Here is a 114234-nt window from a genome sequence, read left to right as displayed (position 1 = left end):
CCTTGGTCTCGACGACGTGCGGCGCCCGGCCGACACGCTGGGTGCGGGGTGGGTCGAAAACGCGCAGCCTGTCCTGTCCGAGGAGGAAACGGCGATCCGGCAGGTCGAGCGGCTCGGCTACGCCGCGGGCGACGTCCGGCACATCGTCCTGACGCACCTGGATGTGGACCACTGCGGCGGCCTGCCGGACTTCCCGGACGCACAAGTGCACGTGCTGGCGGCAGAACTCGAGGCGGCTGTCGCCGAGGCGCCCAGCTACCGGTACCGCCCCGCGCACTGGGAGCACGGGCCGAAGTGGGTCACGTACACGCCGGACGTCAACGCGGACTGGTTCGGCTTCACGGCCGTCCCGCTCGACGGGCTGCCGGCCGATATCCGGCTCGTCCCGCTCGGCGGGCACACCGCGGGCCACGCCGGCGTGGCCGTGCGCGACGGTTCGCGATGGCTCCTGCACTGCGGCGACGCGTACTACTACCACCGCGAACTCGACACGGATCACCATCCGCACCCGTTGCTGGACCTCGTCCAGACCGGCTCGGAGATCCACCACGACCTCCGGCTCGGCACCCAGGCGCGGCTGCGGGAACTGGTGCGCGAACACGGGGACGAGGTGGTCCTGGTGAGTGCGCACGACCCGTGGGAATTGGAGCGGTACCGGTGAGCGCGGCCGGTTAATTGGTGGCCGCCGGATTCCGGCGCCGGTTCGATCGGGGCGTGATCACTCCAGCCCAGGCCGAGGCGCGCCGGTCACTTGGCGCGGGCTGGACTCGTCCGCGTTGCGGGAACTGGCTGGTCACCCGCGCGACGATCCTGGAGTGCAGCACCCTGGCACGCGCTGGAGGCGTTGGTGCGGTTGACCGAGCACTCGAAAATCGGTCGCGGGCCTACCGCGGCGAGCCCGGCTAGGCGTACATCGCCAACCAGATCGCCACGTAGTGGGAGATCGCGGCCAGCACGGTGCAGGCGTGGAAGAACTCGTGGTACCCGAAGGTTTCCGGCCAGTGGTTGGGCCAGCGGGTGCCGTAGAAGACGGCGCCGGCGGTGTAGAAGAGCCCGCCGACGAGGAGCAGCACGAGCGCGGTCACGCCGGCGTGCCGCGCCAGCTCCGGCAGCACAAAGATGGCCACCCAGCCGAGTGCGACGTAGATCGGCACGCCGAGCCAGCGCGGCGCCTTCGGCCACAGCATCTTCAGCGCCACGCCCAGCACCGCGCCGCCCCAGACGATGCCCAGGATGACGTAGCCGGTGGGCTTCGACATCGACAGCAGCGTGAACGGCGTGTACGTGCCGGCGATGAACAGGAAGATCATCGAGTGGTCCGCGCGCTTCATCCACTGGTAGGCGCGCGGGCCCCACAGCCTCCGGTGGTACAGGGCGCTCACGCCGAAAACGCCCATCACGGTCACGCCGTAGATGGCGGTGGCGAGCGCGGCCTGGCCGGACACCGTCGTGGCGGCCATCGTGACAAGCGTCGCGGCGCAGACCAGCGCACCGAAGAACGACCAGAAATGGATATGACCGCGAAGACGGGGACGGGTGTCGACCACGGGGGTCTCGCTCGCAAGGGTCACGCTTTTCAGGTTACGGGCCCGTAGGTTTTACGCCAGTCCCCGTGGCCGGAACCACCATCACACAGCGGTATGCGTACGCTTGGCCGACGTGAGTCTTCGCTCTATCGGTTCACGGATCGCCTACACCGTCTACGGTCGCCGGCTCATCCAGCAAGCAGCCGGACGTCATCCCCGGCACGTCGCGATCATGCTGGACGGCAACCGCCGCTGGGCGCGGGAAGCGGGCTTCACCGACGTGGCCGACGGGCATCGCGCCGGGGCGAAGAAGATCGCGGACTTCCTGCTGTGGTGCCGCGAGGCCGACGTCGAGGTCGTGACGTTGTGGCTGCTGTCCACGGACAACCTCGGCCGCGCGCACGACGAGATCGAGGCGTTGCTGAAGATCATCGTGGACGTGGTCGACGAACTGGCCGCGCCGGAGACCCCGTGGCGGCTGCGGATGGTGGGGGCGCTGGAGCTGCTGCCCGCCGAAATGGCGCGCAGCCTCAAGGCCGCCGCGGCGCGGACCGAGAACCGCGACGGCATGGAGGTCAACATCGCGGTCGGCTACGGCGGCCGCCAGGAGATCGCCGACGCCGTCAAGAAGCTGCTGTTGCAGCACGCCGACGAAGGCACCTCGATCCGCGAGCTGGCCAAGATCCTCGACGTGGACCACATCTCCGAGCATCTCTACACCTCGGGCCAGCCCGACCCCGATCTCATCATCCGGACCTCGGGTGAACAACGGCTTTCCGGGTTCCTGCTCTGGCAGTCCGCTCATTCGGAGTTCTGGTTCACCGAGGCGTACTGGCCCGCCTTCCGCAGGGTCGATTTCCTCCGTGCGCTGCGGGATTACGCCTGGCGGCACCGCCGATTCGGTAATTGACATCACTCTCGGTGCACGGTCGAGTGCGATGGTTCTACCGACGGTGAGATGACATCTTTGCGAATCACCTGCCTGGCTGCCTGCAAGATCGGCGATTCGAAGGTAACTTCCGAAGTGATGGACCGTGACCTTGCGGCTCATCGCGGGAGGCCCTGGACGTGGCGGTAGTTGAGGGAACGACGGCGGCGGTAGCCGTGGCGTCGTTCGCGAAACGCACGAGGGGGCCGGCACCCGGCCCTCTTGGCCGCGCTGCCTGACGCAACCGGCGTCAGCGGCTACGGACAAGCCAGGGCGGTGCCCGGCCCAGCGAGTGCGGGCGTGGTGCCACGCCCACTGAGGGAGATGCCGTCGTGACTGCGCAGCGTTCGCCCCGGAAGGCCTCGACCAGCGCGGAGGGCGCTGGAGAATCAGCGGCTGGTCCGCTACCCACCGAATCCCAGCGGCACACATATGTGCTCGACACCTCGGTCCTGCTGTCCGACCCGTGGGCGGTCACCAGATTCGCCGAGCACGCCGTGGTCCTGCCGTTGGTCGTGATCAGCGAACTGGAGGCGAAACGGCACCACCCCGAGCTGGGCTGGTTCGCGCGGGAATCCTTGCGGATGCTGGATGACCTGCGGCGGACCTACGGCAGGCTGGACGCGCCGATCCCGATCGGTGAGGACGGCGGCACCCTGCACGTCGAGCTCAACCACTCGGACCCGACAGTGTTGCCGCCCGGATTCCGGACGGACTCGAACGACCACCGGATCCTGGCCTGTGCGCTGAACCTCGCCGTGGAACGCAAGACCGTGACTTTGGTCACAAAAGACATTCCGTTGCGGGTCAAGGCCGGTGCCGTCGGGCTCGACGCCGATGAGTACCGGGCACAGGACGTGACGCCCTCGGGCTGGACCGGGATGGCCGACGTCGACGTGCCGACCGAGGCCATCGACGCACTGTTCGCCAACGGGTCGGTGGACCTCGCCGACTTCGGCCAGCCGGATCTCGGCGAATCGCCGTGCCACACCGGTGTCCGGCTGCTGTCCGGCAGTTCCAGCGCACTGGGCCGGGTCACGCCCGACAAGAAGGTGCGGCTGGTGCGTGGCGACCGCGAGGCCTTCGGGCTGCACGGCCGTTCCGCGGAACAGCGGATCGCGCTGGATCTGTTGCTGGACCCCGAGGTCGGCATCGTCTCGCTCGGCGGGCGGGCCGGCACCGGCAAGTCGGCGCTGGCGCTGTGCGCCGGCCTGGAGTCGGTGATGGAAAAGCGTGAACACCGCAAGGTCGTGGTGTTCCGCCCGGTGTACGCCGTCGGTGGGCAGGATCTCGGTTACCTGCCCGGCAACGAGAGCGAAAAGATGCAGCCCTGGGCGCAGGCGGTGTTCGACACCCTCGGCGCGCTGGTCAGCCAGGACGTACTCGACGAGGTCTTCGACCGCGGGATGCTGGAAGTCCTGCCGTTGACGCATATCCGCGGCCGTTCGCTGCATGACGCGTTCGTGATCGTGGACGAGGCGCAGTCGTTGGAGCGGAACGTGTTGCTGACTGTGCTGTCCCGGCTGGGCACGGCGTCACGGGTGGTGCTCACCCACGACGTTGCACAGCGGGACAACCTGCGGGTCGGCCGGCATGACGGCGTCTCGGCGGTGATCGAGAAGCTCAAGGGGCACCCGTTGTTCGCCCACGTCACGCTCACCCGCTCGGAGCGCTCGCCGATCGCCGCGCTGGTGACCGAAATGCTGGAGGATCACGGATAGGCCGAAGGTGTTCCCGCCCTGGGTTTCCGGGGCGGGAACACCCCGTCTCAGTCGATGGCGCGGCGCAGGAAGCCTTTGATGCCGATGCCGGCGAACACGCCGAACGCCACGACGATCACCGGCAGGTCGATCCACAGCGGAATGGACTGCACCTCGCCCACGAGCAGCAGCGAGCGCATGCCCTCGCTGACGTAGGTCAGCGGGTTGAGCGCGCAGATCACCTGGAACCAGCGCAGGTGCGTGAGCCCGTGCCAGGGGAACTGCGTGGAACCGGTGAACATCAACGGCATCAGCACCACGGCGAACATGATCTGGATCCGCCGCGGGTTGACCAGTGTGCCGATCGTCATGCCGATCGCCGCGCCCGCGAGCGAGCCCAGCACGATCAGGCCGAGCACGCCGGGCCACGCCGACGCCGGCCAGTTGATCCCGGTCAGGATCAGGAAGCCGATCGGGATGATCAGCAGCGCGGCGACAATCCCGCGCAGCGCCCCGAAGACCATTTTCTCCAGCGCCACCAAGGGAATCGGCATCGGCGCCAGTAGCCTGTCCTCGATCTCCCTCGTCCACGAGAAGTCCAGGATCAGCGGCATGGTGGTGTTCTGCAGCGCGGTGAGGAAGCCGGTGAGCGCGACCATGCCCGGCAGCAGGATCTGGGCGAAATTCCCCTGCACGTAACCGATCCCGGTGAGCACCTTGCCGAAGATGAACAGCATGAAGAACGGTTGGATCACCACCTGCGCCAGGAACGGCAGCAGCTCGCGCCCGGTTACGAAGACATCCCGCCAGAGCACGGCGAGGAACGTTCTGGCGGCGGTGCCGGGGCCGGCGCCGGGGAGTTCGACGGCGGCGGTCATCGCAGTTCCCGTCCGGTGAGGTGGATGAACACGTCCTCCAGGCTGGGGGTGCCGATCGCCAGGTCGCTGACGTCGCAACCCAGTGCGGTCAGCGTTTTCAGCACCGACGGGAGTGCGACCGCGGGCTCGTGCCCGGTGTATAGCCGGAACTGCTCGATGTCCGCCGGGCCGGCGTGCGCCTTCGTGATCCGCTCGACCCGCTCGACTCCATCCACTGTGGACAGTGCTTCGGTGATTCGCTCCGGTGTGTGGCCCCCGGTCTGCACCGTGATACTCAGCGTGGTGCTGCCCGGCAGTGAACGGGTGAGCGCGGCCGGCGTGTCCAGCGCCAGCAGCTTCCCATGATCGACGATGCCGACCCGGTCGCACAGTTTCGCGGCTTCGTCCATGTCATGTGTGGTCAGGACGACCGTGACCCCGTCGTCCTTCAGCTCCGCGACTCGCTCGTGCACGAACAGCCGCGCCTGCGGGTCCAGCCCGGTGGACGGTTCGTCGAGAAAGAGCACCTTGGGCCGGTGCATCAACGCGCGCGCGATCATCACGCGCTGGGACTGGCCGCCGGAAACGAAATCCAACCTCGCTTTTGCCTGATCGGCGAGGCCCATCCGGTGGAGAATCTCGTCGGCCCGGCGATTCCGTTCGGCCCGGCCGACACCGTGGTAAATCGCGTGGAAGATCAAATTACCGCGGATGTCGAGTGAGCGATCCAGATTGTTCCGTTGCGGCACCACGGCCAGCAGTTGCCTTGCCTGACTCGGCGAGCGGCGGACGTCCACGCCGTAGACCAGCGCCTGCCCGGAAGTGGCGAGCACGCGCGTCGTCAGCACGCCGACCGTGGTCGTTTTGCCTGCTCCGTTGGGTCCGAGCAGGCCGAATACCTCGCCCGGTGGCACCGCGAAACTCAGTCCGTCCACCGCGGGCGGGGCATTTTTCCGATAGCGTTTGACCAGTTCGGTCACCACGACTGCGTCGGTCACCCTGTTCAGGGTAGGCGCGTTTTCCTTCCGCTTGTTTTCGCGGAAAGAGGAAACCGGCAAAAGGTACTTACCAGCCCGCGGGGAGTGGGCGTCCCTCCGCGAATCCGGCGGCGGACTGAATGCCCAGCACGGCCCGTTCGGAGAATTCCTCGATACCGCGCGCGCCCGCGTAGGTGAACGAGGAACGCACGCCCGAGCAGATCGAGTCCAGCAGGTCCTCCACGCCCGGCCGAGTCGGGTCGAGCAGCATCCGCGAGGACGAGATGCCCTCCTCGAACAGTGCCTTCCTTGCGCGCTCGAAGACGTTGTCGGTGCGGGTCCGGCCTGCCACCGCACGCTTCGACGCCATGCCGAAGGATTCCTTGTACGGGCGGCCGTTCTCGTCGTAGCGGAGGTCGCCGGGCGACTCGTGCGTGCCGGCGAACCACGAGCCCACCATCGCTGCGGACGCACCGGCGGCCAGCGCCAGCGCCACGTCCCGCGGGTGCCGGATCCCGCCGTCGGCCCACACGTGCTTGCCCAGCTCCCGTGCGGCGGCCGCGCATTCGGCGACCGCGGAGAACTGCGGGCGGCCGACCCCGGTCATCATCCGGGTGGTGCACATCGCCCCTGGGCCGACGCCGACCTTGACCACGTCGGCACCGGCCGCGATGAGATCCCTGGTGCCTTCCGCCGTCACCACGTTGCCCGCGACCACCGGCACCTGCGGCGAAACCGAGCGGACCGCCTTCAGTGCGGCGATCATCTTCTCCTGGTGGCCGTGCGCGGTGTCCACCACGAGCACGTCGACGCCCGCGGCCAAGACGGCCTCGGCCTTCTTCGCGACGTCGCCGTTCACGCCGATGGCAGCGGCGACGCGCAGCTTGCCCTTGTCGTCCACCGCCGGGCGGTAGATGTCGGCGCGCAGCGCCGCGGTGGGGGTGAGCACGCCGGCCAGCCTGCCTTCGGCGTCGACGCCCAGCGCGAGCCGTGAACCGGCGGCGTGCAGGCGCTCGAAGACCTCGCGAGCGGGGGTGTCCAGCGGCGCGGTGACCCCGGGCGGCGACGCGACCTCGGACAGTCGTGCGAACCTGTCGACCGCCGCGCAATCGTTTTCGTCCACCACCCCGGTGGGCCGGCCTTCCCCGTCGACCACCACGACGGCGCCGTGCGCCCGCTTGCCGACCAGGTTCAGCGCGTCGGCCACCGCGTCGTTGCCCGTCAGCACCAGTGGCGTGTCCCAGACCGTGTGCCGCTGCTTGACCCACGCCACGATCTCGGCGACCGCCGCCGGGTCCACGTCCTGCGGCAGCACCACGAGCCCGCCGCGCCGGGCCACCGTCTCGGCCATCCGGCGGCCGGCGACCGCGGTCATGTTGGCCACCACGATGGGAATCGTCGCGCCCGTTCCATCCACTGTGGACAGATCGACGTCGAACCTGGACTCCACGTCCGAACGGTTCGGCACGAGGAACACGTCGTCGTAGGTGAGGTCGTTGGCTGGCCGGTGGCCATCGAGGAAGCGCACGAGAACCCAGGATACGTCATGATGGACATATGGCCGAGCGGGATCGAGACGTCGAGGGGCGCGCTCGCAACGCCCGTCCGAGAGATGGGCTCGGCAGGCCGTTGCCCTACGGCGAGCAGGGGGTGCCGCGCCAGCCGGAGGGCGTCGTGCGCACGCCGGAGGAGACGCTGACGGAGGCGCAGCGCCTGCTCGACGAGGGGAAGCCGTTCCACGCGCACGAGGTTTTCGAGGACGCCTGGAAGTCTTCCGACGGGGCCGAGCGAGGCCTGTGGAAGGGGCTGGCCCAGCTGGCCGTCGGGTTGACGCACGCGGCGCGCGGGAACGGTAAGGGCGCGGTGGCGTTGCTCACTCGCGGAGCCGACGCGATCGAGCCGTACGCCGCGTCGGCGCCGCACGGCATCGACGTCGCAGGGCTCGTGCGCTGGGTCCGTGCCGGCGCCGAAGGCGAGTGCCCGCGGCTCAGCCGGTGACGTTCGCCTTCTCGGCCGCGAGTGTGGTGGACTCGCCGTGGCCGGTGTTCACCCTGGTCGACTCGGGCAGCGCGAACAGCTTTTCCCGGATGGAGCGCACGATCGTCGGATAGTCCGAATAGGACCTTCCGGTGGCGCCGGGACCGCCGTGGAACAGCGTGTCCCCGGTGAACACCACGCCGAGTTCCTTGGCGTACAAGCACACCGCGCCCGGCGCGTGGCCCGGCGTGTGCAGCACGGACAGTTCGGTGCCCGCGATGGTGAGCACCTGGCCGTCGGCGAGCGCGCCATCCGGGGCGCGGTCCGGGTGCGTCATGTCCCACAGCACGCGGTCGTCCGGGTGTAGCAGGATCGGCGCGCCGGTGCGGTCGGCCAGCGCGGGAGCGGCGTTGACGTGGTCGTTGTGCGCGTGGGTACAGATGATCGCGCGCAGCGTGCGTTCGCCGACCACATCGGCGATGCGGTCCGCGTCGTGCGCGGCATCGATGACGAAAACCTCTTTGTCGTCACCGACGATCCACACGTTGTTGTCCACGTCCCAGCTGCCACCGTCCAGTTCGAAAACCCCGGAAGTGACCACGTTCTGTACCGTTGCCGTCATAGCAAGCAACCCTAGACAACCTGTTTTACGGTGGCTTGCGTGGCGGTGCAAGAGTGGGAGCCCGCCAGATGGCCGGCGAGGTTGTTGGGCGTACGAGGGAACACCTGGCCGCGGCCGCCGCGGGCAGGCGCGCGAAGACAGACCCGGTGCGGCGGCGGTCTAGTCCTGCCGCGCGGTGGGGGTGGCGCCGAGCGCGGTCGCTAGCTCCACGGTCCGGTTCACCACGGACGGCGCGGAGCCGGCCATCTTCAGCGCGATGATCGGCGCGGTCTCAGCAACGGCCCGCTGCCGGCTGACGTCCTTGAAGCCGTGCAACGCCTTCTTGCCAGATCGTCGGTGAACGACCAGTCAGCAGGCCGAGTGCGACCCTCCGGCGTTTCTATTTCCTGCGAACGAGTAACCAGAGGAGGTAGGGCTCGCCGAGCACCGCGGTCACCAGTCCGACCGGGATCTCCCAGCTGAACACGTTGCGGCCCAACAGGTCTGCGGCCTGCACGAGTAGTGCGGAGGCGAACAGCGGCGGCCGGGAACCGCCGGTGAGCCGGACCACGGCCTGCGCGGTGTTGTTGATGCTCGCGACGGCCAGCAGCCAGGACGTGATGGCGGTCAGCACCGCGGCCGCGCCGACGCCGATGAGGATCAGCCGGTGGCCGTCCACGCCCGATTGCGGGTGTGTCCCTTGCGTCAGTGCCCCGGCGGCGCCCAGCGCGACGCCGACGAGGATGCCGAGCTGCGTGCGCGGAACCCGGACCTGGCGCACGATCGTCGCGGCTTCGCTGCCGTCGTCGTGCAGCAGCACCGCGCCGAGATGATCAAAGCGACCGCGAGGAGCAGCAGAAACAGCGGTCGACGGGTGTGCGTCGTCCATTACTTAGGTTAGGTATACCTAATTCAAAAGGAGCTGTGATTCAGCCCGACGACACCGGCCGGACGGCTGATCGGCCCGGCGGCTTCACCGGTTTCTGCAAGCGTGCGGGCATGTGCTTGAACTGTGGGGCCGGTGTGTCACGGCGTAATTTCCTGACTGCGGCCGGTGTCGGTACCGCCGCCGCGCTTGCGCCCGTGGCATTCGCCGAAGCGGCCGAGGGTCAGACCGAGACCAAGGTGATCACCGGGCATTTCGATCCTGGCGTGGCGGACTTCGTGTACCTGCCGGTGCAGGTGCCGGCCGGGGTCAACCAGATCTCCGCGGTGTACAGCTACGACGAGCCCGCCGTGCCGTCCGGTACGCCCGGAAACTCCTGTGACATCGGGGTTTTCGACGCGCGCGGCACGAAGCTGGGCGGCGCCGGATTCCGCGGCTGGTCCGGCGGGTTCCGGGACCGGTTCTCGATCAGCCGCAGCGAAGCGACCCCGGGCTACCTGCCCGGCGACGTCATGCCGGGTACGTGGAACATCGTGCTCGGGCCGTACCAGGTGGCGCCGCAGGGGATGGACTACCGGGTCGAGGTGACGCTCACCCACGGCGCGCCGGGCGCGGCGTACCAGCCGAACTACCCGCCGCTGAAGGCGAGCGGCCGAGGCCGCGCGTGGTATCGCGGCGACTGCCACCTGCACACCGTGTACTCGGACGGAAAGCGGCTGCCCACCGAGGTCGCCGCCGGTGCGCGCGCGGCGAAGCTGGACTTCATCACCTCGACCGACCACAACACTTCGTCCTCGCACGGGGTGTGGGGCGAGTTCGCCGGGCCGGATCTGCTGATCATCCTCGGCGAGGAGGTCACCACGCGGAACGGGCACTGGCTCGCGCTCGGCCTGAAACCGGGGCAGTTCGTCGACTGGCGCTACCGCTCCCGCGACCACGTTTTGCCCGACTACGCGCGCGAAGTGCACGACTCCGGCGGGCTGTGCGTGGCCGCGCATCCGTATTGTCCTTGGGTGGCCTGCAATTTCAAGTTCGGCTACGCCGACTTCGACGCGGTCGAGGTGTGGAACGGTCCGTGGACCTGGGATGACGACGCCACGGTGTCCACTTGGGACAACAAACTCGTGGAGTACGTGCGTGGTGGCGGAGGGCAGTGGCTGCCCGCGATGGGCAACAGCGACGCGCACAACCCGGGCAATGTGATCGGCCTGCCGCAGAACGTGGTGCTCGCCGACAACCTTTCCCGCGACGCGATTCTCGCCGGGATCAAGGCCGGGCGGAACTGGCTCGCCGAATCCGCCGCCGTCGACCTCACCTTGACCGCGACCGGCCCGCGCGGACAGTCCGCGGGCATCGGCGAGCGGCTCGACGTGGGCAGTGCGGACAAGGTTTCGGTGCGGCTGGACATCAAGGGCGTGCCGAACGGCACCGTCCGGCTGATCACCGACGAGGGGCAGATCCTGCAGCAGAGCCTGGACACGTCCGGCGCCGGTTCGGTGACCTGGCTGACCACGCCCGCCGTCTCGGCTTACGTGCGCGCCGAAGTGCGGCACCCGCTGACCGACGGCACAGCCGGTGCACCGGCGCTTTCACCCGCGCTCAACTTCGGTGCGATGGCGGCCATGACGAACCCGATCTTCCTTGGCCGCTCTTGACCACGGCTCAGCCCTTCAACGTCGCGCGGACAGCGTCGATCGTGTCCGCCTCGGCGGCCTCCTTGTCCGGGCGGTAACGCACCACGCGCGCGAACCGCAGCGCCAGCCCGCCCGGGTACCGCGTGCTGACCTGAGCCCCGTCCAGCTCGATCTCCACCACCAGCTCCGGCCGGAGGTACACCGTCCAGTCGTCGCGGCGGGTTTCCAGCTCCGGGAACGTTTTCGTCTGCCACGCCAGCAACTCGTCGGTCAGGCCCTTGAACGTCTTGCCCACCATGATCGGCGGCCCACCGTCCGGATCGCGGGCCCCGAGGTGCAGGTTCGACAGATACCCGGTGCGCCTGCCGTGCCCCCATTCCGCGGCCAGCACCACCAGATCGAGGGTGTGCACCGGCTTCACCTTCAGCCAGGCCCGGCCACGCCGCCCCGCCGCGTACACCGAGTCGAGCGATTTCACCATCACTCCCTCGTGCCCGGCCGTGAGCGCAGCGCTGAGGATCGCCGCGGCATCCGTCGGCTCGGACTCGCCGGGGATGAGGTGCTCGCCCGCCACCGCGCGCAGCGCCGCATTGCGTTCCCGCAGCGGAGCATCCAGCAGATCGACGCCGTCGAGGTGCAGGCAGTCGAAGAAATACGGCCGCAGCAACAACTCCCGCACCTGCTCCTCGCGGGTGCTACCGAACCGGCTCATCGTTTCCTGGAAGGGCCGCGGCCTTCCGTCGTCCGTGAGCGCGAGTGTTTCCCCGTCCAGCACAACGGATTCACACGGCAGCCCGCGCACCAGCTCGACCAGCTCGGCGACATGCCCAGTGATCTCGCGCAGTGTGCGCGTGTACACGTGCACTTCTTCACCGTCGCGATGCACCTGGATGCGCGCACCGTCCATTTTGTACTCGACGATCGCGGACACGTGCTCCGCCATCGCCTCGTCCAGTGATTCGGCGGGCGAAGCCAGCATCGGGCGCACCGGCCTGCCCAGCGTGAGCCGGAACTCGCCGAGCGCTGGGGCACCGCCCGCGACGGCGGCGAGTGCCGTGACGGGCAGCTGCCCGGACAGCATGAACGCGCGCCGCACGGCCTCGACGGGAACCCCGGCCGCGGCCGCGATGGCGTCGACCATCACGCCTTCCAGAGCGCCCTGCCGCAGCTCGCCGGTGAGCAGCCGGAACAGGAACCGCTGCTCCGCCTCCGTCGCCGCGGCGAACAGCGCGTGCAGGGTTTCCGCCCGGCGTTTCGCGGACCCGCTGCCGGACGTGCCCGCGACCTCGCCGAGCGCCGCGTCCACCTCGGCGACGGTGAGCGCGGGCTCGCTCGCCGGAGCCGCGCCCAGCTCCGCCAGCGTGCGCCATCCGGTGCCGATCCGGCCCTGCGTCGGCTGCCCGGTGAGGAAGGCGACGACCGCGGGCAGCTCGGCGGAACCGGCACGGTTGATCAGCTCGGCCAACGTCGCGATCTTCGCCTTGCGCGAGCGCGTGGCCGCTAGCGCCGCGGAGGCGGAGACGATGTCGGCGAGGAACATGAGGTCATTTTGCCCCGAGGCACCGACAATTTCCGGGGGAGCAGCACGAGCGCGACCGAGCCGAAGCAGATCACCAGGCCGAGCAGGCCGGTCGACGTCAGCCGCTGGCCGAACATCACCCAGGCGGCGAGCATCGTGACCGGCGGGGTCAGATACAGCAGGCTCGATGTGGTCGTCACCGACGTGCGCCTCAGCAACAGCCAGTAGCAGCCGTATCCACCGAACGTGGACAGCACGACCACCCACAGCACGGCGAACCAGAACGAGCCGGTCATCGGCGGCGCGAGCTGCCCGGTCAGGGCGGCCAGCACGGTGAACCCAAGTGCGCTGGTCACGCACTGCACGACGAGCGAATCGGCGAGCGGGACTTCCGTTCGCGCCTTGCGCTCCAGGAGCGTGGCGCTGACCAGCGCGAGCATCGCCCCGAGCGGCAAGGCGTAGGCCCAGGCCGGGGTGCCGGAGTGGCCGGCGAAGTCGCCGCCGACCACGAGCGCCACGCCCGCCAGTCCGCCGAGTAGCCCGATCCACTGCCTCGCATCGGCGCGTTCACCCAGTACGACCTGCCCCAGCACGGCCGCCGCGATCGGCTGCAGCGCGGCGATCAGCGCCGACGTACCCGCGGCGACACCCAGGTCCGCCGCTTCGTACACGCCGTAGAGGTAACAGCCCTGGGACAGCAGTCCGATTCCGGCCTGCGCCGCGATCTGCTTCGGGCGCAACGAAATTCGCCGCCGCCACCCGAGTAGCAGCACCGCCGCAAGCAGGAAACGCCAGGCCAGCAAGGTGATCGCGGTTCCGACGGAGGCGCCCAGCGTGGCGCCGACGAAGCCGGACGACCACAGCAGCACGAACCCGGCGCCGAGTACGAATGTCCACATCGGACCTCCAGGTATACAGATCGGTATAGTCGGTAGCGTAGCTATACCGATCGGTATATTGTCAAGGGATGAGCGAGACCCGGACCTTGACCCCGGCGGCGGAGCGGGTGCTCGAAGTCGCCGGGAAACTGTTCTATGCCAACGGGATTCACGCGGTAGGTGTGGATTCGATCGCCGCCGCGGCGGGAGTGACGAAGAAGACCCTCTACGATCGGTTCGGCGCCAAGGAGACGCTGGTCGCCGAGTACCTGCGCCGCCGTGACGAACGCTGGCGGGCGCACGTCCTCGCGGTGGTGGCGCACGGCGCGCGCACCGCCCCGGTCAGGCGGCCGTTGCTGGTGTTCGATGCGCTCGAGCAGTGGATGGCCACGGAGAATTCCCGCGGCTGCGGCTTCGTCAACGCGCATGCCGAGCTGCCCGACGGGGAGCATCCCGGCCGCGAGGCGATCAAGGCCCAGAAGGAATGGATGCTCGGCTACCTGCGTGAACTGGCCGAAGCGGCCGGGCTGCGCAGCGCCGGGAAGCTCGCGGAATCGCTGTTCATCCTGCTCGAAGGCGCCACGGTGGCCGCGTCACTGAACGTGGTGCCCTGGGCTGTCGCCAGCGCCAAGCGGATCGCGAAGCAGCTGCTGGAGTCGGCCACCTAATGGTACCGGACGGCGCTGCCCATACGTGGCTGGCAGACTGCCGTTCGCGCGGCAACCGCGACCTTGTGAGTGGGGATCGGAGCAGGATGAAGGCGGTTCGATTCAGCCGGTTCGGTGGGCCGGAGGTCCTTGAGGTCGTGGACCTGCCCGATCCGCATCCGGGGCCCGGTGAAGTCCGGATCGCGGTGCGCGCGGCCGGCATCAACCCGAGCGACTGGAAGAAGCGCCGGGGTCTGATGGACGAAGAGCTCCCGCAGACCATGGGCCACGAAGCGGCGGGCGTCGTCGACGAGCTCGGCGCGGGTGTTTCGGACGTAGCCGCCGGCGATCGCGTGTTCGGCTTCTCCGCCGAGGAAGCGGCGCAGGCCGAGCTGGTGGTCTTGTCGCACTACGCGCCGATTCCGCCGTCGCTTGATTTCCCGGCCGCTGCCGCGCTCCCGGCCGCCATCGAGACGGCCACCCGCGCGCTCGACCAGCTCGGCGTTGGGAGCGACAGCACGCTGCTGGTCAACGGCGCCTCCGGAAGCGTTGGCAGCGCGGCGGTTCAGCTCGCTGTGGCGCGCGGCGCGCGCGTGATCGGCACGGCGAGCCCGGCCAACCACGACTACCTTCGCTCGCTGGGGGCCGAGCCCGTCGCGTACGGCGATGGCCTCGTCGAGCGGGTTCGCGCGCTCGCGCCCGACGGTGTCGATGTCGCGCTCGACGTGGCCGGTAGCGGCGTCCTGCCGGAGTTGATCGAGCTTGCGGGCGGGACGGAACACGTCGTGACCATCGCCGATTTCGCCGGCGCGCAAAAGCACGGGGTGTTGTTCAGTCGGGGGGACGCCGGCCGCGCGCTCCACGCGCTCGCCGGGATCGGTGAGCTGATCGAGTCCGGGCGTTTCGCGCTGCCGGTGGCGCAGACCTTCCCGCTCGCCGAGATCGCGCAGGCGCACCGCGTCAGCGAGGAAGGCCACGTGCGCGGGAAGCTCGTGCTGGTGATCGGGTAAGGCCTCAGCCGTTGGAGACGCGGCTTTCGCCGGCGCGCATCGCGGAGGTCAGTTCCTCCCGGGCCCGGAATACCCGCGACCGGATGGTGCCCACAGCGCAGTCGCAGACCTCGGCGGCGTCGGCGTAGGACAGCCCGACCACCTGGGTCAGCACGAACGCTTCCCGCCGTTCCGGATCCAGCTCCTTGATCAGCCGTCGAAGCACCACGACCCGGCCGTGGTCGGGACTGTGCGCCCCGTTCAGCTCGGCGGTCGCGATCCAGTCCTCGGTGTTGCTCGTCAGCGGGCGCCGCCGGTTCGCGCGCAGATGGTCGGCCGCCACCCGCTTCGCTATCGCCAGCAGCCACATCCGCGCCGGTGAGCGCCCCTCGTACGCGGGCAGCGAGGCGAACGCGCGCAGGTAGGTCTCCTGCATCAGGTCCTCGGCCACGGCCGGGCTGGACAGGTAGGTCAGCAGCCGGTGCAGCTGACGCTGGGTCGCCGCGACGAAGCGCTCGGCGGACACCTCGTCGCCCCGGGCGGCGCGGAAGGCGTTCCGCGTGATCTCGTCGTCATCCACTGCTGCGTCCTCTCCACGGACTCGTGCCGAGGACTTTATGGTGCCGGGGAAACCCCGGATCAAGGGGATGTGTCCGATCTGTGAAATCGGAGCCGGGTTTTTTGCCACGTCCGGTGAAGGAACTATTCGCCCGAGACGAACGACAATAGGGATATGGATTGCACGACCGCACGCGAGGCGATCTCGGCCACGCTCGACGGCGAGGACCCCGGCGTCGAGCCGGCCGCGCTGGAGGCGCACCTGAGCCGCTGCCCGGCGTGCGTGTGGTGGGGGGACGAGGCGGCGGCGGTGTCCAGGCTGGTCCGCATCGAGCAGGCGACGGACACGCCCGACGTGACCGAGGAAGTGCTCGCCGGGTTCGCCCCGCCCCGGCGGTCCGGTCCGATCGACTGGCCGCGCTGGGCGCTGGTGTTCACGGCGATCTCGCAGTTCTCGATCGTGGTTTCGCAGCTGTTCCTGCCACAGCCGATGGGCAGCGACGGATTGGTCGACCCGGGTTCGCATATGGAGCACGAGGCCGTCGCGTTCAACTTCGCTGTCGGGGTCGTGCTGCTCTGGGTCGCCGCGCGGCCGGGGCGGGCGCGCAGCCAGCTGCCGGTGTTGTGCAGTTTCGCGGGCGTGCTGGTGGTGTTGTCGCTGTTCGACATCGTGCAGGGGACGGTCGGCTGGTACCGGCTGGTCGGTCACGTGCCGCTCCTGCTCGGCGTGGTGTGTACGGCGCTGCTCGGCGGCCGCGGGCTGCGCAGGCCGAGGCCGGGCAGGTATGGCGCGGGCGAACCGGCCGGGGACGTCAGTCCCGGACCTGCCGGACGTCCGGCGCCGCCGCGGCGGAACGTGGCGTGACCGTCGCTACTTGCCGCCGCGCGCCATGCGGAGCACGTTCAGTGCCTCGTCCAGTTGCGCCTCGGTCAGCTTGCCCTGCTTGATGTAGCCCCGCTCCAGCACGACATCGCGGATCGTCTTGAGCTCCTTCAACGCCTGCTTCGCGACGGCCGCCGCCTCTTCGTAACCGATGTACTTGTTCAGCGGCGTCACGATCGATGGCGAACCTTCGGCGTATGCCTTCGTGCGGTCCTCGTTCACGGTCAGGCCCGCGAACACCTTGTCCGCCAGCAGCCGCGAAACGGCGGCGAGCAGCCGTGCCGATTCGAGCACGTTGCGGGCGATCACCGGCAGGTTCACGTTCAGCTGGAAGTTGCCCTGCGAACCGGCGAACGCGACGGCCGCGTCGTTGCCGATCACCTGAGCGACCACCTGCAGGGTCGCCTCCGGGATCACCGGGTTCACCTTGCCCGGCATGATCGACGAGCCCGGCTGCAGATCCGGCAGGGCCAGTTCCGCGAGCCCGGTGCGCGGCCCCGAACCCAGCCAGCGCAGGTCGTTCGCGATCTTGTTCAGCGAGACCGCGACCGTGCGCAGATTCGCCGAAGTCTCCACCACACTGTCCTGGCTCGCCTGCGCCTCGAAGTGGTTGCGCGCCTCGGTCAGCGGCAGGCCGGTGACCCGCGCCAGCTCGTCCGCGACGGACGCTCCGAAGCCATCAGGGGCGTTCAGCCCGGAGCCCACCGCGGTGCCGCCGATCGGCAGTTCGCCGAGGCGCTCCAGCCCGGACTGCAGCCGCTCGATGCCGTAACGCACCTGCGCGGCCCAAGCGCCTGCCTCCTGGCCCAGCGTGATCGGCACGGCGTCCATCAGGTGGGTGCGGCCGGACTTCACGATGTCCTGCCACTCCCCGGCGCGCTGCTCGATCGTCGCGGCGAGGTGACCGAGCGCGGGAATGACGTCGGTCAGCACGGCTTCGGTCGCGGCGACGTGGATGGTCGTCGGGAAGGTGTCGTTCGACGACTGCGACGCGTTGACGTGGTCGTTCGGGTGCACGTCGGTGCCGAGCTTGCGGCTCGCCAGTGTCGCGATCACCTCGTTGGCGTTCATGTTCGAGGAGGTGCCGGAACCGGTCTGGAACACGTCGATCGGGAAATGCTCGTCGTACTTGCCCTCGGCGACCTCGTCCGCGGCTTCCGCGATGGCCTCGGCGACCTCGGGTTTGAGCACCCCGAGCCGGGCGTTCACGCGCGCGGCAGCCGCCTTGAGCAGGCCGAGTGCGCGGATCTGGGCACGCTCGAGCCCGCGGCCGGAGATCGGGAAGTTCTCCACGGCACGCTGGGTCTGGGCCCGGTACAGCGCGTCGACGGGCACCTTCACTTCGCCCATCGTGTCGTGTTCGATCCGGTATTCCTGTTCAGCCATAACGCCAGTCTCGCGCAGCCCGACCGCGCCCGCTTCGTGTGCTTGCGCACGTGAAGTAGCTAGGATCGCAATGCCAGAGATCACTGCGGAAGGGCGGTACGCCGTGGGCGCGCCTCAGGAGCTGTCGGTCGATTTGCTGATCGTGGGGGCGGGACCCACGGGATTGTTCGCCGCGTACTACGCGGGATTCCGCGGTCTTTCGACAGCCGTGGTGGATTCGCTGCCGGAGGCGGGCGGCCAGGTCACGGCCATGTACCCGGAGAAAATGATCTACGACGTCGGCGGGTTCCCGGCGATCCGCGGCCGGGATCTGATCAAGGGCCTCGTCGAGCAGGCCGCGCCGTGGAACCCGCGATATCTGTTGGGACGTAAGGCCGAAGGCCTGCGACAGGCCGAGCCGGGGCTGGAGGTCCTGCTCGACGGCGGCGACGTCATCCGTGCGGGCGCCGTGCTGATCACCGCCGGGATCGGCGAGTTCACGCCGCGGCCGCTGCCCGCCGGTGACGGCTGGCTCGGCCGGGGCATGGTGCATTTCGTGCCCGCGCTGGACGCGCACGCCGGGCACGATGTCGTGGTCGTCGGCGGCGGTGACTCGGCGTTCGACTGGGTGCTGGCGCTGCATCCCGTTGCGGCGAGCGTGACGCTCGTGCATCGTCGCAGCAGGTTCCGCGCCGCCGATTCGATCGTGCGAGAAGCGCAGCGGCTCGGCGTCCGGCTGGTGACCGACGCCGAGGTGACCGAGATGCGGGCGGACAGCGCGGGCCAGCTGTGTGAAATCACCGTGCAGCCCAAGGGAGCCGAGCCGTTGGTACTGCCCGCGCAAACCGTGGTGGCGGCGCTCGGGTTCACCGCCGACCTCGGCCCGATCGAGGACTGGGGGCTGAAGATCGACCACCGCGCGATCGCCGTCGACTCAACGATGGCGACCGCCCGGGACCGCGTCTACGCGGCCGGCGACGTGGCCAGTTATCCGGGCAAGGTCAAACTGATCGCCACCGGATTCGGCGAAGCGGCCACCGCGGTCAACAACATCGCTGTCGCGCTCGACCCGGAAGCACACCTGTTCCCCGGGCACTCCAGCAACGTCGAATGACCAGGTGTAGCGGGCCAGAACGTTCGTGACGGCCGCCGGTTTGTCTACATCGGACAGTCGGTCGGCTTCCGGTGGCCAGTGCAGTTCGGCGGGTACAGGTCTGGCATCTGGCGCAACACACCGCCCCCGAGGTCCTCAAGGCGACTGAGCACACCGAACTCGGAGTCGGACAGTCCGGTCGCGGCGGCGATCTCGGATCGAGGGCGGCAGCCTGGACGTGCTGGTCAACAACGCCGGCGTGAACACCATGACCTTCGCAGCTCCAAGACCGCGCTGAACGCCGTCACCGGAGCCGTGGCCACCGACTTCGACAACTTCCGCGGCACCCGCAGCCCCGACGCGCGCCTCGCATGGTGACCCGAGGCCATCGCTACGTGGCAGGACGCGAAGACCATCCAACTAGGCCGGCGGCGGTGTCGGGGTTGTGCTCGGTGGCGGCGCGAGCTGCTCGTTGATCCAGCTCGTGTACGCGACCGCCGAGGTATAGATCGAGGGCGCCGTCGCACAGGTCGAGGAGTTGTTGCCGGGACGGCTCGTCACGCCCAGCAGCAGCCAGCGGCTGTCCACCTGCGCGATTTCCGGGCCACCGGAGTCGCCGTAGCACGCGCCCGAGTTCCCGTTGGGATTGTCGGTGCACAGCTCGGTCTTCGCGTCGATCGCGGCGGTGCACTTCGCCGGGTCGAGCAGCTGGGTCGCCAGCTGCTGCAACACGTTCGGCGCCTGCCCGCAGTTCGGGTCCGGGCAGGTCTGGCCCCAGCCGAGCAGCCGGACCTTGGTGCCCGGCGCCGTGTCCGTACCGATCGCGACCGAAGCGGCCTGGACCGGAGCGGTCAGGTGCACCAGCGCGATGTCCCCGCCGGCGCCCGAAGGGTTGTAATCCGGGCTCACCACGACCTTGTCCGGCTTGGCTACCTCGCCGCCCTGTGTGCGGTCGTTGCTGCCGACCCGTGCGGTGAACGCGTCCGGCCGGCGGCCTTCGACGCAGTGCGCCGCCGTGACCACCCAGGAGGGGTCGATCAGCGAGCCACCGCAGAAGAACTCGCCCGAAGCGCTCTGCAACGCCGCGGCGAACGGGTACGGCTGATCGGCCTGGACACCGCCGACCAGCGCAGGCTGGACCGCCGACGCGGGTGATACACAAAAGATCACCGTGAGCAGGCAGCCCGCGGTGATCGCCAGCGCGCGCCTCACGGGATCGGGGGCATCAGATCGGCGTCGTCACCCGGGGCGCCGTCGAAGTCGATCGCCGAGTACTCGCGCAGCTTCGTCAGCCGGTGATAACCGTCGATCAGGCGCACCGTGCCCGACTTCGAGCGCATCACGATCGACTGCGTGGTGGCACCACCCGCGCGGTAGTGCACGCCGCGCAGCAGGTCACCGTCGGTCACGCCGGTGGCGCAGAAGAACACGTTGTCGCCGTGGACCAGGTCGTTGGTGGTCAGTACGCGGTCGAGGTCGTGCCCAGCGGCGAGCGCCTTCTCCCGCTCCGCGTCGTCCTTCGGCCACAACCGTCCCTGCAGTTCGCCGCCGAGACACTTCAGCGCGCAGGCCGCGATGATGCCCTCCGGCGTGCCGCCGATCCCGACCAACAGGTCCACACCCGTCGTCGGTCTGGCCGCCGCGATCGCGCCGGCCACGTCACCGTCGGAGATGAACCGGATCCGCGCACCGGCGTCGCGGACCTCCTTGATGATCTGCTCGTGCCGCGGCCGGTCCAGGATGCAGACCGTCACGTCGGAAACGCCGCTGTGCTTCGCCTTCGCCACCCGGCGGATGTTCTCCGCGATCGGCGCGGACAGATCGATCGCGCCGGCGGCTTCGGGGCCGACGGCCAGCTTCTCCATGTAGAACACCGCGGACGGGTCGAACATCGCACCGCGCTCGGCGACCGCCAGCACGGCCAGCGCGTTGGGCATGCCCTTGGCCATCAGCGTGGTGCCGTCGATCGGGTCGACCGCCACGTCGCAGGCCGGGCCGTCGCCGTTGCCGACCTCCTCGCCGTTGTAGAGCATCGGCGCTTCGTCTTTTTCGCCCTCGCCGATGACCACTACGCCACGCATCGAAACCGTGGAGATGAGCTGGCGCATCGCGTCCACCGCGGCGCCGTCACCACCGTTCTTGTCGCCCTTGCCGACCCAGCGGCCTGCCGCCATCGCAGCCGCCTCCGTGACGCGCACCAGCTCCATCGCGAGGTTGCGATCGGGCGCTTCCTTGCGTCGCTCAGTGCTGGGGGACGGGGTGCCGCTCGACATTGATGCCTCCAGGGTCGGTGCTGGCCGGAGGTCGATTCTCTCAGACGCCGCCGACAACTCAGGCCGCCATCCGCATGGCAAAGCTCACTGTCCGTCTCCGGCAGCGGGCTCCTCGTCGTCCTCGACCGATTTCAGCGCGGTTTCGATGCGTTCGCGGGCGCCTTCGAGATGCCGTTCGCAGACCTTCGCGAGGTGCTCGCCCTTTTCCCACAGCGACAGCGACTGCTCCAGCGACAGGCCGCCGGCCTCCAGCTCCCGCACCACCTCGACGAGCTGGTCGCGGGCCTGTTCATAGCCGAGCTCGGTGTTTTCCTGGGCGTCGCTCATCAGCGCACACTAGCGCGCTCGCCATGGCGTGGTCGTACCCCATGAAGGCCTGGGCGAACTCCTGGCCGTCACTCTCAGTGATCGCATCCTCGACGTAACCCTGTGCGTGCGCGACCCGCCGCCGGTACTCCGCGCCCTCGCCGAACCACCACTTCGTGCCCACCTGCCTGGCGGTCACCTCGGCCAGTCGTCGAAGGTGGGTGTCCAGGCCCCAGCGGTTCACGGCCGCGCAGCCGGCGAGCAGCGACGCCCAGCAGGCGTTGGCGGCTTCGTCGGTTTCGGCGGCTTCGCGCAGCACAGCCCTGGCTCCCGCGCGCGCGGCGACGTCCGCGGTGAGCGGGAGGAACGTGGGGGCTCGCACTTCCTACTCTCCTGGTTCCGTCGAGGTGACCGTCGCGTGGACCGCCCCGTCGACGACCCGCACGCGCAGCGGGGTTCCCTCCGCTACTTCAGAGATGGATCGGAGTACCTGGAGGTTGCCTGCCTCGTCGGGATATTGCACGACGGTGTAGCCGCGCGACATCGTCGCGGCCGGGCCGAGCGCGGTCAGCCGCGCCCGCGCGGAGGCGATCGCGGCCTGCTCGTGGGACAACGTGTTCAGCATCGCGCGGCGGCCGCGTTCGCGGTGCAGCTCGACGTCCTCCCGGCGCCGCTCGACCGGCGCGAAGGGATCGGCGAGCACGGGGCGGCTGCGAAGCTGGTCGAGGAGGCGGCACTGGGTGTCGACCCAGCCGTGCAGGGCGCGCCGGGCGCGGTCGCGCATCTGGTGCACGCGGGCGGTTTCCTCCTTGACGTCGGGCACGATCCGTTTGCCCGCGTCCGTCGGGGTCGAGCAGCGCAGGTCCGCGACGTGGTCGAGCAGCGGGGTGTCGGGTTCGTGCCCGATCGCGCTGACCACAGGCGTGCGCGCGGCGGCGACCGCCCGGCAGAGCGCTTCGTCGGAGAAGGGGAGCAGGTCCTCGACGCTGCCCCCGCCTCGTGCGATGACGATGACGTCGACGTTCGGGTCAGCGTCCAGAATGGACAGTGCCTTGCGGATCTGCGGGACGGCGGTCGGGCCCTGCACGGCGGTGTTGATCACCTGGATCGGCGCGGCGGGCCAGCGGGCGTGCGCGTTGGCGAGTACGTCGTGCTCGGCAGCGGACGCGCGGCCGGTGATGAGGCCGATTCCCTTGGGCAAGAAGGGAAGCCGGCGTTTGTGTTCCCTGGCGAACAGGCCCTCGGCCTCCAGCAGACGGCGCAGCCGTTCGATCCGGGCGAGCAGCTCGCCGATGCCCACCGCGCGGATTTCGCTGGCACGCAAGCTGATCGTGCCGCGGCCGAGGAAGAACGTGGGTTTGGCGTAGACCACCACGCTGGCGCCCTCCCGCAGCGGCGGCTCGACCCCGCGCAGCAGGCGCATCGGGCACGTGACCGTCATGGAGACGTCGGCGCTCGGGTCGCGCAGGGTGAGGAAGGCGGTCGACGTGCCGGGGCGCGCGGAGATCTGGGTGAGCTGGCCCTCGACCCAGACCGCGCCGAGCCGGTGCACCCAGTCGGCGATCTTGCGTGCGACGGTGCGGACCGGCCAGGGGTTTTCGGCGCTGGTCTGTTCCTTGGCCGCGGTCGTTTCGCTGGTCACCGGCTGTTTTCCTGACCTCGGTTGTGGTTGGCTGGTCGCCGGCTGTTCCCGTTGTGAGGCGGGGGCCGCCGGTGACATTCGGTTTTCGGCGGCGCGACGGTGCTGGTGCGCGACGCTCAGCGGCGACTCAAAGCTCGCTGGTCTCCGGCCCGTCACTGTCCGCAAGCCGCTGCACGTTGCCGATCCGGCGCGTGAGCATCCCGACGAACGACGGCCGGTTGCCGTGCTCGCGCTCGTAGGCCAGTAGTTCCCCGAGCTGACCGAGGGACAGACGGCGCAGCCGGGCGCGCAGTTGCGGCAGCGTCAGTTCGTCGTAGTTCGTCAGCCCGATCGGCCCGGACCCGGCACCCGTGCTGCCGCTCACCCCAGCGCCCTGGCCGGCGTCGCTATTGCCGCTTGCGCGGCCGGCTTCGCTCGCCGCGCTGATGCTCGCGGTGTCGGTGTGCAGGCTCGTGTCGGTGCCCAGGCTCGTGTCGCTGCTGCCGTCGAATTCGCCGGCATTCCCGAGCGCGCGGTCGCCGACACTCCCGTTGGCGCTGTCGAACTCGCCGTCGGCGTGGTCCTCGGCGAGCGCCTCCTCCTCCTGCTCCCACGGGTCGCGGGGGCTCACTTCGGGAGCGCTGTCGCTCACGTCCCTGAGCACCGTGACCGGCCGATGGCCGTTGTTGCCGTTGCCGAAACGGGGTTCCTCGGCCGGCGGGAGGTCTTCGTCGAACGTGGCCCAGCTCGGCGCCTCCTCGACCGGGCGCAGGGAGGAGAGCACCTCGTCGCCCTTGATCGCCAGCTCGGTGACGTGCTGCTGCAGGCGCATCGAGAACTGGAGGACCTGGGAGAACACCGTGACCGGCAGTCCGGCGACCTGTTTGGGCAGTTCACGGGCGTGTTCGGCAGCCGTCACGGCCAGGCCCGCGGCGACACGGAGGGGGAGCGGGAGCGGCTTCATGCGTACAGCGTGCCGCAAGTAGGCCATCCTGCCCAACCGATCAAGACCAACGGCCCACCCGACGTGACGGGCCGCACAATGTCGGCCCGCCGGCAGTACGCCACCCCGGCGCATAAACGCCGCCGCGGCAGCGGGCGGTCCTGGGTTAGAGAGCCTCGAACCGGGTGCGGCCGGAGGGTCGGCTCGGCACCTGGGGCTCACTCGGGCGGCGCGGCGCGGCAGCGCGTGTTGTGGCGTGGCGTGGCTGGTGCAGGGGTGCGCCCAAGCGGGTGGCATCCCAAGCTGGTGGCATCAGGTGCGTCGCGGTCCGGATTTCCGGTGGTAGTGGCGTGTGACCGGGGCGGAAGCGGCCGTTCCGCGAGCACCCGGCCGTGGGCCGTACCCTGGGGGATATGAGTGCAGGGACACCTTCCCCCGAGTCCGCCAAGCGAGTGCTGCTGGCCAAACCGCGCGGTTACTGCGCCGGTGTGGATCGCGCCGTGATCGCGGTCGAGAAGGCCTTGGAGCTCTACGGGCCGCCGGTGTACGTCCGTAAGGAGATCGTGCACAACCGGCATGTCGTCGACACGCTGCGCGAGCGCGGCGTGATCTTCGTCGACGAGACATCCGAGGTGCCCGAGGGCGAGCTGGTGGTGTTCTCCGCGCACGGCGTTTCCCCGGCGGTGCACGCCGAAGCGCAGGAACGGAACCTGCGCACCATCGACGCCACCTGCCCGCTGGTCACCAAGGTGCACAAGGAAGTCAACCGGTTCGCCAAGGACGACTACGACATCCTGCTGATCGGCCACGAGGGCCATGAGGAGGTCGAGGGCACCTCCGGGGAGGCGCCGGACCATGTGCAGCTCGTCGACACCGCGGCCGACGTCGCCAAGGCCGAGATCCGCGATCCGTCCAAAGTGGTCTGGCTCTCTCAGACCACGCTCAGCGTGGACGAGACCATGGAGCGCGTAGACCAGTTGCGGGAGCGGTTCCCGGACCTGGCGGACCCGCCCAGCGACGATATTTGTTACGCCACCTCGAACCGTCAGGTCGCGGTGAAGGCCATGGCCGGCGAATGCGACCTGGTGCTCGTGGTCGGTTCGCGCAACTCCTCCAACTCCAAGCGGCTCGTCGAAGTCGCGCTGCAGGCGGGCGCGAAGGACGCGCACCTGATCGACTTCGCGCGCGAGGTCGACGAGTCCTGGCTCGACGGTGTCGGCACTGTCGGCGTGACGAGCGGTGCCTCGGTGCCGGACGTGCTCGTCATGGACCTGCTCGCCTGGCTCGCCGAGCGTGGCTGGGGCGAGGTCGAGGAAGTCACCACCGCGAACGAGAAGATCGCCTTCGCGCTACCACGCGAGCTGCGCAGCAAAGTCGGCAAGTAGTCCCGCCGCTGACGGCTCGGCCAATCGGCGCTCGGGCATGGTCCAGACCTCATGTCTGCCCACGCGCGAGCGTCATGTGCTGTTTGTCCGACGGACAAATTCCTATACAGGGCAACAAGGAACGAACGGCTTGACCGGAGCTTCGTAGCTCCCAGTCACTCTTCGCCGTCCCACGGCCGCCGCCCGCGCTGCGGCGGATTCCCCCGCCGCCCGGGAAAACGCCGCGGATCGCCCTGACCGCCTCGCGGGTCACCGTCACCTCGCGGCGGCATCCGCCGCGGCCGATCGTCCGCACTACCGCGGTCCTCACCGCCGCGCCGACGCTCGCCCTCGGGCGGACGCGGCCGCCGCGTACCCGGTGGCGGTGGCTTCCGCTCACGGGCACCGGGCTCCCCGCCGCGCTCCCCGCGCCGGGGCGGGTCCTCCGGCCGCGGACGTCGTGGCGTCAGCGGCAGTGACGGGTGCTGATCCGCGGCAGGCTTGCGCGGCGGCTGAGGACGCCCTTCCGCAGGCCGACGTCCGCGCGCCGCGCCCTCACGCTTCGCTGCGGCCTCATCCCGCCTGGGGGCACCCTCGCGGGCCGCAGCGGCGGCCTCACGGTCACGACGCCCACCTTCACGGCCGGGCGCACCGTCTCGTGCCGGCCGCCCAGGGCGGGACGCACCGTCACGACCCGGGCCCTTGGCCGGCGGGCGCTTCTTGGCCGCGGCGGCGGCATCCGCCTTCGAACCCTTCACCGGAGCCTTCGGGTCCCGCTCGCGGTAGATCCGGAAAATCCCGATCGCCAGCGTGAATCCGGTCGTGATCGCCATCGTCGGGAAGGCGTTGATCAGCGGCGTACCGACCGCCAGCGCCTTCGCCAAGGTGTCACTGCTGGCCGGGAGTCCCGAAACCAGAAGCACCACGCCCGGCACGGTGACCGCCAGGATCAGCGGCGGTTGCACCATTGGTCCGAACAAGCTGCGCCGCTGAACCGCGCAGATCGCGGCGAGCGAGCCGATCACGTAACAGGTGTAGAACAACCAGCCGAGCGAGCCGCCGATTTGCACGTCGACGATCGCACCGACGATGGCCAGGCCGAACGCCAGCAGCACTGCTCCCCACCAGGGGAGCCCGCGCCGGTCACCGACGACGGGACGCTCGTCCCAAGGAACGGCTACCTCGTCGGCGTCAGGGGCGCTCTGCCGATCGCGAATGGCGGTCACAGCGCAACACCGTAACTCGTGGAAGACGCCAAGCGCTTCCCGCTCCGTGTGGTTGCCCTGGCCGGGCCTCGCTTGTGGCCTGCCTGCATCGCGCTGACCAGCGTGTTTACCGGATGTCAGGTGTGTTGGCAATCAGTCTTTTACGTAGAGGCCCGTGACGGCCGGCGCCGAGATCTCGCGTTGGGATGCCTCGCGCAGCGGGATGGACACGGTGCGTGCTCCCCGGGGAACCGTCGTCCTGTGGTCCCCGGCCGCGGCTCCGGTACCGAGTGATCGAGCCGCGAATCGGGTGGCCAAGGCAGGAACGGGGCATTTCGCCGGTCCGCCACGGACTCCTACGTGTCAGCTTGCGGCTAGCTCGTCCCCCTTCCGGATCGCGGGTACTTCGGAGGGGCTCGCGGCGGCTTCGGTCAACGGCGACACTGCGGTCCGGAAGCTCTCCAACGCGTCCAGTTCGCGCCTTCGTGCGGACAGGAACCGCTGCAGATGTGTACTGGACAGGTTGACCGCTTCGGCGGCGTTGGTTGCCGCCCGGTGCGCGGCCGCGGCCCCGCCCCGGACGCGTTCGATGTCCTCGACGACCGCCCGGTCGCTCGCCGCGAACAACGCCGCTGAAGCCACTACCGCGAACCCCGTGGGTCCGCACAGGAAGACACGACGGTCGAGCATCCACCGCAGCAGTTCGGGGTCGGTGTCGAGCGCGGCCACCACCGCCGCGTCGGACGGGACGAACATCACCGTGCCGTAGATGCCGTCCGCCCAGCGCTGGTAGCCCTTCCCCGCCAGTTCCGCCGCCCGCGAGCGCAGATTGCGGACATGCACCCGCAACGCGTCCAGCCGTTCGTCGGCGTCGTTCGTCTCGACCGCCTCCGCCCAGCAGGCCATGCTCGCCTTGGCGTCGACCGGAACGGTGCGATCGCCACCCACCCGCAGCACCAGATCCGGTTTCGCCGCGCCGCCGCCCGCGAGGTCGGTCTGCAGGGTGAAGTGCAGCCCTTCCCGCAGCCCGAGCGCCCGCGCGGTTTCCACCAGAACCTGTTCACCCAACTCGCCCCGGCCGCTGATCGAGGCGAACGCGACCTCGTACCGGCGCAGGGCGGCTTGCTGCTGATCCACTCGTGAACGCTCCGCCTCGACCTGCCGCGCCGCGGCGTCCGCGCGGCGCAGGCTGTCGTTGTAGAGCCGCCACAGCAAGGCGATCGCCACCACCAATGCCAGCGCGATGACGATGGCCGCGGTGCTGATCACGGTGGACGCCACGCCCGCCTCCTTCCTGTTCGGATCACTTGCCCCGCATCATGGCGCAGGCCACCGACAGAATCGGCGCAACGGGCCGTTCCCAGGCTGCGCTATCGGGTGAATCCAACCCGGATTCCGGCGCTGGTTTACTTGTGTGCCAAGGGTTTTGACCAGCGCTGTCGCCGGTCAGGAATTTTGTTCGGACCCCAGCATCCCGGCGAGCAGTTCGCCCGTGCTCCGGCGTAGTTCGGCCAGCGTCGGCCGTCCCGATGCCCACCCGCCGCCGGCGCCGGCGAGTGAGTCGAACAGGATGCCGTCGCACCACGCGATCAGCGCTCGCGCGTGCCGCTCGGGTGCCGGTGAGCCGTTTTGCTCCAGCAGCGTGGCTGCTTGGCGGCGCAGGACCTTTCCCGCGCGGTCGTAGTAAGAGCGCAATGTGGGGCGCCGCATTGCTTCGAGCGCGATTTCATAGCGGGCGAGGGTGCGAACCCGCCCGCCGTCGAGCAGTTGCTGCAGGCCGCGCGCGATGAGCTCGGTCAGCTCGTCGATCGTGCCCGCAGTCGTGGGGAACGGACCGCCGGCGGCATCGGCCTGGTCGAGCGCGAGCAGCCGGGAGACGGTCAGTTCCAGCAACGCTTCCCGCGTCCGCGCGTAGTAAGACGTGGAGCCGGCGGGTAACCCGGACGCCTCGTCGACCGCGCGATGCGTCAGCCCGCGCATCCCTCGCTCGGCGAGCAGCTGGATAGCAGTGTCGCCGATCAACGTCATCCGGTCTGCCATCGGCTTTCCTCCGATCCTCTACATCTGTAGCGTAGCTCTACGGATGTAGAGGGAGTGGTCGGCATGGCAGCGAATCCGCATGCGGTGATCGTCGGTGGTGGCATCGGCGGGCTGGCGACTGCGCTGGCGTTGCGGCGCAGGTCCTGGCGAGTGACCGTGCTGGAACGGCGAACCTCGATCAGCGAGATCGGCGCCGGAATCACGTTGTGGCCCAACGCATTGCGTGCGCTCGACGTACTCGGTCTCGGTCCGCACGTCCGGTCGCGCGGGAAGGCTCTGGTCAGCGGCGGCATGCGTGATCAGCGCGGGAAATGGCTCACCGGCGACGTCATGCGCGAACTCGCCGCGCAGCCGGACGGTGGAATCCTGGTGCTCGAACGTCGTCACCTGCTGGCGGCCTTGCAGGATGCCTTGGCCGGGGACGAACAAGTCGGCATCCGGGTCGGCGCCGCGGTCGGCGGCGTGACTGCGGACGCGGTTGTCGACGGCGCCCTACGCGGCGACGTCGTGATCGGCGCCGACGGCCTCAACAGTGCGGTCCGCCGTGCGTTGTGGCCGCGAGCCGAAGTGCGCACGACCGGGATGGTCGCGGCTCGGTTGATCGGAAAGCTCGAGGACTCGCGCGCGGTCGGCGGCGGGGAAACGTGGGGGCGCGGTGATTACGCAGGTCTTTCCCCGCTTCCGGAAGGTCGCCTTTACGCCTACTACGTCACTCGTCGTGTCCCCGAGGCGTCGCGCGCTTTGCCGTGGTGGCAACAGCGTTTCGCGCCCTGGCACTATCCGCTGCCACAGCTCCTGGCCGCGGCCACGCCGGACGAGCTGTTGTGTCACGAGCTTTTCGAACTCGTGCCGTTGGACACGCTCGTCTGCGGTCACGTGGCTCTCGTCGGGGATGCCGCCCACGCGATGACGCCCAATCTCGGCCAGGGCGCCTGCCTTGCGCTCGAAGACGCGGTCGAACTTGCCGCCGCGCTCGACAGCGGTGGTGCCGTCGAGGACCGGTTACGCGGCTACGACAGGTCTCGGCTGCCTCGCGTGCACCGCCTTGCCAAGCGGTCCCACACCGCCGGCCTCGCCCCGGCGGTGTCCGGCAGAACGCTGACGGCGATCCGCAACACCCTGATTCGCCTGACCCCGCTCGGCGTTTCGGTACGCGCGTTCCGTGGCGTCGCCGACTGGAACCCACCTGCGGGCGCAGCTGGAGACAAACCTGCTTTCGGGTGAATACTCGGTGGCATGGCCACCCTGACGGTCGCGACCTGCCAGTTCCCGGTCAGCGCGGACATCCGCCGCAACGCTCGTTATGTTCGACGCCAGTTGCGATTCGCGCACGAGCACGGCGCGGATGTGGCGCATTTCCCGGAAGCCTGCCTCTCCGGATATGCCGGCTCGGATTTTTCGGATTACCAGGGATTCGACTGGTCGTTGCTGGAATCCGTGACATGCGAAATTCTTGGCCTCGTCGCGCGGCTCGGCATCTGGGCAGTGCTCGGCTCGACTCATCCACTGACCGGGAAACACAAGCCGCACAACAGTCTTTACGTCGTCGACAGTTGCGGTGCGATAGTCGACCGATACGACAAAAGATTCTGCGCCGGCGGCCCCGACGAGCGATCCGGCGATCTTGCACACTACACGCCCGGCGATCACGCCACGGTCTTCACGATCAACGGCATACGCTGCGGCGCGCTGATCTGCCATGACTTCCGCTATCCCGAGCTTTACCGCGATTACAAACGAAAAGAAGTGCAGTTGGTGTTCCATTCGTACCATGCCGCGCACATGTCGCCCGAAACGTTTGCCGCTGTCCGGGCGCAGGTGGGCGATGACCTGCAGCGGCTCAATCCCGGCGGCACCTACCCCGGTATCACCCAGCCCTCGACAATGACCGCCGCTGCTGCCGCGAATCATCTGTGGATCAGCTGCCCGAATTCTTCCGCGAGGGAGAGTTGCTGGGGTGCGTTCTTCCTTCGCGCGGACGGGGTCGTCACTGGACGATTGCCGCGAAACCGTGCGGGAGTGCTGATTTCCGTGATCGACACCGAAGCTCCGCTGTATGACTCGACGGCGGCGTGGCGGTCTCGCGCGATGAACGGGATCTTGCACAGTGGAACGCTGGTCGACGACGCGCGGTCGCGGCGGCGAACGGAACTGTGATTGTTCCCTGATCGGGTGAACCGCTGCGGCATGTCTCCGGGGTTTTGTCGGTACCCGGCCTTAGCTTGGGCGCTGTGAGATTCCTGCACACCTCCGACTGGCATGTCGGACGCACCTTCCACGGCGCGGACCTGCTCGCCGAGCAGGAAGCCGTCCTCGCCCACCTCGCGGACTTGGTGTCCGCCGAGGCGGTGGACGTCGTGCTGGTGTCCGGGGACATCTACGACCGCGCGGTCCCCTCCGCCGAAGCCGTGCAGATCGCGAACCGGGCGATGCTGCGGTTGCGGCAGGCCGGCGCGCAGTTGGTGATCACCTCCGGCAACCACGATTCCGCGCCCCGGCTCGGCGCGTTCGGGGATTTCGCCGCCGCGGGCGGTCTGCACCTGCGCACCACGATCGACCGCATCGACGATCCGGTGCTGCTCGCGGACAAGCACGGCCAGGTCGCGATCTACGGCATTCCTTACCTCGAGCCGGAACCGGCGAGGCATGGCCTCGGTGTGCCGGATGCCAAGGGGCACAACGGAGTTCTCCGCGAGGCGATGCGCCGCGTGCGAGCTGATCTCGCCGGCCGCGATGGGGCCCGGTCGGTCGTACTGGCGCATGCCTTCGTCACCGGCGGGCAGGGTACCGATTCCGAGCGGACGATCGCCGTCGGCGGAGTCGAGCAGGTCGGCGCGGACGTGTTCGAGGGAATGGATTACGTTGCGTTGGGACATTTGCACGGCCCGCAGACGCTGGCCGAGCATCTGCGCTATTCGGGCAGTCCGCTGGCGTACTCGTTTTCCGAAGCGCAGCAACGGAAATCCGTCTGGCTGGTGGACGTCGACGCGAATGGGCTCGCCGACGTGCGGCGGCACGAGCTGCCGGTTCCCCGGAAACTGGCGAAGCTTTCGGGCAAACTGGAGGCCTTGCTCGACGCTCCGGAACACGAGGCCCTCGCGGAGTCGTACCTTTCGGTGACGCTGACCGATTCCGTCCGCCCCGTCGACGCTATGCGGCGGCTGCGCGAGCGTTTCCCGTATGCCGTGCACCTGGACTGGTTGCCGGAGAACGGCAACACAACGGCGACGCTGCGATATGCGGAAGCGGTTCGCGGACGTTCTGACGACCAGATCGCGCGGAACTTCCTCGACGACTGCCGGGGTGCGCCGCCGAACGAGCGCGAGCGGAAGCTGCTGCGGAGCGCGCTCGAAGCCGCGGGCAGGGGCGAGTCATGAGACTGCACCGCCTGGAGATCACTGCGTTCGGCCCATACCGCGGGCGCGAGGTCGTCGATTTCGACGCGCTCGGTTCCGATGGATTGTTCCTGCTGCACGGGGAGACGGGCGCCGGGAAGACCACGCTGCTGGACGCAGTGGCGTTTGCGTTGTTCGGTGTGGTGCCCGGCGCGCGCGGGCAGGTGAAACGGTTGCGGTGCGACTCGGCCGATCCGGAGCAGGCCACGGAAGTCGCGCTGGAGCTGACCGTGCAGGGGCAGCGCATGCGGCTGGTGCGGTGCCCGGAGTACCAACGTGCCAAACGACGTGGCGAAGGCACGACGACGCAGCAGGCCAGGGCATCGCTGACCTGGCTGGATGATGTGCCGGCCGGCTATCCGGCGGAGGGGCTGGCCCGGATCGACGAGGTCGGCCGCACCGTGCAGGGGCTGCTCGGGATGAGTGCCGACCAGTTCTTCCAGGTCGTCCTGCTGCCGCAAGGGGAGTTCGCGCGGTTCCTCCGCGCGGACACCGACGAGCGTGAACGGTTGCTGGAAAGGCTGTTCGGCACCAAGCGGTTCGCCGACGTGGAGGCCTGGTTCCGCAACGTTCGGCTGGAGCGGCGGCAGGAGCTGGAGCGGCGGCGCCAGGAGGTACGGGAATGGGTTGCCCGCTTCGCGCAGGTGGCCAAGGAAGAGGCGCCGGAGGAGGGTCTGCCCGACTGGGTGGCCGGAATCCGGGAACGTGCGGCGGAGAGCGTTCGCGAAGCCGAGGCCGTGGAGGCACGGGCGAGGTCGCTGCAGGAGAAGGCCGAGGCGATGCTGGCCGAGCGCCGGACAGCGGCGGAACGGCTACACCGTGTCCGGGCGGCGCACCGGAAACTCGCCACGTTGGAGGAACAGCGGCCGGAGTTGCAGCGCTGGTCCGAGGAGGTCGAGGCGGCGCGGCGGGCCACGTCAGTGCTTGGCCTGGCCATGCAGGCCGAGCGGTCCGCGCGAGAGCTGGACGAGGCGCGGCAGACCGAGCAACTCCGTGCCCGCGAGTTGGGCGGCAGCGGCTCGGCCGACGCTGACGCGGCGGAGTTGCGGCGGTTGGCTGGGCAGTTGCGCGAGGAAGCCGGCGCGCTCGCCGGACTTGTGGCGGAAGCCGAGCAGCAGGGCAAGGATCGGCGGGAACTGGGCAAACTCGACAAAGCGGTTTCGGATGCGCGCCGACAAGCGGCGGATCTTGCCGAGAGGCTGGCCGGGCTGCCTGAGCGGTTGAAGAAACTGCGCACCGATCTGGAAGCCGCGAATGCCGCCGTGATCCGGCTGGAGACATTGCGCGCCAGGGAAACGGAACTGGCTGCCGCGGTGCGCGACGCGATGGGCCTGCCTGCGGCCGAAGCCGCGTTCAAGGTGTCGGAGGACGAGGTCCGCGCGGCGACGGAGCATCATCTTGAGGCCAGGGAACATCGCCTCGAACTGCGTGCGCTGCGGCTCGACGGCATGGCCGCGGAGCTTGCGGCCCGCCTTGTCGATGGGGCGCCGTGTCCGGTTTGCGGTTCCGGTGACCACCCTGTGCTGGCCCAGGCGACCAAGGGCCTGGTCGATCGCGAGCAGGAGGCAACAGCGGAAGCTGCCGAGCAGCGAGCCGAGCAAGCTCGGGCCGCCGCCGAGACCGCGCGGCACAAGGCGGGGACCGCGCTCACCGCGTTGCGCGAACGTTTGCGGGGTCGTACCGAGGCCGAACTGAGCACTGAGCTCGACCAGGTCCGCGGCGAACTGGTGGCAGTCTCCGCGCTGGCGCAACGAAAGGCCGCTCTGGTTGCCGAGACAGAGGCGGCCGAGGACGAGTCCGCTTCGCTCAACGAGAAGTTGGCCGCGGTACAGAACATGGCCACAGCGGCCGAGACCCGGCGGCGGACCTTGGCCGAGCAGATCGAGGAGCGGGGCCGAAGGCTCGAAGCCGCGCGCGGCGAACACACCGATGTGGGTGCGCGGCGTGCTCATCTGACTGGCGTTGTCCGGGCCTTGGAGGCGCTTGCCGAGACGAAGCTGCGGAGGGTGACCGCGGAGGAGCAGCTCGCGCAGCGGCAGGAGGAGCTACAGGAAGCGCTGGACGGTGCGGGGTTCGCCTCGGTCGACGAGCTGCGGGCGGCGGCCCGGTCCGAGGAAACGGTGGCGAGGCTGGAGGAAAAGCTTTCGGCAGCGGCGAAGGAGGAGGCCGGAGCGCGTGGGGTGCTGGCCGAGCCCGAGCTGGCCGGGATCACGCCGAACGACGAGGTGGATCTCGAATCGGCGGCCGGCACGGCAAAAGCCGCGCGTACCGAGGCAGAGACGGCTGTCGCCGTGTCGCGCGCCGCAGTGAGCCGGGCGAAGGAACTGGACACGCTCGCCGAACGGCTTGCTGCGGCCGACGAGGCGATCCGCCCACTGGAAGCCGACTTCGCCGAACTGGATGCGCTCACCGACGTGGTCAACGGGCGCGGTCAGAACGCGCGGAAAATGTCGCTGCGGTCGTACGTGCTTGCCGCGCGCCTGGAAGAGGTCGCCTTCGCCGCCACAGCCAGGCTGCGGACGATGAGTCAGGGCCGGTACTCGTTCGTGCATTCCGACGCGAAGGGTTCTCACGGCGCCCGCGGTGGCCTCGGTCTCGACGTGCTGGACGACTATTCGGGCACGGTCCGCCCGGCCAAGACCCTGTCCGGTGGCGAGTCGTTCCTGGCTTCGCTCTCTCTCGCGCTCGGCCTGGCGGACGTGGTGGCCGCCGAGACCGGTGGCGCATTGCTGGACACTCTCTTCGTCGACGAGGGTTTCGGCACGCTCGATGCCGAAACCCTCGACGTCGTGATGGACATCCTCGACGAGCTCCGTGCCGGCGGGCGGGTTGTCGGACTCGTCTCGCACGTCGAGGAACTGCGCCAGCGCATCCCCACCCGGTTGCGGGTGCGCAAGGCGCGGACCGGATCGACCCTGGAGGTTCAGATGTGACCTTCAGCCGAGCCCGGCGACCCGCTCCGGGGACTCGTGTGCGAGCAGCCAGCGCTTCACATCGACGCCCCAGCGGAAGCCACCGAGGGCTCCACCGGTTCGCAGCACCCGATGGCAGGGCACGAACAGTGCCGTCGCATTGCGCGCACAGGCAGCAGCGGCCGCCCGGACGGCTGTCGGCCTGCCCGCGAGTGCGGCGTACTCGCCGTAGCTGACGGGCTTGCCGGCCGAAACGGTGCGCAACACATCCCAGGCGTGCTCGCGGAACTCGCCCGAACGCTGGCGGACCGGTACCTCTTCGATCACCTCGAGGTCGCCCTCGTGGTAGCGGCGGATCGCGGTGCTGACCTGGCCGAGGTCGCGCTTCTCCCGCAGGTCGCCCGGTGCGAGCGAGCGCGAGATGAGCGGTGTCAGCTCGGTGACGTCGGCGGTCCAGCCCGAGGCCAGTACGGCCCCGTCCGAAGCGACGACGGCCGTGAAGGGGCCGGTGGATGTGTCCATTGTGGACCAATGGGCGATGCTCATCGAGATCTCCTCGGGTACGGATGCCTGGGGTGCTGGGTGCTGGGTGCTGGGGTGTCGCTGTCTCGGTAGTGGCGGTGGTTCGGGTGCCGGTGGGTCCGGTGCCGGCCGGTCAGGCGCTGCGCCACAGGTACATGCCTGCGTAGGAGCGCCATGGCCGCCAGGCCTGGGAATGCCGGTCGAGATCGCCGATGCCGAGCGCTGCCGCGCCCTTGCGCAGCACCAGGTCGCCGGTGAGCAGGACGTCAGGGCTGCCGAGTACGCGCATGAGTACGTAGTCGGCGGTCCACGGGCCGACCCCGGGCAGGGCGAGCAGTTCGGTGCGCAGCTCGTCGGCGTCGCGGCCAACGTGCACGTCGACGGCGCCGGACGCGAGGGCTTCGGCTGTCCTGAGGATCGCGGAGATCCGGCGCTCGGGGCCGCGCAGTACCTCGTGCCCGTGTTCGGCGATGGCCTCGGGTGCCGGGAACAGCGTGCCGCTCGGCCACGGCAGCTGCTCGCCGAGCGCTTCGGCGAGCGCACCTGCGGCCGTGCGGGCCGCGGCGACCGATACCTGCTGCCCGAGCATGGCTCGCAGCAGTAGCTCGGATCCGTCGACGGCGCCCGGAACCCGGATGCCCGGGGTGGCTTCGACGGCGGGCGCCAACGCCGGGTCCGTGCGCAGCACGCGCATCGCGGCTTCGGGGTCGGCGTCGAGGTCGAGCAGGCGGCGGGTGCGCGCAACGGCGCTCCCCAGGTCGCGCACGTCGGCGAGCTGGAGCTCGCAGCGGATGTGGCCGTCCTGCGGGGTGAGGTGGATCGTCGCGGGTCCGTGCGGCAGGCGGAGGGTGCGGCCGTAGCCGTCGTCGCGTGCCCATTCGACACCGGCGACCGCCCGGCGGGAGTGGAAGCCCAGGATGCCCTCGGCATCGAAGGGCTTCCGGTACGGCAGGCGCAGGAACAGCTTCGTGCCGGTGGTGGGGGCGGGTTCCGGCTCGCTGCCGTTCGCCTTACTGCCGTTCGCCCGGCGACGGGCTGTCGTGGCAGAGGCGCGTAACTGCGACGGTGTCCGTGCGAACACTTCGCGGATGGTGTCGTTGAACTGGCGCACGCTGGAGAACCCGGAGGCGAACGCGACATCCGCGAGCGGCAGTTCGGACAGCTCGATGAGCAGCCGGGCCGAGTGCGCGCGATGGGCGCGGGCCAGTGCGAGCGGGCCCGCACCGAGCTCCGCGGTGAGCACCCGGCCGAGCTGGCGTTCGGAATACCCGAGCCTGCGGGCGAGGCCGGGCACTCCGTCGCGCTCGACGACGCCGTCGGCGATGAGGCGCATCGCCCGTGCCGCCAGGTCGGCGCGCAGGTTCCACTCCGGTGAGCCGGGCACGGCGTCGGGCAGGCAGCGGCGGCAGGCGCGGAATCCGCTTGCCTGCGCGGCTGCCGATGTCGGGTAGAAGCGCACGTTGGCGGCCTTCGGCGTGAGCGCCGGGCAGGACGGCCGGCAATAGATGCCCGTGGTCTTCACGGCGACGATGAACTGGCCGTCGAAGCGGGCGTCCCGGGAGGCGAGGGCGCGGTAGCAACGCTCCGCGTCGCGCCAAACCGCCTGTTCGGCGGGGGTAGCTACGGCTGTCATGCTCTCGATACTGCCAGCAGGTCAGCGGATTGACTGGCGGAAAACCGACACGAGAGTGGGCGGCCCGGGCCGGGGTTGCACACGGCCGCACGTAGACTCGACGCCCGTGAGTCTCACCCTCGGCATCGTCGGGCTGCCCAACGTCGGCAAGTCCACCCTCTTCAACGCGCTGACCCGCAACGACGTGCTCGCCGCGAACTACCCGTTCGCCACGATCGAGCCCAACGTCGGCGTCGTGCCGCTGCCCGACCCGCGGCTGGACAAGCTCGCCGAGCTGTTCGACTCGGAGAAGACCGTGCCCGCCGTGGTGTCCTTTGTGGACATCGCGGGCATCGTGAAGGGGGCGTCCGAGGGCGCCGGGCTCGGCAACAAGTTCCTCGCCAACATCCGCGAGGCCAACGCGATCTGCCAGGTCATCCGCGTGTTCGACGACCCGGACGTGGTACACGTCGACGGCCGGATCGACCCGTCGTCCGACATCGAGACGATCAACACCGAACTCATCCTCGCCGATCTGCAGACGCTGGAGAAGGCGTTGCCCCGGCTGGAGAAAGAGGCGCGCACCAAGAAGGAGAACCGGCCCGCGCTGGAAGCGGCGCAGCAGGCCAAGGAGATCCTCGACAGCGGCCGCACGCTCTTCTCCGCGCAGAACGAGGTCGACGGTGCGCTGCTGCGTGAGCTGAGCCTGCTCACCACGAAGCCATTCCTGTACGTGTTCAATGCCGACGAAGGTGTGCTGACCGATGACTCGAAGCGCGAGGAACTGACCAAGCTCGTCGCACCCGCCGACGCCGTCTTCCTCGACGCCAAGATCGAGGCCGAGCTGCTCGAGCTGGACGACGAGGAGTCCGTGCGCGAACTGCTCGAGTCGGTCGGGCAGCCGGAGCCGGGGCTGCACGCGCTGGCTCGCGCCGGGTTCCACACGCTCGGGCTGCAGACGTACCTGACGGCCGGGCCGAAGGAGTCGCGCGCCTGGACGATCCCCAAGGGGGCGACCGCGCCGCAGGCCGCCGGGGTGATCCACACCGACTTCGAGCGCGGGTTCATCAAGGCCGAGGTCGTGTCGTACGACGACCTGATGAATGCCGGTTCCGTGGCCGCCGCGCGGGCCGCGGGCAAGGTCCGGATGGAAGGCAAGGACTACGTGATGGCGGACGGCGACGTGGTCGAATTCCGCTTCAACGTCTGACTCCCGGCACTGCGAAACCGACGGCGCCGACCGAAAGAATCAGCCGGCGCCGTCGGGGTGGATCTAAGAACTCAGCCGGCGACGCCGAGCAGGATCACGACCAGCAGGGTGATGGTCGTGGCGATCGCGGAAACCCAGGCGCGCTGGGTGGCGGACAGGGCGGGGGTGCTTGTGTGCATGACTGGTCCCGAGGGGCTAGTACGGCTCTTCCTCGGGTGACAGCGTGTGGATCACGGTGAGTGTTACCACTCTCATCCACCTGTGAGGCAATTCACCCCACGCCCGCTCCGGCGCAGGTCACTCGGCTGAATGACGGCCGCGCGCGGTGTGCCAGAGCACAGCGCCCGCGGCACCCACCATCAGCACGAACGCCAGGCCGCCCACCACCACGGCGCGGGTCTCGCCCGTGGACGACGCGGCGGCCGGTCCGGGCTTCTCCGCCGTCGCGCCCGTCCCGCCCGTGGACGAGGTGGCTGCCTTCCCCGTGGCAGCAGCCGGGCTCGCCTCCGCGGCTCCGGCCAGTAGTGCGAACAACAACGTGAACACGGCCACGAACCCCGTGGCCCGGATGATGATCTTCGACATGGTGCGTCCTCCCGCCTGGGCAACGCACCAGCACCCCGCTTATGTTGCCGTCGCGAGGCAGATCACACCGCGTCGATCGTCGCGTCGATCTGTCCGGCCAATGAGAAGTCCTTTTCGGTCAGTCCGCCCGCGGAATGCGTGCTCAGCCGGAATGTCAGCTTCCGCCACCGGATGTCGATGTCGGGATGGTGCTGCACGCTCTCCGCGATCTCGGCCACCCGGTTGACCACCTCGATCGCCGTCGGGAAATCCGCGAGCTCCGCGGTGCGCTCCAGCGAATCACCGCTGCGCTGCCAGCCGGGAAGCTTGCCCAGCCCGGCGGAGATCTGTTCGTCCGTCCATAGCTCTGCCATGTGTCCCATGGTGATACCCGGACGGGTACGCTGCACGGTTGCCACGGGAGTCCGGTACCTGACCGGGCTGAGAGGCGGGCCGCCGAGCCCGCGACCGTCCGCACCTGATCCGGATAATGCCGGCGCCAGGGAGGCCTTCGATCCCTCCTGCCGGTGAGCGCGAGGAGGGCCATGAAAGGCAACTGGGGCACGGGCCTGGCGCTCGCACTGGTGGGAGTCCTCACCGCGGGCTGCACCCTGATCGGCGGAAACGACCAGGCCGACGGCGCCACGGTCACGCTGGTCACGCACGACTCGTGGGCGGCGCCGCAGCAGGTGCTCGACGCGTTCCAGCAGCAGACCGGCATCAAGATCCAGGTCCTGAAGAAGGGCGACGCGGGCGCGCTCACCAACTCGCTTGTGCTGACGAAGGCCAACCCGCTCGGCGACGTCGCGTACGGGGTCGATTCCACCTTCGCCTCGCGCGCGCTCAGTGAAGGCGTCTTCGACTCGTACACGAGCCCGGAAGCCGACCGTGGGCCTCAGCGTTATGCCGTCGACAGTGAACACAGGCTGTCGGCGGTGGATCTCGGCGATGTGTGCCTGAACGTGGACACGAACTGGTTCGCCTCGAACGGGATTCCGGCGCCCACGAGCTACGACGACCTGACCGACCTGCGCTACAAGGACCTCCTCGTCGTCGAAAACCCCGCGACGTCCTCGCCGGGTCTGGCGTTCCTGCTCGGCACCATCGCCAAATACGGCGAGCAGGGCTGGCAGTCCTACTGGACGAAGCTCAAGGACAACGGCCTGCAGACCGTGAGCGGCTGGGAAGAGGCCTACAGCCAGGACTTCTCGGGCTCCTCCGGCAAGGGCCCACGCCCGATCGTCGTCTCCTACGCCTCCTCGCCGGCGGCCGAGATCGGGGACGATGGCAAGCCACGCACGAAGGCATTGCTCGACACCTGCTACCGCCAAGTCGAGTACGCGGGCGTGCTGTCGGGCACCAAACAGCCCGAGAAGGCGCAGAAGGTCATCGACTTCCTGCTGTCCCAGCAGTTCCAGACCACCGTCGCGGACAACATGTACGTGTACCCGACGCGCCAGGGCGTGGCGTTGCCGACGGCCTGGACGCAGGCCGCGCCGCTGCCGCCGAGCCCGGCGAACCTGCCGGGCGACCGGGTGCAGGCCGGGCGTGAACAGTGGATCGCGCAGTGGCGTTCGTTGCTAGGCCAGTGAGCCGTGCGGGGCTGGGGCTGCTGGCCCTGGTCCCGCTCGGCTTCCTCGTGGTCTTCTTCGCCTGGCCGGTGTTGGCGATCCTCAACCGGGGATTCGTCGGGAACGACGTGCTCACGGCGCTCGCGGACGGCGAAACCTGGCGGCTTGCGTGGTTCACCCTGGCGCAGGCCGCGGGCTCGACGGTGCTCGCCGTGCTGGGTGGGATGCCGCTCGCCTTCGTGCTCGCCAGGGTGCGCCTGCCCGGCGTGAGCCTGATCCGCACCGTGGTGCTGGTCCCGTTCGTGCTGCCGACCGTGGTGGTCGGACTGGCGTTCCGGGCGTTGTGGCCGGACGGCGGGGTGCTCTCGATCGTGCTGGCCAACGCGTTCTTCAACGTCGCGGTGATCGCGCGCACCGTCTCCGGGCTATGGGGGCACCTGGACTCACGCGCGGAAGATGCCGCGCGGGCGCTGGGGGCGTCGAAGTGGCGGGCCTTCCGCTCGGTGACCCTGCCGGCGTTGCTGCCCGCGATCATGTCGGCGGCCGCGGTGGTCTTCCTGTTCTGTGCCACCAGTTTCGGCGTTGTGCTGGTGCTCGGCGGAGCGCGCTACCGCACCCTGGAAACCGAGATCTACCTGCGCACGGAGAACCTGCTCGACCTCAGCGGGGCGGCCGCGCTGTCGCTGGTGCAGATCGCCGCGGTGCTCGCCGTGCTGTTGCTCGGCGCGGTCGCTCGGAGGAAGCGGGAGACCGCGCTGCGCCTTCGTTCCCGGCGAGAGGTCGCGCGCCGGCCGGTGCGTGCCGAGTGGTGGGTGGTCGGCGCCGCGGTCGGCGTGCTGGGCCTGCTGCTGACGCCGATCGTCGCGCTGCTCGTCCGTTCACTGTCCACCGAGGACGGTTGGAGCTTCGCCGGGTACCGGGCGCTGTCGAGCACCGGGAACGACGGCACGCTGCAGGTTTCCGGCTGGGAGGCCGCGCTGACTTCGCTGCGCACCGCCACCGACGCGACGATGCTGGCGCTCATCATCGGCGTCTCGGCGGCGGTGCTCGTGGTGGCGTTGCGCCGGGCGCCGGGCCGGATTTCCCATGGCCTGGCCGAAAGCATGGACGCCGCGCTGATGTTGCCACTCGGCGTCTCCGCGGTCACGGTCGGTTTCGGCTACCTGATCACGCTCGACGCCTTGCCCGGTGACCTGCGCCGTTCCCCGCTGCTGGTGCCGCTCGCGCAGGCGCTGGTGATCATTCCGCTCGTCGTGCGCATGGTGCTGCCGGTGCTGCGCTCCGTGGACGACCGGCTCCGGCAAGCCGCCGCGACGCTCGGTGCCGGGCCGCTGCGGGTGTGGCGGGAGATCGACGTCCCCTTGACGATCCGGTCCGTCGTGGCCGCGGCGGGTTTCGGTTACGTGGTGGCGCTCGGCGAGTTCGGCGCGACGAGTTTCCTCGCGCGCCCACAGGAACCGACCCTGCCGGTGGCCATCGCCGCGTTGATCGCGCGGCCAGGGCAGCTGAACAACCAGATGGCGTATGCGGCGTGCGCGTTGCTGATGCTGGTGACCATGGCCGCCGTGATCGTGATCGACCGGCTGGGTTCCGGCCGGGTGGGAGAGTTCTGACATGTGCCTTTCCGTGCAGGGTCTCAGCGTCCGTTACGGCTCGTTCACCGCGGTCGGTGACGCCGAGCTCGACATCGCCGACGGCGAAGTGCTCGCGCTGCTGGGCCCGTCCGGTTCGGGCAAGTCGACCCTGCTGCGCGCGATCACCGGCCTGGAACCGCTCGCCGCGGGCACCGTCCGCTGGGACGGGGACGACCTGGCCCACGTGCCGGTGCACGAGCGCGAGTTCGGCCTGGTGTTCCAGGACGGCCAGCTCTTCCCGCACCGGGATGTCGCCGGAAACATCGAGTTCGGCCTGCGTATGCGGCGGATGTCCGCGCGCGACCGGAAGGACCGCGTCGGGCAGCTGCTGGAACTGGTGGGGTTGCGCGGCTACGGGCAGCGCCGGGTCACCGAGCTTTCCGGCGGCGAGGCGCAACGAGTTGCGCTGGCGCGGGCGCTCGCGCCGAAGCCTCGACTGCTGTTGCTGGACGAGCCACTGTCCGGTTTGGACGCCGGGCTGCGGGAACAGCTCGCGCTGGACCTTGCCGAAGTGTTGCGCGGTGCGAAGATCACCGCGCTTCTGGTCACGCACGATCAGGAGGAGGCGTTCACCCTCGCCGACCGGGTCGCCGTGTTGCGTGCGGGGGAGATCCGCCAGATCGGCGCGGTGCGGGAGGTGTGGTGCCGCCCGGCGGACGAAGACGTCGCCACTTTCCTTGGTGTGACGAGCTTTTTCGACGGATCCGCCCAGGGCGGCGTGGTGCGGTTCGCGCTCGGGGAGGTGACGCTGCCCGGCGCGGAAGGTCCGGTCCGCATCGGGCTGCGGCCCAATGCCCTGCACGTCGCTGCCGAAGGCGTCAAGGGTGAGGTGCTGAGCAAGGTGCACCGCCGCGAGCACGCCCGGCTGCGCGTCCGAACCGGACAGTACACAGTGGACGCGACGACAACGGTCGACGCCGATGTCAATCCCGGCGACGAGGTCTCCCTTGCCGTGGATGCCGACGGGGTCGTGCTAGTGCGGGCCTGAGGTTTTGGCCCATTCCGCCCTGTCGGCAAGGGTTTCGTACAGCCGCACCGCGGCCTCGACGGTGGTCCGCATGGATTTGGTCTGCGGGCTGTCACCGTACTCGCGGCGATCCTTGGCGTCGGCGAAAGGCGTGGTCGGTGGTCGCGGTTTCGCGGTAGAACTTCGCCTCCTGGTCCAGGTGGGCGGTCAGGTCGCCAGGCTCCGTCGCCGCGTTCGCCGAGCAGGTGTCCGGATTGGCATGGGCCACTCCGCGCCGGGCATGCGGCGGGTGCTGTTGGACGTCACCGACCCGGCAAGCGTCGCTTCGGTGGTCAAGACGATCGCGGACGAACGGGGGCCGGACGGCCTGCAACTGCTGATCAACAACGCCGGCGTGCTCGTCCAGGGCCCGCTCGAACTGGTGCCCGCCGAGGAACTGTGCCGCCAGTTCGAGGAACCGTGCGGCCTGCGCGAGCGGGCACTCACCGTCCTCTCCGGCTCGCTGCGGGCCGAGCCGGCGCCGTGGGGGATCCCGGTGGTCGTCGTCGAACCGGGCGCGATGGACACCGCGATCTTCGCCAAGTCCGGCTCCGCTGCCGTACGTGCACTGGCCGAGGCGGAGCCGGAACGTGTTGCCCTCTATGCGAAACAGCTCGCCGCAGTGGAGCAGGCGGCGGCGAAGCGTTTTCGGGCTGAACGCGGCCTGAACTCAGCCGTCCTTGGTCGCGATGCGTGCGTAGGCCAGCGAAAGCCCGATCACGATGTAGCACGCGGCGCGGACGGCGCCCTGGGCCAGGCCGTCGGTGGGCATCGGATCCCGCAGGATGTCGGTGATCGAATCCCAGGACTGCGGCAGCAGGAACGGATGCAGCCAGTCGACCGCCGAGAGCAGGAGCAGCACCGCCGAGACGATCGTGCCCGCGAGCACCGAGACCACGACCAGCATCGGGTGTTCGGTGGACGCGGAGATCGCCAGCGCCACCGCGCCGATGGCCCACAGCTGCAGCGTCACCCAGGCCGCCGCCACCGCGATCTTGCCCAGTGCCTCGCCGAACGACAACGTGGTGCCGGTCAAGGTGAACAGCGAACCGGTCCCGTTGATCACCAGCCCGGTGATCACGCCGACCACCGCCATGAGCACCGCGGCGACCAGCGTGAAGGTGGCCACGCCGAGCGCTTTCACCAGCAGCAGCCGACCGCGGCTGACCGGCGCGAGCAGCCAGCCGCGCAGTGTGCCGTGCGCCGCCTCGCCCGCCAGGGCGTCCGCGGCGGACATCGCGGTGGTCAACGGCAGCAACAGGTTCAGCGTCACCGCGAGCGCCGCGATCGGCAGCACCAGCGCGTTCCCGGCGGCGGAGGTGAGCAACCCGCCGCCTCCGTCGCCCGCGTTGGTGTTGCCGGGGCCGAAGCCCGAATCGCCGGCCACGGCCAGGCCGATCCCGATCACGGCCGGGACGAGCGCGAGCAGGCCGAGCACGACCAGCGTCCGCGGCCGGCGGAAGATCCAGCGCAGTTCCGCGCGGTAGAGCCGGGCCAGGCCGACGTGTGTCCGGCCGGTCGGCACGGTCAGTGTCGCCGCCGTCATTCCCCCACCCCTCCTGCGTCCACTTCGGACAGTCCGGCCGACTCGGTTTCGTGCTGTGTCAGCCGGGCGAACAGATCCTCGAGATCGGTGCGCTCGCGGCGCACCTCGTGTACCGGCACCCCCGCGTGCACGAGCGCCTCCACCACCTGCGGGGCAAGCGCCGTCGTCAGGTCCGCGCGCACTCCGTCCGGGGTCAGCCGGGCCGGGATTCTCGCTCCCCGCAAGGCATCCAGCGCCCTGTCACCGTCCGGAGTGGACACCAGAACGCCTGGGCTGCCGGACTCCAGCAGTTCGCTCAGCTCGCCCTGTGCGACGACCGTGCCGTCGTGCAGCACCGCCACGTGCGTGCAGGTGGCTTCTACCTCGGCGAGCAGGTGCGAGGACACCACCACGGTCACCCCGTCGGCGTGCAGCTCCCCGATGATCTTGCGGATTTCCCTGGTGCCGGACGGATCCAGCCCGTTCGTCGGCTCGTCGAGCACCACCATCCGCCGCGGCACCAGCAGCGCCGCGGCCAGGCCCAGCCGCTGTTTCATACCCAGCGAGTAGCCCCGGTACCGGCGGTGCGCCGCCGCGCCGAGGCCGACCCGCTCCAGCGCGTCCTCCACCGCCTGGTGTGCGTCCTCCACCGCCAGCCGGGGTTCGGCCGCCGCCATCCGGCGCAGGTTCTCCCGGCCGGACAGGAACGGGTGGAACCCCGGGCCCTCCACGAGCGCGCCCACGTCGGGCAGCGCGTGCTGGGCGCCGGCGGGCATGGCGTGGCCGAGCAGTTCGACCTCGCCCTCGGTCGGGCGGACCAGGCCGAGCAGCATCCGGATCGTGGTGGTCTTGCCGGAACCGTTGGGGCCCAGCATGCCCAGCACCGCGCCCTCGGGCACGTCCAGATCGACCTGGTCCACCGCGACCGTGCTCCGGTACACCTTGCGCAACCCCCTGGTCCGCGCGGCGAGTGCCGGAGCCGGGGCGGCGGCCGTGCGGTCCGCCGCCCCGTCGCGCACCTCGAAGGAGGTGGTCACTTCGTGCCCAGCGCGTCGATCAGGACCTGCTGGGGCACCGCGCCCGCGGCGAAGCGGCCGTCATCGGTGATCAGCGCCGTGCCGGCCTTCGTGGAGATCACGTAGCCCGAGCCGAACGCCCCGCTGACCGGCTTGCCGAACTGGCTCAGCAGCTTCCTCGGGTCCATCGACTGGCCCTTCCCGTCGTTCTTCGGCTGCAGGGTGTCCGCCGGGACGGTGCCGACGACCACGCTGTCCCAGCCTTCGCCGACGACCTTGGTGTCACCCGTGTCCGGCTTCTGCGGCACTTCGGCCTGCTTCTCGGTCACCTTCGCGCCCTGCGGCGGGGTGAACTGGAACTCGCTGGCAGGCTGCGCGGCGAAGTCGATGTCGCTGAACGCGATCTGCAGCGCCGGGTCGGCCGTTCCGTAGGTCATCACGGCCAGCCGCAGCGGCGTCCGGGTCTCCGAATCGACGGCCACGCGCACCTCACGCAACATCGTGCGCTCGGTGGGCTTCGGTGTCAGCACCAGCTCGTACGCGGCCCGCCCGGCGACACGCGCCGTGCCTTCGACGTTGACCGTGCTGCTCTCGCGGATCTTCGCGAGCAGCTGCGTGGCCGCCGCCGCGGGGTCGGATACCTGGCCGTCGCCGGTTTCGCCGCGGGCGATGTCGGCGGGCACCGTGGCCTTCGTCGCGGTGTTGTCCTTCGAGCTGTACGTCCACACCGTGTTGCCGTTGTGCACGACGGTGGTGTCGGCCTGGCCCTGTTCGATCGACAGCTTGCTGTCGCCGTTGCCGTCGTTGTAGACGTGCGCCGCGTCCAGGCTCAGGCTCGTGCCCCCCGGCAGCGCGGTCGTCGGAAGCCCCAGGTTGTTGTCCACCTTCACGGTCCCGTCCAGCGCGGGCGTCTTCGTGGACAGCACCGACTGCACCAGTTCCTCGGCGCTGATCGACGGCAGCTGCGGCGCCTCGCCCGCGGTGGCGGGCATCGCGAGCCACGCCAGGCCGGCGACCCCGAGCGCCGAGCCGGTGACCGCGGCGGTGATGGCCTTCGTCTTCGGTTGCATCGAACTCTTCTCCCTGTCCGTGGCGAGCACCAGTGTGCTCCGTCCCCGCCGATGACGCTCCCGCTTCGGCACTGAGATGGGCCTGAGACGCTGAGAGGTGGCTGAGAACGAAGGCAAGGCCAGCGAAAACCGTGCATTCTAGGCAGCGTGAAGCCCAGAGTGCTGGTGGTCGACGACGAGCCGGGTGTGCGCAAGGCGCTGCACCGTGGGCTGCGCGCGGAAGGGATGGACGTGGTCACGGCGGCCGACGGGCCCAGCGGCCTGCGGCTGGCCCAGACCGGTTCGTTCGACGTGCTGCTGCTGGACATCATGCTGCCCGGGCTGTCCGGGTACCGGGTGCTGCAGGCCCTGCGCGCGCAGGGGATCTCCACCCCGGTGCTGATGATCTCGGCCAAGGACGGCGAGGTCGACCAGGCCGACGGGCTCGACCTCGGTGCCGACGGCTACCTGGTGAAGCCGTTCTCGTTCGTGGTGCTCGTCGCGCAGGTCCGCGCGGTGCTGCGGCGCGCGACCACCGAAGGGCTGCGCGGGCCGTTGCGCATCGGCGGCCTGCTCGTCGACCGCGCCACCCGCGAAGTGCGCTGGCACGACGACCCGGTGGCGTTGAGCCCGCGCGAATTCGGCCTGCTGGAGGTGCTCGTCAGCCGCGCCGGCACGGTCGTCACGAAGGACGAGTTGCTACGCGCGGTCTGGGGTGACGAGCAAGCGGCGACGCGCAACGTCGTCGAGGTCTACGTCGGTTACGTGCGGCGGAAGCTCGACGCGGTGGGCGCGGGCGCGCTCGTGCGCACCGTGCGCGGGCACGGGTACCTCGCCTCCGACGCGGCGCTGGACGAGGTACTGCCCGGGTGATTTCACGCTGGCCGATGTGGCTGCGGATCACCGTGCCCGCGGCCGCCGTCACCTTGGGCGTACTGCTCGGGCTCGCGGTGATCGCCGGCCGCGGCCTCGGCCCGTTGCGGTTGCAGGCGGTGGACACCGAGCTGGGCGACGCGCTCGCTCCGGCATCGGCCGCGGTTTCGGCCGGACGGATGCCGGCGCCCTTCGACGGCGTGACGGTCCGGGTCCTGGACACCACGGGCACGCCGGTGGACGGCGTCGCGCCGGTCCCCGATCTCACCCCTGGCGTGGTGCGCGCGCTGAAAGCGGGAGAGTCGATCGACACCGGCGAGCCGGTGGCGCAACGCTGGCGTGCGGCGGTGGTGACCGCGCCCGACGGGGAAATGCGGCTCGTGGTCGCCGGCACCGGCCTGATCGGCTTGGCCGAGTCGGCGCGCACCGGCTCGCACTGGCTGTTCGCGGCCGCGTCGATCGGCGCACTGGTGGTGGCGGCCGCGACCTGGCTGGTGGTGCGGACGGCCCTGCGCCAGGTCGAACGGATGCGGCGATCCGTGCGCGCGCTGCCGCCGGGGCAGCGGTTGCCGATCCCCGAGGCGAAGGACGAACTTCGGGCACTGGCCAAGGAGTTCAACGCCTTGCTGGCCCGCCAGGAGGAGGCCAGCCTGCGGTTGCGGCGGTTCACCGGGGACGCCGCGCACGAGCTGCGCTCGCCCGTCGCGTCCATCCGGGTCCAGGCCGAGGTGGCCGTGGCGAACCCGGATCCCGAGCTGGCACAGGAAACCCTGGCCGACGTCCTCGCCGAGGCGGAACGCCTGTCGGCACTGCTGGACGGCCTGCTCGCGCTCGCCAGGTCCGACGCCGGCGAGCTGCCCGCGGCCGAGCCCGTGGAGCTGATGACCGAAGCGCGCGCGGCGGTGCACCGGCTTCCGGCAGGCGCCCCGGCGGCGCGGGTGAGCGGGGCAGGCGGGCAGGTCTGGGCGCACGCCGCGCCGTCGGAGGTCGAACTCGTGCTGAACAACTTGCTGCGCAACGCATGCCGGTACGCGCGCTCGCAGATCGTGGTGTCCGTGCTGGCCGGGCATTCGATGGTCCGGCTGGTCGTCGACGACGACGGGCCAGGGGTCCCGCCGGAGCACCGCGAACGCGTTTTCGACCGGTTCTACCGCGTCGCCGACGACCGTTCGCGCTCTTCCGGCGGTACCGGGCTGGGGCTCGCGATGGTCGCGGAAGCGGTACGGCGACGGGGTGGCCGGGTCACTGTCAGTGAGTCGCCCGAGGGTGGTGCCCGCTTCCAGGTGACCTGGCGGCGGGCCGGTAACGTCTCCACTTCGTGAGAGTGATCGTCGGAGCGGCCATCGTGCGGGGCGACGCCCTGCTCGCCCAGCAGCGCGCTTACCCGCCGGAAGTCGCCGGGCGGTGGGAACTGCCGGGCGGCCGGGTGGAAGCCGGCGAGTCCGAGCCCGCGGCCCTGCGCCGGGAATGCATGGAGGAACTCGGCGTCGCGGTGCACGTCGGCGCCAGGGTCGGCGCCGACGTGCAACTGCGGCCGGGGCTGGTGCTCAAGGCCTATGCCGCGCGGCTGGCCGATCCGAGGAACGAACCAAAAGCCTTGGAGCACAAGGATCTCCGCTGGATAGATCTGTCCGCTTTGGACGATCTGCAGTGGCTGCCCGCCGATCTCGAACTGTTGCCGGAGCTGCGGGCGCTGCTCACCCCGCCCCGATGAGCCGGAGCGCCGAGGAGAGCCGGTGCTCACCCCGTTCGGCCGCCCTGGCCGCGCCGGCCTTGCGGATCCTCGTCAGCTCCTCCTGGTCGTCGAGCAGTTCGAGGGTGCGTTCCCGGACCGGGCGCAACGTCTCGATCACCGCGTCCGCCGCGGCGTCCTTCAGCGCCCCGTAGGACCGGTACTGGCCGGCCACTTCCGGTGGCGTGGTTCCGGTGCACACGGCCAGTATCTCCAGCAGGTTCGCCACCCCCGGCCGCTCTTCCGGCTGGTAGGCGGGCACCGATTCGCCGTCGGTGACCGCCTTGCGGAACTTGCGGCGCACCAGTTCCGGCTCGTCGAGCACGAACACCACCCCGGCGGAGTCCCTTGTGGACTTCGACATCTTCCGGGTGGGGTCGGCCAGATCGCGCACCCTGGCCCCGGCATGCGGCAGCACCGCGCGTGGCACCGTGAACACCTCGCCGTACGTCGAGTTGAACCGCCGCGCGAGCGCCCTGGCCAGTTCGACGTGCTGCCGCTGGTCTTCACCGACCGGCACGTCGGACGCGCCCTGCAACAGGATGTCCGCGGCCATCAGCACCGGATAGGTGAGCAGGCTGAGCCGGACCCCGGCCTGCCCCTTGGCCTTCTCCTTGAACTGGATCATCCGCGCGGCCTCGCCGTAGGAGCAGGTGCACTCCAGGATCCAGGTCAGCGCGCCGAGTTCGCGGGCCAGATCGGACTGCACGAACACGCGCTCGGCAGGGATCCCGGACGCGATGAGCACGGCCAGCATTTCGGTGGCCCGGCCGCGCAGCCCGGCCGGGTTGTGCGTGGTGGTCATGGCGTGCAGGTCGGAGACGAAGTACAGGTCCTCCGCGCCGCCGTCGGCCGCCCAGCGGCTGATCGCACCGAGGTAGTTGCCCAGCTGGGTGTGGCCGGAGGGAGTGATTCCGGAGAACCTCATGATCGGATTTCCTTCGGGTTCACGCCACCCGCGGAAACGACGAAGGCCGCCACGCGGGCGGCCTCGTCGACATTTCGTGTCAGCGCACGGGAACAAGGGCCGCCATGGGCGGCCACCACAGTCCCGAGAAGCTACGCATGGGGAAAGCTTAGCCGACCGGAAACCCTTGCCGCCAGCCGCTTTACCAGCGCTTTGCCGAAGTGATGAATCAGCCACGACGCACCCCGGTTAACAGCTGTCACGGCGCGCGGACGGGGTTACCGTCAAAGCATGTACGTCGTCTTGCTGACTTATACAGCCCCGTTGGAAGAAGTCGACTACGCGCTGCCGGACCATGCGAAATGGCTCGACAAGCATTTCCAGGCCGGCGAATTCCTCGCCGCCGGACGCCGGAATCCGCGCAACGGCGGCGTGATCATCACGCGGCCGATGGCCCGGGGCAAGCTCGACGCGATCCTCGGCACCGATCCGTTCTCGGTCGGTCATCTCGCGAAGTACGAGGTGGTCGAGTTCTCCGCGACGCGGACCGCGCCCGAGGTGCGGCTGCTCAACGAGGCGGTCGCGCACACGGCCTGAACATCCCCCGAGAAGACCTCAAGCTGCCTTGCGCAGATCCGTTTTCGCCTGCTGCAGGGCGAGCACGGGGCATTTGCGGCAGCGCGGTTTCGAGCGGCAGCACTCCTTCTTGACCTTGCCGCGCTTCATGAGTTTGCGGACGACCGCCTTGGGGTCCGCATCCTTCTTGCCCACAAGGGTTAGGGTAGGTGAACCTAACCATGATCGCGGCGTGGTGCTGGTCACAAACGGGCAAAGGGTATCCTGGACGCGACCGCCTATGGCCAGAGTCGGCCCGGGGCGTTCTCCACTTTCACCCCTTTTAGTACAGGAGTCCTCGCGTGCCCGCAGCAACTGCCGAGAAGGTCCGCACAGACCTCCGCAATGTGGCCATCGTGGCGCACGTCGACCACGGCAAGACCACCCTCGTAGACGCCATGCTCAGGCAGTCCGGCGCCTTCGCCGAGCGCGCCGAGATGGTCGACCGCGTGATGGACTCCGGCGAGCTCGAGCGGGAGAAGGGCATCACCATCCTGGCCAAGAACACGGCCATCCACCGCCGGACGGCCGACGGCGCGGTCACCATCAACGTGATCGACACCCCCGGCCACGCCGACTTCGGCGGCGAGGTCGAGCGCGGCCTCGCCATGGTCGACGGTGTGGTGCTGCTGGTGGACGCCAGTGAAGGCCCGTTGCCGCAGACCCGGTTCGTGCTCCGCAAGACCCTGGAGGCCGGGCTGCCGGTCGTGCTGGTGGTCAACAAGGTCGACCGCCCCGACGCCCGGATCGCCGAGGTCGTCGAGGAGACCCACGACCTGCTGCTCGACCTGGCCGGGGACATCGAGGACGCTGATCTGGACGCGGTACTCGACCTGCCGGTCGTCTACGCCTCCGCGCGCGCCGGGCGAGCCGGCCTGGAGCAGCCCGCGGACGGCGAGCTGCCCGACAGTGAGAACCTCGACCCGCTCTTCGACACCCTGCTCCGCCACGTGCCGCCGCCCCAGGCCGACATCGAAGGCCCGCTGCGCGCACTGGTCACCAACCTCGACGCGTCGAACTTCCTCGGCCGCATCGCGCTGATCCGCATCCACTCCGGCAAGCTCCGCAAGGGCCAGACCGTGGCGTGGCTGCGGGAGGACGGCACGACGCAGAACGTGCGCATCTCCGAGCTGCTGGTCACCGAGGCGCTGCAGCGCGTGCCGGCGCAGGAGGCCGCGGCCGGTGATCTGGTCGCCATCGCGGGCATCCCGGAGATCACGATCGGCGACACCCTCGCCGACGTGGAGAACCCGGAAGCCCTGCCGCGGATCACCGTGGACGAGCCCGCCATCTCGATGACGATCGGTGTGAACACCTCGCCGCTGGCCGGCCGCAACGGTGGCGACAAGGTCACCGCCCGCCTGGTCAAGGCGCGCCTCGACCAGGAGCTGGTCGGCAACGTGAGCATCAAGGTGCTGCCCACCGAGCGCCCGGACACCTGGGAGGTGCAGGGCCGTGGTGAGCTGGCGCTGGCGATCCTGGTCGAGCAGATGCGCCGCGAGGGCTTCGAGCTGACCGTCGGCAAGCCCCAGGTGGTCACCCGTGTCATCGACGGGAAGCTGCACGAGCCGTTCGAGCGGCTGACGATCGACTCGCCGGAGGAGCACCTCGGCTCGATCACGCAGCTGCTCGCCGCGCGCAAGGGCCGCATGGAACACATGGGCGGCAACGGAACCGGCCGGATCCGGATCGAGTACGTGCTGCCCGCGCGCGGTCTGATCGGCTTCCGCACCGACTTCCTGACCGAGACCCGCGGCACCGGCATCGCCAACCACGTGTTCGAGGGCTACTTCCCGTGGGCGGGCGACATCCGCACCCGGCACAGCGGCTCGCTGGTCGCCGACCGGTCCGGCCCCATCACCGCGTACGCGATGATCCAGCTCGCCGACCGCGGCACGTTCTTCGTCGAGCCGGGTGCCGAGGTGTACGAGGGCATGGTCGTCGGCGAGAACCCGCGCGCCGAGGACCTCGACATCAACATCACCAAGGAGAAGAAGCTCACCAACATGCGCTCGTCCACCGGTGACGAGCTGGAGCGCCTCGCCCGGCCGCGCAAGCTCGGCCTCGAAGAGGCGCTGGAGTTCTGCTCCGTCGACGAGTGCGTCGAGGTCGCGCCGGACGTGGTCCGCGTGCGCAAGGTGACGCTGGACATCTCCCAGCGCGCCAAGGAGCGTTCGCGGCTGAAGAGCCGCGACCAGGGCTGAGCAGTGCCGGCCCGGGTGTGCGCACCCGGGCCGGAAACCGGTGGAACCCCGATCAGGTGTGAGACGTCAACCTTTTGGCGGTACCTGATCCGGTGAACGGCGCCCGAGGCCGGTCTGGCAATCTCGGTACCACGTCAACAGGCCTTATGGCACCATCGTGGGCTCAGCGCCAGGGGAGGCAGTGTGCGGACAGGCAAAGCGGCAGCGCTGATCGCGCTGCTGGCCGCCGTGCTCGCCGCTTGCACGTCCACTCCGCCGGCGCCCATCGTGACGTCACCGGTGGCGCAGTCCACCACCTCGGCCGCGCCCAGCCCGTCACAGATCGTGATCGGCATGGACGACATCGTGGGCGGCTACAACCCGCACAACCTCGCCGACCAGTCCACGATCACCACCGCGCTGTCCCAGTTGCTGCTGCCCTCGGTGTTCCGCCAGTCCGACGACGGCCAGTACCAGCTCGACACCACGCTGATGCGCTCGGCGCAGGTCACCTCGCAGGAGCCGTTCACGGTCACCTACGAGATCCGCCAGGACGCGTCCTGGTCCGACGGCGCCCCGATCGCGGTGGAGGACTTCGTCTACCTCGCCGACGCGATGCGTGACCAGCCCGGGGTGGTCGAGCCCGCGGGCTACCGGCTCATCTCGAACATCCAGCCGGGCGAGGGCGGCAAGAAGGTCGAGGTGACGTTCTCACAGCCTTATCCAGGGTGGCGCACGCTCTTTTCCGACCTCCTGCCCCAGCATCTGCTGAAAGACGCTCCAGGAGGCTGGCAGAGCGCATTACAGGGCAGTTTCCCGGCCTATGGCGGACCGTTCTCCATCAAGCAACTGGACAACGCGCGCGGCGAGATCATCCTGGAACGCAACGAGCGTTACTGGGACAAACCGGCCGCCGTGGACCAGATCGTGCTGCGCCGCTCGGATCAGGCCGGGCTGGCGACGGCGCTGCGCAGTGGTAACGACCAATTCGCGATGTCCCGCACCGACAGCGTCGGGCTGCAGCAACTGCAGGCGCTCGGCCCTTCGGTGCAGTTGAGCACCGTCGCGAGCCCGCGGGTGGCGAGCGTGTTGCTCAGGCCGGCCAACGGTGCGCTGGTCGACAACGACGTCCGCGCCGGCGTGGCCGCGCTGATCGACCGCAACAAGCTCATCGACGAGGGCACCGGCGGCGGGCCTTCGGCCGGGCTGCGGGCCGACGCCCAAGTTCTTCCGCCGTCCGAAAACGGTTATGCCGCAACGATTCCGGCGAACGCGTCGACGCCCGACCCCGCTGCGGCCGAGGCGCTGCTGAAGAGCGCCGGCTACACCAAGGACGCCGGCACCTGGCGCAAGGACGGCAAACCGCTGACCCTGGTGATCGCCTCGCCGGGCACGCAGGAGCCGTACGCGAGCATCGCCAAGGAGCTGTCCACCGAGCTCACGGCGGCGGGCGTGCAGGTCAGTGTGATCAACCCGCAGCCGCGCGACCTCTTCTCCAACCTGCTGGCCATGCCGGTCGCGAAGAACGGCCAGGCCACCACCGACGGTTCCGGTTCCGTCGGGGTCGACATCGCGGTGCTGCCGACCGCCGTCGGCGGCGACCCGGCGACGGTGCTGGCCTCCACCTTCGGCTGCCGCCCCGGTCAGGCCACCACTTCCACGAACACCGCCGTGGTGCCGGCGAATCCGGCCGCGGTCTGCGACGCGGAACTGCAGCCGACGATCGACGCCGTACTCGCCGGGACCAAAACGCTCGCCGAGGGATTGTCCGAACTGGAACCGAAGCTGTGGGCGCTGCACACCGTGTTGCCGCTTTTCCAGCTGGCCGACACACTGGCGATCGGTTCCGGCATTTCCGGTTTGACGCCGGGGCCCTCGATGGTTGGGCCGTTTGGGTCAGCCGTCAACTGGACACGTGGCGGCAAGTAACCAACGTATGTCCTCATGTTAGCTGGAAGTCACCCTTTGGTCACAATCGCTCTCAGGGTGGTGACTCGGTGTGCTCGCCTTTCTAGCGTTCTCCGGCAGTGCGCCGGACGCGTGCATCCGGTGTGACATAAGCTCCGGCCTAACGCCGGAGTGGTGTGGACCTTATGGGTCCAGTGCTAGGAGGGCACACGTAAATGAGCAGATGGAAAGCAGCCTCGGCCTTAACCGTGGCCGCGACTGCGGCGCTCGTGCTGAGCGCCTGCAGCGGAGGCGGCAGCGGCAGCGGGAGCACGGACCAGAACGGTTCGAGCACCGATGTCAAGAGCATGGCTGTCGGCAAGGCGGAAAACGCCAGCGCCGGCACGTTCAAACTGGGGGATGCTCCGGCGTGGAACGGTACCGTCACGGTCGGTATCGATGACACGTATTCGGCATACAACAACCAGACCCCGGACACGAACACGTCGTACAACTACTACGTCATCACCACAGTGCTGGCGGGTTCCGACGTCCTCGACGGCAACAACAAGGTCCTGCTCAACAACGATGTGCTGGACTCCTGGAACGTCACGTCCACCAACCCTTACACGGTCGAGTACAAGATCAAGCCGGGCGTGAAGTGGTCGGACGGTGCCCCGTGGAACTGCAAGGACTACTACCTGGGCTGGCTCGCCGGCAGCGGGAAGGTCAAGTCGTTCAACTCCGCGTCCACCACCGGCTATGACCTGATCGACAGCGCGAAGTGCGTCGACGACCAGACCTTCGTCACCACCTACTCGCAGCCCTACATCGACTACAAGGGCCTGTTCGACAGCGCGCAGCTGCTGCCCGCGCACATCCTGGAGGCCAAGACCGGCATCCCGGACATCACCCAGCTCACTCCGACCAGTGACCCGGCGCTGCTGAAGAAGGCCGGCGACTTCTGGACCAACGAGTGGAAGGGCTTCAACAAGGACCTCATGCCGGCTTCCGGGCCGTACATGATCACCGCGTTCGACCAGAACCAGGGTGCGGTCACCTTGGAGAAGAACCCGAACTGGATCGGCGCCAAGGGCGGTCCGGCCAAGATCGTCGTCAAGCAGTTCTCCGACACCAAGGCGATGGCCACCGCGCTGCAGAACGGTGAGATCCAGGTCGTGGCCTCCACACAGCCGGACGCGACCGCGGCCGACACCCTCAAGGGCCTGGCCGCGCAGGGCGTGACCTACGGTTCCGCCCCGCAGCTGACGTATGAGCACCTGGACATGCAGTACAAGAACCCGGTCCTCAAGGACGAAGCCGCGCGCAAGGCGTTCTTCCAGGTGGTCAACCGCCAGGAGATCGTCGACAAGCTGCTGAAGGAGGTCCAGTCGGACGCCGCTCCGCTGGGCAGCCTGATCTACCAGCCCGGTGACGCCGGCTACCAGGACGTGTACGCCGACAAGTCGGGCCAGGGCGCGGCCGAGGCGAAGAAGACGCTGGAAGCCGACGGCTGGACCCTCGGTGCCGACGGCATCTACCAGAAGAACGGCGTGCGGTACTCGGTCACGATCTCGCACAACAACAACGCGCGTCGCGACCAGACCGTCGAGCTGATCCAGTCGCAGGCCAAGGCCGCGGGTATCGAGATCAAGAACGACAACGACCCGACGTTCCTCTCGGGTGGCCGCGTTTCGACCGGTAACTACGACATCGCCCTCTTCGGCTGGTCGCAGGCGCCGTTCAAGTCGCAGTCGCAGCCGCTGTACACCACCGGTGGTAACCAGAACTGGCAGAACTACAGCGACCCGAAGGTCGACGACGCCTTCAAGCAGGCGGTCGTGGCGACGGATGACGCCACCGCGACGAAGTTCTACCAGCAGGCGGACGCGCAGATCGCGAACGACTACGCCTCGCTGCCGCTGTTCGCGACCCCGTCGATGTGGGCCTTCCAGGGCATCGACAAGGTCTACATGCAGTCGTACAACGGTGCGCTGTGGAACGCCGGTGAGTGGGCGCAGAAGTAAGCTGCCGCACTAACGGATTCACCTGGTGGAGTCCGGGGGCCCGGGTCACGAACCCGGCCCCCGGATTTCCTCCGGAAGTAGCTGTCGATCGTTGGGCGACCCCCATTACGGTGGACACGGGCGCGGCTGCATACTTCCGGCCAGGCCCGGATGAGGAGCATTCTCGTTGAACCTGGTTATTTATATTCTTCGCCGCCTGGCGATATCGATCCCCGTGCTGCTGGTGGGGACGTTCCTGGTATTCGTCATGGTGGCCGCCGCCGGGGACCCGCTCGCCGAGCTCCGGGGCAGGCCGAACATCAACCCCGAAGCCGTCGCCGAGACCGCGCGTCAGCTGGGTCTCGACATGCCGCTGATCCCGCGCTACTTCCACTGGCTTGGTAATTTCCTGACCGGTGACTGGGGCGTTTCGGTCGCACAGGGCAACGCCATGCAGCCGGTGTTCCCGAAGGTGATGGGTGCCTTCGACGTGACCATCAAACTGGTGGTCGGCGCCGAGATCCTGGCGCTCATCGTCGGTGTCGCGGTCGGCGTGCTGGCCGCGGTCAAGCAGTACTCGATCATCGACTACGTCGCGACCACGCTGGCATTCTTTTTGTTCTCGATGCCCATTTTCTGTGTCGCGGTGGTGCTCAAGACCTACGCGATTCAGCTCAACGTGTGGATTCACGACATCGGGTTGAGCGACTGGCTCGGCAATCCATGGTTGCGAACCACCAGCCCGGAAACGCTGACATCCACCGGTTTCGGTGATTTCCTGGCGAGATATTCCGGCGCGTACCTGCTGCCGACGCTGTCGATCATGGCGATCAGTTTCGCCGCGTACAGCCGTTTCCAGCGTGCTTCGATGCTGGAAACGCTCAACATGGACTACGTCCGCACCGCGCGGGCGAAGGGCATTTCGGGTTCCCGCGTCATTTTCCGGCACGCGTTCCGCAACGCGTTGATCCCGGTGGCGACGCTGTTCTCGGTGAACTTCGGCCAGGTGCTGACCGGCGCGATCATCACCGAGACCGTGTTCAACTGGCATGGGATGGGAACGCTGCTCGTCCAGTCGGTGTCGCACAACGACCCGAACGTTTTGATGGGCTGGCTGGTGGTCGTCGCCGCGATGGTGGTGCTCGCCAACCTGATCGCAGACCTGCTGTACGGCATCATGGACCCGAGGATTCGCGTTGGCTGACATGAACTCTTTGGTTGCCGGCGAGGCGGCCTCGACCGCCGAGCGCGAAGGCATCCTGCCTCCCGAGGCACTTCCGGAGCCGGTCAGCCAGGGCCGGCTCGTACTGCGCAAGTTCCTGCACCACAAGCTGGCCATGATCAGCACCGTGGTGCTGCTGGTCATCGTGCTCGTCGCGATCATCATGCCGATCTTCTGGCCGCACGCGTACGAGGACGCGAGCTTCCCGTCGTTCGCGCCGCCGAGCAGTGACTTCCCGTTGGGCACCACGCAGGTCGGCAAGGACATGGTGTCGCAGATCCTGCGCGGTACGCAGTTCTCGCTCCTGATCGCGATCATCGTGTCCGTGGTGGCCACCCTGATCGGTGTCATCTTCGGTTCGCTGGCCGGTTACCTGCGCGGGTTCACCGACTCGTCGCTGTCCCGGCTGACAGACCTGTTCCTGATCGTTCCGCAGATCGCGGCGGCGGCCATCATGGCGAAGGTCTTCGGGCACGGCAGCTGGTTCGTGGTCGCGATCGTGCTGGCACTGTTCGCGTGGATGCCGATCGCGCGGATCACCCGGGCCGAGGCAATGGCCTTGTCCCAACGGGAATTCGTCGAAGCGGCGCGGGCGGCCGGCGCGGGTACCGGGCGGATCATCTTCCGCCACCTGGTGCCCAACATGGTCGGCAGCATCACGGTGAACGCGACCCTGGCCGTCGCGCAGGCGGTGCTCGTCGAGGCCGCGCTGAGCTTCATCGGCCTCGGCGTGCAACCGCCGGACACCTCGCTCGGCCGGATCATCCTGGAGAACTACGCACAGGTGCAGAACCGCCCATGGCTGTTCTTCGGCCCGTTCGTCGTGCTGGTGCTCATCTCGCTCTCGATCAACTTCGTCGGTGATGGTCTGCGGGATGCCTTCGACCCGAGGCAGCGCCGGATGAAGGCGTAAGTTCCAGACCGAAAGTGCCCTTCCCCGTGCCAGGGGAGGGGCACTTTTCGTTTCCCGGCAACGATTTCCCGGCGGCCGAGCTTGCGTTCTCGGGGTCGCGGGCGACGGGACGACCCCACCGGGGTCGGCTGCCACCAAGAATGGGCCCCTGCAACAAAAAAGAGCCCTGCCGTACCCGGCAGGGCTCTTCTCGGCCGTGAATCAATCGGCAGCGGCCACCGGAGCCAGCTTCCCGGCCTCCCAGGCGGCGCGCCGCTGGGCCTGCAGGACCGGGTCGGCGACCGGAGCGGCGGAGAGGAGGCGCCTGGTGTAGTCCTCCTTCGGCGAGTGCAGCACCTGGTCACGCGTACCGACCTCGACGAGCTTCCCGCGCTGCATCACCGCGACCCGGTCGGCCAGCAGGTCCACCACCGCGAGGTCGTGGCTGATGAACAGGCAGGCGAACCCGAGGGTCTGCTGCAGCCCCAGGAACAGGTCCAGCACACGCGCCTGCACCGACACGTCGAGCGCGGATGTCGGCTCGTCGGCGATCAGCAGTTGCGGGTCCAGCGCCAGGGCGCGGGCGATGGAAACACGCTGCCGCTGCCCACCGGAGAGCTCGTGCGGGTAGCGGTTGCGATAGTGGCCCGACAGCTCCACCTTGTCCAGCAGGGAAACCACGCGGTCGTTGAGACCCTTGCCGGAGAACATCTTGTGCAGCACCATCGGCTCGGCGATCGACTCGCCGATCGTCATCTTCGGGTCCAGGGTCGAGGCCGGGTCCTGAAAGACGATGGCGAAGTACCGGCGCAGCGGGCGCAGTTCCTTTGTGGACAGGTTCGTGATGTCCCTGCCCGCCACCGAAACCGAGCCGCCGGTGGGCTTGAGCAGGCGGATCGCGCAGCGGCCGACGGTGGACTTGCCCGAACCGGATTCCCCGACGAGGCCGACGATCTCGCCCTTGTCGATGTGCAGCGAAACCCCGTCGACCGCGCGATTGCGGGCCTGGCCGCGTTTGCCGGGGTACTCCAGGATCAGGTCCTTGATCTCCAGTGCGGGCGCGTCCGCCTTGATCTGGGCCTCGAGTTCGGCGTCGGTGAGGCGGATCTCCTCGGCGATCTTCTCCGCTTCCTCGCTGTCCATCGCCAGCGGCGCTTCGTCCAGCAGGCGGCGGCCTTCGGGGCGCTGGCCGAGCACGGGCACGGCGGCGAGCAGGCGTTTGGTGTAGTCCTCTTTCGGCGCGGCGAACAGGTCGTGCACCGGGGCCTGCTCGACGATCTCGCCCTGGTACATCACCACGACCCGGTCGGCGAGGTCGGCCACCACGCCCATGTCGTGTGTGATCAGCACGATCGCGGTGTTCAGGGTGTCCCGCAGTTTGCGCAGCAGGCCGAGGATCTCCGCCTGCACGGTCACGTCCAGCGCGGTGGTCGGCTCGTCCGCGATGATGACCTTCGGGTCGCACGCGATGGCCATCGCGATCACGACACGCTGCCGCAGACCGCCGGAAAGCTGGTGCGGGTACTGCTTGAACCGCTCTTCCGGGTTCGGGATGCCGACCATGTCCAGCAGCTCCATGGCCCGCTTGTCGGCGGCGCTCTTGGAGATGTCCTGGTGCGCGCGCAGCGCTTCGCGGATCTGCCAGCCGACGGTGAACACCGGGTTGAGCGCGCTCATCGGCTCCTGGAAGATCATCGCGATGTCGTTGCCGCGGATCTTCCGGAGCTCCTTGTCCTTCAGCCCGGCCAGTTCCCGGTCGTCAAGGCGCAGATCGCCCTCGATCTTGCTGGTCTTGGGCAGCAGCCCGAGCACGGACATCGAAGTGACGGACTTGCCCGAACCCGACTCGCCGACGACGGCGACGATCTCGCCGGGATTCACGTCGAACCCGATCCCCCGGACCGCTTCGACGATGCCGTCTTCGGTCTGGAAGGAGATCTTCAGGTCGGAAATGGACAGTACGGAACCCGAGGCGGCCAGTCTCGCCGTCGTCGCTTCAGTGCTCACCAGTGGCCCTTCGTGGGGGATCGTTCGTCATCAGCTGTTCGCCGGGACTTCGCGCGAGGATATCCGAGGTCTCGGCACCGATGCTCGGCGCGAGGGAAATATTGTCGCCCACCCGTCGCCCGCCGCCACCCTCAACCGAGACGCTACGCGCCGCTAGTCTAATCCCGGTGATTTCCAAGTTGTTGCTGGTCCACGCCCATCCTGATGACGAAAGCATTACCACCGGCGGGATCATGGCCCGCTACGCCGCTGCCGGGGCCGAAGTGGTCCTGGTGACCTGCACGCTGGGCGAGGAGGGCGAGATCATCCCGCCGGAGCTGGCGCAGCTCGGCTCGTGGGCCGCGGATCAGCTGGGCGGTTACCGCGCCGGTGAACTGGCGGTGGCCTGTCGTGCGCTCGGGGTGACCGGGCACCGTTTTCTCGGTGGAATAGGGCGCTGGCGCGATTCGGGGATGGCAGGCACGCCCGCCGCGGCACATCCGCGCGCGTTCGCCGGCGGCCCGCTCGAAGAACAAACCGCGCAATTGCGCGAAATCCTCGACGAGATCAGGCCGGACGTCGTGGTCACCTACAACGCTTTCGGCGGCTACGGGCACCCGGACCACATCCGTGCGCACGAGATCACCATGGCCGCCGCTCACGACGTGCCACGGCTCTTCCACATCGCCAGCGGCGGTGGGGCGGACCCGCGCCCGGACACTGAGGCGACCACCGTCGTCGACATCCGCGGGCAGCTCGACGCGAAGATCGCCGCCATGGGTGCGCACGCCACCCAGATCAGCGTCCGGCCGCCCGAGTTCGCGCTGTCCAACGGGGTGGCGCAGCCGATCGGCGAAACCGAGTCCTTCACACTGGTGCGCGGGCCCGCCGAGGGCGCCGGGACGGACCTGTTCGGAGGGCTGTGATGACCGAGGAGAAGCCGTTCGCGCGCGGCGGGCTGTTGGCCCTGCTGCTGCTCGACACGGTGCTGCTGGCCACGCTGGAGCTGTTCTTCCTGCCATTGCGGCTGGACGGCACCCTGCTGCCGAAGCTCGGCGCCGTCCCGATGCCGCTCACCGTCGTGGTCGCGATCGTCACCACCCCGCTGCTCGTCCTGCAGGCGGGGAAACTCGTCAAGCCGCGTGCCGCGTTCGCGCCACTGGTGTTGTGGGTACTCACCATCGTGGTGCTCGGTCTGTTCGGGCCGGGCGGCGATCTCGTGCTCGTCCAGGACTGGCGGGCGCTGCTGCTCATCGCGGGCGGCGCGCTGCCCGCCGCGATGACCCTGGGTGGCGCTCTCGCTACTGGGAGGAAATGAAGTGGCGCAGGCGATTTCCGATCGTCAGGTGGTGAAGGTGCTGCGGCCGTTCGTGCGCGCGGCACGGCCGGTGGTCGCGGCGCTGCGCACTCCGGGCAGGCTCGACGGTCTGGCCGGGAAACGGTTGCCGGGCACGCCGGCGTGGACGCAGCTGACCATCGACGAACGCGTGCGGTGGTGGATCAACCGGGTCGGCAGGCTGACCGCGCTGGTGACGGCGATCCCCGGGATCGGCGGCGCGCTGGCCGACCGGCTGCCGGTGCAGGACGCGATCGGCGCGAGCGCGCAGGGTGTATTGCTGTGCGCGATCGCGGACGAGTACGGCATCGACGACATCGGTGAGCGGGTGCGGCTCATCGGCTGGGTGCTGTTCGACCGCGAAATCGACCCGTCGCTCGCCGCCGGCCAGGACGAGCAGGAAGACGCCGAGACCGTGAAACTCGCGGGCGAGTTCTCCGAACCCGCCGAGCACACCAGGAAGCTCTCGGCCAAGGCCGCGGCCGGTGCGCTGTGGCGGATGGGCAGGTCCCTGTTGGCCATCTCCGGTGAACTCGAGAAACGGCCGCACGGCCGCTTCTTCCACCACATGCTCGGCGCGCTGCCGGTGGTCGGGATGGCAGGCGACTATCTCGGCGAGCGCAACGGTCTCAAACACGTGGCCAAGCGCAGCACCCGCTGGCTCAGTGGCGCCAGAACATGAAGGCGTAGTTACCCAGCGCGGCCGAGACCTGGTCGCCGCCGATGGCCCTGAACACGAAGTCCGCGATGTCCCAGAACAGGTTCTGCACCGGGGCGACCGCGAACAGCAGCGCGAACAACGCCAGCGGCGCCCACGGCCGCACCTTCGCGGCGAACTCACGCGATTGCGGCGAGAGGTAGGGCTCGATCGCGCCGAACCCGTCCAGCCCCGGCACCGGCAGGATGTTCAGCACGAAGGTCAGGACCTGCAGCAGCGCCAGGTACGACAGGCCGAAGCCGAGCCCGGCGGCCATCGGGATATAGGCCACCGCGAGGCTGAGCAGGACGCCGATGACGAGGTTGGCCAGCGGCCCGGCGAGTGACACCCACGAGGCCGCGGCACGGGAACGCAGCGCCCACCGGTTGATCCACACCGCGCCACCCGGCAGTGGGATACCGCCGATGGCCAGCAGGATCAGCGGCAGCACCAGCGACAGCACCGGGTCGGTGTAGTGCCGGACGTCCATCGTGAGATAGCCCTTGCCGACCACCGAATGGTCCCCGCCCTTGTAGGCGAGGAAGGCGTGGCCGAACTCGTGCAGGGTCAGCGACAGCGCCCAGCCGGCCACCACCAGCAGGAAAATCCCGGCCACCAGCATGGGATCGCGGGAGGAGCTCAGGACCGAGTCGGCATCACCGAAGGCGGCCAGCACCCCACCCACGACCGTGAGCGCGAGGATGCCGAAGAACACAGGGCTTGGACGGACCGCTGATCTCTGCACGAGGACAGTCTGTCGTATCCGCCCGGTTCGTTGTCGGCGTGTCCCCTTGCGCGATCGGGCCGAAGGGTCCCCCAAACTCGGTACTCGGCTTGACCTGGCCGCATTACACGGGTGTAATCACATTGCTGTCATTCGGCGCTGGAAGGGGGTGTCGGGTGCGGCTTCAACACCGCCAGCCTGGGGAGTGCGTGGAAGCAGAGGAGGCGGAAGTGCGGTTGGAAGCAGACGGAAGGGAATGGGGGAAAGTCGTGGATTGGGGAGCGAGCCCGGAGACGGAGCTGGGCGAGTTCACCGACCTCTTCGACCCCGAAGAGCCACCGGAGTGGCAGGACCGCGCGCTGTGCGCGCAGACCGATCCGGAGGCGTTTTTCCCGGAGAAGGGCGGATCCACCCGCGAGGCCAAGCGGATTTGTCAGGGCTGTGAAGTGAAGGGCGAGTGCCTCGAGTACGCCCTGGCCCATGACGAGCGCTTCGGCATCTGGGGCGGACTGTCCGAACGGGAGCGTCGCAAGCTCAAGAAACGCGCGGTCTAAGGTACTTTCCCGCGGCAACAAGCGGGCGAGTACTGGAGGCGGCGTTGGCCGAGGAGCAATCGGAGGGCCGCGTGTCCTTCGCCCGGAGGAGTTCGCCTCCGGTGGTTCTTTTCGTGGTGCTGGCCGTGATCGGCTTGGTACTCAACGGAAGTCGACTCGGCCTGGACCTCGCGGGTGGTCGTCTGCTGCCGGTGGGCGACCTCGGCCGGATGTGGTCGATGTATCTCGCGGGGTGGCATCCCGTCGGTGGCGGCACCGCTAGCGCCGCCCCGGCTTCCCTTGCCGTGCTTGGCATAGCGGGGGCGATCTTCACCCCGATCGGCGGGCCGGCGGCCCTCATCGCGATCCTCCTGATCGGTGACGCGGCGTTCGCGGGACTGTCCGCGTACGTGGCCACGCGCCGGCTCTCGGTGTCGCGCTGGGCGCGGGCCGGGGTGTCCGCCGCGTATGGGCTGCTGCCGGCCGCCACGGCTTCGGTGGCGCAGGGCCGGTTCGACGTAGTGGCCGTGCACATCCTGCTGCCACTGGTGATCTCTGGCATCGCGGCGCTGCTCGCCCGCACCGGTGGGCGATGGCTGCACGCGTCGTCGTGGTGCGCGGTCGGTGTCGCGCTGCTGGGCGCGTTTTCCCCGCTGGCACACGGGCTTGCGCTACTCGGCCTGGTCGCGGGGTTCGTGGTGCTGCCGCCGGTCGACGGGCTGTTGCGGCGGATCGCGTCGGTCGGCATCGTCGTGTTGCTGCCGTTGGCGCTGCTGCTGCCGTGGCCGACGGTGCTGGTCAACCAGCCGGCGTTGTTCCTGCACGGGCTCAGCGGCCCAGGGCAGGTGCCGACCTCGGCCGATCTCGCCGGGCTCGATCCGGGTGGCGCCGGCGCCTGGCCGATCGGCGTGCTCGTGATCGTCGTGGCGATCGCGGCCGTCGTGCTCCGCCCGCGCGCGTTGATCAGCCCGGGGCTCGGTGCGCTCGTGCTGGGCGTGATCGGGCTGGTGGTCGTGCTGCTCGTGCCGGTGCCGTCGCTACAGGGCGGCATCTCGTCGACGGGCTTCACCGGGGTGCCGCTGCTGATGGTCGGCGCCGGGCTGTTGTGGATCGTCCTGACCGCGTCCCAGGTCAAGACCGAAAGCTCGTTGTTGCCGAAAGTTGCTGCGGTGGCAGGGATTCTGCTCATCGCGGCGCTCGGCACCGGTGCCGTCGTCGCCGGTAGTGGCGGGCCGCTGCATTCCGGTGGCGGCGACAAACTCGCGGCGACTCAGTCCGACGAACTGGCGCGCACCGGCCGGTCCGTCGTGGTCGTCGGCTCCGGCGACCAGGTCACCTTCCAGACCGGTAACCGGCTGCCGTCGTACGGCGACGATCAGCTGGCGCTCACCGCGAACACGCCCGCGCGCCTCACGTCATGGCAGAACGCGTTGCAGCAACCGTCCTCCGGTGCCACCCGTGCCGCGCTGTCGGCCGCTGCCGCGTCGGGCGCGTTGTTCATCGTGCTGCCCGAGGGCGAGGAGGCTTCGTCCGTCGTCGCCGTGGCGCCGGATCTCGCCGTCGCGGTCCAGCCGACGGCGGATGGTCGCGCCGTGCTCCGGTTGCTCGCGCCGTCGGGCCAGGTCGTGCTCGTGCCGCCGGCGGTCGCCAAACAGGCCGTCCAGTCCTCGGCGCCATCGACGACGGCCGGCGTCACCCCGGTCGACGCGACGCTGCCCGACGTGCACGTGCGCGTCTCAGACGGCGTGGCCGGGCGGCTGCTGGTGCTGTCCGCCGAGTTGGAAGCCGGCTGGCACGCGACCGTCGACGGCAAGCCGGCGCCGATCGTGCCCGCGTGGGGGCACCAGGTCGCCGTCGCCGTACCCACCGGGCAGTCCGACGTGCTCGTGGAGCTCCCGTCGACACTGCGAGACGTGCTGCTGCTGGTGCAGGTGGCCGCGGTGCTCTTCGCGACCCTGACGTCCGTGCCCGGGCCTAGTCGCCTTCGATGATGTCCGGCTCCACGCCGAGGTAACCGGCGACCTGCTCGACGAGCACGTCGTGCACCAGTTCGCCCAGCTCGGCGGGGTCCTTCGCGCGCGCTTCCAGCGGGCGCCGGTAGAGCACGATCCGCGCGCGGGTGGGCAGCCCGCTGCGGTCCACACCGGCCGGGACCAGCCTGGACAGTGGCACCGCGCCGTCGTGCAGGATGCCCTCTGCCTGCAGCGAATGGCTGGGGCCGCGCACCTCGGGCACCTCGTCCACCGCGACGTCGAGCTTCGTCAGCTGGTCGCGCCAGCGGGCCTCGATCGGTTCGAGCGCGTCGAGCACGAGCTGGTCGAACTTTTCCGCGCGGCTGGACGCAGCCGGCAGCGAGGCCGGGTACAGCGGTCCGCGCAGCCCGCGCCCATGGCGGTCACGCCGGATGCGGCGCTGTTGTCGTGCACTGCGAGCCGTAGACACAGGAGGAAGGTTACGCGCCCCATTGCGGTGTGCCTGCGCACAGTTGCCGGTGGAAGGCGCTATCGTCCGATGCGTGTCGAGCGTACGAAAGTGTTCGCGGACGGGGTGCCTGCAACCCGCGGTCGCCACGCTGACCTACGCCTACAGCGATTCGACCGCGGTGGTCGGTCCCCTCGCGACGGCGTCCGAGCCGCACTCCTACGACCTGTGCGAAGAGCACGCGCTCCGGCTGACCGTCCCCAAGGGCTGGGAAGTCGTGCGGCACGAAGGTGCCTTCGCCGCTCCGGACCGCTCCGACGACGAGCTGACCGCCCTCGCCGAAGCCGTTCGCGAAGCCGGCCGCACCGATCGCCCCTCGCCTCCGCCGGAGCCGGACAGCTCGTCCGGGCGGCGCGGACATCTGCGGGTCCTGCCGGATCCGATCTCCTAGTTTCTCCCGGTACGCTTTCCGGCATCGAAAGTTGTCGAGGAAGTCGGGGAGAGGCGCGTGTCAGACCTGTCGGGCATCGTGAAGGCCTATGACATCCGCGGGGTGGTCGGCGAGCAGCTGGACGCCGCGCTCGTCCGCGACTTCGGGGCCGCGTTCGCCCTGCTGATCAAACCCGAATCGCCGTCGGTGGTGATCGGCCACGACATGCGCGAGTCCTCGCCGGGGCTGGCCGACGCGTTCGCCGAAGGGGTCACCTCGCAGGGCCTCGACGTGGTGTCCATCGGGCTGGCCAGCACCGACGAGCTCTACTTCGCCGCCGGCTCGCTCAACCTGCCCGGCGCGATGTTCACCGCGAGCCACAACCCGGCCAAGTACAACGGCATCAAGCTCTGCCGCGCCGGCGCCGCCCCGGTGGGCCAGGATTCCGGCCTCGCCGAAATCCGCGACACCGTGGAGCAGGGCGTGCCCGCGTTCGACGGGCAGGCCGGCTCGGTGACCAAGCGCGACGTGCTCGCCGACTACGCCGCCTACCTGCGCAACCTTGTCGACCTTTCCGGCGTGCGCCCGTTGCAGATCGTGGTCGACGCGGGCAACGGCATGGGCGGGCACACCGTGCCCACGGTGTTCGAGGGACTGCCGATCGACATCGTGCCGATGTACTTCGAGCTCGACGGCAGCTTCCCGAACCACGAAGCCAACCCGCTGGACCCGAAGAACCTCGTCGACCTGCAGGCGAAGGTGCGCGAGGTCGGTGCGGACGCGGGCCTGGCGTTCGACGGGGACGCCGACCGCTGCTTCGTGGTCGACGAGAACGGCGACCCGGTTTCGCCGAGCGCGATCACCGCGCTGGTCGCCACCCGAGAGCTGGCCAAGGAGCCGGGCGCGACGATCATCCACAACCTGATCACCTCGCACGCGGTGCCGGAGATCGTGGCCGAGCACGGCGGCAAGCCGGTGCGTACCCGCGTCGGGCACTCGTTCATCAAGGAGGAGATGGCGCGCACCGGCGCGATCTTCGGCGGCGAGCACTCGGCGCATTACTACTTCCGCGACTTCTGGCGCGCCGACACCGGGATGCTGGCCGCGCTACATGTGCTGGCCGCGCTCGGCGAGCAGGACGGCACGCTGTCCGCGCTCACCGCGGAGTACAAGCGCTACGCCGCGTCGGGCGAGGTCAACTCGACGGTCGACGACCAGGTCGCGAAGCAGCTTGCGGTCAAGGACGAGTTCGGCAAGCGCCCCGGGGTCACCATCGACGAGCTCGACGGGCTGACCGTCGATCTCGGCGACGGCTCGTGGTTCAATCTCCGCCCGTCCAACACCGAACCGCTGCTGCGGCTCAACGTGGAGGCGCCGGACGAGGACGCGGTGCGGGTGCTCACCGACGAAGTGCTGGCGATCGTCCGTGGTTGACAACCAGCCGGCGTGGTAAGGAGAAAGCATGCCCCTCACGCTTGATGCCCAGCTGCTGGAGATTCTCGCGTGCCCGTCGCCGGATCACGCCCCGCTGCGTCCGGGCACTCCGGCCGACCCCGACGCCGAGGCGCTGACGTGCACGTCCTGCGGGCGCAGTTTCCCCGTACGGGACGGCATTCCGGTGCTCCTGCTCGACGAGGCGACCGGACCGGACTCCGGTGACTCCGACGGTGCTTGACGACACCCTGCTCGACGACCCGGCGCGGCTGGCGGAGGCCGACACATCCGGCCTGCTTCGCGCCGCGGCGATGGCCGGTGCCCAGGTTCGCTCCGTCACCGAGCTCGCCGCCGAGATCGAGCTCGCCGACCGGCTCGACCTCGGCCGCCCGCGTGCGCTGGTGCTCGTCGTCCGGCCCGGGGTCGGCCGCGCGCTGACCAAGCTGCTGGCCGCGCTGTTGATGCCCTCGTGCCCGGTGCCGGTCGTGATCACCGACGCCGTGCCGAGCTGGATCGGTGCGCTGGACGTGGTGTTCGCGCACACCGACGACCCGGCCGACCGGGAGCTGGCCGCGGGCATCGAGCGCGCGAGCCGCTACGGCGCGACGGTCGTGCTTTCGGGCCCGCAGGACGGGCCGGTCGCGGCGTCGATCGCGGGCAAGGGGCTTTTGCTCGCGCCGCGGATCCCGGTGCCGCCGGAGCTGACTTTCGCCCGTGGGCTCGCCGCCGGGCTGCTCACCGCGAATGCGCTCGGCGTGCTCGTGGCCGACGTCGAGGTGCTGGCCGACCAGCTGGACGCGGAGGCCGAACGCGGGCACCTCGGCCGCGATTCGTTCGCCAACCCGGCGAAGGCGCTGGCGTTACGCCTCGCCGACCGGCTGCCGATGCTGTGGGGCCTGGACCCTGCGGCGGTCGCGGTCGCCGAGCACGCGGCGTACGCGTTGGGTGCGTACGCGGGCACGGTCTGCGACGCCGCCGACTACCGGCAGGCGGTCGCGCGGCCCGCGCTGCTTCGCGCCGCTATGTCGGGCTCCGGCGAGCAGGACATCTTCGCCGACCCGGATTTCGACGAGCAGGGGTTGAAACCTCGGGTACTGCTGCTCGCGCTGCACACCGGCCCGACCGCGGACGCCGCCCGATATGAGGCCTCGCATACCCTTCCGGGTGCGGGGCTCATCGCCCCGGCCGACGAGATCGTCGGTGACGAGCCTGTCCGAGCCGGAGTGCTAGCGCTACGGTTCGAACTGGCCGCGGTCTACCTCGGACTCGCGGCGGGAAGCCTGGGGGGAGCCGGTCATTACGCGCCTGCTACCGCGTGAGACCGGCTGAAGACGGAAAGCGCCCTGGCACGGGTGCCCAAGGAGTTGAGAACAAAGTGGAGCTGCTCCGCAATGCCGTGCGGCCCTACGCGTGGGGGTCCAGAACCACCATCCCGGAGCTGCAGGGCCGGGAGGTGCCGGCTCCGCACCCGGAGGCCGAACTCTGGATGGGAGCGCATCCGGGAGACCCGTCGCGGGTGCTCGGTGCCGACGGGGTCGAGCGCACTTTGCTGGAACTGCTCGAAGGCGACCCGGTCGGGCACCTCGGCGAGGAATGCGCGCGGCGCTGGAACAACCGGTTGCCGTTCCTGCTGAAGATTCTCGCGGTCGAGGAACCGCTGTCCATGCAGGCGCACCCGTCGGCCGCGCAGTCGGCGGAGGGGCACGCGCGTGAAGAAGCGGCAGGCATCCCGCGTGACGCGTCGAACCGCAACTACCCGGACCCGACAGCGAAGCCGGAACTGGTCTGCGCGCTGACGGAATTCCACGCGCTGGCCGGCTTCCGCGAGCCGACGAGGACGATCAAGCTCCTGCGCGCGGTGGAGACCCCGGGCCTGGCCAAGTACACCGAACTGCTCGCCGCGCAGCCCGACTCCGACGGGATGCGCGCGCTGTTCACCACCTGGATCACGCTGCCGCAGGCGAGCCTGGACGAGTTGCTGCCCGAGGTGCTCGACGCCTGTGTGCTGCATGTGAAGGAACACGGCGAGTTCGATGTCGAATGCCGCACGGTGCTGGAGCTCGGCGAGGCGCATCCGCGCGACGCGGGTGTGCTGGCCGCGCTGCTGCTGAACCGGCTGACGCTGAGCGCGGGCGAGGCGATCTACCTGCCGGCCGGGAACCTGCACCTGTACCTGCACGGCACGGCAGTGGAAATCCTCGCCAACTCGGACAACATCCTGCGCTGCGGGCTCACCCCGAAGCACGTGGACGTGCCCGAGCTGCTGCGGGTGGTCGACTTCGAGTGCTGCGACATGCCGATCCTGACCGGCGAACCGAGCGAATGCGGCGCGGTCTACCACACCGACGCGCCGGAGTTCGAGCTCTCTCGCAACGAGTGGCCGGCGGGGAAGAACGACGAGCTGCTGGTGCGGTCCGGGCTGCCGCAGATTCTGCTGTGCACCGCGGGCAAACTGCTGGTGCGCGCCGAAGACGGCACGGAGCTGACGCTCGGCCGGGGCGAGTCGATGTGGCTGCCGGCCTCCGACCCGGCCGTCCGGATCCGCCCGATCGGCGAAGGCCGGACTCAGCTTTTCCGTGCCACTTCGGGAAAGTAACCCCTCAGGCGCCCAGGATGTCGTAGCCCGTACGCAGGTCGGCGTGGTTGCACCGCAGCCGGAGGTAGACAGCGAGCCGGTCCATGATCAGTTCGGCTTCGCGGCGCCAGCCGAGCGCGGTGACCGACGCGACGGCGCTGAGCAGGTTCGTGCGTTCGGTCTCGAACCACACCTGCGGGTCCGCGAGCAGTTTCGCGACGAACTCCGCGGGCAGCGGCTGCGGCGGAAGTTCCACCGAAGGCAGCAGCGCGCCACCGGGCAGCGCGCGGGCGGCGGCGTCGGAGAGATTGATCGCCGCGTCGACGAGCCTGCGCACCGAGGCGACTCGCTCGTCGCGGGAATCCTCCGTCACCCCGACCTCGGTGGCGAACACGCGCACCATGTCGTGCAGCCGGTACCGCGGCTCGCCGGTCGCGTCGGCGCCGTAGGGCCACAGCAGGCCGGCCTCGACCAGCTCTTCCACCGTGCGGTCCGCATCCGGCCGGTCGATCAGCGCCGTGACCGCCCAGCCGGGCTGGTTTTCATTGCGGCAGCGGGCAATCGCGCGTAACCCGCGTTGCGCGTCCTGGCTCAGCGCCTGATAGCTCAACGCGATGCTGCCTCGCAGCTGCAGATCGCTGACAGTCAGTTCGTCCAGCTTTCGCAGCACATCCTCGAGCCTGCTGGCGAGAGCGGCGAGCGGGAGGTACGGCCGCATCGCGAGCCTGATCGCCGCGATGCGCAGCGCCAAGGGGAGGTTGCCGCAGGCCGCGGTGATGCGGGCCGCGGCCGCGCGTTCGCCCGCGACTCGCTCCGGCCCCGCGATGCGTGCCAGCAGCAGGCTCGCTTCGTCGTCGCTCATCGGCCCCAGCTCGACCCGGCGCGCCCCTTCCAGCGCGCTGAGCCGCCGCCTGCTGGTGACCAGCACGGCACATCCGGGCGTGCCGGGCAGCAACGCGCGCACCTGCGCGGGATCGGCGGCGTCGTCGAGGACGACGAGTACGCGCCTGTCGGTGAGCAGCCCGCGGTACGCCGCCGCGCGCGCCTGTACGTCGTCCGGGATCGCCGAGCCGCTCACGTCCAGCGCGCGCAGTACGTCGTTGAGCAGCGCCCCGACATCGCGCGGCGCCGAGGTGCCGGTCAACGGGATGAACAGCTGCCCGTCCGGAAACTCCGTGCGCAGCCGGTGCGCGACCTTCGTGGCGAGCGTGGACTTGCCCGCGCCGGGCTCGCCGCTGAGCACCACCAACGGCATTCCCGGCTCGCTCAGCAGTCCCGCCAGCTTGTCGATTTCCGTTGCCCTGCCGGAGAAATCGAGCAGATCCGCGGGCAGCTGGCAGATCGGCCACGGCGTGCCGGGCGTCAGTTCCTCGCCGCGCAACACCGTCGACTGTGCTCGCCGTAGCACCCCGCTGGGCTCCACGCCCAGCTCCTCGACGAGACGCGCGCGCGTTCGCCGATACACCGACAGCGCGTCGGCCTGCCGTCCCGCGCGCTGCAGCGCGATCATCAACTGCGCGGCCGTGCGCTCCCGTAACGGGTTCTCGGCCGCCAGCGCGGTCAGTTCGCCGATCAGCTCGTTGTGTTTGCCGATGGCCAGCTCGGCGTCGATGCAGTCCTCCAGGACACCGAGGTGCTCGGCCTCCAGCCGGCTCGCTTCGGTGTCCAGCGGCGGCACGTGCAGGTCGGTGAGCGGCTGCCCGCGCCATTGCTCCAGGGCCCGGCGCAAATGCTTCGCCGCGCGGGCGTGGTCGCCCTGCGCCGCCGCGCGCCTGCCTTCGGCGGCCTCGGCCCGGAACACCAGCAGGTCGAGGTCGCGCTCGGACACACGCAGGCGGTAGCCGTTCTCGGTGTGGTCGATCCACGCGCTGTCGAGCCGCTGCCGGAGCCGCTGGACGTAGGTGTGCAGGTTGGAGACGTAGGACTTCGGCGGCTCACCGATCCACAGCGCGTCCACCAGCTGTGGCACCGGCACGTCTTCGTTGGCGCGGAACAACAGCATCGCCAGCAGGGACCGCTGCCGTTCGCCGCGCAACCGAAGACTGCCGCCCTCGACCCGGAGCGGGCCCAATACCCCGAACTTGGCCATCGTCGCATCCTCCCGGTGGGTGGATCCTTCGACGTTCACTGCGTCCTCCTGGTTTCGGTGGGCTCGATCACCCGGCTGCGGATGTGCTCGTAGACCACGCTCGTGCGCACGTCGGCCACCTCTGGGCGCTGAGTGAGGCGGTCGATGACGAACGCGTACAGGCTTTCGTTGTCCGGCACCGCGACGTGCACCAGGAAGTCCTCGCCGCCGGAGACCACGAACACGCCGACCGTCTCCGGCAGCAGCGCGACCCACTCACGGAAGGCCTCGATCACCCTCCGCGACGGCGGCCGTACGCGCAGCGCGATCAACGCTTGCACCGGGCGGCCGAGCTCGGCGAGATCCACGTCGAGCAGGAACCCGCGGATCACGCCCCGCTCACGCATCGACCGCACGCGCTCCAACGACGTGGACGGCGAAACCCCCGTCGCGGCCGCCAGTTCGCGGTTCGTGCGCCGACCGTCGCGCTGCAGTTCCCGCAGTAACGCCTTATCAAGTTCGTCCAGCTCGGCCATCAGGCGCCTCTCGTCGAACCAAATTCGGAGCTGCTGGCGAAGCAGAGTATCTCTTCTTAGCTTGTAGACCTGTGAGCACACAACATCAGGAATTGGCCGCAACACTGGCGGCGGACGTTCGGAACGGGGCGACCACCCGGTCCGCGAAGCTGAAGTGGGTCGTCGTCGCGGATCCGTCGCTGGGCCCAGGGCTCGTCGCGAACGCCACCGCCTGCCTCGGCGCGGCCGCCGCGGCCGTGTTGCCGGACCTCGTCGGCGGTGCCGTGCCGGACGCGTCCGGCCAGGTTCACGCGGGCCTGCCGTGGACGGGGGTCTCGATCTTGGCCGCCGACGCCGGGAAGCTGCGCGAGATCCGGGCCAAGGCCGCGACGAAGGAAGGCGTGTTCATCACCGACATGACGAAGCACGCGCAGGCGAGCCGGTCGTACGAGGAATACCGGGCGGGCGTCGGCGAGACGGAGGAAGCCGACCTGGCCTACTACGCGATCGGACTGCTCGGGCCGCGCAACAAGATCGACAAGCTGGTCGGGGGGCTGCCCTTGCTGCGGTGAGTCGACACCGAGCTGCATTTCGAAGCGGCGGAGCCGGTTGCTGTGGGCCGCCGGCTCGCACCGGCGCGGGTTCTGAGGTGGCCGCTGGCGAGGACAGCGCCGAAGTGGTGAATCGGCATTCCTGATGAGGCGATCCCGGAGTCAGGGGCCGCCTCAGGTTCCGCTACCTGCACCGGCACGCAGGTGCCTCCGAACGATTCTCTAGGCTCATCCCGACAAATCGGGAGCCTTCATCAGGGGGTCAGTGTGTCGGCAAGCGGTGGGACGAAGGCGATCGTCGCGGCGCTCGGCGCCAACGCCGGGATCGCGGTGGCGAAGTTCGTCGGGTTCCTGTTCACCGGTTCCTCCTCGATGCTCGCCGAGTCGGTGCACTCGCTCGCCGACACGTCGAACCAGGGCCTGCTGCTGCTCGGCAAGAAGACCTCGCTGCGCAAGGCCACCAAGGAACACCCGTTCGGCTTCGGCCGGGACAGGTACTTCTACTCGTTCGTCGTGGCGCTGATGCTGTTCACCCTCGGCTCGGTTTTCGCGCTGTACGAAGGAATCCACAAGGTCGAGCACCCGGAGCCGCTGTCGGCGCCGCTGGTCGCGGTGGTCATCCTGGTCGTCGCGATCGGGTTGGAGGGCTACAGCTTCTTCACCGCGATGGGCGAGTCCCGCAAGATCAAGGGCGACGTGTCCTGGTGGGGTTTCATCCGCCAGTCCCGCACGCCGGAGCTGCCGGTGGTGCTGCTGGAGGACACCGGCGCGCTGCTCGGCCTGGTGTTCGCGCTCGCCGGCGTCGGGCTGTCGGAGCTGACCGGCGACCCGGTCTGGGACGGCATCGGCACGATCATGATCGGCGCGCTGCTCGGGGTCATCGCGATCATCCTCATCGTGGAGATGAAGAGCCTGCTGATCGGCGAGGGCGCCACCGAAGGCGAGCTGGACGCGATCGTCGCCGAGCTGACCGGCGGGCACGTGGCACGGGTGATCCACATCCGCACCCAGTACCTCGGCCCGGACGAGTTGCTCGTCGCCGCGAAACTGGCGCTCACCCCGAACCTCGACGTGGCGCAGGTAGCCGCGGCGATCGACGAGGCGGAAGCCAAGGTGCGGGCCAAGGTGCCGAACGCGCGCCTCATCTACCTGGAGCCGGACCTGGACCGCCAGACCGTCTGATTCGCCGCCCGGCTTGTCCCAGGTCATCGATCCGGACCAAAAGCAGGCCAACCGGATCAACCGGAGGCCGAACTACGTTCGGCTGATAGCCGTGACTGTGGCCGGATTGGTGACGATCGATACAGTAGGGTGATTTTCCAACCCTGAGATCCAGGTTCGGAAAAGGGAGCGGACACCTTGCCAGGTAACGGTTTGTGGCGAACGAAGTCCATCGAGCAGTCCATTAAGGACACCGATGAGCCGGAAACCAGGTTGCGAAGAAACCTCAGCACCTGGGACTTGACAGTGTTCGGTGTCGCGGTCGTGATCGGCGCCGGCATCTTCACCCTGACCGCGCGGACGGCCGGTGACTACGCCGGGCCATCGGTGTCGGTCGCCTTCGTGCTCGCCGCGGTCGCGTGCGGGCTCGCCGCGCTCTGTTACGCGGAGTTCGCCTCCACCGTCCCCGTCGCCGGAAGCGCTTACACGTTCTCCTACGCCACCTTCGGCGAGTTCATGGCCTGGATCATCGGCTGGGACCTGGTGCTGGAGCTGGCCGTCGGCGCGGCCGCGGTCGCCAAAGGCTGGTCGGTCTACCTCGAAACCGTGCTGGGGTACATCTTCGGCGACGGCGCGAAGACATCGTTCTCCCTCGGCGGCCTGACCGTCGACTGGGGCGCGCTGGTGCTCGTCGTCGTGCTGGTCACCCTGCTGGCGCTCGGCACGAAGCTGTCGTCGCGGTTCTCGATGGTGATCACCGGGATCAAGGTCGCGATCGTGCTGTTCGTGATCATCCTCGGCATCTTCTACATCAAGGGCGCGAACTACCACCCCTTCGTCCCGCCGAACGCCGGCAGCGGCTCGGGCGAGACCGGGGTCAACCAGTCGCTGTTCTCGCTGATCGCGGGCGGCGGCAGCAGTTCCTTCGGCGCCTTCGGACTGCTGGCCGGTGCCTCACTGGTGTTCTTCGCGTTCATCGGGTTCGACATCGTCGCCACCACGGCGGAGGAGACGAAGAATCCGCAGAAGTCCGTGCCCCGCGGCATTTTCGGCTCGCTGGCGATCGTCACCGTGCTGTATGTGGCGGTCTCGCTCGTCGTCGTCGGCATGGTGCCGTACACCGAGCTGGCGACGAAGGCCGGCGACGGCAGCCACAAGACCCTCGCCACGGCCTTCTCCGCGAACGGCGTGGACTGGGCCGCGAACATCATCTCCGTCGGCGCGCTCGCCGGGCTGACCACCGTGGTGATGGTGCTGATGCTGGGCCAGATCCGGGTGATCTTCGCGATGTCGCGGGACGGCCTGCTGCCGCGCAAGCTCGCGCACACCGGCACGCGCGGCACCCCGGCCAGGGCCACGATCCTGGTCGGCGTACTGGTCGCCATCGCGGCCACGTTCTTCCCGGCGGACAAGCTGGAGGAGATGGTCAACGTCGGCACGCTGTTCGCGTTCGTGCTGGTTTCCGCCGGTGTGATGGTGCTGCGCCGGACGCATCCGAAGCTACCGCGCGCGTTCCGCGTGCCGTGGGTGCCGGTGATCCCGATCCTGGCGATCCTGGCCTGCCTGTGGCTGATGCTGAACCTGACCGTGCTGACCTGGCTGCGGTTCGTGGTCTGGATGGTCGTCGGCGTGGTGATCTATTTCGCTTACGGGCGAAGGCACGCACTGCTCGGCAAGCGCGGTGCCGAAGAGGTCAGCGGGCGAAGTTGAGGTTGAAACGGGGCAGGTCGGGAAACAGTGGGACCTGCTCCCCGAACGGGCGCGACGGCGTGGCGGGGAACTCCAGCCCGGCGGCCATCGCGACCGCGCGGTCCCATTCCGGGTCCACCTCGTAATCGTTGTGCCCCAACACTCCGGCCGCCCAGCGGCGGGTGGCCGGAGTGGTGCGGATCGGGTCCGGCAGCCAGTGGTCGCCGCCGAGCACGAGCGCTCCGGTCGGGCCCGGCTGGGCCACGTCGAGCGGGCCGATCCCGCCGCCGGGGCGGTAGCCGTCGCCGAGCAGTTTGCCGTCCACGACCTTGTGCCGCCAGGTGGTCACGCCGCCGCCGAAGATGTCCGTGCCCCGCGCCAGCCCGCGCCAGCGCCCGTCCAGCTCCCCGGACAGCGCGGCGAGGGATTTCTGTGTCAGCACAGCGGGAAACGCGCGCTGGTAACCCCACTGCAGCGGCGAACCCGCGGTGAGCAGGCCAACCCGTGCGCGCTGGTCCTCGGACAACCCGTGCATCAGCCGGGCCGCGGCGATCGTCGCGAGCAGGCTGCCGATGTTGTGCCCGGCGAGCACGACGCGCGTGTTCGGTTCCGCGAGATGTTCCTTTGCCCGCGCGGCGAGTTCGGGCACCACCTTCAGCGCGTAACACGGCGGCACTGTGGGATGCGCCACACGCGGCCAGAAGCACACCAGATCCGCCAGCGCGCCCAGATGCCTGTTCCGGCCCGGCTTCGTCGCGGCGGTGTAGACCACCCGCAGCAGCCCCAGCGCCATCGCACCGAGCGCGAGCACGCCGAGCGCGGAGAACGGGTCCAGCCAGCCTGGCAGCGTCCGGAAACCGAAGCGCGCCACCAGCAACGCGGCGCCGCCGACGGACATCCCCAGCACCACACCGAAAGCGAGGTGGTGCAGGTGGCGCCGCTCCCATGCCGACCGCGCCCACGCCGCCGCCGCGACCTTCTCGTCCTTCTCCTGCAACAGTTTCACGATCTCCGGGATGCCGCGGCGGAACCGGCGCAGCGGCACCGCGACCGCGAACCCGATCGTGCCGAGCACCGCGGCCAGCACCAGCCCGGCGCCCCACAGCATGGTCATCGGGGTGTAGCTGTCCGGCAGGCTCAGCCGGCTCGCACCGGCGAGTTTGCGCAGCGCGATCGCGAGCCCGGCGCCGAACCCGCTGCCCAGCAGCACCGCCAGCACCAGCACCGGCGCGGCCGCCCACCCGCCGAACCACGGGCGCAGCCGCTTCGGCTGTGCACTCCACGTGCGCCGGCCCAGCAGGGCCGCCGGAATCAGCAGCAGCGCGAACAACACCGTCACGATCAGCAGCGCGGCACCGAGGGCTTCGACGGTGGAATTCGACCCCGACGGCAGTTGCGGCCGGAACGGGATCACCGCTATCGGGACCAGCGCGGCGAACGTGAGCACACTGCGCCGCGCCCAGCGACGCAGCTCACGCACACCCGCGGCCGCGGTGACGAGCGTCGCGAGCACCAACGCCAGCGCGCAGATCCAGATGATCAGCTGTCCCAGCGCGTCGGGCACGTGGAACGGCCCGCCGAGCGCCAGCAGCGCGACCGTGGCCAGCGCCCCGACCGCGTGGAGGCAGCGCAGCACCGGCGAGTCCGTGCCGCCGCGGACTGTGTCACCAGGCAGCTCCCCGCGACGCGGCGCGACGTCGTTCGACGTGACCGTCCAGTTGGTGCCGGAGACCCGGTGCAGCACCAGGATGACCACCGCCAACGGCACCAGGCCCGCGGCGGTGCGCAGCCACACCGGATCGCGCCACGAGTCCGGCACCGCCGACAGACAGCCCGTGCCCGGCGCGAGGCATTGTGTGGCGAACAGGTCCAGCGCGACCACCGCCAGCTGACCGACGAGCAGCATCGTCAGCAGCAACCCCGCCAGTCGCAGCAGGCTCCGGCACACACCGCCGAGCACGCCCGCGGCCCGGCTGCCCTCGGGCACCGGCGGCAGCATCCAGTGCGCCACGTTGGCCAGCGAGAACGGGAACAGCAGCGCCCACGTCGCCTTCGCCGCGCCGCCCGAGGTCATGCTGCCCCACAGGTAGCCCTCCAGCGTGCGCGGCACCGACCGGCCCAGCGCCTGCAGCACCGGACCCGGCGCCGGGCGCCGCAACCGGTCCGAGGGCCGGATCACCCTGCCCACCCCGTCGCCGGCGACCTCGACCGTGCCCACGGCGTCGAGCAGGGACTCCCCGGTGGTCCCGGTGAGCCCGGGCACACGCAGCTCGACGATCCTGGTCTCCGGGCCGGGAATCGGCACGTGGACGCCTCCTTTTCGAGGGTGTTCGGCGGTGAACGGACAACGGTACTGTTCAGGTGTCGCCGAATCATGGAGGAAATGCCCTATGACCCCCGAAAGCGTTGCCAAAAGGCACGACACCCGCAACGGCGTGGAATTCGCCGTCGCGGATCTCGAGCTGGCCGAGTTCGGCCGCAAGGAGATTCGGCTGGCCGAGCACGAGATGCCCGGCTTGATGGCGCTTCGCCAGGAATACGCCGAGGTGTACCCGCTGCGCGGGGCTCGGGTGTCGGGTTCGCTGCACATGACGGTGCAGACCGCGGTGCTGATCGAGACCCTGGTCTCGCTCGGGGCGGAGGTGCGCTGGGCCTCGTGCAACATCTTCTCCACCCAGGACCACGCGGCGGCCGCGGTGGTCGTGGGCCCGCACGGCACCGTCGAGGAGCCCAAGGGCGTCCCGGTGTTCGCGTGGAAGGGTGAATCGCTCGACGAGTACTGGTGGTGCACCGAGCGGATGCTCACCTGGGACGGCGAAGGCCCGACAGTGACACCAAATATGATCCTCGACGACGGCGGGGACGCGACGATGCTGGTGCACCGCGGCGCCGAGTTCGAGGCGGCCGGCGTGGTACCCCCGGCCGAGGACGACGACCCCGACGAGTGGAAGGTGTTCCTCGGCCTGCTGCGTGAGTCGCTGAAGGCCGCGCCCGGCAAGTGGACCGCCATCGGCGAGGGCATCCGCGGGGTCACCGAGGAGACCACCACCGGCGTGCTGCGGCTCTACCAGCTGGCCGCGCAGGGCAAGCTGCTGTTCCCGGCGATCAACGTCAACGACGCGGTCACCAAGTCCAAGTTCGACAACCGCTACGGCATCCGGCACTCGCTGATCGACGGCATCAACCGCGGCACCGACGTGCTCATCGGCGGCAAGGTCGCCGTGGTCTGCGGTTACGGCGACGTCGGCAAGGGCGCTGCCGAGTCGCTGTCCGGGCAGGGCGCGCGGGTGATCGTCACCGAGATCGACCCGATCTGCGCGCTGCAGGCCGCGATGGACGGCTACCAGGTCAAGACCCTGGAGAACGCGCTCGGCGAGGCCGACATCGTGATCACCACGACGGGCAACAAGGACGTCGTGATGGCCGAGCACATGGCCCGGATGAAGCACCAGACCATCGTCGGCAACATCGGCCACTTCGACAACGAGATCGACATCGCCGGGCTGACCCGCTACCCCGGGGTCCGCCGGATCAACATCAAGCCGCAGGTCGACGAGTGGACCTTCCCGGACGGTCACTCGATCATCGTGTTGTCGGAGGGGCGGCTGCTGAACCTGGGCAACGCGACCGGGCACCCGTCGTTCGTGATGTCCAACAGCTTCTCCAATCAGGTCATCGCACAGGTGGAGCTGTTCACCAAACACGAGGAATACGACAACGAGGTTTACCGCCTGCCGAAGAAACTCGACGAAAAGGTCGCGCGGATCCACCTGCAGGCGCTCGGTGGCGAGCTGACCAAGCTCTCCAAGGAGCAGGCCGAGTACATCGACGTCGACGTCGAAGGCCCGTTCAAGCAGGACCACTACCGGTACTGAGGTCGTTCGAACGGCGGGCCCGGGTGACGACCGGGCCCGCCGGTTAATGTGGCCGCGTGGGTCGACTGGTGGTCATCGAAGGTCTGGACGGGGCGGGTAAGCGCACCGTCGCCGCGGCGCTGACGAAAGCGCTGCACGAGGAAGGCGCGAGCGTCGCAATGCTGGCGTTCCCCCGCTACGGCCGCAGCGTGCATGCCGACTTCATCCGCGAAGCGCTGCACCGCGAGCACGGTGACCTAGGCGAATCCGTGTACGGCATGGGCGTGCTCTACGCGCTCGACCGGCGTGGCGCGCTCGACGAGCTGAACGCCGCCCTGCGGGACAACGACGTGCTCCTGCTCGACAGGTACGTCGCCTCGAACGCCGCCTACGGTGCCGCGCGGCTCCATCAGGACGCGCACGGCGAGTTCGTGAAGTGGGTTCGCGAACTGGAGATCGCCCGGTTCGGGTTGCCGGTGCCCGACACCCAGATCCTGCTCCGGGTGAGCCCCGAGGTCGCCGCGGAGCGGGCCGAGCGACGCGCGCGCTCCGAAGTGGACCGTGCCCGCGACGTCTTCGAAACCGACGATGATCTGCAGGTCCGCTGCGCCGCGGTGTACGACCAGCTGGCCGCCGGGTCCTGGCTTTCGCCGTGGCGTGTGGCGGACGGGACGACGATCTTCGATGCCACCGAAACGGCTCGTGCGCTGGTCCATCCGGGCTAAGCTGACACTCTCTCGTGGACCGATCCCGGGTCGGAAGTCACGAATGGTGTCCCAAGTGCGAATATGTGGTCATGAAGGCACGTGTCTTGGTGGTCGACGACGACCCCGCGCTCGCGGAGATGCTCACCATCGTGCTGCGCGGGGAGGGGTTCGATACCGCTGTTGTCCCGGACGGTTCCCGCGCGCTGCCCGCACTGCGGGATCTCAAACCCGACCTGGTCCTGCTCGACCTGATGCTGCCCGGAATGAATGGCATCGACGTCTGCAAGGCCATCCGCGCCGAGTCCGGCGTACCGATCGTCATGCTCACCGCCAAGAGCGACACCGTGGACATCGTGCTCGGCCTCGAGTCGGGCGCCGACGACTACGTGGTCAAACCGTTCAAACCCAAGGAGCTCGTCGCCAGGGTCCGCGCGCGGCTGCGCCGGACCGAGGCCGAGCCCGCCGAATCGCTGACCATCGGCGATCTCGCCATCGACGTGCCGGGGCACGAGGTGACCAGGGAGGGCAAGGCCATCCCGCTCACCCCGCTGGAGTTCGACCTGCTCGTCGCGCTCGCCCGCAAACCGCGCCAGGTCTTCACCCGTGAGGTGCTGCTCGAGCAGGTCTGGGGTTACCGGCACGCGGCGGACACCCGGCTGGTCAACGTGCACGTCCAGCGCCTGCGTTCCAAGGTCGAGAAGGACCCGGAACATCCGGAGGTCGTGCTGACGGTGCGCGGTGTGGGGTACAAGGCCGGACCGCCGTAAGCCCGCGATGAAGCAGAAGATCCTCGCCTTCGCGTTCCGGGTGCTGCGGCTCGCCCGCCGCGCAGGCGCCTACGGCCGCGAGCGGGCGGCGGTGTTCAGCGTGTTGTGGCGCCGTTCGCTGCAGTTCAAGGTGACGGTGTCCACGCTGGCGCTGTCCTCGGCGGTGGCTTTCGTGCTGGGCATGGTGCTGCAGAACCAGATCACCACCCGGCTCACCGACACCAAACGCCAGGCCGCGATCGCGCAGACCCTGCAGGTCGTGGCCACCGCGGAGAACGAACTGGTCGGCATCAGCGACCAGGACGCGCTGCCGGACCGGCTGCAGAACGTACTGAAGAAGATCACCAGCTCGTCCTCGGACGACCAGGGAGCGGGCGCTTCGGCGGCCGGCGCGTTCGAGCCGGTGCTGACCGCGGGCGGGTCCAGCTCCACCGACTCGGCCGGGCCGATTTCCAAGGTGCCGGAAGGACTTCAGCGTTTCACCGAGGCCAACGAGGTCGCGTATCAGACGCATACGGTCGACGACGGCGGCGCCCGCACGACGTACCTGATCATCGGTGCCCCGGTCACCAGCACCGGCCGGCCGATCCAGCTGTACCTGCTGTTCCCGATGACGGCCGAGCAGAACACCGTGTCCACGGTGCAGAACACGCTGCTGGTCGGTGGTCTGGTCCTGCTGGTGCTGCTGGCCGGGATCAGCAACCTCGTCACCCGCCAGGTCGTGCGCCCGGTCCGGTCCGCCGCCGCGGCGGCCGCGCGGTTCGCCGGCGGTGAGCTGGACGAACGGTTGCCGGTGACCGGCGAGGACGACCTGTCGCGGCTTGCCGTGTCCTACAACGAAATGGCGGCCAGCATCCAGCGGCAGATCCGGCAGCTGGAGGAGTTCGGCACGCTGCAGCGACGGTTCACTTCGGACGTTTCGCACGAGCTGCGCACCCCGCTGACCACCGTGCGGATGGCGGCCGACGTGCTGCACGCCTCTCGCGAACAGTTCCCCGCCGGGCTCGCGCGGTCCACCGAGCTGCTGGTCGACGAGCTCGACCGGTTCGAGGCACTGCTCGGCGACCTGCTGGAGATCAGCAGGCTGGACGCCGGGGTCGAGGAGCTCTCCGCCGAGCTGATCGACGTCGCGCCCATCGCGCGGCGCGCCGTCGAACAGGTGCGGGTCATCGCGAACACCGCCGGCAGCGAGGTCGAACTCGAACTGCCGGACGAGGAGACCGCCGCGGAGATCGACGCGCGCCGGGTCGAGCGGATCCTGCGCAACCTGCTGGCGAACGCGGTCGACCACAGCGAGGGCAGGCCGGTGCGGTTGACCCTCGGCGCGGACGAGCACGCCATCGCAATCACGGTGCGGGACTACGGGGTCGGGCTGCGCCCCGGCGAGGCCGACCTGGTGTTCAACCGCTTCTGGCGCGCGGACCCGTCGCGGAACAGGCGTACCGGTGGTACCGGTCTCGGGCTGGCCATCAGCCACGAGGACGCACGGCTGCACGGCGGGCAGCTCGAAGCTTGGGGCGCGCCCGGATACGGTGCGAGCTTCCGGCTTACGCTGCCGCGGCGCCAGGGCGTGCCGTTCGAGGAGAGCCCGCTGCCGCTGGCGCCCCCGGACGGGGCCGCCGTCAACGGGCAGGCGAGCATCGGCTCGGGCGCGGACTACAGCGGCGTCATCGTGACCGGGCTGTACAGGGAGGACGTCTGATGAGGGGCGCGCGGCTGTTTGCGGCGCTGGCCGGAGCGGTGCTCGTGGCCGGTTGCGCGGCCGTGCCGGAGGAGTCGCAGCCCGTCGCCGTGCAGCAGCAGGAACTGGGCCAGATCTCCAACCCGGATGTGCAGCAGCCTGCCCGCGACCTCGATCCGCTGACGGTCGCGCGTGACTTCGTCCGCGCCAGCGCCCAGCCCATCAGCAACAACGCCGCCGCCCGCACTTATCTCGACGACACCGCGGCGAAGGCCTGGCAGCCGGGCAAGGTCGAGAACGTGATCGACGACCAGTTCAACACGGTGTATGGCTCGGGCGGGGATCTGCCGGCGAACCCGAACGAAGTGGTCGTCGTGGTGCGCGGGACCAACCTCGGCACACTGAACGCGGACTCTTCGTTTCTGCCGTCCCGCAATCCGTACGAGCTCAGGTTGCTGGTGCGCAAGCAGGCCGACGGGCAGTGGCGGATCAACAACCCGCCCGCGAACATCGTGATGCCCTACAGCGATTTCACCGCCAACTACGTGCGGGTGCCGGTGTACTTCTTCGCGCAGGACTCGAACACCACGGTGCCCGATCTCCGTTATGTGGCAGGGAAACCACAGACGGGGCTGCCCGCGCGCGTGGTTTCGTTGCTGCTGTCCGGCCCGTCGGACCAGCTGGTCGGCGCGGTGCGGAGTCCACTGCCCGACGGCGCGGGCATCGAAGGGAACGTGACCACCACGCCGGACGGGGCCCTGCAGGTTCCGTTGACCGGGGTCGGCGATCAGACGCCGGAGGTCAAGAAGCTGATCGCGGCGCAGATCGTGCTGTCCCTGCAGGCGGTTACGACGAACCGGGTCCGGCTGCTCTCCGACGGTGCGCCGTTGGTCGACGGGCACGAGGACTGGCTGTTCACCGACGTGCCGTCGTATTCGTCGCAGGCTTCACCCGGCGCGGATCTGCCCGGTTTGATGGCGGTCAACGGGCGGATCCGCTCGCTGGCCGATGGCGCGGCGATCCCCGGGCCCGCCGGCCAGGGTGTGTACCAGGTGGTCAGCGCGGCACAGTCGATCGACGGCAGGCAGCTGGCGATCGTGGAGAACGCCAACGGCAGGCAGCAGTTGCGCATCGGCTCGTACGGGGGCGCGGCACAGCAGGTGAACCTGTTCGGCGGCACCCTCACCAGACCGACGTGGCGCCCGACCGCGACAGCCGACGGTACGGCGGGCGAGGTCTGGACCGTCGTGGACGGGCAGGCCGTGGTGCGGGTGTTGCGGACCTCCGACGGCGGGTGGACCGGGCAGGCGGTCAACGCCGAAGAAGTGCTCGCAGTCGGGCCGATCAGCGCACTGCGGCTCTCGCGGGACGGTGCCAGGGCGGCGATGGTCGTCAACGGGCAGTTGCTGGTGGCTTCCGTGGTGCGCACACAGGATTCGGTGACCCTGCGCGGGCCGCGGATCCTGCAGATGGGTTCGCTGACCGGTGTCGTGGATGTGGACTGGTTGAGCCAGGACAGCCTGGTGGCGGTCACGTCGATGCCTTCGCAGCCGGTGGTGAAGGTGCCGATCGACGGGCTGCGGATGGACACCTTCAACAGCTCGAACCTGACTCCGCCGGTCTACGCGATCACCGCCGCGCCCGGACGCCCGATCGTCGTCGCCGATGTCGGCGGGCTGTGGACGGCGTCGGATGTCGGCGAGGTCTGGCGGCCGCATCCGTACTCGCTGGGCTCGCACGTGACGCCGTTTTACCCGGGCTGAGCCGCGGATCGGCGAAAACTGTCGGTGGGTGCCGGCATACTGACGGATCGTGAACGTGGGGGAGCGAATTCTCGATCTCGTGTTGCCGTCTGCCTGTGCGGGCTGCGGTGCACACGGCGCTGCTTGCTGTGCGGACTGTCTCGCGGAGTTCGCGCGCCCGGCGCCGGTGGCTCGCGGTCCGACGGTTGCCGCCGTGCCGGTGCACACGCTCGCCCGCTACCAGGGCACGGCGCGGAAGCTCGTGCTGGCCTACAAGGAACGCGGCAGGCGTGATCTCGCCGCAGGGCTCGGCGGTGCGCTCGGTGCCGTGGTGCCGGATCTGCCGGCGGCGAGGCCGGACGCGAACGGTGTCTGGTGGCTCGTGCCTGCCCCGTCCCGCCGGGCCGCATCGCGTGCTCGGGGAGGTCCGCATCTGCTGCGCCTGGCGCGGGCATGCGCCCTGCGGTTGGCGGCGGATGGCCATTCCGTCGCCGTCGCACCGGCGCTGCGGCTCGCTCGCGGCGCCCGGGACGCGGTTGGTCTGGACCATGCGGCCCGCGTCGCGAACCTCGCCGGCCGGCTGTGCCTGGATCCGCGTGGCCTCCCGCCGCGAGGCGCGCCGGTCGTGCTGCTCGACGATGTGATCACTACCGGCGCGACGCTCGCGGCCTGCGTTCGCGCCCTGACGGAAGGGGGATTCGAGGTGACCGCGGGGTTGACGCTGACGGCCGCCGGGTGAGGCTGTCGCAGATGGGCCGGCGCGATTGTGTCGCGGCAGCAACGGACGCGCGTGGCCGCGCTGTGTGCGCCCGCCTCCGCCCCGATCGCGCAGTGTTCAACGGGCACCACGGCGCGGTTCCCGTTGAGGGCGCTGGGGATCGGTTCGGTGGCGGGGTGTGGACGAGGCGCGTTTCCCTCGCCGCCGCTGTCTCACTTACCGGACAACCGATCGAAGGTCCTTACCGGTTCCCAAGAGCCACAACGACCTCACCACTCGCAGGTGACGCCACCGTTTGCCGGCCGCGACCCGGCCACGCACGCATCGGCGGGGCGAGCGGCAGACCGTTGACGTTCACCCACACAGGTGTACCTGGCGGGAACGTGAGCGGCGCCGGGGCCGTTGTCCGGACATGGAGCCGTCCAAGGAGCCGGGGCCATCGGCGCAAGGGGCCACTGGGGTGGAGCCGCGCTCGCGGGCCGCTGTCACGCAGCGCCTCCGACGCCGGGAAACCTTGTGGTGTCAAGGTGAAAACCGCCTCCGGACGATGCTCCGAACGGGGTCCGGCGCCCGCTCTCGGCGGGCTGCGCGGACGCGCTCGGTGACTGTTTCCCGTTCTGTGATATCCCCCGGCTCGGGGGGTTTTGTGATGCGCGTTACCGGGCTAACGTGCACCGCAATAGCCGTTCCGTACGGCAGGGAGGTGAACAGCCGATGACCCTGGTACCGGCGGACAGCTGAACTCTCCCCGTCGGTGCCCAGCGAATTCCGAAGAGCTCGAACTCATCCAGGAGTGAGGGAGGTCGTGTATGGACATCGTCGTTAAAGGTCGCAACGTGGAGGTGCCCGAGCACTACCGGGAGCATGTGAGCGTCAAGCTCGCGCGACTGGAACGCTACGACAGGAAAGTCTTCCGTTACGACGTGGAGCTCTTCCACGAACCCAACCGCAGGCAGTCCAAGAGCTGCCAGCGCGTGGAGATCACCGGCAAGGGCAAGGGCCCCGCGGTCCGTGCCGAAGCGTGTGCCGGCGACTTCTACGCCGCGCTCGACGCCGCGGTGAGCAAGCTTGAGAACCGGCTGCGCCGGTCTGCCGATCGCCGCCGGGTGCACTACGGGCGGCGCTGCCCGGAATCGGTCGCCGAGGCGACCTCTCCGATGCCGGCGGTCACGTCGGCGAACGGGATGCCCGCGACGAGCACGGCGGTGCTCGAGGCGCCCGCCCCCGTCGAGACCGAGATCGCCGAAGGCGCCGAGCTCGACCTCCCCACGCAGCGCTGGGAAGACGAGGCCCTGGGCCACCAGCCCGGCCGCGTCGCGCGCGAGAAGCGCCACTCAGCCGATCCGATGACGGTCGACCAGGCCCTCTACCAGATGGAACTGGTCGGACACGACTTCTACCTTTTCAACGACGCCGAGGCGGGCCTGCCTAGCGTCGTCTACCGGAGGAGGGGCTTCGACTACGGCGTGATCAGGCTCGGCTGAACGCCGCGACGACCCGCCGGACGGCCCGCACGCGAGGAGCGCGTGCGGGCCGTTCCGCGTTCCATCGGCGCCGTGCGTGCACGTCGGGACCGTCCTTCCCTACGATGGAGGCGGCGCACGGTCCGCCCGGGACACGCCCGGGCGCATTTTCCAAGACAGCTAGTGAGGTCGACCGGATGGTTCTCAACCGCCTGCTGCGCGCGGGCGAGGGCAAGATGCTCAAGCGGCTGCGCAACATCGCCGACCACATCAACACCCTCGAAGACGAGGTGAAGGACCTCTCCGACGCCGAGCTGCAGGCCAAGACCGACGAGTTCCGCAAGCGGCACGAGGACGGCGAGTCGCTCGACGAGCTGCTGCCGGAGGCCTTCTCGGTCGCCAGGGAGGCCGCTTGGCGGGTGCTCGGGCAGCGGCACTTCGACGTCCAGCTGATGGGCGGCGCCGCGCTGCACCTCGGTCAGGTCGCCGAGATGAAGACCGGTGAAGGCAAGACGCTGACCTCCGTGCTGCCCGCGTACCTCAATGCCATCTCCGGCAAGGGCGTGCACCTGGTCACCACGAACGACTACCTCGCCAAACGTGACGCGGAGTGGATGGGCCGGGTGCACCGGTTCCTCGGCCTGAAGGTCGGCGCGATCCTGTCCGAGCTGCCGCCGGACCAGCGCCGCGAGGCCTACAACGCCGACATCACCTACGGCACGAACAACGAGTTCGGCTTCGACTACCTGCGCGACAACATGGCGTGGACGCTGGACGACTGCGTGCAGCGCGGGCACAACTTCGCCATCGTCGACGAGGTCGACTCGATCCTGATCGACGAGGCACGCACGCCGTTGATCATCTCGGGCCCTGCCGAGCAGTCGGCCCGCTGGTACGTCGAGTTCGCGCGCCTGTCCCCGATGATGAAGAAGGACGTGCACTACGAGGTCGACGAGCGCAAGCGCACCGTCGGCGTCACCGAGAAGGGCGTCGCGCTCGTCGAGGACCAGCTCGGCATCGAGAACCTCTACGAAGCGGCGAACACCCCGCTGGTCGGCTACCTGAACAACGCGCTGAAGGCCAAGGAGCTGTACAAGCGCGACAAGGACTACATCGTCCGTAACGGCGAAGTGGTGATCGTCGACGAGTTCACCGGCCGCATCCTGCACGGCCGCCGCTACAACGAGGGCATGCACCAGGCGATCGAGGCCAAGGAAGGCGTCGAGATCAAGGCCGAGAACCAGACGCTGGCCACGATCACGCTGCAGAACTACTTCCGCCTGTACAACAAGCTGGCCGGGATGACCGGTACGGCCGAGACCGAGGCGGCGGAGTTCCACCAGACCTACAAGCTGGGTGTGGTGCCGATCCCGACGAACCGGCCGATGGTCCGCAAGGACGAGACGGACCTGATCTACAAGACCGAGCCCGCGAAGTTCGAGGCACTGGCCGACGACATCCAGGAGCGCAACGAGGCCGGGCAGCCGGTGCTGGTCGGTACCACCAGCGTCGAGAAGTCCGAGTACCTCTCGAAGCTGCTGGTCAAGCGCGGGGTTCCGCACGAGGTGCTGAACGCGAAGTACCACGACCGTGAAGCGCTGATCATCGCGCGCGCGGGCCGCAAGGGCCAGGTCACGGTCGCCACCAACATGGCGGGCCGTGGTACGGACGTCGTGCTGGGCGGCAACCCGGACATCATCGCCGACGAGGTGCTGCGCGAGCGCGGCCTGGACCCGGTGGAGCACTCCGAGGCCTACGAGACGGCGTGGCCGAAGGTGCTCGAAGAGGTCAAGGCCGAAGCGAAGGCCGAGGCCGAGGAGGTCAAGGAAGCCGGCGGGCTGTACGTGCTGGGCACCGAGCGGCACGAGTCGCGCCGGATCGACAACCAGCTGCGTGGCCGATCCGGCCGTCAGGGTGACCCCGGCGAGTCGCGGTTCTACCTGTCGTTGGGCGACGAGCTGATGCGGCGCTTCAACGCGGCGATGGTCGAGCGGGTCATGACCACCATGCGGCTGCCCGACGACCAGCCGATCGACCACAAGATGGTGTCGCGCGCGATCAAGAGCGCGCAGACCCAGGTCGAGCAGCAGAACATGGAGATCCGCAAGAACGTCCTCAAGTACGACGAGGTCATGAACCTGCAGCGCAAGGTGATCTACGCCGAGCGCCGCCGGGTGCTGGAGGGCGAGGACCTCAGCGAGCAGATGCGGAACATGCTCTCCGACGTCGTCACCGCGTATGTGCAGGGCGCGACCGAGGACGGCTATGCCGAGGACTGGGACCACGAGAAGCTGTGGACGGCCCTCAAGCAGCTGTACCCGGTGAAGATCACCTGGGAGGAACTCACCGAGGAGGAGGACGACCTCAGCTCGGACTTCCTGCTCAGCGCCCTCCTGGAGGACGCCGAGGCCGCGTACGCGCAGCGTGAAGCGGATATCGACGCCAAGGTCGGCGAAGGCGCGATGCGGCAGCTGGAGCGCCAGGTGCTGCTGTCGGTGCTGGACCGCAAGTGGCGTGAGCACCTCTACGAGATGGACTACCTCAAGGAGGGCATCGGGCTACGGGCGATGGCCCAGCGCGACCCGCTGATCGAGTACCAGCGCGAGGGCTTCGACATGTTCAACGCGATGCTGGAGTCGTTGAAGGAGGAGGCCGTCGGATTCCTGTTCAACCTGCAGGTCGAGCAGGCCGAGCCGCAGCAGCAGGCCGCCGAGCCCGCCGCCGCGGTGCCCACCGCGGGCCGGCATTCGCAGCAGGCGCCGCCGCAGCCGCCGGCGCGCGAGGAGCCCAGGGAAAGCGTGCCGTCCGCCTTGCGTGGCAAGGGCCTCGGCAACGGTGACGGCGCCGGGCCGAACGGGCTGACCTACTCCGGCCCGGCCGAGCAGGGCGGGGTGCAGAGGCGTGGCACCGCGGCCGCGAAGGCGGGGGCGAAGGAGGCCACCGGCAGCCAGAGCGGTTCTCGCCGCGAGCGCCGTGCGGCCGCCCGCGAGCAGGCGAAGAAGACGAAGAAGGGCGGCCGCTGACGGCTTCCCGGCGGGACGGGGTGGCTTCGCTTCGGCGAGGCCACCCCGGCTGCTTTTCAGCCCCGGTTGCGTGCGGGCAGCACGAGGTCGAAGTAGGTGCACCGCCAGCCGGGCTCGCCGAGTTCGAAGCGCGCCATCAGGCCGAATGTGCGGGAAGCCGCCCCCGCGGCGCCGGATACCTCGTACGCGTCCGGGCCGACCGGTGAGATCCGCACTCTGTTGAGGGCGAACCGGACGCCCTTGAGCTGGTTCGACACCGTCAGCCGACGGTAGAGCCGCGGATGCACCAGCCCCTGCAACTGCGACACCGGACGCCGGCCGGTGTGCGCCTCCAGGATCGCTTTCAGCACCGCGCGAACGTGCCCGGCGGTGAGCTCCCCGGGGCCGGGTGGCACCAGGGACAAGGAATCCTGCGCCGGCATCAGGTCCAGCACGAGCTGGCCGCCGATCTCGGTGAAGCGGTGCAGATCCCGCAAGGGTTCGTAGCCCCGCAGTGGTTTCAGGGCCGCAGTGGACAGCAAAACGTTCCCCCAGTGTGTTTCCGGACTATCGCCGGGAAGAGGGGCGAACCGGCCGGATTCGGGCGAACAGCCCCCGAACTGGTGAAACGGTATGGTCGCCCGATGTTCCGAGGGCTGATCGTGGACTACGCCGGGGTGCTCACGGATCCCGACGCCGGCGACCTGTACGCGGCTATCGACGGGCTACGCGAGCGCGGCGTGCGTACGGCGCTGCTGTCGAACGCGGCCGGTGGCGGCTCTGCGAAGGCGAGGTTGTCCGCCTTCTTCGACGCGCTCGTCTTCTCTGGCGAAGTCGGCTTCGCGAAGCCCTCCGCGCAGGTCTACCTGATCACCGCGGAGCGCCTCGGGTTGTCCGCCGACAGCTGTGTGTTCGTCGACGACTCGCGCGGCAACGTCGCGGGCGCGGTGGCCGCCGGGATGGCCGGGGTGCACCACACGTCCGTGGAGTCCACGCTCACCGAGCTCAGCGCGTTGTTCCCCGCCTGACGAGCTCGAAGCACAGCACCGCCGCGGCGGCGGAGACGTTGAGCGATTCCACCTCGCCGGGCATCGGGATGGACACCCAGCCGGCCAGGTACTCGGCGACGTCAGGTGAGACCCCGGCCGTCTCGCCGCCCAGCACGAACGCCGCGCGCTCCGGCAACTCGGCGCCGAAAAGCTGTTCGCCGCCGGACGCGCCGAGGCCGTAGACGCCGTACCCGGCGTCGCTGAGCAGGCCTGCCGCTTCGGCGGCCGTCGCGCAGCGCAGGACGGGCGCACGGAACGCCACCCCGGCCGAAGCCTTCACCACCATCGGATCCAGCGCCGCCACACCCCGCCGCGGCACGACGATGCCGTCGATCCCGGCGGCGGTCGCGGTGCGCAGGATCATGCCCACGTTCGCCGGGGTGGTGATGCCGTCCAGCACCAGGACCCGGGGCGGCAGCGGCGCCGAGGACAGCGCCGCGGTGAGCGGCCGCATCCGGGGCGCGACCACGTCGGCCAGCACACCCTGGTCCTGTTTTCCGTTGCCCGCCAACACTTTCACCCGGTGCGCGCTGGCGCGCTGCACCTGCACCCCGGCGGCCTTCGCGGCGCGCTGGATCTCGGCGGCGCCCGGCCCGCGCGCGGTGTCGGCGAGGATCACCTTGTCGACACGCAGGTCCGGGTCGTCCAGCGCCTCCAGCACCGGCTTGCGGCCGTAAACGGTCAGGAAGCGGTCTTTGGGGGACACCGTGGTGTTGCTTTCGTGCACGGGCCTAGTACACCAGGGTGTGCCAGTGGCCGGCCGCTTCCCCACCGCCACCCTCAACGGAGACGCATTCGCGCCGCTAGATTGGCTGCTATGCCCGACCGTCTTTCCGCCTTGGACGCCTCCTTCCTGTACCTGGAGGACGCCACGACGCCCATGCACGTCGGCGGTGTCGCGGTGTTCGAGCGGCCGCGCGAGGGCTTCGACTACGAACAGATCCTCTGCCTGGTTTCGCAGCGTCTCGGCTACCTGCCCCGGTATCGCCAGCGGGTGCTGAACGTGCCGGGGCATCTGGCCCGGCCGGTGTGGGTGGACGACGTCGACTTCGACCTGAATTACCACGTCCGCCGCTCCGCGCTGCCCGGCCCCGGCACCGACGAGCAGCTGTTCGACCTGGTCGCGCGCCTGATGGCCCGGCCGATGGACCACGAGCGCCCGCTGTGGGAGGCCTACTTCGTGGAGGGGCTGGCGCACGATCGGGTGGCGCTGGTGACCAAGACCCACCAGGCCGTCGTCGACGGCATCGGCACCGTGGAGCTGGGCCAGCTCATCCTCGACGCGACGCCGCAGATCTGCGAGCCCTACGAGGACACCTGGAACGCGCGCCGGCCCCCGTCGACGAGCCAGCTCGTCCTCGACGCGATCAGCGAAACCGTGCAGCAACCGGGTGCGCTGGTGGAGAACATGCGCGCGGTGCTCGGCGACGCGGCGGCGACCGCGGACAAGGTGGCCGACACGGTCGGCGGGGTCGTCTCGGCGTTGCGCACCATCGTCAAACCGGCCCCGGCAGGCCCGCTGAACACGCACGTGTCGGGCGGGCGGGTGTTCGCGGTGGTCCGCACCCTGCTGGAGGACTACCGCAAGATCCGGGCCGAACAGGGCGGCACGGTGAACGACATCGTGCTGGCCGCGATCACCGGTGCGCTGCGGGAATGGCTGCTCTCCCGCGGCGCCGGGGTGCAACCGGACACCACCATCCGCGCGCTGGTGCCGATGGCGGTACTGGAACCGGACACCTTCGAGTTCTCCGCCGCGGGACTGGTGAACAACCAGGTGGAGGCGAACCTGGTCGATCTGCCGGTCGGAGAGCCGAACCCGACGCTGCGGCTGCAGCACATCAGCCACACTATGCGCGCGCACACCGACTCCAGCCGCTCGGTGGCGGCGCGTGCCATGCTGAAGGTCGGCGGGTTCGCGCCGGCCACGATGCATTCGCTGGCCGCGCGGGCCGCCGGGTCGTTCTCCGGGCGCATCTTCAACCTGGTGATCACGAACTCGCCGGGGCCGCAGGTGCCGCTGTACGCGGGGCAGGCGAGGATGACGGAGATGTACCCGGTGATCCCGCTGGCGCGCAACCAGGCGCTGGCCATCGGGGTCACGTCGTACCACGGGAATGTCTACTTCGGACTGAACGGGGACCGCAAGGCGGTGTCCGACGTCGGCAATCTCGCCGGCATGGTCTCCGAAGCGCTGGAAGAACTGAAGGGTGCGCACTGGTGAGGGTTTATCTGCCTGCGACGATCGACCTGCTGCGGAAGCTGGTCTCCGACGGCAAGCTGCAACCGGTCGGCGGTACGGGGTTCGCGCTCACCCCGGCGCTGCGGGAGTCGTACGTCAGCGGTGACACCGAGGAGCTGGAGTACGCCGCGCTCATCGACGCCGCGCGGGCGTCGCTGCGGTTGATCGGCGCCGACGAGAAGGAACGCCCGCGCCGGGTGGTGATCTCGGTGGACACTGAAAACGCCACGGTCCGCTCGGATCTGGACGCGGCCGTGGTGAAGCTGTCCGGGCCGATCGTGCTGGACGACGTGGCGGCGGTGCACGTCGACACGGAGGACGCGGAGGAGTCCGTCCGCGCCGCCGCCGAGGTCATCGACGCCGCCGATCTGGGTGACCTCGACGCGGAGTTCACCCTCGGCGAAGCCGAGGACCACGAACTGGCCTGGTATGCGCCGCAGGAGCTGCCCTTCCTGCTTGAGCTGCTCTAGCTTGGGTAGACAGGCCACAAGCCCGTCGCCAAGGGAGGTAGCTCGATGGATGCCGTCACCACCGTGCCAACACCGCGGAACGAGCCGGTGCGGGGGTACGCGCCGGGCAGTCCGGAACGCGAGTCCCTGCAACGGCGGCTGGCCGAGCTGGCGGGAGCCAAGCACGACCTGCCGCAGACCATCGGCGGCCGGAAACGCCTCGGTGGCGGGGCCGCGTTCGACGTGGTGGCGCCGCACGACCACGGGCACGTGCTCGGGGTATCGGCGCAGGCCACGCACGAGGACGTGGCGGACGCGACGCAAGCCGCGAAGCAGGCCGCGCCCGCCTGGCGTGAGCTGCCGTTCGACGAGCGCGCGGCGATCTTCCTGCGCGCCGCGGACCTGATCGCCGGCCCGTACCGGGACACGCTCAACGCGGCCACCATGCTCGGCCAGTCGAAATCCGTGCAGCAGGCCGAGATCGACGCCGCCTGCGAGCTGATCGACTTCCTGCGCTTCAACGTGCACTACGCCCGGCGGATACTCGCCGAGCAGCCGAACTCCGTGCCGGGCGCGTGGAACAGGATGGAGTACCGGCCGCTGGACGGGTTCGTCGTGGCGATCACCCCGTTCAACTTCACCGCGATAGCGGGAAACCTGCCGACCTCCCCGGCGATCATGGGCAATACGGTCGTGTGGAAACCGACGCCGACGCAGCAGCTCGCGGCGCAGTTCACCATGCAGGCGCTGGAAGAAGCCGGCCTGCCGCCAGGCGTGATCAACCTGGTGACCGGCGACGGACAGGCGGTCAGCGAGGTCGCGCTGGCCGATCCGGGATTCGCCGGGCTGCATTTCACCGGCTCCACAGCCACGTTCAAGTTCCTGTGGCGGACGATCGCGGAGAACCTGGACCACTACCGCAGCTACCCGCGCATCGTCGGCGAAACGGGCGGCAAGGACTTCGTGGTCGCGCATTCCTCGGCGAACCGGGAAAAGCTCGCCGCCGCGCTGGTGCGCGGGGCGTTCGAATACCAGGGCCAGAAATGCTCGGCGGCGTCACGCGCCTACGTGCCGCGTTCGTTGTGGGACGGCGGTTTCCGTGACGAGCTGGCCGACCTGACCCGCACCGTGAAGTACGGGGACGTCTCGGACTTCTCGGTGTTCGGCGGTGCGGTGATCGATGCGCGGGCGTTCGCCAGGCACGACCGGCTACTGTCCGGTGTGGACAGTGATTCCGCGCTGGATACGTTGGTGGGCGGGCATTGCGACGATGCCATCGGGTATTTTGTGGAGCCGACGGTGCTCGTGTCGGACAATCCGCGGCACGAGGTCTTCTCGACCGAGTACTTCGGCCCGATCCTGGCCGTGCACGTCTACGACGATGGTGAGTACGAGCGCATCCTGGAAACCGTCGACAGCACGGCCCCGTACGCGCTGACCGGCGCGGTCTTCGCCGACGACCGGCAGGCCGTGCAGCAGGCGCACCGCGCGCTGCGGTTCACGGCGGGGAACTTCTACGTCAACGACAAGCCGACCGGATCGGTCGTCGGGCAGCAGCCCTTCGGCGGATCGCGGGCTTCGGGCACGAACGACAAGGCGGGCTCGATGTTCAACCTGATCCGCTGGGCCAGCCCGCGCTCGATCAAGGAAACCTTCGACGCGCCAACGGAAATCGGCTACCCGCACATGGGCTGAAACCGCGTGCCGGCGCCCGGGCACCGGCACGCGGTGGCGATCAGCCGGGGAGCTTCAGTTCGCCGACCTGGTCCGCGGGCGGCGCCTGCACGTCCACCGTCGTGGTGCCCCAGTCGCTGTACTTCATGGTCACCGTGGAGGCACCGGATCCGGGCACTCCGGCCGCCTTCATCTGTTCGGTCATGTCCTCCGTGACCTGCACCGGCAGCAGGCCCGCGTTCAACCACAACTGGGCCGGGTGGTCTTGACCTTGTCCTTGAGCTGGTCCAGTGTCGCCTGCGGGATCCCGGTGCCGGACAGCTTGGCCGTCATCTTCGCGAGGTCGAGGTCGATCCAGTAGTGCGTGACCGGCTGCCCGTCGAGCGTGGTCTGCTCGCTTCGGGCGATGGTGCCCGCCTGCTGGATCTGCCGCAGGTACTGGGACAGGTCGTTCTGCTGGGCCTCCGCCGCGCCCATCTGCTTGCCGAGCGGGCTGTCCGGGTCGACCTTGCCCCAGGGCTTACCGCCGGTGATCCGCGCCCGCACCTGCTCGGGCAGCTGGACGTAGATGACCCTGTCCACGTAGCGCAGCTCTTCGTCGATCGTGCTGACGTGCATGGTTATCTGCATCGCTGTGTTGTCGCCGTCGAAGCGGCCGGCGCCCTGGGCGTTGATGTCCATGCCCGCCATCGAGGACTGCATGGTGAACTTCGCGGACTTCGCCTGCTCGGTGCCGTTCGTGGCCGCGCGGACCAGTTCCTGCGCGTTGCCGAACAGCTGCGGGTCGGCGCTCGGCGTGCCGCAGCCGCTGTGCGCCCCGCAGCCGCTGAGCGCGATCACCAGCTAGGCCGCGCCCATGGCGAGAGCCGTTTTCTTCGTCGAGAAGCCCCTGTCCGGCGATTTGTGATTGGGGTTCATGTTTCCAGACCGGCGCGGGACGTCAGCAACCGCCGCAGCGATTGCAGACGTTTGTTTTCCCCTACTTCGTCGAGCATGCAGTCAGGATCTTCCGGTGCGCCGAGATGTCCGCAACCGGGCGGGCATTCCTCGGCCGCTTCGGCGAATTCGGCGAACGCGGACACGATGTCGTCGGCCGTGATGTGCGCGAGCCCGAACGAACGCACGCCGGGGGTGTCGATCACCCAGCCGCCGTCGGGCAGCGGCAGGGCGATCGCCGCGACGGAGGTATGCCGGCCCTTGCCGACCGCGCTGACTTCGCCGGTGGCCAGCGCCGCATCCGGCAGGAGACGGTTCACCAGGGTGGACTTGCCCACCCCGGAATGGCCGACCAGCGCCGAAACCCGGCCGTGCAAGGTGTCGGCGAGCGGCAGCGAGTCCTCGTCGAACCGGGTCACCAGCGTCGGCACGTCGAGGTCGGCGTACCGCTCGATCAGTTCGTCGGGGGAGGCGAGGTCGGATTTCGTCAGGCAGAGCACCGGGCGGAGGCCACCGGCGAAACAGGCGACCAGGCACCGGTCGATGAATCCCGTGCGCGGCGGCGGATCGGCCAGTGCCGTGACGATCAGCAGCTGCTCGGCGTTGGCCACCACGATCCGCTCGTACGGGTCGGTGTCGTCGGCCGTGCGGCGCAGCACGCTGGTGCGCTCCTCGACCCGGACGATGCGCGCCAGGGTGTCCGGCTTTCCGCTCACGTCACCGACCAGGCCCACCCGATCACCCACGACGACCGGGGTCCGGCCCAGCTCACGGGCCCGCATCGCGGTGACGACCCGGCTCGGATCGTCCTCCACCGCGCAGGTCCACCGACCACGGTCGACCACGGTGACCAGCGCGCGCACGGCGTCAGTGTGTTCCGGGCGGCGCTTGCTTCTGGGGCGGGTGCCACGCCCGGGGCGCACCCGGACATCGCTTTCGTCGAGCTTGCGCCAGTCCCTGCCTGCCAAACCGCGCTCCTTCTGGTCAGTATGTCCGCCACGATGATCCCGCATTTGTGCCACGATGGGTTCCCGAGCACCTGCGAAAAGGAGATGGGCGGATGTGCGGCCGCTACTCGGCGACGAAAAATCCCGCGGCCCTGGTCCAGGAGTTCGACGCCGTGGACGAGACCGGCGGGCAGGCTCGTGAGAACGATTACAACGTCGCGCCGACCAAGAACGTGGTCACCGTGGTGCAGCGGCATCCCCGTGACGCCGAGGGCACCGTGCTGGACGAGGAGCCCGCGGTGCGGAGCCTGCGCGTGATGCGCTGGGGCCTGGTCCCGTTCTGGGCGAAGGACCCCTCGGTCGGCAACCGGATGATCAACACCCGGGCCGAGACGGCGACGGAGAAGCCCGCGTTCAAGCGCGCGCTCGCCAAGCGGCGCTGCCTGGTGCCCGCCGACGGCTGGTACGAATGGCGCCGCGCCGGCAAGCAGAAGGAACCGTTCTTCATGACCGGCGAGGACCTCGCGTTCGCCGGGATCTGGGAGAGCTGGCGCGACAAGAAGAACGAGGACGCCGAGCCGTTGATCACGTTCTCGATCATCACCACCGAGGCGATCGGCAGGCTCACCGACATCCACGACCGGATGCCGCTGCTGATGACCAAGGACCGCTGGAACGCCTGGCTGGACCCGGACCGCGACGAGGTCGGCGAGCTGCTCACCCCGCCGCGCGATCTGGTGGACACGCTGGAACTGCGGCCGGTGTCGGACAAGGTGAACAACGTCCGCAACAACGGCGCGGAACTCGTCGAGCGCGTCGAGGCCGGCCAGGCCGACCTCGACGAGGCCCTGTTCGAACTGCCGAAATGACCCGGATCGAGATCCCGACCCCGCACGGACCGGCACGCGCGGAGCTGCATTGCGCGGAGGAAGGCTCCGCCGTGGTGCTGCTGGGGCACGGCGCCGGCGGCGGCATCGGGGCCAAGGATCTGGTGGCTGTCACGCGCGCCGCGCAGGCTGTCGGCGCGCACGTCGCGCTGGTAGAGCAGCCGTACCGCGTCGCGGGCCGGCGCGCCCCCGCTCCGGCGAAGCAGCTCGACGCCGCGTGGCTGGCGGTGGCCGAGGATCTGACAAAGCGGTTCGATGGGTTGCCGCTGGTGTTCGGCGGGCGCTCGTCCGGCGCGCGCGTGGCCTGCCGGACGGCCGCGGAGGGGCAGGCCGCCGCTGTGCTGTGCCTGGCTTTCCCCGAGCATCCGCCGGGAAAGCCGGAGAAGACGCGGCAGCCGGAGTTGGACGCGGTCACCGTGCCGACGCTCGTCGTGCAGGGCGAGTCGGACCCGTTCGGGCGCCCCGCCGCGGGGCCGCATCACGAGGTGGTGGTCATCGCGGGGACGCACGCGCTGGACAAGGATCTCGAAGGCCTGTCCCGTGCTGTATCGGAGTGGCTTTCGCGGGTGTTGCGCCCGCTCAGCTGACCGCGATCGGCGCGACGGTCGCGGAGGTCAGCTTGATCAGGTCCACCGGCGCCAGTTCCATCTCCAGGCCGCGCCGCCCGCCCGAGCAGAAGATCGTGTCGAACTCCTGGGCCGAAGCGTCGATCACCAGCGGCAGCCGGCTGCGCTGGCCGAGCGGGGAAATACCGCCCAGCACGTACCCCGTCGCGCGCTGCGCCGCGGCCGCTTCGGCCATCTTCGCGCGCTTCCCGCCGACAGCGGCGGCCAGCGCCTTGAGGTCGAGCGAGCCGGTGACCGGCACCACCCCGACTGTCAGCCTGCCGTCGACGTCAGCGATCAGCGTCTTGAACACCCGCGCCGGCTCGACGCCGAGCGCCTCGGCGGCTTCGAGCCCGTACGACTCGTGCTTCGGATCGTGCTCGTAGGTGTGGAGCGTGTGCGCGATCTTCTGCTTCGCGAGCGTTGCTGTCGCCGGGGTTCCCTTGCCTGCCACAGGACCAGACCATATGCCGGGATGCGGAAATCGCGGGAATGCCCCCGGCCGTGTGGTCGTTATGTCGTACGTGATGACGAAACTTGCTCATCCCGTTGACCGGATCGAGGTCTTCTCGCGTCCCGGTCAGCCTGCCGTGCCCGGCCAGGTCAATGGCTCCCGCGTATCCTCGAAGGCGTCCTACGCGTACGGGGAAGGGAAAGGTTTGCCGAGCACGCCGAACAACGAGACATCGAGCTCCGACCAGGAGCGTCCCGAGGAGCGCGCCGAGCGTTTCGAGCGGGACGCGATGCCGTTGCTGGACCAGCTGTACTCGGCCGCCATGCGGATGACCCGCAACCCTGCCGACGCCGAGGACCTGGTGCAGGAGACATATCTCAAGGCTTATGGGGCGTTCAACTCCTTCAAGGAGGGCACGAACCTCAAGGCCTGGATGTACCGCATCCTGACCAACACCTACATCAACGGCTACCGCAAGCGCCAGCGTCAGCCGGTGCAGCAGCCCACCGAGGAGATTTCCGACTGGCAGATCGCCCAGGCGGAGAGTCACACCTCCAGTGGCCTGCGGTCGGCCGAGGTGGAGGCGATGGACCGTCTGCCGGACAGCGACGTCAAGGCGGCGCTTCAGCAGCTGCCCGAGGAGTTCCGGCTCGCGGTGTACCTTGCCGACGTCGAGGGATTCGCCTACAAGGAAATCGCCGAGATCATGGACACACCGATCGGCACCGTGATGTCCCGGTTGCACCGGGGCCGTGCCCAGCTGCGCAACCTGCTCGCCGACGTCGCGCGTGAGCGCGGCTTCATCAAAGGCCAGGCGCAGGAGGTAGCGCGATGACCGCCCGCGAGCCCGCCAAGGACCTGGTCCACTGCCAGGAGGCGCTGGCCGAGATCTACCTGCTGCTGGACAGGGAGTGCAGCCCGGAGCGGGACGCGGAGCTGCGGCGGCACATCGAGGACTGCCCGCCCTGCCTGGAGGAGTACGGCATCGACGAGCAGCTCAAGCAGCTGCTGGCGCGCAAGTGCGGAGGCGATCACGCCCCGGCGGAGCTGAAGCAGAAGCTGCGCGCGTCGATCCGGCAGACGGTGGAGACCCGCGGCGGGGTGACCATCGAGCGCACCGAGGTCCGCGTCGATCGGCGCGACTGAACAACTTCACGAGAAAGGCCCCGGCGATCCCGCCGGGGCCTTTTTCCGCCCGAAACGCCTCAGGCGTTGGGCTTCTTGCCGTGGTTCGCGCCGTTCTTCTTGCGGTCGCGACGCTTACGGGCACGCTTCGACATGAGCACTCCTCGGTCTGACTTACTCCTGCCAGTGTGGCAGGCGGCGCCCGGACTGTGCTGCTCGGGGCGGCCTGCCTTCGGCCGGATTGGTAAGTTGGTTCGACAACCCTGTCCTCCTCAGTGGAGTAATTCTTGTCCACACTTTCCGACCTGCTGGCCGAGAACACGGGCCTGCCGGGCGAGGCCGCCGACCATCTGCAGGCCGTGGTCGCCGAATGGCAGCTGCTCGCGGACCTGTCGTTCGCCGATTTCCTGATGTGGGTGCCGGTGTCGCCGGAGCACAACGCCCAGGGCGGGGATTTCGTCTGCGTCGCGCAGGCCAGGCCCACCACCGCACCCACCGCGCATCCCGAGGATGTCGTCGGCACCCGGTTCACCGTGGAGGAGCATCCGCAGCTCGCGCGGGCGATGCGCGAGACGCGGATCTGCCGCGAGGAGGATCCACACTGGTACCGGGACCTGCCGATGCGGCGGGAGGCGATCCCGGTGTTGTTCGCCGGGAACGTGATCGCGGTGCTCAGCCGCGAGACCAACCTCGCCGCGCCCCGGGTGCCGAGCCCGCTCGAGGTCGCGTACCTCGGCAGCGCCGGCGACCTGTGCCAGATGATCGTCGACGGCACTTTTCCCAGCCCCGATTCGCAAAGCGACGTGCACACCAGCCCGCGCGTCGGGGATGGTCTGATCCGCCTCGACGCGACCGGCAACGTGGTGTTCGTCAGTCCCAACGGCCTGTCGGCGTATCACCGCATGGGCTACGAGTCGGACCTGGTGGGCACGAGGCTCGCGCCGGTCACGCGTTCGCTGATCCGCGACCCGTTCGACGCCACCGAGGTCGCCCACCGGATCCTGGACGCTCTCGACGGCAAGCCGGGCAGCCGCACGGAGGCCGATTCACGTCGGGGTGCCGTGGTGCTGTTCCGCGCCCTGCCGCTGCGCCCGCACGGCCAGCCGGCGGGCGCGCTCGTGCTGGTGCGGGACGTCACGGAGGTCAAGCGGCGCGACCGTGCCTTGCTGTCCAAGGACGCGACCATCCGCGAGATCCATCACCGGGTCAAGAACAACCTGCAGACCGTGGCCGCGCTGCTGCGCCTGCAGTCGAGGCGCACCACGAGCGCCGAGGCCAAGCAGGCCCTGACGGAGTCCGTGCGCCGCGTGGCCTCCATCGCCATGGTGCACGAGGCGCTCTCGGTGTCGGTCGACGAGCGTGTCGAGCTGGATCAGCTGCTGGACAAGGTGCTGCCGATGGTCGGCGAGGTGGCTACCGCCGAGTCCCGGGTGAGCATCCGCCGCACCGGTTCGTTCGGCGTGGTCGTCGCCGAGATCGCCACGCCGCTGGTGATGGTGCTGGCGGAGCTGGTGCAGAACGCTGTGGAACACGCCTTCCCCGATGGCCGCCCCGGCCAGGTCGAAATCTCGGTGACGCGCTCGGCCCGGTGGCTGGACGTGCTGATCAAGGACAACGGCCGTGGCCTGCCCGCCGGCTTCTCGCTGGAGCGGGCGGACGGGCTCGGCCTGCAGATCGTGCGCACCCTCATCGAGTCGGAGTTGCGCGGCTCGCTCTCCCTACGCCGCCTTCGCGACGGCGACAGCCAAGGCACCGAGGCCACCCTGCGCATCCCCCTCAGCCGACGCCTCTAGCGCGACCGCCCACCCAACCTCCGCCGAGCGGCGCGACGGCGCCCCCGCACGGCCCTTAGCGTGGCCACGCGCGTTGCGTTGCTGTCGCAACGCAAGCCGGAAGATCAAAGAAGTCCTCGCCTGCGCCGTCAAGCCTCCGGCAGCAAACGCCAAAAGGGCTGGTACCGAAGTGGTACCAGCCCTTTGAGCGTCTAACTTCGGACCTCAGACGGTCCGGGGTGCGGGCTTTGGACGGGGCCGGTGCAAGGCCTAGTCGAGCCGCGCCATATCGTGTGTGTCAGGCGTTGCTGCGCATGCCAATGTGAGCGCGACGGCGCTTGAGGGCGCGCCGCTCGTCCTCGCTCATGCCGCCCCACACGCCGGCGTCCTGACCACTGGCCAGTGCCCAGGCCAGGCAGTCGGAAGCGACGGTGCAACGGTGGCATACGGTCTTCGCCTCGGCGATCTGCGAGAGAGCGGGGCCGCTGTTTCCCACGGGGAAGAACAGTTCCGGGTCCTCGTCTCGGCAGGCCGCGTCGTGGCGCCAGTCCATTTCTGTGAGCTCCTTCTAAGGGCGCAATGTGATGCGCCACAGTCGTCATGGCGGTCGTTTTTTTGGGGTGCTTGTGAATGCTTTCACGAAGCACCGCTTTCGACAAGGGTTTTTTGGAGATCGGTGAGTCAGCTCACCTGGTCGGGCGACCGCGCTGACCTGCGGTTTCTCTCCGAAACACCGTTCCGATGGGAAGGACCTTGCGGTGAGCGGGGCCTTGGTGTCGACGAGCGGCAAGTTGCACTTTGCTGCCTACGATCACCGGAAACGGCTCGTCAGCGGGGGCCGGTCAGACCAGCACGGTCAGTGCGTTCGGTACGCTGACGAACTCGACCCTGGTCCGCGGACCCACCGGATCTCCGTCCACCTGGAAGTTTACCGGCTCCTCGGCCGTGACCCCGACCTTCGGCAGATCATCGAAGCGCACCAGCTTGCGCCCGCGGTGCTTGGCCTGCGCGCGCAGCGCCTGCCGCACGTGCCGGTAGACGGCCGGCAGGCCCAGGGTGCGCGGCGCGAACAGGCCGAGGCCGGTGTCGAAGGAGGTGCCGGTGTTCAGGTGCACCGGGCGCGGGCCCAGATAGCTCCACGGGTCGGTGTTGGAGACGAAAGCCGTGCGGACCTCGATCGGCTCTTCGCCGGGGATGTGCACGGTGAGCGGGGTCCTGCCACGCGGCGGCCGGAAATAGCAGCTCACGGCGGCCCGCATGTACAGCAGTGCGTTGGTCTGCTTGCCGCGGCGATCGGCGACGGTGGCGACGACGTCGGCGTCCCAGCCGAGGCCGGCGTTGAAGGTGAACCACTGCTCGTCCGCCCGGCCGAGGCCGACCGTCCGGCTCTGGCCGCCCTCGATGGCGTGCAACAGCTGGTGGGTGGCCTCCATCGGATCCCGCGCGATGCCGAGGGCACGGGCGAACACGTTCGCCGAGCCGCCCGGCACGACGCCGAGCGCCGGCACTTCACCGGGCCCGTCCGTGAGCAGGCCGTTGACCACCTCGTTGACCGTGCCGTCCCCGCCGTGCGCCACCACCAGGTCGATGCCGTCGCGCGCGGCGCCACGGGCGACCGCGAGCGCGTGGCCGCGGTAGTCCGTCTCGACCACCTCGAGTTTGACCTGGCTGGCCAGAGCATGCGCCAGCACATCCCGCCCGCCGGCGGTGGTCGAGGTGGCCTGAGGGTTGACGACGAGAATCGCGCGCACAACCGCAGGGTAGGTGAAGAACCGATCCGCGGTACGGCGCCGGAGTGCGAAGTCACCCTGGCACGCGGACAGCTGCGCGGAGCGAGGTCACGTTTCCGTTGCGAGTGCCGGAGGACCTCCTGCTCTGCCGCTGGTCACCAATCCGGCGGCAGCCACGGCGGACTGGCCGCACACCACTCGGCTGCCGGTCGCGTTCGCCTGCTTTCGGTCGCATTGGTGACAAGCGCCGAACCGCTTGTCGTGACAAGTGCACCCGGGCCGACCGCCCGCTCGCCGACGACATACAGATCTTGTCCCGGATGGCGGCGGTTCGAAAACGGCCGACCGGGTGGCATACCATCGAAAGTGCTCACACAAGGTCACAGCCGCAGGTGGAAGGCGCGTTTCCCGTGTCGATCTCAGACAAGATCCTGCCGGCGCCCCGCGAGGTCCGGGCCGCCGGTCTCGTCACCGCGCTGCCAGGGCTCGGGCTGCTGGTGTTCGGAATCGTGCTGCTCGCGGCGTCGGGCACCTCCGACGCGCCGAAGAACAACGTGTGGGCCGAGGGTGCGTTCTACATCCTGTTCGCGCTCGCCGTGCTGTTCTGCGCCGTCGGGCTGTCGTTCGGGCACACGTGGGCGCGTTCGCCGGGCGTGGTGATGGCGCTGATCACCGTCGGCATCGGCTGGTACCTGGCGGCGCCGTCCGGTCAGCCAGGGCCCGGAGTGCCGGTCATCGTCGTCGGGGTGCTGATCCTCGTGCTGCTGTTCCGCCAGCCGTCACGGGCGTGGGCGCTGGGGCAGCAAGAGGGGGAGACCGAGGAGGAGGCCGCCGAACGGGGCGGTTTGGAGGGCCGCGCCGCCCGGCGGGAAAAGGACCGCTAGGCCGATTTGGCGAGCTTTTCCAGGGCGCTGTCGGTGAGGCGGTAGACCGTCCACTCGTCCATGGGGACCGCGCCGAGCGACTTGTAGAACCCGGTCGCCGGGTTCCAGTCCAGCACCGACCACTCCAGCCGTGCGTAGCCCTGCCGGACGCACTCGTCCGCGAGGGTGGCCAGCAGTTTCTTGCCGAGGCCGGAGCCGCGCATCTCCGGGCGGACGTAGAGGTCCTCCAGGTAGATGCCGTGCACGCCGCGCCAGGTGGAGAAGTTCAGGAACCACACCATGAAGCCGACGATCTCGCCGTCGGCTTCGGCGACGTGCCCGAACACCGCCGGGGTCTCCCCGAACAGCGCGGTGCGCAGCTTTTCACCGTCCAGCCGGCATTCCGCCGGCGCCTTCTCATACGCGGCCAGATCGTGCACCAGCTGCACGACAGTGTCTACATCGGACTCGGCAACGCGGCGGATCTGAACCAACGGGGACCTACCTAGGACGGGGGGATGTTCAGGTTTTCGATCTTGGGCTCGCCCCGTTCGTCGCCGAGCACCGTGACCCCGGCCGGGTCGAGTCCGAAGTGGACTCCGGCGGCGGCCTGCAGGCCGATCCAGCGGGCCACCAGCACCCGGCTGAAATGCCCGTGCCCGATCAGGATCACCTCGGTTTCGGCAAGTACGGCGCGCACCCGGTCGAGGAGCTTATCGGCACGGGCGCCGACCTCGTCACTGTTTTCCCCACCGGGGCTGGGGTGGGTCCAGACCGTCCAGTCCGGGACGGTCTCCCGGATCTTCGCGGTGGTGATCCCCTCGTACTCGCCGTAGTCCCATTCGGCGAGGTCTTCGGTGGTCTCGTCGACCACGAGGCCGGCGAGCTCGGCCGTGCGCACCGCGCGCTGCCGTGGGCTGGACAGCACCAGCGCCGGCCCGCTGCGTAGCCCGTTGAGCGTCAGCCCGGCGGCCCTGGCCTGGCTTTCACCTGCCGGGGTCAGCGGGACGTCGGTGCGACCGGTGTGCCGTCCGTTGACGGACCACTCGGTTTGGCCATGTCGGAGAAGGAAGAGCTCGTGGTCCACGCTTGCGAATATAGCCACCGGTCTGCTTGGCTACCGGCGAGTAACAAGGTGGTGTGAGATGACCCAAACGCATTCGCTGTGGCGCAGGCTGTCCCGCGTGCCCGGTGGCAACAGGCTGTTCTCGGCGGCGATGTGCCTGCGTGTGCCGTATTTCCGCACCGTGCTGCCGACGGTGCGGGAGCTGCGTCCGGGTCACTGTGAGGTGACTGGGCCGCTGTGGTGGGGTGTGCACAACCACATTCGCACTTTTCACGCGATAGCGGCATGCAACCTCGCGGAGGTCGCGATGGGGATGCTCGCCGAGGCGACTGTGCCCGCTACGCACCGTTGGCTGCCGAAGGGGATGACCGTCGCGTACGTCGCGAAGGCCAAGACGAGTCTTCGTGCGGTGGCGGAACTCTCCGAGCTGCCGGAGTTCGGCGACGAGGGGTTCGAACTCGACGTGCCGGTGACGGTCTCGGACAACGTGGGGCAACCCGTGGTGACCGCGACGATCACCGTGTGGATTACCAGGAGCAATCGGTAAACGGCGTTTACAGAGACGTCGAACGCGAATATGGTTCGCGTCATGTCGACCTCCTTGTCTCGCAGACGTTTTCTCGGTGTGGCCGCGCTGAACTCGGCAGCGGCGTTGGGTCTGACCTCGATTTCCCTGCCCGGCACAGCTTCGGCCGCGCAGTCCGCCGACTACTCCCCGGCGGTGATCATCGGCACCGGCTACGGCGCCGCGGTCACCGCGCTTCGCCTTGGTGCGGCTGGGGTTCCGGTCGTCATGCTGGAAATGGGCCAGCTGTGGAACACGCCCGGCGGCGACGGCAAGATCTTCACGAACATGCTCAGCCCCGACAAGCGCTCGATGTGGTTCAAGAACCGCACCGAGGCGCCGCTGGCCTCGTTCCTGTGGCTGGACATCGCCAACCACGACATCGACCCGTACGCGGGCGTGCTCGATCGTGTCCACTTTGGAGACATGTCCGTGTACGTCGGCCGTGGCGTCGGCGGTGGTTCCCTGGTCAACGGGGCGATGGCCGTGGTTCCGAAGCGTTCGTACTTCGAGGAAATCCTGCCCGAGGTCGACGCCGACGAGATGTACGGCACCTACTACCCGCGCGCCAATGCGGGCCTCGGCGTGAACAGTGTCGACCAGACCTGGTTCGAAAGCTGCGATTCCTACCAATACGCCCGGGTTTCGCGTAAACACGCACACAACGCCGGGTTGACGACCGCATTTGTGCCCAGTGTTTATGACTTCGGTTATCTGCGCCAGGAAGAGGCCGGCCAGGTGCCCCGCTCGGCGCTCGCCTCGGAAGTGATCTACGGCAACAACTACGGAAAGCGCTCGCTGGACAAGAGTTACCTCGCCGCGGCGCTCGGCACCGGCAACGTCACCATCCAGACCCTGCACGAGGTGCGGGACCTCGCGCAGCAGTCCGATGGCAGCTACCTGCTCACCGTCCGGCAGCGCGACGTCGACGGCAACGTGCTGGCCACCAAACAGATCGGCACGAAGTACCTGTTCCTCGGCGCGGGCAGCCTCGGTTCCACGGAGTTGCTGGTGCGGGCGCGGGAAACCGGGAAACTGCCCGCGCTGGACGATTCGGTCGGCCAGGGCTGGGGCACCAACGGCAACGTGATGCTGGGCCGCGCCAACCACATCTGGGACCCGGTCGGCTCGCTGGAGTCCGGGATGCCGGCGCTGGGCATCGACGCCTGGGACGACCCGCGGTATCCGGTGTTCGCCGAGATCGCGCCGGTGCCCGCCGGCATCGAGACCTGGGCGAGCCTGTATCTGGCGATCACCCGCAACCCCGAGCGCGGCTACTTCACCTACGACGCGGCGAGTGACTCCGCCCGGCTGCAGTGGGAGATCTCGCAGGGCCAGGCATCCATCGACGCCGCGAAGCACCTGTTCGACAAGATCAACTCGGCGAACGGCACGATCTACCGTTACGACCTGTTCGGCGACACCCGCGCGTTCGAGAACCGGTTCACCTACCACCCGCTGGGCGGCCTGGTGCTGGGCAGGGCGACCGATCTCTACGGCCGGGTCAAGGGCTATTCGAACCTGTACGTGACCGACGGTTCGCTGATCCCCGGCAGTACCGGGGTGAACCCGTTCGTCACGATCACCGCGCTCGCCGAGCGCAACATCGAGCGGGTCATCGCGCAGGACATCAGGTGAGTTCGTCGCGCAGCGCCTTGTAGTGCGCCAGGCAGGCGTTGTAGTCCGGCAGCAGACCGGACTCCAGCGCCTGCGCCAGCGTCGGCGCCGCAGTGTCCTTTTCGGACAGAATCGGGGGCACGCCGTCGGGCCATGGCAGGTCGAGCTCCGGGTCCAGCGGCGTGATCCCGTGCTCGGCGCCCGGGTTGTATCCCGTGGAGCACAGGTAGGACATCGCGGTGTCCTCTTCCAGCGCGACGAACGCGTGCCCGAGGCCCTCGGCCACGTAGACCGCGTGGAAATCCTGCGAGTCGAGCCGTACCGCGTCCCATTTGCCGAACGTCGGTGAGCCGACGCGCAGGTCGACGATCACGTCCAGGAGCGCGCCGCGCGGGCAGTACACGTACTTCGCCTGCCCCGGCGGGGTGTCCGCGAAGTGCACGCCGCGGATCGTGCCGCGCCGGGACACGCTGTGGTTGGTCTGCCCGAGGCGCAGGCGGTGCCCGAGCGTCTCGGTGACCGCCTGCTCCTGGAACGGAGCCACGAACAGCCCGCGGTGATCGGGAAACTTGGGCGGGGAGAACTCGTAGGCGTCCAGGACGGCCAGCTCGCGCACCTGCATACGCTCACCATATCCACGGCCAACCAAGCCGGACGGACGTCTTGCTATCAGGGCCTTGACCTGCCGTTTTTTGTGATGTCAGCCGCACCTGAGGATCACTACCTGCGCCGGGCCTGCCACACTGGTGGGACCGCCGCGTCCGCGGCCGTCGCCTCACCAAGGGCTGGGACGGCCGAACCGGACGCCTGGCCGGTAGGCGGCGCCACCGCGCCGGGCTGCCGAGCAGCAGGAACCAGTTCGTTACTGGGGGATCGGGGAGGTCCCCGCTCGCAGTCCCGGGAGGGATTCGTCATGACTTCAACGACAGGGAAAGTGATGCAGGAACAGGACACGTCGCCGGTGACCGACGAGGAGATCTTCGGCGGTCACGAGGGCGGCAAGCTGTCCGTCGCGGCCGCGAGGCCGATCTCGAAGCCGCGCGACCTGTCCATCGCGTACACGCCGGGCGTCGCGAAGGTCAGCCGCGCCATCGCGGAGGACGCTTCGCTCGCCCAGCGCTACACCTGGGCCGACAGGCTGGTGGTCGTGGTCAGTGACGGCACGGCCGTGCTGGGCCTCGGCGACATCGGCGCGAGCGCCTCGCTGCCGGTGATGGAGGGCAAGTCGGTGCTGTTCAAGACCTTCGGCGGGCTGGACTCGATCCCGCTGGTGCTGGACACCACCGATGTCGACGAGATCGTCGAGACCCTGGTGCGGCTGCGCCCGTCGTACGGCGCGGTCAACCTCGAGGACGTCTCCGCGCCGCGCTGCTTCGAGCTGGAGGACAAGCTCAAGGAGGCGCTGGACTGCCCGGTCATGCACGACGACCAGCACGGCACCGCCATCGTCACGCTCGCCGCACTGCGCGGAGCGAACCTGGTGCTGGGCCGCGACATCGCCGACCAGCGCGTGGTGATCTCGGGTGCGGGCGCGGCAGGCGTCGCCTGCGCGCGGATCCTGCAGGAGGCCGGGATCGGTGACGTCACGCTGCTGGACTCGAAGGGCATCATCCACGAGGGCCGCCCGGGATTGAACCCGATCAAGGAAAAGCTCGCCGGGAGCACCAACTCCGCAGGGCTGCGGGGCGGACTGGCTGAGGCGCTGCGCGGTGCCGACGTGTTCCTCGGGCTGTCCGGCGCGACCATCGAGCCGCACCTGCTCGAGGAGATGGCGTCCGATTCGATCGTCTTCGCGCTGTCGAACCCGGACCCGGAGGTGCACCCGGACGACGCGGCCAAGTACGCCGCGATCGTGGCCACCGGGCGCAGTGACTTCCCGAACCAGATCAACAACGTGCTGGCCTTCCCCGGGGTGTTCCGGGGCGCGCTGGACGCGGGGGCGCGGGCGATCACGGAGAACATGAAGCTGGCCGCCGCCGAGGCCATCGTCGCGGTGGCGCAGGACGATCTCGGCCCGGACCGGATCGTGCCCAGCCCGCTGGACCCACGGGTGGCGCCCGAGGTCGCCGCCGCGGTGGCCAAGGCGGCTGTGGAAGACGGGGTTACCGGATAGGGTAGCCGCGAGGCTGTGACGGACGGCCGGTCTCCTCGACGGGAGGCCGGCCGTTCTCCGCGATTCGGAGGCTGGCGTGGGCATTGAGTTCCGGGGTGTCACCAAGCAGTACCCGGGCGGCACGGTGGCCGTCGACGATCTGAGCCTGACCGTCGAGGACGGCACGATCACCGTGTTCGTCGGGCCTTCGGGCTGCGGGAAGACCACTTCACTGCGGATGATCAACCGGATGGTCGAGCCGACGGGCGGCGCCGTGCTGCTGGACGGTAAGGACGTCCGCGAGTCCGACCCACCGGTGCTGCGCCGCGGCATCGGTTACGTGATCCAGAACGCCGGCCTCTTCCCGCACCGCACGGTGCTCGACAACGTGGCCACGGTGCCGCTGCTGTCCGGCTGGGGCAAACGCAAGGCGCGTGCCCGCGCGGCCGAGCTGCTGGACACCGTCGGCCTGCCCACGGAGCTCGGAAAGCGTTACCCCGCACAGCTTTCCGGTGGTCAGCAGCAGCGTGTCGGGGTGGCCCGCGCGCTGGCGGCGGACTCGCCGGTGCTGCTGATGGACGAGCCGTTCTCGGCCGTGGACCCGATCGTGCGCGAGGGGCTGCAGGACGAGCTGCTGCGCGTGCAGTCGCAGCTGGGCAAGACGATCGTGTTCGTGACGCACGATATCGACGAGGCCGTCCGGCTCGGCGACAAGGTCGCGGTGATGCGGGTGGGCGGCAAGCTCGCGCAGTACGGCACGCCCGCCGACGTGCTGCGGCATCCGGTGGACGACTTCGTCGCCTCGTTCGTCGGCAGGGACCGGGGTTACCGCGGTCTGTCCTTTGTGGATGCCGTCGGAGTGGAGGTGAAGGACATCGCCACGGTCGAGCTCGGGGAGACGGTGTCGGGCCCGGTGCAGGACTGGCTGCTCGCGGTCAACGCCGAGCGCAAGCCGCGCGGGTGGCTCGCCCCGGAATCCACTGTGGACGGAGCGCTGACCGAGGTGGATCTCGTCGCGGGCGGATCGTTGTACCAGCAGGGAACGGCGATCCGTGGCGCGCTGGACGCCGCCCTGTCTTCGCCCGCCGGGCTGGGCGTGGTGGTGGACGACGACGGCCGCGCTGTCGGCGCGGTGACGGCGCGGCAGATCCTGGACGTGCTCGAGAACCGCTCCTGACCTCCGGCCCTACTTTCGGGCGGGGCTGTTCGAGTGCCGGGGCTTCCCGGCGGTGGATTGTCGCTTTTACTCTCGGTATCGCATTCGCTACGTGAATGCTTTTCACCCCTTGCGGTCCGGTCTGTGCCTGCCGGACCGGCCCTGCCAAGGAGGAATGCATACCGTGCGCAAATCCACTCTCAGATCCCTTACCACGTTCGGCCTGGCCTCGGCCGTGGCCGTCGTCGCGGCCGTCGCCACGAGCGCGCCCGCGATGGCGAAGGAGGGCTCGATCGTCGGTGCCGGCGGCGCCGACGCGATCTCCGGCAGCTACATCGTCGTGCTCAAGGACGGTTCCACTGCCGTCGACACGCTCGCCGGCAAACTCGGCGGCGTGCTGCACCAGAAGTTTTCCACCGCCCTGCACGGCTATTCGGCCACGATGACGGAGGCGCAGGCCAAGCGCGCCGCCGCCGATCCTTCCGTGGCCTACGTCGAGCAGGACCATCTGTTCACCATCGCCACCGACCAGCTCAACCCGCCGTCGTGGGGCCTGGACCGGGTCGACCAGCGCTCGCTCCCGCTGGACAGCAAGTACACGTACACGACGACGGCGTCCAACGTGCATGCCTACATCATCGACACCGGGATCAACCTGACCCACAGCGATTTCGGTGGCCGGGCCAAGTCCGGCTATGACTTCGTCGACAACGACAGCAACGCCACCGACTGCAACGGCCACGGCACGCACGTCGCCGGGACCGTCGGTGGCAGTGCTTACGGTGTGGCGAAGGGCGTGCAGCTGACCGCGGTGCGCGTACTCGACTGCTCGGGCTCCGGCACGTACGCCGGGGTGATCGCCGGGATCGACTGGGTGGCCCAGAACGCCGTCAAACCCGCCGTCGCGAACATGTCCCTCGGTGGCAGCGCCTCGACTTCGGTGGACAACGCGGTGAAGAGCGCCATCGCCGCCGGCGTCACCTTCGCGGTCGCCGGTGGGAACGACAACACCAGTGCCTGCAACAGTTCCCCGGCCCGGACGGCGGAAGCCATCACCGTGGGCGCCACCACGAGCACCGACGCACGGGCCAGCTACTCGAACTACGGGAGCTGCCTCGACATCTTCGCGCCGGGCAGCAGCATCAAGTCGGACTGGATCGGCAGCACCACCGCCACGAACACCATCAGCGGCACGTCGATGGCGACGCCGCACGTAACCGGCGCGGCGGCGCTGTACCTGGCCACGCACACCGCGGCCACCCCGGCGACGGTGCGCAATGCGCTGGTTGCGGCGGGAACCACCGGCAAGGTGACCAGCGCCGGCAGCGGTTCGCCCAACGTGCTGCTCTACACGGGTAGCTAGTCGATGCGTTACCGGGCCCCGTCGCGGAGCGGCGGGGCCCGGGTTCTTTTGGGACACAACCGAGTCGAGTGGTCATCCCGTCGCCGGCGACCCCGAAATCACTTTGAGCCAGGCCCGCACCCTGCGCCGAACCGGCGGCCGAGCACACAAAGCGCACGGGTCTGGCTCAAAGTGATACTCCTGGGAGTAGGCGACGGGATGACCACCGACGCAACCACCTACCTGTGGTGAGTTGACTGCGTTCCCCTGGTCATCCTTGAGCCTGCCCCCTCAGGCGAGGAGATCTTTTGATCTTTTTCCCTTGCGCAGCAACGGTTGCGTTGCGGCAGCAACGGCCGCGCGTGGCCGCGCTCTGTGACCCCACCCCCGCCCCAATCCGCGCAGTGTTCAACGGTCGCCGCACCGTGTCAAGGCGGGAAAGATGCCTTGACACGGCACGTCGACCGCTGAGGGCGCTGGGGATCGGTTCGGGGGAGGGGTGTGGG

109 protein-coding genes, 1 pseudogene and 1 riboswitch (1 of these 111 only partly in view) are annotated in these 114234 nt (G+C 69.2%); of the genes and pseudogenes, 63 read left to right on the top strand and 47 right to left on the bottom strand.

Annotated features, from left to right (window positions below):
• On the top strand, nt 1-661 hold the 3' portion of the coding sequence (locus VHD82_RS17135) for an MBL fold metallo-hydrolase (RefSeq protein ID WP_325704170.1). It extends 134 nt beyond the left edge of the window; 661 of the gene's 795 nt are visible here — the last part of the coding sequence; the start codon falls outside the window, past its left edge; it ends in the stop codon at nt 659-661.
• A gap of 241 nt (nt 662-902) precedes the next feature.
• On the opposite strand, the gene trhA is transcribed toward VHD82_RS17135, so the two are convergent.
• Nucleotides 903-1571 (bottom strand): PAQR family membrane homeostasis protein TrhA, encoded by a 669-nt coding sequence (gene trhA, locus VHD82_RS17130; RefSeq protein WP_325704167.1) that lies wholly within the window; start codon nt 1569-1571, stop codon nt 903-905.
• Between the two features lie 88 nt (nt 1572-1659).
• Between trhA and VHD82_RS17125 the strand changes: the two genes are divergently transcribed.
• Nucleotides 1660-2436 carry an isoprenyl transferase gene (locus VHD82_RS17125; protein WP_325704164.1) on the top strand — a complete coding sequence of 259 codons (777 nt, stop codon included), beginning with the start codon at nt 1660-1662 and terminating at the stop codon, nt 2434-2436.
• A gap of 452 nt (nt 2437-2888) precedes the next feature.
• Nucleotides 2889-4175, top strand: coding sequence for a PhoH family protein (locus tag VHD82_RS17120; protein WP_325704343.1), 1287 nt, complete (start codon nt 2889-2891; stop codon nt 4173-4175).
• Between the two features lie 47 nt (nt 4176-4222).
• Here the strand turns inward: VHD82_RS17120 and VHD82_RS17115 are convergent, their stop codons facing one another.
• The 3 genes from VHD82_RS17115 to VHD82_RS17105 all read right to left on the bottom strand — a co-directional run bounded on the left by VHD82_RS17115 (nt 4223) and on the right by VHD82_RS17105 (nt 7516).
• Nucleotides 4223-5032 (bottom strand): ABC transporter permease, encoded by an 810-nt coding sequence (locus tag VHD82_RS17115; RefSeq protein ID WP_325704162.1) that lies wholly within the window; start codon nt 5030-5032, stop codon nt 4223-4225.
• Nucleotides 5029-6009, bottom strand: a complete 981-nt coding sequence (locus tag VHD82_RS17110) for an ABC transporter ATP-binding protein (RefSeq protein WP_325704159.1) — start codon at nt 6007-6009, stop codon at nt 5029-5031. Before VHD82_RS17110 ends, VHD82_RS17115 begins: the two co-directional genes overlap by 4 nt.
• A 67-nt stretch (nt 6010-6076) precedes the next feature.
• Nucleotides 6077-7516, bottom strand: coding sequence for a GuaB1 family IMP dehydrogenase-related protein (locus tag VHD82_RS17105; RefSeq protein WP_325704156.1), 1440 nt, complete (start codon nt 7514-7516; stop codon nt 6077-6079).
• A gap of 29 nt (nt 7517-7545) precedes the next feature.
• On the opposite strand from VHD82_RS17105, the gene VHD82_RS17100 reads away from it, so the two are divergent.
• Nucleotides 7546-7986 carry a DUF309 domain-containing protein gene (locus VHD82_RS17100; protein WP_325704153.1) on the top strand — a complete coding sequence of 147 codons (441 nt, stop codon included), beginning with the start codon at nt 7546-7548 and terminating at the stop codon, nt 7984-7986.
• On the opposite strand, the gene VHD82_RS17095 is transcribed toward VHD82_RS17100, so the two are convergent.
• The 3 genes from VHD82_RS17095 to VHD82_RS17085 all read right to left on the bottom strand — a co-directional run bounded on the left by VHD82_RS17095 (nt 7976) and on the right by VHD82_RS17085 (nt 9386).
• Nucleotides 7976-8587: an MBL fold metallo-hydrolase gene (locus VHD82_RS17095; protein ID WP_325704150.1), complete on the bottom strand. Its 612-nt coding sequence runs from the start codon at nt 8585-8587 to the stop codon at nt 7976-7978. The two genes, VHD82_RS17100 and VHD82_RS17095, sit on opposite strands and share 11 nt — an antisense overlap.
• Before the next feature lie 159 nt (nt 8588-8746).
• Nucleotides 8747-8902 (bottom strand): hypothetical protein, encoded by a 156-nt coding sequence (locus VHD82_RS17090; protein WP_325704147.1) that lies wholly within the window; start codon nt 8900-8902, stop codon nt 8747-8749.
• A gap of 64 nt (nt 8903-8966) precedes the next feature.
• A complete protein-coding gene (locus tag VHD82_RS17085; protein ID WP_325704144.1) occupies nt 8967-9386 on the bottom strand; it encodes an iron chelate uptake ABC transporter family permease subunit in 420 nt (139 codons plus the stop codon).
• A 203-nt stretch (nt 9387-9589) separates the two neighbouring features.
• Between VHD82_RS17085 and VHD82_RS17080 the strand changes: the two genes are divergently transcribed.
• Nucleotides 9590-11107, top strand: coding sequence for a CehA/McbA family metallohydrolase (locus VHD82_RS17080; RefSeq protein ID WP_325704142.1), 1518 nt, complete (start codon nt 9590-9592; stop codon nt 11105-11107).
• Nucleotides 11108-11114: 7 nt separating this feature from the next.
• Here the strand turns inward: VHD82_RS17080 and VHD82_RS17075 are convergent, their stop codons facing one another.
• Both VHD82_RS17075 and VHD82_RS17070 read right to left on the bottom strand, forming a co-directional pair.
• A complete protein-coding gene (locus VHD82_RS17075; protein WP_325704140.1) occupies nt 11115-12626 on the bottom strand; it encodes an ATP-dependent DNA ligase in 1512 nt (503 codons plus the stop codon).
• The gene (locus tag VHD82_RS17070) at nt 12587-13504 is read right to left on the bottom strand and encodes a DMT family transporter (RefSeq protein ID WP_325704137.1); all 918 of its coding nucleotides are present in this window, start codon (nt 13502-13504) and stop codon (nt 12587-12589) included. The genes VHD82_RS17075 and VHD82_RS17070 overlap by 40 nt, the downstream gene beginning before the upstream one ends.
• Before the next feature lie 68 nt (nt 13505-13572).
• Between VHD82_RS17070 and VHD82_RS17065 the strand changes: the two genes are divergently transcribed.
• Nucleotides 13573-14151 carry a TetR/AcrR family transcriptional regulator gene (locus tag VHD82_RS17065; RefSeq protein ID WP_325704134.1) on the top strand — a complete coding sequence of 193 codons (579 nt, stop codon included), beginning with the start codon at nt 13573-13575 and terminating at the stop codon, nt 14149-14151.
• An 86-nt stretch (nt 14152-14237) separates the two neighbouring features.
• Nucleotides 14238-15140, top strand: a complete 903-nt coding sequence (locus VHD82_RS17060; RefSeq protein ID WP_325704341.1) for an NADP-dependent oxidoreductase — start codon at nt 14238-14240, stop codon at nt 15138-15140.
• A 4-nt stretch (nt 15141-15144) separates the two neighbouring features.
• Here the strand turns inward: VHD82_RS17060 and VHD82_RS17055 are convergent, their stop codons facing one another.
• A complete protein-coding gene (locus tag VHD82_RS17055) occupies nt 15145-15699 on the bottom strand; it encodes a sigma-70 family RNA polymerase sigma factor (protein WP_325704131.1) in 555 nt (184 codons plus the stop codon).
• A 153-nt stretch (nt 15700-15852) separates the two neighbouring features.
• Between VHD82_RS17055 and VHD82_RS17050 the strand changes: the two genes are divergently transcribed.
• Complete coding sequence (locus VHD82_RS17050) at nt 15853-16542, top strand: zf-HC2 domain-containing protein (protein WP_325704128.1); 690 nt, start codon at nt 15853-15855, stop codon at nt 16540-16542.
• 6 nt (nt 16543-16548) lie between these two features.
• On the opposite strand, the gene VHD82_RS17045 is transcribed toward VHD82_RS17050, so the two are convergent.
• Nucleotides 16549-17946, bottom strand: coding sequence for a class II fumarate hydratase (locus VHD82_RS17045; RefSeq protein WP_325704125.1), 1398 nt, complete (start codon nt 17944-17946; stop codon nt 16549-16551).
• 70 nt (nt 17947-18016) lie between these two features.
• On the opposite strand from VHD82_RS17045, the gene VHD82_RS17040 reads away from it, so the two are divergent.
• On the top strand, nt 18017-19039 hold the full coding sequence (locus VHD82_RS17040) for an NAD(P)/FAD-dependent oxidoreductase (RefSeq protein ID WP_325704122.1): 1023 nt from the start codon (nt 18017-18019) through the stop codon (nt 19037-19039).
• 399 nt (nt 19040-19438) lie between these two features.
• Here the strand turns inward: VHD82_RS17040 and VHD82_RS17035 are convergent, their stop codons facing one another.
• The 6 genes from VHD82_RS17035 to VHD82_RS17010 all read right to left on the bottom strand — a co-directional run bounded on the left by VHD82_RS17035 (nt 19439) and on the right by VHD82_RS17010 (nt 24182).
• Nucleotides 19439-20230: a S1 family peptidase gene (locus VHD82_RS17035; RefSeq protein ID WP_414637530.1), complete on the bottom strand. Its 792-nt coding sequence runs from the start codon at nt 20228-20230 to the stop codon at nt 19439-19441.
• Nucleotides 20227-21291, bottom strand: coding sequence for a class II fructose-bisphosphatase (gene glpX, locus VHD82_RS17030; protein ID WP_325704119.1), 1065 nt, complete (start codon nt 21289-21291; stop codon nt 20227-20229). The genes VHD82_RS17035 and glpX overlap by 4 nt, the downstream gene beginning before the upstream one ends.
• Nucleotides 21292-21375: 84 nt before the next feature.
• A complete protein-coding gene (locus VHD82_RS17025; protein WP_325704116.1) occupies nt 21376-21618 on the bottom strand; it encodes an exodeoxyribonuclease VII small subunit in 243 nt (80 codons plus the stop codon).
• Complete coding sequence (locus VHD82_RS17020; protein WP_325704114.1) at nt 21581-21979, bottom strand: hypothetical protein; 399 nt, start codon at nt 21977-21979, stop codon at nt 21581-21583. The genes VHD82_RS17025 and VHD82_RS17020 overlap by 38 nt, the downstream gene beginning before the upstream one ends.
• A 3-nt stretch (nt 21980-21982) precedes the next feature.
• Nucleotides 21983-23239, bottom strand: coding sequence for an exodeoxyribonuclease VII large subunit (gene xseA / locus VHD82_RS17015; RefSeq protein WP_325704111.1), 1257 nt, complete (start codon nt 23237-23239; stop codon nt 21983-21985).
• Between the two features lie 127 nt (nt 23240-23366).
• A complete protein-coding gene (locus VHD82_RS17010) occupies nt 23367-24182 on the bottom strand; it encodes a lipid droplet-associated protein (RefSeq protein ID WP_325704109.1) in 816 nt (271 codons plus the stop codon).
• A 392-nt stretch (nt 24183-24574) separates the two neighbouring features.
• Between VHD82_RS17010 and VHD82_RS17005 the strand changes: the two genes are divergently transcribed.
• Nucleotides 24575-25546: a 4-hydroxy-3-methylbut-2-enyl diphosphate reductase gene (locus VHD82_RS17005; protein WP_325704106.1), complete on the top strand. Its 972-nt coding sequence runs from the start codon at nt 24575-24577 to the stop codon at nt 25544-25546.
• A 155-nt stretch (nt 25547-25701) separates the two neighbouring features.
• Here the strand turns inward: VHD82_RS17005 and VHD82_RS17000 are convergent, their stop codons facing one another.
• The 3 genes from VHD82_RS17000 to VHD82_RS16990 all read right to left on the bottom strand — a co-directional run bounded on the left by VHD82_RS17000 (nt 25702) and on the right by VHD82_RS16990 (nt 28770).
• The gene (locus VHD82_RS17000) at nt 25702-26751 is read right to left on the bottom strand and encodes a DUF6542 domain-containing protein (RefSeq protein WP_325704103.1); all 1050 of its coding nucleotides are present in this window, start codon (nt 26749-26751) and stop codon (nt 25702-25704) included.
• Between the two features lie 342 nt (nt 26752-27093).
• Complete coding sequence (gene rmuC, locus VHD82_RS16995) at nt 27094-28011, bottom strand: DNA recombination protein RmuC (protein WP_325704100.1); 918 nt, start codon at nt 28009-28011, stop codon at nt 27094-27096.
• Between the two features lie 165 nt (nt 28012-28176).
• Entirely contained in the window at nt 28177-28770 is a 594-nt protein-coding gene (locus VHD82_RS16990) for a TetR/AcrR family transcriptional regulator (RefSeq protein WP_325704098.1), read from the bottom strand.
• 63 nt (nt 28771-28833) lie between these two features.
• On the opposite strand from VHD82_RS16990, the gene VHD82_RS16985 reads away from it, so the two are divergent.
• The 4 genes from VHD82_RS16985 to VHD82_RS16970 all read left to right on the top strand — a co-directional run bounded on the left by VHD82_RS16985 (nt 28834) and on the right by VHD82_RS16970 (nt 35098).
• Nucleotides 28834-29994, top strand: coding sequence for an FAD-dependent oxidoreductase (locus VHD82_RS16985; RefSeq protein ID WP_325704095.1), 1161 nt, complete (start codon nt 28834-28836; stop codon nt 29992-29994).
• Nucleotides 29995-30006: 12 nt separating this feature from the next.
• The gene (locus VHD82_RS16980) at nt 30007-30927 is read left to right on the top strand and encodes a carbon-nitrogen hydrolase family protein (RefSeq protein ID WP_325704092.1); all 921 of its coding nucleotides are present in this window, start codon (nt 30007-30009) and stop codon (nt 30925-30927) included.
• A 74-nt stretch (nt 30928-31001) separates the two neighbouring features.
• Complete coding sequence (locus tag VHD82_RS16975; RefSeq protein WP_325704089.1) at nt 31002-32147, top strand: exonuclease SbcCD subunit D; 1146 nt, start codon at nt 31002-31004, stop codon at nt 32145-32147.
• Complete coding sequence (locus VHD82_RS16970) at nt 32144-35098, top strand: SMC family ATPase (RefSeq protein ID WP_325704086.1); 2955 nt, start codon at nt 32144-32146, stop codon at nt 35096-35098. Before VHD82_RS16975 ends, VHD82_RS16970 begins: the two co-directional genes overlap by 4 nt.
• A 3-nt stretch (nt 35099-35101) precedes the next feature.
• Here VHD82_RS16970 and VHD82_RS16965 read toward each other — a convergent pair whose 3' ends face one another.
• Together VHD82_RS16965 and VHD82_RS16960 are read right to left on the bottom strand one after the other, a co-directional pair.
• Nucleotides 35102-35623 carry a methylated-DNA--[protein]-cysteine S-methyltransferase gene (locus tag VHD82_RS16965; protein ID WP_325704083.1) on the bottom strand — a complete coding sequence of 174 codons (522 nt, stop codon included), beginning with the start codon at nt 35621-35623 and terminating at the stop codon, nt 35102-35104.
• Nucleotides 35624-35732: 109 nt separating this feature from the next.
• Nucleotides 35733-37232 (bottom strand): DNA-3-methyladenine glycosylase 2 family protein, encoded by a 1500-nt coding sequence (locus tag VHD82_RS16960; RefSeq protein WP_325704080.1) that lies wholly within the window; start codon nt 37230-37232, stop codon nt 35733-35735.
• Nucleotides 37233-37338: 106 nt separating this feature from the next.
• Here VHD82_RS16960 and ychF point away from each other — a divergent pair, with 106 nt between their 5' ends.
• On the top strand, nt 37339-38421 hold the full coding sequence (ychF, locus tag VHD82_RS16955) for a redox-regulated ATPase YchF (protein ID WP_325704077.1): 1083 nt from the start codon (nt 37339-37341) through the stop codon (nt 38419-38421).
• Nucleotides 38422-38718: 297 nt separating this feature from the next.
• Here ychF and VHD82_RS16950 read toward each other — a convergent pair whose 3' ends face one another.
• Nucleotides 38719-39006, bottom strand: coding sequence for a hypothetical protein (locus tag VHD82_RS16950; RefSeq protein WP_325704074.1), 288 nt, complete (start codon nt 39004-39006; stop codon nt 38719-38721).
• A gap of 62 nt (nt 39007-39068) precedes the next feature.
• Entirely contained in the window at nt 39069-39359 is a 291-nt protein-coding gene (locus tag VHD82_RS16945) for a 4a-hydroxytetrahydrobiopterin dehydratase (RefSeq protein WP_325704069.1), read from the bottom strand.
• A 33-nt stretch (nt 39360-39392) separates the two neighbouring features.
• Nucleotides 39393-39508: riboswitch (TPP riboswitch) on the top strand.
• Nucleotides 39509-39530: 22 nt separating this feature from the next.
• On the opposite strand from VHD82_RS16945, the gene VHD82_RS16940 reads away from it, so the two are divergent.
• The 3 genes from VHD82_RS16940 to VHD82_RS16930 are packed head-to-tail and all read left to right on the top strand — an operon-like array spanning nt 39531 to nt 43178.
• Nucleotides 39531-40577, top strand: coding sequence for a thiamine ABC transporter substrate-binding protein (locus tag VHD82_RS16940; RefSeq protein ID WP_325704066.1), 1047 nt, complete (start codon nt 39531-39533; stop codon nt 40575-40577).
• Nucleotides 40574-42169: an iron ABC transporter permease gene (locus VHD82_RS16935; protein ID WP_325704064.1), complete on the top strand. Its 1596-nt coding sequence runs from the start codon at nt 40574-40576 to the stop codon at nt 42167-42169. Before VHD82_RS16940 ends, VHD82_RS16935 begins: the two co-directional genes overlap by 4 nt.
• A gap of 1 nt (nt 42170) precedes the next feature.
• On the top strand, nt 42171-43178 hold the full coding sequence (locus tag VHD82_RS16930) for an ABC transporter ATP-binding protein (protein WP_325704060.1): 1008 nt from the start codon (nt 42171-42173) through the stop codon (nt 43176-43178).
• Between the two features lie 688 nt (nt 43179-43866).
• Here VHD82_RS16930 and VHD82_RS16925 read toward each other — a convergent pair.
• From VHD82_RS16925 to VHD82_RS16915, 3 genes are read right to left on the bottom strand one after another with little or no spacing between them, the layout of a single operon-like run.
• Complete coding sequence (locus VHD82_RS16925; RefSeq protein WP_325704057.1) at nt 43867-44742, bottom strand: ABC transporter permease subunit; 876 nt, start codon at nt 44740-44742, stop codon at nt 43867-43869.
• Entirely contained in the window at nt 44739-45758 is a 1020-nt protein-coding gene (locus VHD82_RS16920; protein ID WP_325704054.1) for an ABC transporter ATP-binding protein, read from the bottom strand. Before VHD82_RS16920 ends, VHD82_RS16925 begins: the two co-directional genes overlap by 4 nt.
• On the bottom strand, nt 45755-46807 hold the full coding sequence (locus VHD82_RS16915; RefSeq protein ID WP_325704051.1) for a LolA family protein: 1053 nt from the start codon (nt 46805-46807) through the stop codon (nt 45755-45757). Before VHD82_RS16915 ends, VHD82_RS16920 begins: the two co-directional genes overlap by 4 nt.
• Before the next feature lie 147 nt (nt 46808-46954).
• Here VHD82_RS16915 and VHD82_RS16910 point away from each other — a divergent pair, with 147 nt between their 5' ends.
• Genes VHD82_RS16910 through VHD82_RS16900 form a run of 3 tightly spaced genes read left to right on the top strand, consistent with a single transcriptional unit; the run spans nt 46955 to nt 49373 of the window.
• Entirely contained in the window at nt 46955-47659 is a 705-nt protein-coding gene (locus VHD82_RS16910) for a response regulator transcription factor (protein WP_325704048.1), read from the top strand.
• A gap of 14 nt (nt 47660-47673) precedes the next feature.
• Nucleotides 47674-48981: a sensor histidine kinase gene (locus VHD82_RS16905; RefSeq protein ID WP_325704336.1), complete on the top strand. Its 1308-nt coding sequence runs from the start codon at nt 47674-47676 to the stop codon at nt 48979-48981.
• Complete coding sequence (locus VHD82_RS16900; protein ID WP_325704046.1) at nt 48978-49373, top strand: (deoxy)nucleoside triphosphate pyrophosphohydrolase; 396 nt, start codon at nt 48978-48980, stop codon at nt 49371-49373. The genes VHD82_RS16905 and VHD82_RS16900 overlap by 4 nt, the downstream gene beginning before the upstream one ends.
• Here the strand turns inward: VHD82_RS16900 and trpS are convergent.
• On the bottom strand, nt 49357-50322 hold the full coding sequence (gene trpS / locus VHD82_RS16895) for a tryptophan--tRNA ligase (protein WP_325704333.1): 966 nt from the start codon (nt 50320-50322) through the stop codon (nt 49357-49359). The two genes, VHD82_RS16900 and trpS, sit on opposite strands and share 17 nt — an antisense overlap.
• Before the next feature lie 267 nt (nt 50323-50589).
• On the opposite strand from trpS, the gene VHD82_RS16890 reads away from it, so the two are divergent.
• On the top strand, nt 50590-50895 hold the full coding sequence (locus VHD82_RS16890; RefSeq protein ID WP_325704043.1) for a YciI family protein: 306 nt from the start codon (nt 50590-50592) through the stop codon (nt 50893-50895).
• Nucleotides 50896-50913: 18 nt separating this feature from the next.
• Here VHD82_RS16890 and VHD82_RS16885 read toward each other — a convergent pair whose 3' ends face one another.
• Nucleotides 50914-51069 (bottom strand): hypothetical protein, encoded by a 156-nt coding sequence (locus tag VHD82_RS16885; RefSeq protein ID WP_325704041.1) that lies wholly within the window; start codon nt 51067-51069, stop codon nt 50914-50916.
• A gap of 146 nt (nt 51070-51215) precedes the next feature.
• Here VHD82_RS16885 and typA point away from each other — a divergent pair, with 146 nt between their 5' ends.
• The 5 genes from typA (at nt 51216) to VHD82_RS16860 (ending at nt 59124) form a co-directional block, all read left to right on the top strand.
• Nucleotides 51216-53117 (top strand): translational GTPase TypA, encoded by a 1902-nt coding sequence (gene typA, locus VHD82_RS16880; RefSeq protein WP_325704038.1) that lies wholly within the window; start codon nt 51216-51218, stop codon nt 53115-53117.
• Nucleotides 53118-53300: 183 nt separating this feature from the next.
• Nucleotides 53301-55025 (top strand): ABC transporter family substrate-binding protein, encoded by a 1725-nt coding sequence (locus VHD82_RS16875; protein ID WP_325704035.1) that lies wholly within the window; start codon nt 53301-53303, stop codon nt 55023-55025.
• A gap of 194 nt (nt 55026-55219) precedes the next feature.
• Nucleotides 55220-57010 carry an ABC transporter family substrate-binding protein gene (locus tag VHD82_RS16870; protein ID WP_325704032.1) on the top strand — a complete coding sequence of 597 codons (1791 nt, stop codon included), beginning with the start codon at nt 55220-55222 and terminating at the stop codon, nt 57008-57010.
• 166 nt (nt 57011-57176) lie between these two features.
• Entirely contained in the window at nt 57177-58193 is a 1017-nt protein-coding gene (locus VHD82_RS16865) for an ABC transporter permease (protein WP_325704029.1), read from the top strand.
• A gap of 1 nt (nt 58194) precedes the next feature.
• Entirely contained in the window at nt 58195-59124 is a 930-nt protein-coding gene (locus tag VHD82_RS16860) for an ABC transporter permease (RefSeq protein ID WP_325704026.1), read from the top strand.
• 201 nt (nt 59125-59325) lie between these two features.
• Here the strand turns inward: VHD82_RS16860 and VHD82_RS16855 are convergent, their stop codons facing one another.
• Nucleotides 59326-61110, bottom strand: a complete 1785-nt coding sequence (locus VHD82_RS16855) for an ABC transporter ATP-binding protein (protein ID WP_325704023.1) — start codon at nt 61108-61110, stop codon at nt 59326-59328.
• A 179-nt stretch (nt 61111-61289) separates the two neighbouring features.
• Between VHD82_RS16855 and mshB the strand changes: the two genes are divergently transcribed.
• The 3 genes from mshB to VHD82_RS16840 are packed head-to-tail and all read left to right on the top strand — an operon-like array spanning nt 61290 to nt 63107.
• Nucleotides 61290-62015, top strand: a complete 726-nt coding sequence (gene mshB / locus VHD82_RS16850; protein ID WP_414637535.1) for an N-acetyl-1-D-myo-inositol-2-amino-2-deoxy-alpha-D-glucopyranoside deacetylase — start codon at nt 61290-61292, stop codon at nt 62013-62015.
• Nucleotides 62015-62407 carry a hypothetical protein gene (locus tag VHD82_RS16845; protein WP_325704017.1) on the top strand — a complete coding sequence of 131 codons (393 nt, stop codon included), beginning with the start codon at nt 62015-62017 and terminating at the stop codon, nt 62405-62407. Before mshB ends, VHD82_RS16845 begins: the two co-directional genes overlap by 1 nt.
• A gap of 1 nt (nt 62408) precedes the next feature.
• The gene (locus VHD82_RS16840) at nt 62409-63107 is read left to right on the top strand and encodes a hypothetical protein (protein ID WP_325704014.1); all 699 of its coding nucleotides are present in this window, start codon (nt 62409-62411) and stop codon (nt 63105-63107) included.
• Here VHD82_RS16840 and VHD82_RS16835 read toward each other — a convergent pair.
• Nucleotides 63088-63867: a site-2 protease family protein gene (locus tag VHD82_RS16835; RefSeq protein ID WP_325704011.1), complete on the bottom strand. Its 780-nt coding sequence runs from the start codon at nt 63865-63867 to the stop codon at nt 63088-63090. The two genes, VHD82_RS16840 and VHD82_RS16835, sit on opposite strands and share 20 nt — an antisense overlap.
• A gap of 278 nt (nt 63868-64145) precedes the next feature.
• On the opposite strand from VHD82_RS16835, the gene VHD82_RS16830 reads away from it, so the two are divergent.
• On the top strand, nt 64146-64400 hold the full coding sequence (locus tag VHD82_RS16830) for a WhiB family transcriptional regulator (protein WP_243769807.1): 255 nt from the start codon (nt 64146-64148) through the stop codon (nt 64398-64400).
• A 101-nt stretch (nt 64401-64501) separates the two neighbouring features.
• Nucleotides 64502-66370 carry a hypothetical protein gene (locus VHD82_RS16825; protein ID WP_325704008.1) on the top strand — a complete coding sequence of 623 codons (1869 nt, stop codon included), beginning with the start codon at nt 64502-64504 and terminating at the stop codon, nt 66368-66370.
• Here VHD82_RS16825 and VHD82_RS16820 read toward each other — a convergent pair.
• Nucleotides 66354-66821 carry a metallopeptidase family protein gene (locus VHD82_RS16820; RefSeq protein ID WP_325704005.1) on the bottom strand — a complete coding sequence of 156 codons (468 nt, stop codon included), beginning with the start codon at nt 66819-66821 and terminating at the stop codon, nt 66354-66356. The two genes, VHD82_RS16825 and VHD82_RS16820, sit on opposite strands and share 17 nt — an antisense overlap.
• Before the next feature lie 73 nt (nt 66822-66894).
• Here VHD82_RS16820 and VHD82_RS16815 point away from each other — a divergent pair, with 73 nt between their 5' ends.
• Genes VHD82_RS16815 through manA form a run of 5 tightly spaced genes read left to right on the top strand, consistent with a single transcriptional unit; the run spans nt 66895 to nt 71260 of the window.
• Nucleotides 66895-67251: a DUF3499 domain-containing protein gene (locus VHD82_RS16815; RefSeq protein ID WP_325704002.1), complete on the top strand. Its 357-nt coding sequence runs from the start codon at nt 66895-66897 to the stop codon at nt 67249-67251.
• Nucleotides 67252-67308: 57 nt separating this feature from the next.
• Entirely contained in the window at nt 67309-68664 is a 1356-nt protein-coding gene (locus tag VHD82_RS16810) for a phosphomannomutase/phosphoglucomutase (RefSeq protein ID WP_325703998.1), read from the top strand.
• Nucleotides 68665-68692: 28 nt separating this feature from the next.
• Nucleotides 68693-68905, top strand: coding sequence for a Trm112 family protein (locus VHD82_RS16805; RefSeq protein ID WP_325703995.1), 213 nt, complete (start codon nt 68693-68695; stop codon nt 68903-68905).
• Nucleotides 68898-69983, top strand: coding sequence for a hypothetical protein (locus VHD82_RS16800; protein ID WP_325703992.1), 1086 nt, complete (start codon nt 68898-68900; stop codon nt 69981-69983). The genes VHD82_RS16805 and VHD82_RS16800 overlap by 8 nt, the downstream gene beginning before the upstream one ends.
• A gap of 56 nt (nt 69984-70039) precedes the next feature.
• The gene (gene manA / locus VHD82_RS16795) at nt 70040-71260 is read left to right on the top strand and encodes a mannose-6-phosphate isomerase, class I (protein ID WP_325703988.1); all 1221 of its coding nucleotides are present in this window, start codon (nt 70040-70042) and stop codon (nt 71258-71260) included.
• 4 nt (nt 71261-71264) lie between these two features.
• On the opposite strand, the gene VHD82_RS16790 is transcribed toward manA, so the two are convergent.
• Nucleotides 71265-73367 carry an AfsR/SARP family transcriptional regulator gene (locus tag VHD82_RS16790; RefSeq protein ID WP_325703984.1) on the bottom strand — a complete coding sequence of 701 codons (2103 nt, stop codon included), beginning with the start codon at nt 73365-73367 and terminating at the stop codon, nt 71265-71267.
• Nucleotides 73364-73843 (bottom strand): Lrp/AsnC family transcriptional regulator, encoded by a 480-nt coding sequence (locus VHD82_RS16785; protein ID WP_325703981.1) that lies wholly within the window; start codon nt 73841-73843, stop codon nt 73364-73366. The genes VHD82_RS16790 and VHD82_RS16785 overlap by 4 nt, the downstream gene beginning before the upstream one ends.
• A gap of 71 nt (nt 73844-73914) precedes the next feature.
• Here VHD82_RS16785 and VHD82_RS16780 point away from each other — a divergent pair, with 71 nt between their 5' ends.
• The 3 genes from VHD82_RS16780 to VHD82_RS16770 all read left to right on the top strand — a co-directional run bounded on the left by VHD82_RS16780 (nt 73915) and on the right by VHD82_RS16770 (nt 77244).
• On the top strand, nt 73915-74394 hold the full coding sequence (locus tag VHD82_RS16780) for a DUF2000 domain-containing protein (RefSeq protein ID WP_325703978.1): 480 nt from the start codon (nt 73915-73917) through the stop codon (nt 74392-74394).
• A gap of 246 nt (nt 74395-74640) precedes the next feature.
• Nucleotides 74641-75555, top strand: coding sequence for a cation diffusion facilitator family transporter (locus tag VHD82_RS16775; RefSeq protein WP_325703975.1), 915 nt, complete (start codon nt 74641-74643; stop codon nt 75553-75555).
• A gap of 177 nt (nt 75556-75732) precedes the next feature.
• Nucleotides 75733-77244: an amino acid permease gene (locus tag VHD82_RS16770; RefSeq protein WP_325703972.1), complete on the top strand. Its 1512-nt coding sequence runs from the start codon at nt 75733-75735 to the stop codon at nt 77242-77244.
• Here the strand turns inward: VHD82_RS16770 and VHD82_RS16765 are convergent.
• Complete coding sequence (locus VHD82_RS16765; protein WP_325704327.1) at nt 77228-79522, bottom strand: hypothetical protein; 2295 nt, start codon at nt 79520-79522, stop codon at nt 77228-77230. The genes VHD82_RS16770 and VHD82_RS16765 overlap by 17 nt on opposite strands.
• A gap of 91 nt (nt 79523-79613) precedes the next feature.
• Here VHD82_RS16765 and ahcY point away from each other — a divergent pair, with 91 nt between their 5' ends.
• The 8 genes from ahcY (at nt 79614) to secA (ending at nt 91178) form a co-directional block, all read left to right on the top strand.
• A complete protein-coding gene (ahcY, locus tag VHD82_RS16760) occupies nt 79614-81098 on the top strand; it encodes an adenosylhomocysteinase (RefSeq protein ID WP_325703969.1) in 1485 nt (494 codons plus the stop codon).
• 56 nt (nt 81099-81154) lie between these two features.
• Complete coding sequence (locus VHD82_RS16755) at nt 81155-81802, top strand: dTMP kinase (RefSeq protein WP_325703966.1); 648 nt, start codon at nt 81155-81157, stop codon at nt 81800-81802.
• A 71-nt stretch (nt 81803-81873) separates the two neighbouring features.
• Nucleotides 81874-82551, top strand: coding sequence for an MtrAB system response regulator MtrA (mtrA, locus tag VHD82_RS16750; RefSeq protein WP_325703963.1), 678 nt, complete (start codon nt 81874-81876; stop codon nt 82549-82551).
• A gap of 7 nt (nt 82552-82558) precedes the next feature.
• Entirely contained in the window at nt 82559-84253 is a 1695-nt protein-coding gene (gene mtrB, locus VHD82_RS16745) for an MtrAB system histidine kinase MtrB (protein ID WP_325703961.1), read from the top strand.
• Nucleotides 84253-85995 carry an LpqB family beta-propeller domain-containing protein gene (locus tag VHD82_RS16740; RefSeq protein ID WP_325703960.1) on the top strand — a complete coding sequence of 581 codons (1743 nt, stop codon included), beginning with the start codon at nt 84253-84255 and terminating at the stop codon, nt 85993-85995. Before mtrB ends, VHD82_RS16740 begins: the two co-directional genes overlap by 1 nt.
• A gap of 193 nt (nt 85996-86188) precedes the next feature.
• Nucleotides 86189-86713, top strand: coding sequence for a ComF family protein (locus VHD82_RS16735; protein WP_325703958.1), 525 nt, complete (start codon nt 86189-86191; stop codon nt 86711-86713).
• 788 nt (nt 86714-87501) lie between these two features.
• Complete coding sequence (gene hpf, locus VHD82_RS16730; protein WP_325703956.1) at nt 87502-88176, top strand: ribosome hibernation-promoting factor, HPF/YfiA family; 675 nt, start codon at nt 87502-87504, stop codon at nt 88174-88176.
• 176 nt (nt 88177-88352) lie between these two features.
• Entirely contained in the window at nt 88353-91178 is a 2826-nt protein-coding gene (gene secA, locus VHD82_RS16725; protein ID WP_325703954.1) for a preprotein translocase subunit SecA, read from the top strand.
• A 56-nt stretch (nt 91179-91234) separates the two neighbouring features.
• Here the strand turns inward: secA and VHD82_RS16720 are convergent, their stop codons facing one another.
• Entirely contained in the window at nt 91235-91699 is a 465-nt protein-coding gene (locus VHD82_RS16720) for an Rv3235 family protein (RefSeq protein WP_325703951.1), read from the bottom strand.
• A gap of 102 nt (nt 91700-91801) precedes the next feature.
• On the opposite strand from VHD82_RS16720, the gene VHD82_RS16715 reads away from it, so the two are divergent.
• Nucleotides 91802-92185 carry an HAD-IA family hydrolase gene (locus VHD82_RS16715; protein WP_325703949.1) on the top strand — a complete coding sequence of 128 codons (384 nt, stop codon included), beginning with the start codon at nt 91802-91804 and terminating at the stop codon, nt 92183-92185.
• Here VHD82_RS16715 and VHD82_RS16710 read toward each other — a convergent pair.
• On the bottom strand, nt 92163-92933 hold the full coding sequence (locus VHD82_RS16710) for an RNA methyltransferase (RefSeq protein WP_325703946.1): 771 nt from the start codon (nt 92931-92933) through the stop codon (nt 92163-92165). The genes VHD82_RS16715 and VHD82_RS16710 overlap by 23 nt on opposite strands.
• Nucleotides 92934-93023: 90 nt before the next feature.
• Here VHD82_RS16710 and VHD82_RS16705 point away from each other — a divergent pair, with 90 nt between their 5' ends.
• From VHD82_RS16705 to pruA, 3 genes are read left to right on the top strand one after another with little or no spacing between them, the layout of a single operon-like run.
• A complete protein-coding gene (locus VHD82_RS16705) occupies nt 93024-94430 on the top strand; it encodes a wax ester/triacylglycerol synthase family O-acyltransferase (RefSeq protein WP_325703944.1) in 1407 nt (468 codons plus the stop codon).
• Nucleotides 94427-94918 (top strand): DUF6912 family protein, encoded by a 492-nt coding sequence (locus VHD82_RS16700; protein WP_325703942.1) that lies wholly within the window; start codon nt 94427-94429, stop codon nt 94916-94918. Before VHD82_RS16705 ends, VHD82_RS16700 begins: the two co-directional genes overlap by 4 nt.
• 45 nt (nt 94919-94963) lie before the next feature.
• On the top strand, nt 94964-96592 hold the full coding sequence (gene pruA / locus VHD82_RS16695) for an L-glutamate gamma-semialdehyde dehydrogenase (protein ID WP_325703940.1): 1629 nt from the start codon (nt 94964-94966) through the stop codon (nt 96590-96592).
• A gap of 40 nt (nt 96593-96632) precedes the next feature.
• On the opposite strand, the gene VHD82_RS16690 is transcribed toward pruA, so the two are convergent.
• From VHD82_RS16690 to rsgA, 3 genes are all read right to left on the bottom strand, one after another.
• Complete coding sequence (locus VHD82_RS16690) at nt 96633-96776, bottom strand: hypothetical protein (RefSeq protein WP_325703938.1); 144 nt, start codon at nt 96774-96776, stop codon at nt 96633-96635.
• Between the two features lie 35 nt (nt 96777-96811).
• Entirely contained in the window at nt 96812-97411 is a 600-nt protein-coding gene (locus tag VHD82_RS16685) for a hypothetical protein (protein WP_325703936.1), read from the bottom strand.
• A 74-nt stretch (nt 97412-97485) separates the two neighbouring features.
• Nucleotides 97486-98475 carry a ribosome small subunit-dependent GTPase A gene (rsgA, locus tag VHD82_RS16680; RefSeq protein WP_325703934.1) on the bottom strand — a complete coding sequence of 330 codons (990 nt, stop codon included), beginning with the start codon at nt 98473-98475 and terminating at the stop codon, nt 97486-97488.
• Nucleotides 98476-98567: 92 nt separating this feature from the next.
• Here rsgA and VHD82_RS16675 point away from each other — a divergent pair, with 92 nt between their 5' ends.
• Together VHD82_RS16675 and VHD82_RS16670 are read left to right on the top strand one after the other, a co-directional pair.
• Entirely contained in the window at nt 98568-99323 is a 756-nt protein-coding gene (locus tag VHD82_RS16675) for an SOS response-associated peptidase (protein WP_325703932.1), read from the top strand.
• Nucleotides 99320-99928, top strand: coding sequence for an alpha/beta family hydrolase (locus VHD82_RS16670; protein WP_325703930.1), 609 nt, complete (start codon nt 99320-99322; stop codon nt 99926-99928). Before VHD82_RS16675 ends, VHD82_RS16670 begins: the two co-directional genes overlap by 4 nt.
• Here VHD82_RS16670 and ybaK read toward each other — a convergent pair.
• Nucleotides 99921-100400 carry a Cys-tRNA(Pro) deacylase gene (ybaK, locus tag VHD82_RS16665; protein ID WP_325703928.1) on the bottom strand — a complete coding sequence of 160 codons (480 nt, stop codon included), beginning with the start codon at nt 100398-100400 and terminating at the stop codon, nt 99921-99923. The two genes, VHD82_RS16670 and ybaK, sit on opposite strands and share 8 nt — an antisense overlap.
• Before the next feature lie 70 nt (nt 100401-100470).
• Between ybaK and VHD82_RS16660 the strand changes: the two genes are divergently transcribed.
• Entirely contained in the window at nt 100471-101235 is a 765-nt protein-coding gene (locus VHD82_RS16660; RefSeq protein ID WP_414637534.1) for a sigma-70 family RNA polymerase sigma factor, read from the top strand.
• Nucleotides 101232-101546 (top strand): mycothiol system anti-sigma-R factor, encoded by a 315-nt coding sequence (gene rsrA, locus VHD82_RS16655; RefSeq protein WP_325703926.1) that lies wholly within the window; start codon nt 101232-101234, stop codon nt 101544-101546. The genes VHD82_RS16660 and rsrA overlap by 4 nt, the downstream gene beginning before the upstream one ends.
• A 59-nt stretch (nt 101547-101605) precedes the next feature.
• On the opposite strand, the gene VHD82_RS36810 is transcribed toward rsrA, so the two are convergent.
• The gene (locus tag VHD82_RS36810; RefSeq protein WP_098515123.1) at nt 101606-101680 is read right to left on the bottom strand and encodes a 50S ribosomal protein bL37; all 75 of its coding nucleotides are present in this window, start codon (nt 101678-101680) and stop codon (nt 101606-101608) included.
• 132 nt (nt 101681-101812) lie between these two features.
• Between VHD82_RS36810 and VHD82_RS16650 the strand changes: the two genes are divergently transcribed.
• Nucleotides 101813-103318 carry a sensor histidine kinase gene (locus VHD82_RS16650; RefSeq protein WP_325703923.1) on the top strand — a complete coding sequence of 502 codons (1506 nt, stop codon included), beginning with the start codon at nt 101813-101815 and terminating at the stop codon, nt 103316-103318.
• A 277-nt stretch (nt 103319-103595) separates the two neighbouring features.
• On the opposite strand, the gene VHD82_RS16645 is transcribed toward VHD82_RS16650, so the two are convergent.
• Both VHD82_RS16645 and VHD82_RS16640 read right to left on the bottom strand, forming a co-directional pair.
• Nucleotides 103596-103850, bottom strand: coding sequence for a WhiB family transcriptional regulator (locus VHD82_RS16645; RefSeq protein WP_144748923.1), 255 nt, complete (start codon nt 103848-103850; stop codon nt 103596-103598).
• 289 nt (nt 103851-104139) lie between these two features.
• On the bottom strand, nt 104140-105048 hold the full coding sequence (locus tag VHD82_RS16640) for a diacylglycerol/lipid kinase family protein (protein WP_325703918.1): 909 nt from the start codon (nt 105046-105048) through the stop codon (nt 104140-104142).
• Nucleotides 105049-105437: 389 nt separating this feature from the next.
• On the opposite strand from VHD82_RS16640, the gene VHD82_RS16635 reads away from it, so the two are divergent.
• Nucleotides 105438-105911 (top strand): hypothetical protein, encoded by a 474-nt coding sequence (locus VHD82_RS16635; protein WP_325703915.1) that lies wholly within the window; start codon nt 105438-105440, stop codon nt 105909-105911.
• On the opposite strand, the gene VHD82_RS16630 is transcribed toward VHD82_RS16635, so the two are convergent.
• Together VHD82_RS16630 and VHD82_RS16625 are read right to left on the bottom strand one after the other, a co-directional pair.
• Nucleotides 105908-106384, bottom strand: coding sequence for a GNAT family N-acetyltransferase (locus tag VHD82_RS16630; protein ID WP_325703913.1), 477 nt, complete (start codon nt 106382-106384; stop codon nt 105908-105910). The genes VHD82_RS16635 and VHD82_RS16630 overlap by 4 nt on opposite strands.
• A gap of 11 nt (nt 106385-106395) precedes the next feature.
• Nucleotides 106396-106977 carry an acid phosphatase gene (locus VHD82_RS16625; RefSeq protein WP_325703910.1) on the bottom strand — a complete coding sequence of 194 codons (582 nt, stop codon included), beginning with the start codon at nt 106975-106977 and terminating at the stop codon, nt 106396-106398.
• Nucleotides 106978-107035: 58 nt separating this feature from the next.
• Between VHD82_RS16625 and VHD82_RS16620 the strand changes: the two genes are divergently transcribed.
• Both VHD82_RS16620 and VHD82_RS16615 read left to right on the top strand, forming a co-directional pair.
• The gene (locus VHD82_RS16620) at nt 107036-107503 is read left to right on the top strand and encodes a hotdog fold domain-containing protein (protein ID WP_325703908.1); all 468 of its coding nucleotides are present in this window, start codon (nt 107036-107038) and stop codon (nt 107501-107503) included.
• A 42-nt stretch (nt 107504-107545) separates the two neighbouring features.
• The gene (locus VHD82_RS16615) at nt 107546-109159 is read left to right on the top strand and encodes a GMC oxidoreductase (RefSeq protein ID WP_325703905.1); all 1614 of its coding nucleotides are present in this window, start codon (nt 107546-107548) and stop codon (nt 109157-109159) included.
• Here the strand turns inward: VHD82_RS16615 and VHD82_RS16610 are convergent.
• On the bottom strand, nt 109152-109760 hold the full coding sequence (locus tag VHD82_RS16610) for a dTDP-4-dehydrorhamnose 3,5-epimerase (protein WP_325703902.1): 609 nt from the start codon (nt 109758-109760) through the stop codon (nt 109152-109154). The genes VHD82_RS16615 and VHD82_RS16610 overlap by 8 nt on opposite strands.
• Nucleotides 109761-110051: 291 nt before the next feature.
• Between VHD82_RS16610 and VHD82_RS16605 the strand changes: the two genes are divergently transcribed.
• The 3 genes and pseudogenes from VHD82_RS16605 to VHD82_RS16595 form a co-directional block, all read left to right on the top strand.
• Complete coding sequence (locus VHD82_RS16605) at nt 110052-111251, top strand: NADP-dependent malic enzyme (protein WP_325703899.1); 1200 nt, start codon at nt 110052-110054, stop codon at nt 111249-111251.
• A 76-nt stretch (nt 111252-111327) separates the two neighbouring features.
• Nucleotides 111328-112407, top strand: a complete 1080-nt coding sequence (locus tag VHD82_RS16600) for an ABC transporter ATP-binding protein (protein ID WP_325703896.1) — start codon at nt 111328-111330, stop codon at nt 112405-112407.
• 154 nt (nt 112408-112561) lie between these two features.
• A pseudogene (locus VHD82_RS16595) lies at nt 112562-113746 on the top strand (S8 family peptidase); the annotation flags it as partial.
• Between the last annotated feature and the right edge of the window lie 488 nt (nt 113747-114234).

The organism is Amycolatopsis sp. (assembly GCF_035546795.1).
Lineage (GTDB): Bacteria > Actinomycetota > Actinomycetes > Mycobacteriales > Pseudonocardiaceae > Amycolatopsis_E.
Note: the sequence above shows the minus strand (reverse complement) of the source record. Positions and strands in the feature narration are given on the sequence as shown.

Excerpts from the sequence above, each read along its gene's own strand:
- VHD82_RS17115 (WP_325704162.1), bottom strand. The coding sequence starts at position 5,032 with ATGACCGCCGCCGTCGAACTCCCCGGCGCCGGCCCCGGCACCGCCGCC.
- VHD82_RS17100 (WP_325704153.1), top strand. The coding sequence starts at position 7,546 with ATGGCCGAGCGGGATCGAGACGTCGAGGGGCGCGCTCGCAACGCCCGT.
- VHD82_RS17095 (WP_325704150.1), bottom strand. The coding sequence starts at position 8,587 with ATGACGGCAACGGTACAGAACGTGGTCACTTCCGGGGTTTTCGAACTG.
- VHD82_RS17075 (WP_325704140.1), bottom strand. The coding sequence starts at position 12,626 with ATGTTCCTCGCCGACATCGTCTCCGCCTCCGCGGCGCTAGCGGCCACG.
- VHD82_RS17070 (WP_325704137.1), bottom strand. The coding sequence starts at position 13,504 with ATGTGGACATTCGTACTCGGCGCCGGGTTCGTGCTGCTGTGGTCGTCC.
- VHD82_RS17065 (WP_325704134.1), top strand. The coding sequence starts at position 13,573 with ATGAGCGAGACCCGGACCTTGACCCCGGCGGCGGAGCGGGTGCTCGAA.
- VHD82_RS17060 (WP_325704341.1), top strand. The coding sequence starts at position 14,238 with ATGAAGGCGGTTCGATTCAGCCGGTTCGGTGGGCCGGAGGTCCTTGAG.
- VHD82_RS17050 (WP_325704128.1), top strand. The coding sequence starts at position 15,853 with ATGGATTGCACGACCGCACGCGAGGCGATCTCGGCCACGCTCGACGGC.
- VHD82_RS17045 (WP_325704125.1), bottom strand. The coding sequence starts at position 17,946 with ATGGCTGAACAGGAATACCGGATCGAACACGACACGATGGGCGAAGTG.
- VHD82_RS17040 (WP_325704122.1), top strand. The coding sequence starts at position 18,017 with ATGCCAGAGATCACTGCGGAAGGGCGGTACGCCGTGGGCGCGCCTCAG.
- glpX (WP_325704119.1), bottom strand. The coding sequence starts at position 21,291 with ATGTCGAGCGGCACCCCGTCCCCCAGCACTGAGCGACGCAAGGAAGCG.
- VHD82_RS17025 (WP_325704116.1), bottom strand. The coding sequence starts at position 21,618 with ATGAGCGACGCCCAGGAAAACACCGAGCTCGGCTATGAACAGGCCCGC.
- VHD82_RS17010 (WP_325704109.1), bottom strand. The coding sequence starts at position 24,182 with ATGAAGCCGCTCCCGCTCCCCCTCCGTGTCGCCGCGGGCCTGGCCGTG.
- VHD82_RS17005 (WP_325704106.1), top strand. The coding sequence starts at position 24,575 with ATGAGTGCAGGGACACCTTCCCCCGAGTCCGCCAAGCGAGTGCTGCTG.
- VHD82_RS16990 (WP_325704098.1), bottom strand. The coding sequence starts at position 28,770 with ATGGCAGACCGGATGACGTTGATCGGCGACACTGCTATCCAGCTGCTC.
- VHD82_RS16985 (WP_325704095.1), top strand. The coding sequence starts at position 28,834 with ATGGCAGCGAATCCGCATGCGGTGATCGTCGGTGGTGGCATCGGCGGG.
- VHD82_RS16980 (WP_325704092.1), top strand. The coding sequence starts at position 30,007 with ATGGCCACCCTGACGGTCGCGACCTGCCAGTTCCCGGTCAGCGCGGAC.
- VHD82_RS16970 (WP_325704086.1), top strand. The coding sequence starts at position 32,144 with ATGAGACTGCACCGCCTGGAGATCACTGCGTTCGGCCCATACCGCGGG.
- VHD82_RS16965 (WP_325704083.1), bottom strand. The coding sequence starts at position 35,623 with ATGAGCATCGCCCATTGGTCCACAATGGACACATCCACCGGCCCCTTC.
- VHD82_RS16960 (WP_325704080.1), bottom strand. The coding sequence starts at position 37,232 with ATGACAGCCGTAGCTACCCCCGCCGAACAGGCGGTTTGGCGCGACGCG.
- VHD82_RS16950 (WP_325704074.1), bottom strand. The coding sequence starts at position 39,006 with ATGTCGAAGATCATCATCCGGGCCACGGGGTTCGTGGCCGTGTTCACG.
- VHD82_RS16945 (WP_325704069.1), bottom strand. The coding sequence starts at position 39,359 with ATGGCAGAGCTATGGACGGACGAACAGATCTCCGCCGGGCTGGGCAAG.
- VHD82_RS16940 (WP_325704066.1), top strand. The coding sequence starts at position 39,531 with ATGAAAGGCAACTGGGGCACGGGCCTGGCGCTCGCACTGGTGGGAGTC.
- VHD82_RS16930 (WP_325704060.1), top strand. The coding sequence starts at position 42,171 with ATGTGCCTTTCCGTGCAGGGTCTCAGCGTCCGTTACGGCTCGTTCACC.
- VHD82_RS16925 (WP_325704057.1), bottom strand. The coding sequence starts at position 44,742 with ATGACGGCGGCGACACTGACCGTGCCGACCGGCCGGACACACGTCGGC.
- VHD82_RS16915 (WP_325704051.1), bottom strand. The coding sequence starts at position 46,807 with ATGCAACCGAAGACGAAGGCCATCACCGCCGCGGTCACCGGCTCGGCG.
- VHD82_RS16905 (WP_325704336.1), top strand. The coding sequence starts at position 47,674 with ATGTGGCTGCGGATCACCGTGCCCGCGGCCGCCGTCACCTTGGGCGTA.
- VHD82_RS16890 (WP_325704043.1), top strand. The coding sequence starts at position 50,590 with ATGTACGTCGTCTTGCTGACTTATACAGCCCCGTTGGAAGAAGTCGAC.
- VHD82_RS16870 (WP_325704032.1), top strand. The coding sequence starts at position 55,220 with ATGAGCAGATGGAAAGCAGCCTCGGCCTTAACCGTGGCCGCGACTGCG.
- VHD82_RS16860 (WP_325704026.1), top strand. The coding sequence starts at position 58,195 with ATGAACTCTTTGGTTGCCGGCGAGGCGGCCTCGACCGCCGAGCGCGAA.
- VHD82_RS16845 (WP_325704017.1), top strand. The coding sequence starts at position 62,015 with ATGACCGAGGAGAAGCCGTTCGCGCGCGGCGGGCTGTTGGCCCTGCTG.
- VHD82_RS16805 (WP_325703995.1), top strand. The coding sequence starts at position 68,693 with ATGCCCCTCACGCTTGATGCCCAGCTGCTGGAGATTCTCGCGTGCCCG.
- VHD82_RS16785 (WP_325703981.1), bottom strand. The coding sequence starts at position 73,843 with ATGGCCGAGCTGGACGAACTTGATAAGGCGTTACTGCGGGAACTGCAG.
- ahcY (WP_325703969.1), top strand. The coding sequence starts at position 79,614 with ATGACCCCCGAAAGCGTTGCCAAAAGGCACGACACCCGCAACGGCGTG.
- mtrA (WP_325703963.1), top strand. The coding sequence starts at position 81,874 with ATGAAGGCACGTGTCTTGGTGGTCGACGACGACCCCGCGCTCGCGGAG.
- mtrB (WP_325703961.1), top strand. The coding sequence starts at position 82,559 with ATGAAGCAGAAGATCCTCGCCTTCGCGTTCCGGGTGCTGCGGCTCGCC.
- VHD82_RS16740 (WP_325703960.1), top strand. The coding sequence starts at position 84,253 with ATGAGGGGCGCGCGGCTGTTTGCGGCGCTGGCCGGAGCGGTGCTCGTG.
- hpf (WP_325703956.1), top strand. The coding sequence starts at position 87,502 with ATGGACATCGTCGTTAAAGGTCGCAACGTGGAGGTGCCCGAGCACTAC.
- secA (WP_325703954.1), top strand. The coding sequence starts at position 88,353 with ATGGTTCTCAACCGCCTGCTGCGCGCGGGCGAGGGCAAGATGCTCAAG.
- VHD82_RS16715 (WP_325703949.1), top strand. The coding sequence starts at position 91,802 with ATGTTCCGAGGGCTGATCGTGGACTACGCCGGGGTGCTCACGGATCCC.
- VHD82_RS16705 (WP_325703944.1), top strand. The coding sequence starts at position 93,024 with ATGCCCGACCGTCTTTCCGCCTTGGACGCCTCCTTCCTGTACCTGGAG.
- pruA (WP_325703940.1), top strand. The coding sequence starts at position 94,964 with ATGGATGCCGTCACCACCGTGCCAACACCGCGGAACGAGCCGGTGCGG.
- VHD82_RS16690 (WP_325703938.1), bottom strand. The coding sequence starts at position 96,776 with ATGACCGAACAGATGAAGGCGGCCGGAGTGCCCGGATCCGGTGCCTCC.
- VHD82_RS16675 (WP_325703932.1), top strand. The coding sequence starts at position 98,568 with ATGTGCGGCCGCTACTCGGCGACGAAAAATCCCGCGGCCCTGGTCCAG.
- VHD82_RS16670 (WP_325703930.1), top strand. The coding sequence starts at position 99,320 with ATGACCCGGATCGAGATCCCGACCCCGCACGGACCGGCACGCGCGGAG.
- rsrA (WP_325703926.1), top strand. The coding sequence starts at position 101,232 with ATGACCGCCCGCGAGCCCGCCAAGGACCTGGTCCACTGCCAGGAGGCG.
- VHD82_RS16645 (WP_144748923.1), bottom strand. The coding sequence starts at position 103,850 with ATGGACTGGCGCCACGACGCGGCCTGCCGAGACGAGGACCCGGAACTG.
- VHD82_RS16620 (WP_325703908.1), top strand. The coding sequence starts at position 107,036 with ATGACCCAAACGCATTCGCTGTGGCGCAGGCTGTCCCGCGTGCCCGGT.
- VHD82_RS16615 (WP_325703905.1), top strand. The coding sequence starts at position 107,546 with ATGTCGACCTCCTTGTCTCGCAGACGTTTTCTCGGTGTGGCCGCGCTG.
- VHD82_RS16610 (WP_325703902.1), bottom strand. The coding sequence starts at position 109,760 with ATGCAGGTGCGCGAGCTGGCCGTCCTGGACGCCTACGAGTTCTCCCCG.
- VHD82_RS16605 (WP_325703899.1), top strand. The coding sequence starts at position 110,052 with ATGACTTCAACGACAGGGAAAGTGATGCAGGAACAGGACACGTCGCCG.